The sequence below is a fragment of the Aurantiacibacter spongiae genome, assembly GCF_003815535.1.
In the GTDB taxonomy this organism is placed as follows: domain Bacteria; phylum Pseudomonadota; class Alphaproteobacteria; order Sphingomonadales; family Sphingomonadaceae; genus Alteraurantiacibacter; species Alteraurantiacibacter spongiae.
This window is the reverse complement of sequence record NZ_RPFZ01000001.1, coordinates 112,792-225,727: the sequence shown is the minus strand read 5'-3', so window position 1 is coordinate 225,727 and position 112,936 is coordinate 112,792. Positions and strand designations below refer to the sequence as shown.

General features: G+C 64.5%; 115 protein-coding genes and 1 tRNA gene (2 of these 116 running past the window's edge). 61 read left to right on the top strand and 55 right to left on the bottom strand.

Annotation, left to right across the window (positions count from 1 at the left end; translation table 11 throughout):
* The 22 genes in view from EG799_RS01110 to EG799_RS01010 are tightly spaced (at most 53 nt apart) and all read left to right on the top strand, a layout consistent with a single transcriptional unit that may run on beyond the window.
* Positions 1-180, top strand: partial view of a NuoB/complex I 20 kDa subunit family protein gene (locus EG799_RS01110; RefSeq protein WP_234029171.1) — the 3' portion only. 408 nt of this gene lie to the left of the window's left edge; 180 of the gene's 588 nt are visible here — the last part of the coding sequence; its start codon lies beyond the left edge, outside the window; its stop codon occupies positions 178-180.
* A 10-nt stretch (positions 181-190) separates the two neighbouring features.
* Entirely contained in the window at positions 191-1,069 is an 879-nt protein-coding gene (locus EG799_RS01105) for an NADH-quinone oxidoreductase subunit C (RefSeq protein ID WP_123877792.1), read from the top strand.
* The gene (locus EG799_RS01100) at positions 1,066-1,632 is read left to right on the top strand and encodes a hypothetical protein (RefSeq protein WP_123877790.1); all 567 of its coding nucleotides are present in this window, start codon (positions 1,066-1,068) and stop codon (positions 1,630-1,632) included. Before EG799_RS01105 ends, EG799_RS01100 begins: the two co-directional genes overlap by 4 nt.
* Positions 1,629-2,852, top strand: a complete 1,224-nt coding sequence (locus EG799_RS01095; RefSeq protein ID WP_123877788.1) for an NADH-quinone oxidoreductase subunit D — start codon at positions 1,629-1,631, stop codon at positions 2,850-2,852. The genes EG799_RS01100 and EG799_RS01095 overlap by 4 nt, the downstream gene beginning before the upstream one ends.
* Positions 2,849-3,097 carry a hypothetical protein gene (locus EG799_RS01090; protein ID WP_123877786.1) on the top strand — a complete coding sequence of 83 codons (249 nt, stop codon included), beginning with the start codon at positions 2,849-2,851 and terminating at the stop codon, positions 3,095-3,097. The genes EG799_RS01095 and EG799_RS01090 overlap by 4 nt, the downstream gene beginning before the upstream one ends.
* Positions 3,087-3,755 carry an NADH-quinone oxidoreductase subunit NuoE gene (nuoE, locus tag EG799_RS01085; protein ID WP_123877785.1) on the top strand — a complete coding sequence of 223 codons (669 nt, stop codon included), beginning with the start codon at positions 3,087-3,089 and terminating at the stop codon, positions 3,753-3,755. Before EG799_RS01090 ends, nuoE begins: the two co-directional genes overlap by 11 nt.
* A gap of 39 nt (positions 3,756-3,794) precedes the next feature.
* Positions 3,795-3,941 (top strand): hypothetical protein, encoded by a 147-nt coding sequence (locus EG799_RS14060; protein ID WP_181950859.1) that lies wholly within the window; start codon positions 3,795-3,797, stop codon positions 3,939-3,941.
* Positions 3,941-4,141 carry a hypothetical protein gene (locus EG799_RS01080; protein WP_123877783.1) on the top strand — a complete coding sequence of 67 codons (201 nt, stop codon included), beginning with the start codon at positions 3,941-3,943 and terminating at the stop codon, positions 4,139-4,141. Before EG799_RS14060 ends, EG799_RS01080 begins: the two co-directional genes overlap by 1 nt.
* The gene (gene nuoF, locus EG799_RS01075) at positions 4,128-5,438 is read left to right on the top strand and encodes an NADH-quinone oxidoreductase subunit NuoF (RefSeq protein WP_123882548.1); all 1,311 of its coding nucleotides are present in this window, start codon (positions 4,128-4,130) and stop codon (positions 5,436-5,438) included. The genes EG799_RS01080 and nuoF overlap by 14 nt, the downstream gene beginning before the upstream one ends.
* Positions 5,435-5,716, top strand: coding sequence for a hypothetical protein (locus tag EG799_RS01070; protein ID WP_123877781.1), 282 nt, complete (start codon positions 5,435-5,437; stop codon positions 5,714-5,716). Before nuoF ends, EG799_RS01070 begins: the two co-directional genes overlap by 4 nt.
* On the top strand, positions 5,716-7,749 hold the full coding sequence (gene nuoG, locus EG799_RS01065; protein WP_123877779.1) for an NADH-quinone oxidoreductase subunit NuoG: 2,034 nt from the start codon (positions 5,716-5,718) through the stop codon (positions 7,747-7,749). Before EG799_RS01070 ends, nuoG begins: the two co-directional genes overlap by 1 nt.
* Entirely contained in the window at positions 7,746-8,798 is a 1,053-nt protein-coding gene (gene nuoH, locus EG799_RS01060; protein WP_123877777.1) for an NADH-quinone oxidoreductase subunit NuoH, read from the top strand. Before nuoG ends, nuoH begins: the two co-directional genes overlap by 4 nt.
* On the top strand, positions 8,795-9,280 hold the full coding sequence (nuoI, locus tag EG799_RS01055; RefSeq protein ID WP_123877775.1) for an NADH-quinone oxidoreductase subunit NuoI: 486 nt from the start codon (positions 8,795-8,797) through the stop codon (positions 9,278-9,280). The genes nuoH and nuoI overlap by 4 nt, the downstream gene beginning before the upstream one ends.
* A 53-nt stretch (positions 9,281-9,333) precedes the next feature.
* Positions 9,334-9,954, top strand: a complete 621-nt coding sequence (locus EG799_RS01050) for an NADH-quinone oxidoreductase subunit J (protein ID WP_123882546.1) — start codon at positions 9,334-9,336, stop codon at positions 9,952-9,954.
* On the top strand, positions 9,951-10,256 hold the full coding sequence (nuoK, locus tag EG799_RS01045; RefSeq protein ID WP_123877773.1) for an NADH-quinone oxidoreductase subunit NuoK: 306 nt from the start codon (positions 9,951-9,953) through the stop codon (positions 10,254-10,256). Before EG799_RS01050 ends, nuoK begins: the two co-directional genes overlap by 4 nt.
* A gap of 6 nt (positions 10,257-10,262) precedes the next feature.
* Positions 10,263-12,329 (top strand): NADH-quinone oxidoreductase subunit L, encoded by a 2,067-nt coding sequence (nuoL, locus tag EG799_RS01040; protein ID WP_123877771.1) that lies wholly within the window; start codon positions 10,263-10,265, stop codon positions 12,327-12,329.
* Positions 12,329-13,864, top strand: a complete 1,536-nt coding sequence (locus EG799_RS01035; RefSeq protein ID WP_123877769.1) for an NADH-quinone oxidoreductase subunit M — start codon at positions 12,329-12,331, stop codon at positions 13,862-13,864. The genes nuoL and EG799_RS01035 overlap by 1 nt, the downstream gene beginning before the upstream one ends.
* A complete protein-coding gene (nuoN, locus tag EG799_RS01030; RefSeq protein ID WP_123877767.1) occupies positions 13,864-15,327 on the top strand; it encodes an NADH-quinone oxidoreductase subunit NuoN in 1,464 nt (487 codons plus the stop codon). Before EG799_RS01035 ends, nuoN begins: the two co-directional genes overlap by 1 nt.
* The gene (locus EG799_RS01025; RefSeq protein WP_123877765.1) at positions 15,324-16,061 is read left to right on the top strand and encodes a biotin--[acetyl-CoA-carboxylase] ligase; all 738 of its coding nucleotides are present in this window, start codon (positions 15,324-15,326) and stop codon (positions 16,059-16,061) included. The genes nuoN and EG799_RS01025 overlap by 4 nt, the downstream gene beginning before the upstream one ends.
* A complete protein-coding gene (locus EG799_RS01020) occupies positions 16,061-16,837 on the top strand; it encodes a type III pantothenate kinase (protein WP_123882543.1) in 777 nt (258 codons plus the stop codon). Before EG799_RS01025 ends, EG799_RS01020 begins: the two co-directional genes overlap by 1 nt.
* A complete protein-coding gene (locus tag EG799_RS01015) occupies positions 16,838-18,487 on the top strand; it encodes a ribonuclease J (RefSeq protein WP_181950858.1) in 1,650 nt (549 codons plus the stop codon). It abuts the gene before it with no gap.
* 8 nt (positions 18,488-18,495) lie between these two features.
* A complete protein-coding gene (locus EG799_RS01010) occupies positions 18,496-18,768 on the top strand; it encodes a DUF1467 family protein (RefSeq protein ID WP_123877763.1) in 273 nt (90 codons plus the stop codon).
* Between the two features lie 24 nt (positions 18,769-18,792).
* Here EG799_RS01010 and EG799_RS01005 read toward each other — a convergent pair whose 3' ends face one another.
* Positions 18,793-21,390, bottom strand: a complete 2,598-nt coding sequence (locus EG799_RS01005; protein ID WP_123877762.1) for a coiled-coil domain-containing protein — start codon at positions 21,388-21,390, stop codon at positions 18,793-18,795.
* A 297-nt stretch (positions 21,391-21,687) separates the two neighbouring features.
* Here EG799_RS01005 and EG799_RS01000 point away from each other — a divergent pair, with 297 nt between their 5' ends.
* The 3 genes from EG799_RS01000 to EG799_RS00990 are packed head-to-tail and all read left to right on the top strand — an operon-like array spanning position 21,688 to position 25,211.
* The gene (locus tag EG799_RS01000; protein ID WP_123877760.1) at positions 21,688-22,848 is read left to right on the top strand and encodes a hypothetical protein; all 1,161 of its coding nucleotides are present in this window, start codon (positions 21,688-21,690) and stop codon (positions 22,846-22,848) included.
* A gap of 34 nt (positions 22,849-22,882) precedes the next feature.
* Positions 22,883-23,839: a hypothetical protein gene (locus EG799_RS00995; RefSeq protein ID WP_123877758.1), complete on the top strand. Its 957-nt coding sequence runs from the start codon at positions 22,883-22,885 to the stop codon at positions 23,837-23,839.
* 4 nt (positions 23,840-23,843) lie between these two features.
* The gene (locus EG799_RS00990; RefSeq protein WP_123877756.1) at positions 23,844-25,211 is read left to right on the top strand and encodes a sensor histidine kinase; all 1,368 of its coding nucleotides are present in this window, start codon (positions 23,844-23,846) and stop codon (positions 25,209-25,211) included.
* A 3-nt stretch (positions 25,212-25,214) separates the two neighbouring features.
* Here EG799_RS00990 and EG799_RS00985 read toward each other — a convergent pair whose 3' ends face one another.
* Both EG799_RS00985 and gltX read right to left on the bottom strand, forming a co-directional pair.
* Complete coding sequence (locus tag EG799_RS00985; protein ID WP_123877754.1) at positions 25,215-26,501, bottom strand: citrate synthase; 1,287 nt, start codon at positions 26,499-26,501, stop codon at positions 25,215-25,217.
* A 59-nt stretch (positions 26,502-26,560) separates the two neighbouring features.
* Positions 26,561-27,994, bottom strand: coding sequence for a glutamate--tRNA ligase (gltX, locus tag EG799_RS00980; RefSeq protein ID WP_123877752.1), 1,434 nt, complete (start codon positions 27,992-27,994; stop codon positions 26,561-26,563).
* 29 nt (positions 27,995-28,023) lie between these two features.
* Between gltX and EG799_RS00975 the strand changes: the two genes are divergently transcribed.
* Entirely contained in the window at positions 28,024-30,201 is a 2,178-nt protein-coding gene (locus EG799_RS00975; protein WP_123877750.1) for a ComEC/Rec2 family competence protein, read from the top strand.
* A 57-nt stretch (positions 30,202-30,258) separates the two neighbouring features.
* On the opposite strand, the gene lexA is transcribed toward EG799_RS00975, so the two are convergent.
* The 12 genes from lexA to EG799_RS00920 all read right to left on the bottom strand — a co-directional run bounded on the left by lexA (position 30,259) and on the right by EG799_RS00920 (position 41,125).
* Positions 30,259-30,936, bottom strand: a complete 678-nt coding sequence (gene lexA / locus EG799_RS00970) for a transcriptional repressor LexA (RefSeq protein WP_123877748.1) — start codon at positions 30,934-30,936, stop codon at positions 30,259-30,261.
* A gap of 68 nt (positions 30,937-31,004) precedes the next feature.
* The gene (locus tag EG799_RS00965) at positions 31,005-32,219 is read right to left on the bottom strand and encodes a molybdopterin molybdotransferase MoeA (RefSeq protein WP_123877746.1); all 1,215 of its coding nucleotides are present in this window, start codon (positions 32,217-32,219) and stop codon (positions 31,005-31,007) included.
* Positions 32,216-32,683, bottom strand: a complete 468-nt coding sequence (gene moaC, locus EG799_RS00960) for a cyclic pyranopterin monophosphate synthase MoaC (RefSeq protein WP_123877744.1) — start codon at positions 32,681-32,683, stop codon at positions 32,216-32,218. Before moaC ends, EG799_RS00965 begins: the two co-directional genes overlap by 4 nt.
* Positions 32,680-32,847, bottom strand: coding sequence for a hypothetical protein (locus EG799_RS13900; RefSeq protein ID WP_158610970.1), 168 nt, complete (start codon positions 32,845-32,847; stop codon positions 32,680-32,682). The genes moaC and EG799_RS13900 overlap by 4 nt, the downstream gene beginning before the upstream one ends.
* Positions 32,848-32,889: 42 nt before the next feature.
* Positions 32,890-33,270, bottom strand: coding sequence for a DUF3597 domain-containing protein (locus EG799_RS00955; RefSeq protein WP_123877742.1), 381 nt, complete (start codon positions 33,268-33,270; stop codon positions 32,890-32,892).
* Between the two features lie 76 nt (positions 33,271-33,346).
* A complete protein-coding gene (trpC, locus tag EG799_RS00950) occupies positions 33,347-34,135 on the bottom strand; it encodes an indole-3-glycerol phosphate synthase TrpC (protein WP_234028955.1) in 789 nt (262 codons plus the stop codon).
* 25 nt (positions 34,136-34,160) lie between these two features.
* Positions 34,161-35,153: an anthranilate phosphoribosyltransferase gene (gene trpD / locus EG799_RS00945; RefSeq protein WP_234028954.1), complete on the bottom strand. Its 993-nt coding sequence runs from the start codon at positions 35,151-35,153 to the stop codon at positions 34,161-34,163.
* Positions 35,150-35,773: an anthranilate synthase component II gene (locus tag EG799_RS00940; protein WP_123877738.1), complete on the bottom strand. Its 624-nt coding sequence runs from the start codon at positions 35,771-35,773 to the stop codon at positions 35,150-35,152. Before EG799_RS00940 ends, trpD begins: the two co-directional genes overlap by 4 nt.
* 169 nt (positions 35,774-35,942) lie before the next feature.
* Positions 35,943-36,902, bottom strand: a complete 960-nt coding sequence (gene pip / locus EG799_RS00935; protein WP_123877736.1) for a prolyl aminopeptidase — start codon at positions 36,900-36,902, stop codon at positions 35,943-35,945.
* Positions 36,899-37,675, bottom strand: coding sequence for a phosphodiester glycosidase family protein (locus EG799_RS00930; RefSeq protein WP_234028953.1), 777 nt, complete (start codon positions 37,673-37,675; stop codon positions 36,899-36,901). The genes pip and EG799_RS00930 overlap by 4 nt, the downstream gene beginning before the upstream one ends.
* Positions 37,672-39,186: an anthranilate synthase component I gene (gene trpE / locus EG799_RS00925; protein ID WP_123877732.1), complete on the bottom strand. Its 1,515-nt coding sequence runs from the start codon at positions 39,184-39,186 to the stop codon at positions 37,672-37,674. The genes EG799_RS00930 and trpE overlap by 4 nt, the downstream gene beginning before the upstream one ends.
* A gap of 10 nt (positions 39,187-39,196) precedes the next feature.
* Positions 39,197-41,125 carry a peptidylprolyl isomerase gene (locus EG799_RS00920; RefSeq protein ID WP_123877730.1) on the bottom strand — a complete coding sequence of 643 codons (1,929 nt, stop codon included), beginning with the start codon at positions 41,123-41,125 and terminating at the stop codon, positions 39,197-39,199.
* A gap of 266 nt (positions 41,126-41,391) precedes the next feature.
* Between EG799_RS00920 and tpiA the strand changes: the two genes are divergently transcribed.
* The 3 genes from tpiA (at position 41,392) to EG799_RS00905 (ending at position 44,405) form a co-directional block, all read left to right on the top strand.
* A complete protein-coding gene (gene tpiA / locus EG799_RS00915; RefSeq protein WP_123877728.1) occupies positions 41,392-42,150 on the top strand; it encodes a triose-phosphate isomerase in 759 nt (252 codons plus the stop codon).
* 94 nt (positions 42,151-42,244) lie between these two features.
* Positions 42,245-42,652, top strand: a complete 408-nt coding sequence (gene secG / locus EG799_RS00910; protein ID WP_123877726.1) for a preprotein translocase subunit SecG — start codon at positions 42,245-42,247, stop codon at positions 42,650-42,652.
* Between the two features lie 115 nt (positions 42,653-42,767).
* Entirely contained in the window at positions 42,768-44,405 is a 1,638-nt protein-coding gene (locus EG799_RS00905) for a CTP synthase (RefSeq protein ID WP_123877724.1), read from the top strand.
* A gap of 335 nt (positions 44,406-44,740) precedes the next feature.
* Here EG799_RS00905 and EG799_RS00900 read toward each other — a convergent pair whose 3' ends face one another.
* A complete protein-coding gene (locus EG799_RS00900) occupies positions 44,741-45,223 on the bottom strand; it encodes an Hsp20 family protein (RefSeq protein ID WP_123877722.1) in 483 nt (160 codons plus the stop codon).
* Positions 45,224-45,348: 125 nt separating this feature from the next.
* Between EG799_RS00900 and grxC the strand changes: the two genes are divergently transcribed.
* The 4 genes from grxC to EG799_RS00880 all read left to right on the top strand — a co-directional run bounded on the left by grxC (position 45,349) and on the right by EG799_RS00880 (position 47,056).
* A complete protein-coding gene (grxC, locus tag EG799_RS00895) occupies positions 45,349-45,612 on the top strand; it encodes a glutaredoxin 3 (protein WP_267900640.1) in 264 nt (87 codons plus the stop codon).
* Between the two features lie 26 nt (positions 45,613-45,638).
* Positions 45,639-46,445 carry a carbon-nitrogen hydrolase family protein gene (locus tag EG799_RS00890; RefSeq protein ID WP_325051086.1) on the top strand — a complete coding sequence of 269 codons (807 nt, stop codon included), beginning with the start codon at positions 45,639-45,641 and terminating at the stop codon, positions 46,443-46,445.
* On the top strand, positions 46,442-46,936 hold the full coding sequence (locus EG799_RS00885; protein WP_123877718.1) for a DUF1178 family protein: 495 nt from the start codon (positions 46,442-46,444) through the stop codon (positions 46,934-46,936). The genes EG799_RS00890 and EG799_RS00885 overlap by 4 nt, the downstream gene beginning before the upstream one ends.
* Before the next feature lie 43 nt (positions 46,937-46,979).
* Positions 46,980-47,056 (top strand) — tRNA-Arg (locus EG799_RS00880).
* A gap of 61 nt (positions 47,057-47,117) precedes the next feature.
* On the opposite strand, the gene hppD is transcribed toward EG799_RS00880, so the two are convergent.
* Complete coding sequence (gene hppD, locus EG799_RS00875; RefSeq protein WP_123877716.1) at positions 47,118-48,227, bottom strand: 4-hydroxyphenylpyruvate dioxygenase; 1,110 nt, start codon at positions 48,225-48,227, stop codon at positions 47,118-47,120.
* 141 nt (positions 48,228-48,368) lie between these two features.
* On the opposite strand from hppD, the gene EG799_RS00870 reads away from it, so the two are divergent.
* From EG799_RS00870 to EG799_RS00855, 4 genes are all read left to right on the top strand, one after another.
* A complete protein-coding gene (locus EG799_RS00870; RefSeq protein WP_123877714.1) occupies positions 48,369-48,683 on the top strand; it encodes an FtsB family cell division protein in 315 nt (104 codons plus the stop codon).
* Between the two features lie 148 nt (positions 48,684-48,831).
* Positions 48,832-49,965 (top strand): pyruvate dehydrogenase (acetyl-transferring) E1 component subunit alpha, encoded by a 1,134-nt coding sequence (gene pdhA, locus EG799_RS00865; protein ID WP_123877712.1) that lies wholly within the window; start codon positions 48,832-48,834, stop codon positions 49,963-49,965.
* Entirely contained in the window at positions 49,965-50,312 is a 348-nt protein-coding gene (locus EG799_RS00860; protein WP_123877710.1) for a DUF4440 domain-containing protein, read from the top strand. The genes pdhA and EG799_RS00860 overlap by 1 nt, the downstream gene beginning before the upstream one ends.
* 1 nt (position 50,313) lies before the next feature.
* A complete protein-coding gene (locus tag EG799_RS00855) occupies positions 50,314-51,702 on the top strand; it encodes a pyruvate dehydrogenase complex E1 component subunit beta (RefSeq protein WP_123877708.1) in 1,389 nt (462 codons plus the stop codon).
* Between the two features lie 9 nt (positions 51,703-51,711).
* Here EG799_RS00855 and EG799_RS00850 read toward each other — a convergent pair whose 3' ends face one another.
* From EG799_RS00850 to EG799_RS00825, 6 genes are all read right to left on the bottom strand, one after another.
* The gene (locus EG799_RS00850) at positions 51,712-52,419 is read right to left on the bottom strand and encodes a TadE/TadG family type IV pilus assembly protein (protein ID WP_123877706.1); all 708 of its coding nucleotides are present in this window, start codon (positions 52,417-52,419) and stop codon (positions 51,712-51,714) included.
* Complete coding sequence (locus EG799_RS00845; protein ID WP_123877704.1) at positions 52,416-53,006, bottom strand: TadE/TadG family type IV pilus assembly protein; 591 nt, start codon at positions 53,004-53,006, stop codon at positions 52,416-52,418. Before EG799_RS00845 ends, EG799_RS00850 begins: the two co-directional genes overlap by 4 nt.
* Positions 53,003-54,967 carry a TadE/TadG family type IV pilus assembly protein gene (locus tag EG799_RS00840; RefSeq protein ID WP_123877703.1) on the bottom strand — a complete coding sequence of 655 codons (1,965 nt, stop codon included), beginning with the start codon at positions 54,965-54,967 and terminating at the stop codon, positions 53,003-53,005. The genes EG799_RS00845 and EG799_RS00840 overlap by 4 nt, the downstream gene beginning before the upstream one ends.
* A 92-nt stretch (positions 54,968-55,059) precedes the next feature.
* Positions 55,060-55,506: a TadE/TadG family type IV pilus assembly protein gene (locus EG799_RS00835; protein ID WP_158610969.1), complete on the bottom strand. Its 447-nt coding sequence runs from the start codon at positions 55,504-55,506 to the stop codon at positions 55,060-55,062.
* Positions 55,507-55,511: 5 nt separating this feature from the next.
* A complete protein-coding gene (locus tag EG799_RS00830) occupies positions 55,512-56,027 on the bottom strand; it encodes a TadE/TadG family type IV pilus assembly protein (RefSeq protein WP_123877699.1) in 516 nt (171 codons plus the stop codon).
* Complete coding sequence (locus EG799_RS00825) at positions 56,024-57,619, bottom strand: TadE/TadG family type IV pilus assembly protein (protein WP_123877697.1); 1,596 nt, start codon at positions 57,617-57,619, stop codon at positions 56,024-56,026. The genes EG799_RS00830 and EG799_RS00825 overlap by 4 nt, the downstream gene beginning before the upstream one ends.
* Positions 57,620-57,911: 292 nt before the next feature.
* Here EG799_RS00825 and EG799_RS00820 point away from each other — a divergent pair, with 292 nt between their 5' ends.
* Positions 57,912-58,604: a hypothetical protein gene (locus EG799_RS00820; RefSeq protein ID WP_123877695.1), complete on the top strand. Its 693-nt coding sequence runs from the start codon at positions 57,912-57,914 to the stop codon at positions 58,602-58,604.
* A gap of 27 nt (positions 58,605-58,631) precedes the next feature.
* Positions 58,632-59,093: an EF-hand domain-containing protein gene (locus tag EG799_RS00815; protein ID WP_123877693.1), complete on the top strand. Its 462-nt coding sequence runs from the start codon at positions 58,632-58,634 to the stop codon at positions 59,091-59,093.
* Positions 59,094-59,097: 4 nt separating this feature from the next.
* Here the strand turns inward: EG799_RS00815 and trmFO are convergent, their stop codons facing one another.
* Positions 59,098-60,465, bottom strand: coding sequence for a methylenetetrahydrofolate--tRNA-(uracil(54)-C(5))-methyltransferase (FADH(2)-oxidizing) TrmFO (trmFO, locus tag EG799_RS00810; RefSeq protein WP_123877691.1), 1,368 nt, complete (start codon positions 60,463-60,465; stop codon positions 59,098-59,100).
* Positions 60,466-60,531: 66 nt separating this feature from the next.
* Between trmFO and EG799_RS00805 the strand changes: the two genes are divergently transcribed.
* Positions 60,532-61,227, top strand: a complete 696-nt coding sequence (locus EG799_RS00805; RefSeq protein WP_123877689.1) for a lysoplasmalogenase family protein — start codon at positions 60,532-60,534, stop codon at positions 61,225-61,227.
* Between the two features lie 120 nt (positions 61,228-61,347).
* Here EG799_RS00805 and gyrA read toward each other — a convergent pair whose 3' ends face one another.
* On the bottom strand, positions 61,348-64,143 hold the full coding sequence (gene gyrA / locus EG799_RS00800; RefSeq protein ID WP_123877687.1) for a DNA gyrase subunit A: 2,796 nt from the start codon (positions 64,141-64,143) through the stop codon (positions 61,348-61,350).
* A gap of 277 nt (positions 64,144-64,420) precedes the next feature.
* Here gyrA and EG799_RS00795 point away from each other — a divergent pair, with 277 nt between their 5' ends.
* Positions 64,421-65,725 carry a tetratricopeptide repeat protein gene (locus tag EG799_RS00795; protein WP_123877685.1) on the top strand — a complete coding sequence of 435 codons (1,305 nt, stop codon included), beginning with the start codon at positions 64,421-64,423 and terminating at the stop codon, positions 65,723-65,725.
* A 138-nt stretch (positions 65,726-65,863) separates the two neighbouring features.
* The gene (locus EG799_RS00790) at positions 65,864-66,757 is read left to right on the top strand and encodes a DUF2167 domain-containing protein (RefSeq protein WP_158610968.1); all 894 of its coding nucleotides are present in this window, start codon (positions 65,864-65,866) and stop codon (positions 66,755-66,757) included.
* On the opposite strand, the gene ychF is transcribed toward EG799_RS00790, so the two are convergent.
* Complete coding sequence (ychF, locus tag EG799_RS00785) at positions 66,754-67,854, bottom strand: redox-regulated ATPase YchF (RefSeq protein WP_123877682.1); 1,101 nt, start codon at positions 67,852-67,854, stop codon at positions 66,754-66,756. The two genes, EG799_RS00790 and ychF, sit on opposite strands and share 4 nt — an antisense overlap.
* A gap of 117 nt (positions 67,855-67,971) precedes the next feature.
* Between ychF and EG799_RS00780 the strand changes: the two genes are divergently transcribed.
* The gene (locus EG799_RS00780) at positions 67,972-69,081 is read left to right on the top strand and encodes a tetratricopeptide repeat protein (protein WP_158610967.1); all 1,110 of its coding nucleotides are present in this window, start codon (positions 67,972-67,974) and stop codon (positions 69,079-69,081) included.
* Positions 69,082-69,090: 9 nt separating this feature from the next.
* On the opposite strand, the gene EG799_RS00775 is transcribed toward EG799_RS00780, so the two are convergent.
* The 12 genes from EG799_RS00775 to EG799_RS00720 form a co-directional block, all read right to left on the bottom strand.
* Entirely contained in the window at positions 69,091-69,429 is a 339-nt protein-coding gene (locus EG799_RS00775; RefSeq protein ID WP_123877678.1) for a PEP-CTERM sorting domain-containing protein, read from the bottom strand.
* Positions 69,430-69,569: 140 nt separating this feature from the next.
* Positions 69,570-70,139, bottom strand: coding sequence for an aminoacyl-tRNA hydrolase (gene pth, locus EG799_RS00770; RefSeq protein ID WP_123877676.1), 570 nt, complete (start codon positions 70,137-70,139; stop codon positions 69,570-69,572).
* 12 nt (positions 70,140-70,151) lie between these two features.
* Positions 70,152-70,598, bottom strand: coding sequence for a hypothetical protein (locus tag EG799_RS00765; RefSeq protein ID WP_123877674.1), 447 nt, complete (start codon positions 70,596-70,598; stop codon positions 70,152-70,154).
* A complete protein-coding gene (locus EG799_RS00760) occupies positions 70,595-71,299 on the bottom strand; it encodes a 50S ribosomal protein L25/general stress protein Ctc (protein ID WP_123877672.1) in 705 nt (234 codons plus the stop codon). The genes EG799_RS00765 and EG799_RS00760 overlap by 4 nt, the downstream gene beginning before the upstream one ends.
* A 122-nt stretch (positions 71,300-71,421) precedes the next feature.
* Positions 71,422-72,300 carry a TraB/GumN family protein gene (locus tag EG799_RS00755; protein ID WP_123877670.1) on the bottom strand — a complete coding sequence of 293 codons (879 nt, stop codon included), beginning with the start codon at positions 72,298-72,300 and terminating at the stop codon, positions 71,422-71,424.
* Positions 72,297-73,295 (bottom strand): TraB/GumN family protein, encoded by a 999-nt coding sequence (locus EG799_RS00750; protein WP_123877668.1) that lies wholly within the window; start codon positions 73,293-73,295, stop codon positions 72,297-72,299. The genes EG799_RS00755 and EG799_RS00750 overlap by 4 nt, the downstream gene beginning before the upstream one ends.
* A gap of 41 nt (positions 73,296-73,336) precedes the next feature.
* Positions 73,337-73,765, bottom strand: a complete 429-nt coding sequence (locus tag EG799_RS00745; RefSeq protein ID WP_123877666.1) for a hypothetical protein — start codon at positions 73,763-73,765, stop codon at positions 73,337-73,339.
* On the bottom strand, positions 73,749-73,946 hold the full coding sequence (locus EG799_RS00740) for a helix-turn-helix transcriptional regulator (RefSeq protein ID WP_123877664.1): 198 nt from the start codon (positions 73,944-73,946) through the stop codon (positions 73,749-73,751). The genes EG799_RS00745 and EG799_RS00740 overlap by 17 nt, the downstream gene beginning before the upstream one ends.
* Positions 73,943-74,386: a hypothetical protein gene (locus EG799_RS00735; protein WP_123877662.1), complete on the bottom strand. Its 444-nt coding sequence runs from the start codon at positions 74,384-74,386 to the stop codon at positions 73,943-73,945. Before EG799_RS00735 ends, EG799_RS00740 begins: the two co-directional genes overlap by 4 nt.
* 24 nt (positions 74,387-74,410) lie before the next feature.
* Positions 74,411-74,800, bottom strand: a complete 390-nt coding sequence (locus EG799_RS00730; protein ID WP_123877660.1) for a hypothetical protein — start codon at positions 74,798-74,800, stop codon at positions 74,411-74,413.
* 97 nt (positions 74,801-74,897) lie between these two features.
* Complete coding sequence (locus tag EG799_RS00725) at positions 74,898-75,227, bottom strand: UrcA family protein (protein ID WP_123877658.1); 330 nt, start codon at positions 75,225-75,227, stop codon at positions 74,898-74,900.
* Between the two features lie 171 nt (positions 75,228-75,398).
* Entirely contained in the window at positions 75,399-76,382 is a 984-nt protein-coding gene (locus EG799_RS00720) for a TraB/GumN family protein (protein ID WP_158610966.1), read from the bottom strand.
* Positions 76,383-76,491: 109 nt separating this feature from the next.
* On the opposite strand from EG799_RS00720, the gene EG799_RS00715 reads away from it, so the two are divergent.
* From EG799_RS00715 to ppdK, 3 genes are all read left to right on the top strand, one after another.
* Positions 76,492-77,391 (top strand): glycine--tRNA ligase subunit alpha, encoded by a 900-nt coding sequence (locus EG799_RS00715; protein ID WP_123877655.1) that lies wholly within the window; start codon positions 76,492-76,494, stop codon positions 77,389-77,391.
* The gene (gene glyS, locus EG799_RS00710) at positions 77,388-79,841 is read left to right on the top strand and encodes a glycine--tRNA ligase subunit beta (protein WP_181950857.1); all 2,454 of its coding nucleotides are present in this window, start codon (positions 77,388-77,390) and stop codon (positions 79,839-79,841) included. The genes EG799_RS00715 and glyS overlap by 4 nt, the downstream gene beginning before the upstream one ends.
* 131 nt (positions 79,842-79,972) lie before the next feature.
* The gene (gene ppdK, locus EG799_RS00705) at positions 79,973-82,642 is read left to right on the top strand and encodes a pyruvate, phosphate dikinase (RefSeq protein ID WP_123877651.1); all 2,670 of its coding nucleotides are present in this window, start codon (positions 79,973-79,975) and stop codon (positions 82,640-82,642) included.
* Here the strand turns inward: ppdK and EG799_RS00700 are convergent.
* The gene (locus EG799_RS00700) at positions 82,639-83,409 is read right to left on the bottom strand and encodes a methyltransferase domain-containing protein (RefSeq protein WP_123877649.1); all 771 of its coding nucleotides are present in this window, start codon (positions 83,407-83,409) and stop codon (positions 82,639-82,641) included. The genes ppdK and EG799_RS00700 overlap by 4 nt on opposite strands.
* A 41-nt stretch (positions 83,410-83,450) precedes the next feature.
* Here EG799_RS00700 and EG799_RS00695 point away from each other — a divergent pair, with 41 nt between their 5' ends.
* Positions 83,451-84,200, top strand: coding sequence for a ComF family protein (locus EG799_RS00695; RefSeq protein ID WP_123877646.1), 750 nt, complete (start codon positions 83,451-83,453; stop codon positions 84,198-84,200).
* Positions 84,201-84,529: 329 nt separating this feature from the next.
* Complete coding sequence (gene hisI / locus EG799_RS00690) at positions 84,530-84,907, top strand: phosphoribosyl-AMP cyclohydrolase (protein ID WP_123877644.1); 378 nt, start codon at positions 84,530-84,532, stop codon at positions 84,905-84,907.
* Positions 84,908-84,919: 12 nt separating this feature from the next.
* On the opposite strand, the gene cysK is transcribed toward hisI, so the two are convergent.
* The 4 genes from cysK to tyrS all read right to left on the bottom strand — a co-directional run bounded on the left by cysK (position 84,920) and on the right by tyrS (position 88,917).
* Complete coding sequence (gene cysK, locus EG799_RS00685) at positions 84,920-85,840, bottom strand: cysteine synthase A (protein ID WP_123877642.1); 921 nt, start codon at positions 85,838-85,840, stop codon at positions 84,920-84,922.
* Entirely contained in the window at positions 85,837-87,171 is a 1,335-nt protein-coding gene (locus EG799_RS00680; protein ID WP_181950856.1) for an MFS transporter, read from the bottom strand. Before EG799_RS00680 ends, cysK begins: the two co-directional genes overlap by 4 nt.
* A 68-nt stretch (positions 87,172-87,239) precedes the next feature.
* Positions 87,240-87,578, bottom strand: coding sequence for a PilZ domain-containing protein (locus tag EG799_RS00675; protein ID WP_123877640.1), 339 nt, complete (start codon positions 87,576-87,578; stop codon positions 87,240-87,242).
* A 106-nt stretch (positions 87,579-87,684) separates the two neighbouring features.
* Positions 87,685-88,917, bottom strand: a complete 1,233-nt coding sequence (gene tyrS, locus EG799_RS00670; RefSeq protein WP_123877637.1) for a tyrosine--tRNA ligase — start codon at positions 88,915-88,917, stop codon at positions 87,685-87,687.
* Positions 88,918-88,961: 44 nt separating this feature from the next.
* Here tyrS and EG799_RS00665 point away from each other — a divergent pair, with 44 nt between their 5' ends.
* On the top strand, positions 88,962-89,504 hold the full coding sequence (locus tag EG799_RS00665) for a DOMON-like domain-containing protein (RefSeq protein WP_234028951.1): 543 nt from the start codon (positions 88,962-88,964) through the stop codon (positions 89,502-89,504).
* A complete protein-coding gene (locus EG799_RS00660; protein WP_123877635.1) occupies positions 89,501-90,700 on the top strand; it encodes an exo-beta-N-acetylmuramidase NamZ family protein in 1,200 nt (399 codons plus the stop codon). The genes EG799_RS00665 and EG799_RS00660 overlap by 4 nt, the downstream gene beginning before the upstream one ends.
* On the opposite strand, the gene EG799_RS00655 is transcribed toward EG799_RS00660, so the two are convergent.
* The 4 genes from EG799_RS00655 to EG799_RS00640 all read right to left on the bottom strand — a co-directional run bounded on the left by EG799_RS00655 (position 90,694) and on the right by EG799_RS00640 (position 95,671).
* A complete protein-coding gene (locus EG799_RS00655; RefSeq protein ID WP_123877633.1) occupies positions 90,694-91,062 on the bottom strand; it encodes a hypothetical protein in 369 nt (122 codons plus the stop codon). The genes EG799_RS00660 and EG799_RS00655 overlap by 7 nt on opposite strands.
* Before the next feature lie 62 nt (positions 91,063-91,124).
* Positions 91,125-92,411 (bottom strand): serine hydrolase, encoded by a 1,287-nt coding sequence (locus tag EG799_RS00650; protein ID WP_123877631.1) that lies wholly within the window; start codon positions 92,409-92,411, stop codon positions 91,125-91,127.
* 60 nt (positions 92,412-92,471) lie between these two features.
* Positions 92,472-94,451: a DNA topoisomerase IV subunit B gene (gene parE, locus EG799_RS00645; RefSeq protein WP_123877629.1), complete on the bottom strand. Its 1,980-nt coding sequence runs from the start codon at positions 94,449-94,451 to the stop codon at positions 92,472-92,474.
* 62 nt (positions 94,452-94,513) lie between these two features.
* A complete protein-coding gene (locus tag EG799_RS00640) occupies positions 94,514-95,671 on the bottom strand; it encodes a penicillin-binding protein activator (RefSeq protein WP_123877627.1) in 1,158 nt (385 codons plus the stop codon).
* Between the two features lie 39 nt (positions 95,672-95,710).
* On the opposite strand from EG799_RS00640, the gene rsmI reads away from it, so the two are divergent.
* From rsmI to EG799_RS00620, 4 genes are all read left to right on the top strand, one after another.
* Positions 95,711-96,568 (top strand): 16S rRNA (cytidine(1402)-2'-O)-methyltransferase, encoded by an 858-nt coding sequence (gene rsmI / locus EG799_RS00635; protein WP_123877626.1) that lies wholly within the window; start codon positions 95,711-95,713, stop codon positions 96,566-96,568.
* Entirely contained in the window at positions 96,565-96,915 is a 351-nt protein-coding gene (locus EG799_RS00630; RefSeq protein WP_123877624.1) for a YraN family protein, read from the top strand. Before rsmI ends, EG799_RS00630 begins: the two co-directional genes overlap by 4 nt.
* Before the next feature lie 99 nt (positions 96,916-97,014).
* Entirely contained in the window at positions 97,015-97,980 is a 966-nt protein-coding gene (gshB, locus tag EG799_RS00625) for a glutathione synthase (RefSeq protein ID WP_123877622.1), read from the top strand.
* A 30-nt stretch (positions 97,981-98,010) separates the two neighbouring features.
* A complete protein-coding gene (locus EG799_RS00620) occupies positions 98,011-98,646 on the top strand; it encodes a DedA family protein (RefSeq protein WP_123877620.1) in 636 nt (211 codons plus the stop codon).
* 8 nt (positions 98,647-98,654) lie between these two features.
* On the opposite strand, the gene EG799_RS00615 is transcribed toward EG799_RS00620, so the two are convergent.
* The 4 genes from EG799_RS00615 to rph are packed head-to-tail and all read right to left on the bottom strand — an operon-like array spanning position 98,655 to position 102,095.
* On the bottom strand, positions 98,655-99,554 hold the full coding sequence (locus EG799_RS00615; RefSeq protein WP_123877618.1) for a tyrosine recombinase XerC: 900 nt from the start codon (positions 99,552-99,554) through the stop codon (positions 98,655-98,657).
* Entirely contained in the window at positions 99,551-100,702 is a 1,152-nt protein-coding gene (gene hemW / locus EG799_RS00610; protein WP_123877617.1) for a radical SAM family heme chaperone HemW, read from the bottom strand. The genes EG799_RS00615 and hemW overlap by 4 nt, the downstream gene beginning before the upstream one ends.
* A 41-nt stretch (positions 100,703-100,743) precedes the next feature.
* On the bottom strand, positions 100,744-101,385 hold the full coding sequence (gene rdgB, locus EG799_RS00605) for an RdgB/HAM1 family non-canonical purine NTP pyrophosphatase (RefSeq protein WP_123877615.1): 642 nt from the start codon (positions 101,383-101,385) through the stop codon (positions 100,744-100,746).
* Positions 101,382-102,095 carry a ribonuclease PH gene (gene rph, locus EG799_RS00600; protein ID WP_123877613.1) on the bottom strand — a complete coding sequence of 238 codons (714 nt, stop codon included), beginning with the start codon at positions 102,093-102,095 and terminating at the stop codon, positions 101,382-101,384. Before rph ends, rdgB begins: the two co-directional genes overlap by 4 nt.
* 89 nt (positions 102,096-102,184) lie before the next feature.
* On the opposite strand from rph, the gene EG799_RS00595 reads away from it, so the two are divergent.
* The 4 genes from EG799_RS00595 to EG799_RS00580 all read left to right on the top strand — a co-directional run bounded on the left by EG799_RS00595 (position 102,185) and on the right by EG799_RS00580 (position 104,760).
* Positions 102,185-102,703 (top strand): DUF6438 domain-containing protein, encoded by a 519-nt coding sequence (locus EG799_RS00595; RefSeq protein WP_123877611.1) that lies wholly within the window; start codon positions 102,185-102,187, stop codon positions 102,701-102,703.
* Positions 102,704-102,736: 33 nt separating this feature from the next.
* On the top strand, positions 102,737-103,780 hold the full coding sequence (gene hrcA / locus EG799_RS00590; protein ID WP_123877608.1) for a heat-inducible transcriptional repressor HrcA: 1,044 nt from the start codon (positions 102,737-102,739) through the stop codon (positions 103,778-103,780).
* 8 nt (positions 103,781-103,788) lie between these two features.
* Positions 103,789-104,391: a nucleotide exchange factor GrpE gene (locus EG799_RS00585; protein WP_123877606.1), complete on the top strand. Its 603-nt coding sequence runs from the start codon at positions 103,789-103,791 to the stop codon at positions 104,389-104,391.
* 75 nt (positions 104,392-104,466) lie between these two features.
* A complete protein-coding gene (locus EG799_RS00580) occupies positions 104,467-104,760 on the top strand; it encodes a glycine zipper domain-containing protein (RefSeq protein WP_123877604.1) in 294 nt (97 codons plus the stop codon).
* Positions 104,761-104,826: 66 nt separating this feature from the next.
* Here the strand turns inward: EG799_RS00580 and EG799_RS00575 are convergent, their stop codons facing one another.
* The 3 genes from EG799_RS00575 to EG799_RS00565 all read right to left on the bottom strand — a co-directional run bounded on the left by EG799_RS00575 (position 104,827) and on the right by EG799_RS00565 (position 106,481).
* Positions 104,827-105,294 carry a hypothetical protein gene (locus tag EG799_RS00575; RefSeq protein WP_199798256.1) on the bottom strand — a complete coding sequence of 156 codons (468 nt, stop codon included), beginning with the start codon at positions 105,292-105,294 and terminating at the stop codon, positions 104,827-104,829.
* Between the two features lie 171 nt (positions 105,295-105,465).
* Positions 105,466-105,966 carry a vgr related protein gene (locus EG799_RS00570; protein WP_123877602.1) on the bottom strand — a complete coding sequence of 167 codons (501 nt, stop codon included), beginning with the start codon at positions 105,964-105,966 and terminating at the stop codon, positions 105,466-105,468.
* Entirely contained in the window at positions 105,963-106,481 is a 519-nt protein-coding gene (locus tag EG799_RS00565) for a copper chaperone PCu(A)C (RefSeq protein WP_123877600.1), read from the bottom strand. The genes EG799_RS00570 and EG799_RS00565 overlap by 4 nt, the downstream gene beginning before the upstream one ends.
* Before the next feature lie 176 nt (positions 106,482-106,657).
* On the opposite strand from EG799_RS00565, the gene dnaK reads away from it, so the two are divergent.
* Both dnaK and dnaJ read left to right on the top strand, forming a co-directional pair.
* The gene (dnaK, locus tag EG799_RS00560) at positions 106,658-108,598 is read left to right on the top strand and encodes a molecular chaperone DnaK (protein ID WP_123877598.1); all 1,941 of its coding nucleotides are present in this window, start codon (positions 106,658-106,660) and stop codon (positions 108,596-108,598) included.
* Positions 108,599-108,681: 83 nt separating this feature from the next.
* A complete protein-coding gene (dnaJ, locus tag EG799_RS00555) occupies positions 108,682-109,806 on the top strand; it encodes a molecular chaperone DnaJ (protein ID WP_123877596.1) in 1,125 nt (374 codons plus the stop codon).
* 28 nt (positions 109,807-109,834) lie between these two features.
* Here the strand turns inward: dnaJ and EG799_RS00550 are convergent, their stop codons facing one another.
* Positions 109,835-112,141, bottom strand: coding sequence for a patatin-like protein (locus tag EG799_RS00550; RefSeq protein ID WP_123877594.1), 2,307 nt, complete (start codon positions 112,139-112,141; stop codon positions 109,835-109,837).
* Positions 112,142-112,229: 88 nt separating this feature from the next.
* Between EG799_RS00550 and radA the strand changes: the two genes are divergently transcribed.
* Positions 112,230-112,936, top strand: partial view of a DNA repair protein RadA gene (gene radA, locus EG799_RS00545; RefSeq protein ID WP_123877592.1) — the 5' portion only. It continues 661 nt past the right edge of the window; the window shows 707 of its 1,368 coding nt (coding positions 1-707); it begins with the start codon at positions 112,230-112,232; its stop codon lies off the right edge, out of view.

Genomic DNA, 112,936 nt, shown 5'->3' with positions numbered 1-112,936 from the left:
GGTAGCTGCGCCAATGGCGGGGGTTATTACCACTACAGCTACTCGGTGGTGCGCGGCTGCGACCGCATCGTGCCGGTGGACATCTACATTCCCGGCTGTCCTCCCACGGCCGAGGCGCTGTTGTATGGCGTGATGCAATTGCAGCGCAAGATCCGGCGTGTCGGCACGGTCGAGCGATGAGGGCGGGGCAATGACGAGGGTATTCCATCCGGCTCCGCGCTTCGCGTCCAACGAAGGCGTTCGCGAGAGGCTGTGTGATGCGCTTGGCGACATGGTGGTCGGCCAGCGCGAAGAGCATGGCGAAATCGTTATCAGCGTCGAACGCGAGCGGATCGAGGATGCGCTGCGATTGCTGCGTGACGAGTACGCGTACCAGCAGCTGGTCGAGATTGCCGGTGTCGACTATCCCGGTCGTCCGGAACGGTTCGAAGTCGTCTACATGCTTCTCAGTCTGACGAAGAACCACCGCGTGATGGTGAAGGTCACAGCGGCCGAAGACACGCCCGTTCCGACCGTTACGACGTTGTGGCCGGTCGCCGGCTGGCTCGAACGCGAAGTGTTCGACATGTACGGCGTCACTTTCGACGGCAATACCGATCTGCGCCGAATCCTCACCGATTACGGCTTCGAAGGACACCCCTTCCGTAAGGACTTCCCCCTGACCGGCTACACCGAGGTGCGCTATTCCGAAGAGGAGAAGCGCGTGGTTTACGAACCGGTTGATCTGGCGCAGGATTTTCGCACGTTCGATTTCATGAGCCCGTGGGAAGGGGCCGACTACGTGCTGCCCGGTGACGAGAAGGTGGCGCAGAACCCGGCGCCTTCGCCGGTCGACGAACCCAAGGTCACTGACAGCCCGAAAAAGACCGGTGCGGGGCCGAAAGCGGACGAGGACGCGGCCGAGACGGTCAGCAACGGCGCTCCCGCGGAAGAGGATACCGGCATCGTTCGTGAAGGGTCTCCCGAACCTACCGAGGATCGCCCGGATCGTCCGGCCCGGGAAGGCGATACCATCGATACGAAGCCTGCCACCGATCCGGACAGGCACGAGGACGGGGGCGCGACATGAGCGGTCCGCTAAGGCTTGTCACGATTCTGGCTTTCAGTGCCGCGACGCTGGCGGCGTGCAATGACGGGGCCGATCCCGAACAGGGACTGGCCATCGCGGATGAGGCGCGCGAGGAAGCGCCCGATGAGACGGGAGTTGCGGTCGATAATATCGCCAGCGAGCGCGTGGAGGGGATCGACGATCCGATACCGGCGCTCGAAGAACTCGGCGATCCGGACGATCTCGACCTCGGCGAGATGGTTGGCGCGTGCTCGTTCGCGTCGAATGACAAGGTGCTCTTCATCGCCGGGTCGGAAGGTAGCGACCGGGCGCGAGGGCGCGGCGTGATACAGATTGCCGGGCGCGACCGCGTGCTGGCCGGAGCCGACATGACCGGCCCCGAAGGCATCATGGATGGCCCGACAATGACTGACGGCGAATACACCGTTACGATCGATCGAGGTTCCGGCGACGGCGAGCGCGTCGGAGCCGAAAGCACACGCTGGCCGGCCGAACTGGTGGTCAGCAAGGATGCGCGCAGCGATGTGCGCTATGCCCCCGGAACATGGACCTGCGGCGTATGACGGACTCCAGCGGACTCACCATAGAAAAGTCGCCCACGACCGAGGGCGACGAGATCACCAACTACACGATCAATTTCGGGCCCCAGCACCCTGCGGCCCACGGCGTGCTGCGCATGGTGATGGAACTCGATGGCGAGATCATCGAGCGGATCGATCCGCATGTCGGCCTGCTTCATCGCGGAACCGAAAAGCTGATCGAGTACAAGACCTACCTCCAGGCGCTGCCGTATTTCGACCGGCTCGACTACTGCTCGCCCCTGTGCATGGAGCACAGCTACGTCCTCGCGATAGAGAAGCTGCTGAACGTCGACGTGCCGATCCGCGCCCAGTACCTGCGCGTGCTGTTCGCGGAGCTGACGCGCATCTGCAACCACATGCTCAATATCGGGGCGCATGTCATGGATGTCGGCGCGATGACGCCGAACCTGTGGGTGTTCGAACTGCGTGAGGACTGCATGAACTTCTTCGAGCGCGTTTCCGGCGCCCGAATGCATGCGGCCTGGTTCCGCCCCGGCGGGGTGCATGAGGACGCGCCACTCAAGCTGCTGACCGACATCGGCGACTGGGTCGACACGCGCCTGCCCGAACTGTTCGGCGACGCGATGAGCCTCGTGACGGACAACCGCATCTTCAAGCAGCGCAACGTCGATATCGCCGTTGTGAGCAAGGAAGACGCGATCCGTTGGGGGTTCTCCGGCCCGATGATCCGCGCCGCCGGAATCCCGTGGGATCTGCGCAAGTCGCAGCCTTACGACGTCTACGACCGGATGGAGTTCGACATCCCCGTCGGCACCAATTCGGACTGCTACGACCGCTTCATGGTGCGCGTGAAGGAAGTTTACGAAAGCGCGAAGATCATCAAGCAGTGCCTCGCCGAGATGCCCGAAGGCCCAATAGCGTCAGATGACCGCAAGGTCGCCCCGCCCAAGCGCGCCGAGATGAAGCAGTCGATGGAAGCGCTGATCCACCACTTCAAGCTGTATACGGAGGGTTTCCACGTACCCGCGGGCGAGGTGTACGTCGCCACCGAAAGCCCCAAGGGCGAATTCGGCGTCTATCTGGTCTCGGACGGGTCGAACAAACCCTACCGATGCAAGATCCGCCCGACCGCGTTCAGCCACCTGCAGGCGATGGATTTCATGTCGAGGGGCCACATGCTGCCCGACGCAACCGCTATCCTCGGTGCGATCGACGTGGTTTTCGGGGAGTGCGACCGGTGAGCGGCCTTTTCGCCCTGATCAGTGCGCGGACCCGATCCTGGCCTCTTTTCGCGCGCCTTGCGGCAGCTACCTGGTTAACCGCCGGACTCGCCTGTTTCATCATCGGCCCGTCGCTCGACGACGTTTCCAGCGGCCCCGCGGCCGCTATCGTGCTGCCCTTCGTTCTATTCGTTCTCGCCGTGATAGTTGCCAACCTGGCAAGGTTCGTCGGCGGTATTGCAGGAGCGCGCACCGATGGCCGCTAGAAATATCGCGCCCGATACGCCCGAACTGCGTCAGCGCTGGGGCGGCTTCGCGTTTACGAAGGAACTGAAGGCCAAGGCTGACTGGCATATCGCCAAATATCCCGACGGTCGCCAGAAAAGCGCGGTGATGCCATTGCTCGACCTCGCGCAAAGGCAGGTCGGGGCGGAGACGAACACGCAAGGCTGGCTGCCGCTGCCGGTGATCGAATACGTCGCCGACTATCTCGATATGCCGGTGATCCGCGTGCTCGAGGTCGCGACCTTCTACACCATGTACAACCTCGTACCCGTCGGGCGCTTTCACGTGCAGGTCTGCGGCACCACGCCGTGCATGCTGCGCGGCTCGGACGATCTGCTCGACGCCTGCTACGCGCGCGGCATGAGGAAGGGCCACACGACCGATGACGGGTTGTGGACCCTCACCGAAGTCGAGTGCATGGGCAATTGCGCCACCGCGCCGATGGTCCAGATCAACGACGACAATTACGAGGACCTGACCGCCGAGCGCCTCGACACCGTGCTCGACGCGCTGGCCGCGGGCGAGGAACCCAGGGCCGGTACGCAGGAGCCTGGCCGTCACACGTCCGAACCCGTTGGCGGTCCGACTACCCTGAAGGAAATGGTCGACGCCAATCACGACTACCGGAGCGAGTGGTGATGTCGTTGCTTCAATCCCGGCATGCAGGGGGCGGATCGCATGGATAGCTCGATCATCACGCTCGTCGTGGCGCTGCTTGCCATCGTCATCGCGTGGAAGTTCCTGAAGGGCGTGATCAAAACGGTGGTGCTCGTCGGCATTCTCGTCGTCGCGGCGCTTGTCGTGTTCGGAGGAGGAATTGGCTGATGCTTTCGCGGCGCAACCGCAAGCTGGCGCGCTATCTCACCTCGATCGGCAGCCTTGGCCTGATCGCGGGCGCCGCCACGGCATATCTTCACCACGCTACGACCGGACAGATACTCATGGGCATCGGCGGCGTCATGCTGGTGCTCGGCGCGCAACTGCTCGCCAACTCACCCACGGGGGACGATGATGCTCGCCGATAAGGATCGGATCTTCACCAATCTCTACGGCTTCCAGGACTGGGGCCTGAAGGCTGCCGAGGCGCGCGGCGACTGGGACGATACAAAGGCGCTGATCGGGCGTGGACACGATGCCATCATAGAAGAGATGAAGGCATCGGGCCTGCGCGGCCGGGGCGGGGCGGGGTTCCCGACCGGGATGAAATGGTCCTTCATGCCGAAGGAATCGAAGGATGGACGTCCCAGCTTCCTGGTCATCAACGCCGACGAATCCGAACCCGGTTCGTGCAAGGACCGCGAGATCATCCGCCATGATCCGCACAAGCTGATCGAGGGCGCGCTGGTCGCGGGTTACGCGATGCGGGCACGCGCCGCCTACATCTACATCCGCGGCGAATATATCCGCGAGGCAGAGACGCTTCAGGCCGCTATCGACGAGGCTTACGATGCCGGGCTGCTGGGCCGGAATGCCAGCGGTTCGGGATACGATTTCGACGTCTACATGCACCGCGGCGCGGGCGCCTACATCTGCGGTGAGGAAACCGCGATGATCGAAAGCCTGGAAGGCAAGAAGGGCCAGCCTCGTCTCAAGCCGCCATTTCCGGCGGGGGCGGGGCTCTACGGCTGCCCGACGACGGTCAACAACGTCGAGAGCATCGCGGTCGTGCCAACCATCCTCAGGCGCGGGGCCAGCTGGTTCTCCAGCTTCGGGCGGGAGGGCAATGCCGGCACGAAGCTGTTTCAGATCAGCGGGCACGTCGAGCGGCCCTGCGTGGTCGAGGAAGCCATGAGCATTCCCTTCCGCGACCTGATCGAAAAACATGCGGGCGGCATCACCGGGGGATGGGACAATCTCCTTGCTGTCATCCCCGGCGGGTCGTCCGTGCCGCTGGTTCCGGCGGAGCAGATCATGGACGCGCCGATGGATTTCGACGGCCTGAAGGAACTGGGCAGCGGCCTTGGCACGGCGGCGGTTATCGTGATGGACAAGTCCACCGACATCGTGCGTGCGATCAGCCGGATCAGCTATTTCTACAAGCACGAGAGTTGCGGCCAGTGCACGCCGTGCCGCGAAGGCACGGGGTGGATGTGGCGGGTGATGGAACGTCTGCGGGAAGGTGAATCGTCGCCCGGCGAGATAGACATGCTTTACGAAGTGACGAAACAGGTGGAGGGCCATACGATCTGCGCGCTCGGCGATGCCGCCGCGTGGCCGATCCAGGGCCTGCTGCGCCATTTCCGCCCGGAACTCGAACGCCGCATCGCGGAACGCGAGGGCGCCGGCCTATCTGGCGCGGCGATGGCGGAGGCGGCAGAGTGACCGTGAAAGCTCTTGAATGTGATCACGTCACGAAGCACCGCGATGGATCGTCCACCGCAGCGCGTCTCTCGGCGTACAAGAAAGCCGGAGCCTATAAGGTGGCGAAGGGCGATAACCGCGTCGAGAATGAGCTTGCGTTGGACACCTTGGACGAAGTTCTTCCCTACATGGGCAAAGGATACATGGTCAGGATGAGAAGTGAGGTTCTCACCATCAGTGGGAGGCGCCGGCGCATCGAGGGGCTTTATGGAGCCGATAAGATTGAGGTCATCCGCTGATGCCTAATGTCACCGTAGACGGCGAACAGATCGAGGTGCCCGATGGCGCCACCGTGCTGCAGGCCTGCGAGATGGCCGGGAAGGAGATCCCGCGCTTCTGCTATCACGAGCGGCTGAGCATTGCCGGCAATTGCCGCATGTGCCTGGTCGAGGTGAAGCCCGGGCCGCCCAAGCCACAGGCGAGTTGCGCGCTGCCGGCGACCGAAGGGCAGGAAATCCGTACCGATACGGAGATGGTCAAGAAGGCGCGCGAGGGGGTGATGGAGTTCCTGCTCATCAACCATCCGCTGGACTGCCCCATCTGCGACCAGGGTGGCGAATGCGACCTGCAGGACCAGGCAATGATGTATGGCCGGGGCGCCACCCGCTACCACGAGAACAAGCGCGCGGTGACCGAGAAATACATGGGTCCGCTGATCAAGACGATCATGACCCGCTGCATCCACTGCACGCGCTGCGTTCGTTTCTCCGAGGAGATCGCCGGCGTGGACGAGATCGGCGCGCTCTACCGCGGCGAGGACATGCAGATCACCACCTATCTCGAACAGGCGGCTCAACATGAATTGTCGGCCAATGTCATCGATCTGTGCCCGGTCGGTGCGCTGACGAGCGGACCTTACGCTTACGAGGCACGGCCGTGGGAGCTGAAGAAGACGCTCGGCATCGACGTTTCCGATGCGGTGGGGTCCAACATCACGGTTCATTCGCGCGGGCGGGAAGTCATGCGCGTGTTGCCGCGCATCAACGACGACGTGAACGAGGAATGGATCTCCGACAAGGCGCGCTATCAGGTTGACGGTCTGACACGCCGCCGGCTCGACAAGGTCTGGATTCGCGGGGCGGACGGCAAGCTGGCGCAGGCTGGCTGGGACGCGGCCTTCGCCGCCATCGCCGAGCGCGCCAGTCAGGGGCGTATCGCCGCGGTCGCGGGCGACATGGTCGATTGCGAGACGATGTTCGCGGCGAAAGCGTTGTTGCAGGTGACCGGTTCCGATCTCGTCGAAAGTCGGCAGACCGGCATGGATTACGACGTATCGAACCTCGCCGGTGTCGCCTTCAACACGACCTTCAACGAAATCGAGAATGCCGACGCCGTCCTCATCGTCGGCAGCCAGGTCCGGCACGAAGCTCCGCTCGTGAACGTTCGGCTGCGCAAGGCGGCGAAGCGCGGTGCGAAGGTGTTCGTTGTCGGCCCGCAATGGGATACGACCTTCCCGGCTGAATTCCTCGGTACCGATATCGCCATTCTCGGCGATCTCCCCCGGACCGTCACGGACGTGTTCGCCAAGGCGTCGCGACCTGCCCTGATCCTCGGCGCAGGCGGCTTCGCCGCCGGCGCACACGGTGCGGCGCTCGGCCTCGTTGACAAGCTCGGCCTCGTGAAGGATTCCGACAGCGTCGGTCTGCCGGGCGGGTGGAACGGCTTCAACGCCCTTCACACCGCGGCGGCACGGATGGGCGCGCTCATGCTCGGCTTCGCCAGCGAGGGTGGCCTTACCGACCTGGCCGAAGCATCGCCTGCGGTAGTTCTGGCGCTGGGGGCGGACGAGGTGGACTACGCGCGCTTCGCCGGTTCGCTCAAAGTCTATATCGGGCATCACGGCGACAAGGGCGCGCACGCGGCGGACATCATCCTGCCCGGCAGCGCATACACCGAAAAGGCCGGAACCTACGTCAACACCGAAGGCCGCGTTCAATTCGCAGACAAGGCGGTCTTCGCACCGGGAGACGCGCGGGAAGACTGGACGATCCTGCGGGCGCTGGCCGATGCGCTGGGCGTCAATGTCGGCTTCGACAGCTTCGACCAGTTGCGCTCCGCGATGGTGGCCGAGATCCCCGCACTGGGCGAGGAGGGGCTGGCCGATTACGGATCGCTACCCTCCGCTCGGTCGGACACGTCGCCCGCGGGTGAGATTGCCTATCCGGTGAGGGATTTCTACCTCACCAACTCCATAGCCCGGGCGAGCCTGGTGATGCAGCGTTGCTCGGATGAACTGGTCCACGGCGGCACCTTGCAGGAGGCGGCGGAATGACCGAGTTTTTCGTTGATCAGGGCATGATCTACGGCTGGGCGCTGGCGCTTTCGGCCATTATCGGCTCCCTCGTCATCGCCTTTCCCCTGATGCTCGCGGTTGCGATCGTCATCTATGTCGACCGCAAGGTATGGGCGGCCATCAATCTCAGGCGCGGACCGAACGTGGTCGGCCCGTTCGGCGTCCTGCAAAGCTTTGCTGACGGGTTGAAGGTTTTCCTGCAGGAAACGATCATTCCGTCGGCGTCGAACAAGGGCATCTTCCTGCTAGCCCCCATCGTCACCTTCACCGTGGCGCTGGCGGCATGGGCGGTCATTCCCTTCGACACCGGGGTCGTGCTTGCGGACATCAATGTCGGGCTGCTCTACATCCTCGCGATAAGTTCGCTCAGCGTCTACGGCGTGACGATGGCGGGCTGGGCATCGAATTCGAAATACCCGTTCTTTTCCGCCATGCGCGCCGCCGCGCAGATGATTTCCTATGAAGTCTCGATCGGTTTCATCCTGATTTGCGTCGTGTTGTTCGCCGGCACGTTCAGCCTGTCGGGCATCGTCGAAGCGCAGCGCGGCTACGGGTTCGGTTTCGTCAACGGGTACTGGTTCAACATTCTGCTGTTTCCCATGTGGGTGATGTTCTTCATCTCCAGTCTCGCGGAAACGCAGCGCGTTCCGTTCGACCTGACCGAGGCGGAGAGCGAGCTGGTAGCCGGATACCAGACGGAGTATTCGTCGATGAGCTTCGCGCTGTTCTGGCTTGGCGAGTACGCCAACATCCTCCTGATGTGTGCGCTCAACACGACGCTGTTCTTCGGTGGTTGGCTACCGCCGGTCGATTGGGCGCCGCTCTACTGGGTACCGGGGATCATCTGGTTCCTTCTCAAGACATTCTTCTTCTTCTTCATGTTCAGCTGGGTGATGGCGACAGTCCCGCGCTACCGGTACGATCAGCTGATGCGCCTTGGATGGAAGGTATTCCTGCCGATCAGTCTGGTGTTCGTGGTGCTCACCTCGGGCTGGCTGATGCTTACTCGCTATGGAGGTGCAGCATGACCGTCGCCCAACTCGTCAAATCCTTCACCCTGTGGGAATTCCTGAAGGCGCATGCCCTCACTCTGAAGTATTTCTTCAAGCCCAAGGTGACGATCAACTACCCCTTCGAAAAGAACCCCCTCAGCCCCCGCTTCCGCGGCGAGCACGCGCTGCGGCGCTATCCCAATGGCGAGGAGCGGTGCATTGCGTGCAAATTGTGCGAGGCGGTGTGCCCGGCGCAGGCCATCACCATCGAGAGCGAACCGCGCTCGGACGGTTCGCGGCGCACGACTCGCTACGACATCGACATGACCAAGTGCATCTTCTGCGGCTTCTGCCAGGAAGCCTGCCCGGTCGATGCCGTGGTCGAGGGGCCGAATTTCGAATATTCGACCGAAACGCGCGAAGAACTGTTATACGACAAGGCGAAGCTGCTGGCGAACGGGGACAAGTGGGAGCGGGCGATCGCCGCGAACCTTGAAGCCGACGCACCGTATCGCTAGGGGGCGCGCGTGACGACAGGGTTCACCATTTTTCCGGCCGGCGGAGCTTGAGCCTGATGCAGGTATTCGCCTTCTACCTTTTTGCCGTACTGGTTGTCGCGTCGGGCGCTTTCACGGTACTCGCGCGCAACCCCGTGCATTCGGTGCTGTGGCTGATCCTTGCGTTCTTCAACGCCGCCGGCCTGATGGTGCTGGTGGGGGCGGAGTTTCTCGCGATGTTGCTGGTCGTCGTCTATGTCGGCGCGGTCGCAGTGCTGTTCCTGTTCGTGGTGATGATGCTGAACATCGATTTCGCCGAACTACGCGCAGGCTTCATGAAAAACGCGCCGCTGGGGTTCGCCATCGCGCTCGTCCTGCTGGCCGAGCTGGTGCTGGGTGTGGGTGCCTACCGCGCCGGGGCGCTGAAGCTCGGAGCCCCGAGCGGGACCGCCGCACCCATCGTCGGGCAGAGCAACATCCAGGATATCGGCATCGTGCTCTACGGGCAGTACCTGTTCCTGTTCGAAACCGCGGGTATCATCCTGCTTGTCGCCATGATCGGGGCGATCGTCCTGACCCATCGCGAGGTTCGCAGCCAGCGGGGCCAGCAGAACATCGCCAAACAGGTTGCGAGAAATCCGAAGGAAGCGACCCGCATGACCCGGCCCACCATTGGCGAGGGAATCGACCTGTGATCGGTATCGAGCATTACATCATCGTCAGTTCGATCCTGTTCGTGCTCGGCGTTCTTGGTATCTTCCTCAACCGCAAGAACATCATCGTCATCCTGATGGCCATCGAGCTCATCCTTCTGGCGGTGAACATCAATTTCGTCGCCTTCAGCGCCTTCCTCGCCGATCTCACGGGGCAGGTGTTCGCCATGTTCGTGCTGACCGTCGCGGCGGGAGAGGCAGCGATCGGTCTGGCCATCCTGGTCATCTATTTCCGTTCGCGCGGCACCATCGCGGTGGACGATGTCAACCGGATGAAGGGGTAGGCGCACGTGATTCAGATCATCGTTTTCGCGCCGCTTCTCGCTGCGCTTGTCGCCGGCCTGTTCGGTCGGGTGATCGGCCATACAGGTGCCAAGCTGGTCACTACCGCAGCGCTGTTCGTGTCCTGCGCGCTGAGCTGGCCGATCTTTCTCGGCTACCTCGGCGGGGATGGCGCCGCGACGATAACTCCGGTCCTGCAATGGGTACAGTCGGGGGACATGCGCTTCGACTGGGCGCTGCGCGTGGACACGCTGACCGCGGTGATGCTGGTCGTCATCACCACGGTTTCGGCGCTGGTCCACCTCTACAGCTGGGGATACATGGACGAGGATCCGGATCAGAGCCGGTTCTTCGCCTACCTTTCGCTGTTCACCTTCGCCATGCTGATGCTGGTGACGGCGGACAACCTCGTTCAGATGTTTTTCGGATGGGAAGGGGTTGGCCTCGCCAGCTACCTGCTGATCGGATTCTGGTACAAGAAGCCGTCCGCAAACGCCGCCGCCATCAAGGCTTTCGTGGTCAACCGGGTCGGTGATCTGGGTTTCATGCTCGGTATCTTCGGGACGTTCCTGGTCTTCCAGACAACGAGCATTCCCGAGATCCTGGGTGCCGCTCCGGCGATGCGGGGTGCGAGCACCATCGGGTTTCTCGGCATGCGGTTCGACACGATGACGGTTCTGTGCCTGCTGCTGTTCGTCGGGGCGATGGGCAAGAGCGCGCAGCTGGGTCTGCATACCTGGCTGCCCGACGCGATGGAGGGGCCGACGCCCGTCTCCGCGCTGATCCATGCGGCCACGATGGTGACCGCGGGCGTGTTCATGGTCTGCCGCCTGTCGCCTATGTTCGAGGCCGCGCCGACCGCGCTAGCCGTGGTCACGGTGGTCGGCGCGGCGACCTGCTTCTTCGCGGCGACCATCGGTACGACGCAGTGGGACATCAAGCGAGTGATTGCCTATTCCACCTGCTCCCAACTGGGATACATGTTCTTCGCCGCCGGTGTTGGCGCCTATGGCGCGGCCATGTTCCATCTGTTCACGCATGCCTTCTTCAAGGCACTGCTGTTTCTGGGAGCGGGCAGTGTCATTCACGCGATGCACCACGAACAGGACATGCGATATTACGGCGGATTGCGGAAAGAGATCCCAGTCACCTTCTGGGCCATGATGGCCGGTACGCTGGCGATCACCGGCGTCGGCGTGTACTGGGTTCATGCGGGCTTCGCCGGGTTCCATTCGAAAGACGCCATCCTCGAAGCGGCCTGGGCAGCGAATGGCAGCTTTTCCAATCTCGCTTTCTGGCTGGGCGCAATCGCCGCCCTCCTCACAAGCTTCTACAGCTGGCGTCTGATGTTCCTGACCTTTTGGGGGAAGCCGCGCTGGGCGGAGAGCGAGCATATACGTCACGCCGTTCGGCACGGTCACGACGAGCCGGAGGATCACAATCCGGCGAAGCAGGAAGATTCCGGCCATTCGGTCGCTCACCCGGTGCCCGAACCCGAGGAACGCGAGGGGACGGCGGGCTACCATCCGCACGAAAGTCCGTGGACGATGCTTGTTCCCCTTGGCGTCTTGAGCCTCGGAGCGATTTTCGCGGGTTTCATCTTCTACCCGGCGTTTCTCGATACCGCGTCCTTCTGGAACGGCTCTATCGCGTATAACGAGCATTTCATGCACTCGCTCCACGATGCGGAGGTGGTTCCGGTGCTGGTCAAGCTGTCGGCAACCATCGCCATGCTGACTGGCCTGTTCTTCGCCTGGCTCGCCTACATGAAAAGTACGGACCTGCCCGAGCAGACGGCGGAGCAACTCGGTCCCATCTATCGCTTCGTTCTCAACAAGTGGTATTTCGACGAGTTGTACAATTTCCTATTCGTCCGGCCGGCGTTCTGGCTCGGTCGCCTGTTCTGGAAGAAGGGAGACGAGGGCACGATCAACCGGTTCGGACCGGACGGGGCCGCCTGGCTCGTGTCGGAGGGTGCCGGTCTCGCAAAGCGGGTGCAGTCAGGATATCTCACGAGTTACGCCCTGATTATGCTGCTGGGCCTTGTTGCCGCCATCACCTGGGTGCTTTTCTGATGGGCGGTTTTCCGATCCTCTCGATCATGCTGCTCGTTCCGCTCGTCGGAGCGATCGCCTGCCTGTTCCTCCGCCCCGAGGCCGCGCGGCTTGTGGCCCTGTCCACGACGCTGGCGAACCTCGTGCTGGGCATCGTGCTGTGGGCGAATTACGACATCGGCGGCGCACAATGGCAATTCACCGAGCGAGCCGAGATATTTTCCGGTTTCGAATATGCCCTCGGCATAGACGGAATTGCTCTCATGCTCATCATGCTCAGCGTGTTCCTCATGCCGGTCTGCATCGGTGCGAGCTGGCGGGCGATCACGTCGCGGGTTGGCGAGTACATGGCCGCCTTCCTGCTGATGGAAGTGCTGATGATCGGCGTTTTCGCCGCGCAGGATCTGTTCCTGTTCTACATCTTCTTCGAGGCCGGACTCATTCCGATGTATCTCATCATCGGCGTGTGGGGCGGGGACAACCGGATCTACGCCAGCTACAAGTTCTTCCTCTACACCCTGCTCGGCTCGGTCCTGATGCTGATCGCCATGCTATGGATGGCGAACGAGGCAGGCACGACTTCCGTGCCCGTGCTGATGCAGTACGATTTTCCCGCCGCGGCGCAGACCTGGTTGTGGCTGGCCTTCTTCGCCAGTTTCGCGGTGAAGATGCCGATGTGGCCGGTGCACACATGGCTGCCCGACGCGCATGTGCAGGCACCCACGGCAGGATCGGTCATCCTCGCGGGCGTGCTTCTGAAACTGGGCGGATACGGGTTCATCCGCTTCAGCCTCCCGATGTTCCCGGATGCGAGCGCGCAGTTCGCATGGCTCATATGGGGGCTGAGCATGGTAGCTGTTGTGGCGACCAGCCTGATCGCACTGGTGCAGCACGACATGAAGAAACTGATCGCCTATTCGTCCGTGGCGCACATGGCCATCGTCACGGTCGGCCTGTTCGCTTTCAACGTCCAGGGGCTCGAAGGCGCGATGATGATCATGCTTGGCCACGGTCTTGTGTCGGGCGCGCTGTTCCTTTGTGTCGGCGTGATCTACGACCGGCTGCATACGCGCGAAATCAGCCGGTATGGCGGACTTGCCATCAACATGCCGGCTTACGCCACCTTGTTCCTGCTATTCACGATGGCCAGCATCGGACTGCCCGGCACAAGCAATTTCGTCGGCGAATTCCTCTCACTCGTCGGTATCTATCAGGCGAACAGCTGGGTCGCCTTCGTCTCCACGACCGGAATCATCCTGGGCGCGGCCTATATGCTCTATCTCTATCGGCGCGTCGCGTTCGGTGGTCAGACGAACGCGGACGCGGCTGCCATGCCCGATCTCGACCGACGCGAATATCTGCTGCTCGCCCCGATCGCAGCGGTGGTCCTGTGGATGGGGATCTATCCCGAAAGTTTCCTTGCCCCGATGCGTAACGATATCCAGTTGCTAGATGCCCGCCTCGCAGACGCTGCGCCGGCCGGCGACGCACGTCTGACGATTGCCGATGCGGCCCCACCTGTCGCACCCGGCGCCGAAGACGGGGGTGCCCACTGATGGATTACGGCAATTCCCTGTCGCTGGTCGCACCAGAAATCGTCCTGTCGCTGTCGGGTCTGGTCCTCCTGCTCATTGCCGCGTGGGGCGGAGAGAAGTCGTCGAGACTTGTCTCGATCCTGACCTGCGTCGCTCTCGGCGCGGCGTTCGCTCTCGTCACCCCGACGGCCGTCACCGGGTCTTCCGGTCCCGATACCGTGGCGTTCGGTGGCCAGTTCCGGGCCGATGCCTTCGCGGCGGTGGCGAAATGGATGATCTACGCGGCCAGCATCGCCGTGCTCGTGATAGCCCCCCGGTTCTTCGATCGCCTTCGGGCCATGCGCCCCGAATATCCGGTCCTGATTCTGTTTGCTGCGCTGGGCATGGGGGTCATGGTGTCGGCCGCGGACCTGCTGACGCTGTATATCGGCCTCGAACTGAATTCGCTGTCCGCCTACGTCCTGGCCGCCTTTCTCCGCGATGACGAACGGAGCGCCGAGGCAGGGCTGAAGTATTTCGTTCTCGGAGCGCTCGCCAGCGGCATCCTGCTGTTCGGGATGAGCCTGACCTACGGCTTTACCGGTACGACCAGTTTCGAAGGCATCAAGCTTGCCGTTACGGGCGACCTGAACACCGGGATGCTGTTCGGGCTGACGTTCGTGCTGGCGGGGCTCGCGTTCAAGATCAGCGCGGTGCCCTTCCATATGTGGACCCCCGATGTTTACGAAGGCGCGCCAACCCCCACGACGATGTTCTTCGCCACCGCACCCAAGGTCGCTGCCATCGCGCTGACCGCGCGGGTGGCCATCGAGGCCTTCGGTACCCAGGCCGATGCCTGGCGTCAGGTTGTTATCTTTGCTGCCCTTGCCTCGATTGTCGTGGGCGCTCTGGGGGCCATCGGGCAGAGCAACGTCAAGCGGCTACTGGCCTATTCCTCGATCAACAATGTCGGCTTCATCCTCATCGGTCTGGCCGCCGGAACCGTCACCGGCGCGAGTGCGATGTTGATCTATCTGGCCATCTATGTCGCGATGACCGTGGGCAGTTTCGTCGCCGTTCTGCTGATGCGCGGCGCTGACGGCAATCCCGTCGAGGGCATTGCCGACCTTGCCGGTCTCTCCACTACGCGCCCCGCGCTCGCCTGGTGCCTTGCCGCGCTGATGTTCAGCCTCGCCGGCATCCCGCCATTCCTGGGCTTCTGGGCCAAGCTGGTGGTGTTCCAGGCCGCGGTCGAGGCGAACCTACTGGCGCTCGCAGTCATCGGCATTGCGGCGAGCGTCATCGGAGCCTTCTACTACATCAAGATCGTCAAGGTGATGTTCTTCGACGAGGCGGCAGGTACGCTGACCGGCAGGGGCGACACGGCTCATTGGGTCGTCCTCGCCGTTTCCACGATACTGATATCGCCGTTCGGTTTTCTTCTGACGCCCTGGTTGGGCAGGGTGGCCGACATGGCCGCGGCCTCGCTGTTGCCGGTGATTTGATCGAAACGATTTCCAGGACCGCATCGACCAATACGTTGCTCGCTGAACGGTTGCGCGCAGGCGGAACTGTGCGTGAAGGCCATTGGCTGCGCGCTGTCGAGCAAACCTGTGGAAAGGGCAGGGCAGGGCGCAGCTGGTCGAGCGCGCCGGGAAACCTGTATTGTTCCACGGTCGTCGGCGTGCAAACCGGCGATCCGCTACCGCAAACGCTGTCCCTTGTCGCCGGACTGGGCGTTCATGATTTGCTGCGCGAGGCGTTGTCGCAAACCGTACCGGGTAGCGACGCAGGGCGCTGGCTCAAATGGCCGAACGACGTCTTGATCGGCGGGGCGAAGGTTGCGGGGATCCTGTGTGAAAGGGTTCTCGATACGGTCATCGTGGGGATAGGCGTCAATGTCGCCAGCCCGCCCGCCTCATTGCACCGACCGACGACCTCGATCGCCGCCGTCACGGGTAGCCCCAACCCGAATGCCGCCGAGGTGCTGGAAACACTTGCGCCCTGTTTTGCCAGGCGGTTGCACCGCTGGCGGACCGAGCCCTTGCGGGAGACGCTGTCGGAATGGGAAAGCCGGGCTCATCCTCGGGGCGCGCGTCTCACCGTTCACGATGGACCCGGCCACCGCATCTCGGGCCGTTTCGGGGGTCTTGCGGAAGACGGATCGCTTCGCCTTCTCTTGGATGACGGCAGCGTTCATGCCATCCACGCAGGCGACGTCGAATGGGAGACACGGTGATGCTGCTGGCGGTGGACGTAGGCAATACCAACGTGGTCTTCGCGTTGATCCAAGCATCGAATATCCGCGCCCGCTGGCGCATCGCCACCGATCCCCGGCGCACGGGGGACGAGTATGCGGTCTGGTTGTTTCAGCTGCTGGCGATGGAAGGCGTTCACCGCAGCGCCATCGATGCGATCATCATATCCAGCGTCGTTCCACGCGCACGTCACAACCTCACGGTACTCGCGCAGAAATATTTCGAGGTCGATCCGCATTTCGCCGGCGAAGGAGCCGGGGGCTGGGGCATCGCCATAGACGTCGAGGAACCCCGCTCCCTGGGGGCGGATCGCGCCGTGAACGCCATCGCGGCACACGCCGATCACCGCGGCGACCTCATCGTAATCGATTTCGGCACGGCCACCACCTTCGATGTCGTCGACTACAGCGGTACCTACAAGGGCGGAATCATCGCGCCGGGCATCAACCTTTCGCTCGATGCCCTGGTCAACCAGGCAGCCAAGCTTCCGCGCATTGCAATCGAGAAGCCCCGCACCAGATCGGTGGTCGGTCGCAATACTGAAGACCAGATGGCGATCGGCGTCTTCTGGGGCTACGTCGCGCTGATGGAGGGTCTGATCGCCCGTCTACGCGCGGAAATCGGACGCCCGGCGAAGGTCGTGGCAACCGGCGGTCTTGCGCTGCTGTTTGACGAACACACCGAGATCTTCGACGCGGTCGATACGGACCTGACGTTGAAGGGTCTCGCTATCCTCGCCGGAAAGGCGAAAGGCTGAATGAAGAAGAATTTGCAACCCGAAGACGAATTGCTGTTCCTCGCTCTCGGCGGGTCGGGCGAGATTGGGATGAACGTCAACCTGTACGGGTGCCGTGGCAAGTGGCTGATGGTCGATCTGGGCATGAGCTTCGGATCGAACGAATACCCGGGCACCGAACTGATGTTCGCCGATCCCGAATTCATCGAGGAGCGTGTGGACGATCTGCTCGGCATAGTGCTTACCCATGCACACGAGGATCATATCGGCGCGATACCGTATTTCGCCGCCGATTTCGGCGTCCCGCTCTATGCCACACCCTTCACGGCGGACCTCATTCGTCGCAAGCTGGACGAGGCCGGCCTCACGCGCGAAGTCGAACTCAATGTCATCGAGGACGATCATGGCTCGTTCGAGCTTGGTCCCTTCACGATAACGTACATTCCCCTTGCGCACTCCATTGCAGAGGGGAACGCTCTGCTCATCGACACGCCCCACGGCCGCGTTTTCCATACCGGCGACTGGAAGCTCGATGACGAGCCGCAGATAGGCTCACCCACCACCGAAAACGAACTCGCAGAGATTGGCGACGAAGGCGTGCTGGCGCTCGTCTGCGATTCGACCAATGTCTTCAATCCCGTGCCGTCGGGCAGCGAGGGCGCGGTCTATCGGGGTCTGCTGGAAGAAGTGCAGCGCCACGCGGGCAAGCGCGTGCTCGTGACGACCTTCGCCTCCAATGTGGCCCGGCTCAAGACACTGGGCGCGGTGGCGGACCATACCAACCGCCGGCTGTGCGTCGCGGGCCGTTCGCTCGACCGGATGATCGAGGTGTCGAAGGCGAATGGCTATCTCGACGACTTTCCCCAGACGGTCGATTTCGATAGCGCGATGCGCTTGCCCCGCGGCGAAATCATGATCGTCGCGACCGGCGGGCAGGGCGAACCGCGGGCTGCGCTCTCGCGAATTGCGGAGAAAAATCATCCGCTCGACCTGGAAGAAGGGGACGTTATCCTGTTTTCGAGCCGCCAGATCCCGGGCAATGAATTGTCCATCGGCAGGGTGCAGAACATGCTCGCCGAGCGCGGCATTACCATGGTGACCGATCGCCAGAGCGAGATCCATGTTTCCGGCCATCCCGGGCGCCCCGAACTCGAAGCGCTCTATGGCTGGCTGCGCCCCGACATCCTCGTTCCGGTCCACGGCGAGATGCGTCACATGACCGAACAGGCGCGCCTGGGCGAAGCGGCGGGGATTGGTAGCACCATCGTCCAGAAGAACGGCGATATCGTGCGACTGGCTCCCGGAAGACCGGAAGTGCTGGCTCAGATTTATACCGGGCGCCTGGTTCTGGACGGCGACATCATCGTGCCCGCCGATGGAGAAGCCGTAACCGCGCGACGGAGGTTGTCACGCGATGGCCTGGTCATCGTAGTGCTGGATGCGCGTGGCGCCGTTCATATCGAGAGCATGGGCCTGCCCCTGGACGAGGATCACGATGATTTCATCGCCGAGGCCACGGAAGACGTTTCGGCCGCGCTGAGCAAGCTGAAGGGCGCTCGGCGGAAAGATCCCGAGGTCGTTCACGAGGCTGCGCGGCTTGCCGCTCGCCGCGCGGCGCAACGTTGGTCTGGCAAGAAGCCGCAGACCAGAATTGTCATGTTGGACGGCTGAACAGCGTCATGCAATGGACTTCCATTCTCGCGATCTATGCGCTGCTTTGGGTCATGTGCGCCTTCATTCTCCTGCCGGTGGGTATTCGCACTGCCAGCGAACACGATGTCGAGATGGTGCCCGGGCAGGCGGATAGCGCGCCCATCAACTTTCGCCCCGGCCGCCTGATGCTGCGCGCCAGCGTCCTGGCAGCCGTGCTTTGCGCATTGTACGTCGCGAATTACACGTATGGGTGGGTCACGCTGCAAGACATCGATCTGTTCGGAACGGCCACCGCTTGACAACCGGCCCTGAAGTGTTCGCGTCTAGGATCGAAGCCGCTCGATAGCCTGCGCCAGAACGACGTAGAGCTTGCCCATATCCGACGAAAGCAGCGTCACCGCCATCGCATTTCCGTCGCGAGTGGACAGAACGGAGCGCAACATCGCCTCGAAGTCGTGAATGTAGCGGTTGACCGTTTCGCGGAAGTCGGCGTCGTCCTCGTAGACGTCCGAGACGCTGCGCGCCTCCTGCTTGTCGAGCAGACGGACGGCGCGGCGCGTGAAAATGCCGCGGTCGCCGCGGAGATAATTCGCCCACTGCGTATCGCTGACCTCGTTGTCGAACGCCTTCGAAATGTCGATGGCGGTCGAGTTCAGCGCTTCGGTGATGAGCGCCATGCGCCGCGCGAAGTCGCTGTCGACGTGCTCTTCCGCCCGTTCTCTTGCGTGCGCAACCCGCTGTTCGAGGTTGGCGGCGAGTTCGTTCACGCGTGCGAGCTGATCGCGCAGCATGATCGCCGTGTCGCGTCCGGCTTCGCCCGCGCGGGTCGTCGCTTCCTCCAGCTCGGCAAGCGTCTCGCCAGCATCGCGGCGTAGCGCCTCGCCGATCTGGGCCCTGCTGTCCTCTGCGATCCTCTCTGCGAGATCACGCACGGCGTCGGCCTGACCCTTGCGCAGATTCGCAAGCACGTCGGCCGAGGAGCGCGTCAGCATTTCTATCGCTTCACGCAACTCGTCTCCCGTGCGTTCGGCGAGCCGTTCAGCCTCCTGCGCGACCGAGGCGAGGCGGCTCTCGAGCGCAGCGAGTTCGTCCAGCGAGGCCGATCCTTCCGCCTTTGCCCTTTGCAGGTGATCCGAAAGAGACGCTCCGCGCTCTTCCGCCCGTTGTACGACCTGGTGCAACTCGTCGGCCTGGGCGGCGAATGCGCCGAGCCGACGCTCGGCACTGCCGAGCGTTTCGGACAGATCGGTTTCGGAATGCTCCGCGCTGGCGCGGATGAGTTCGAGCAGACGTACGCCGCCATCGGTCAGTCGCTGGATATGCGCATCGTTTTCCTCCAGGGCCGCCCGCGTTTGCGAAAGTCGATCCATCAGCGCATCCGCTGCCTCGGCAAGACCGTTCCGGGTGTCTTCCGCTTGCGAACCGAGCGCTCGTATGTGGCTGTCGAGTCTCGCCAGGCGCTCCCCCAGCGCTTCTCCACGCTCGGCCAGGCCAGCGATATGGGCGAGATGCTCCTCCTGCCGTTCTGCGACGCGGCGGTCGAGGTCCGCGATGCGTTCATCCAGGGCAGCTACGGCATCGTCCTGGTGCTCGTCCGCCAGCCTTCGGCGACGGGCCATATCCTCGTCGAACGAAGCGATGCCGGCGGCGATGCGATCATCGATACGCCCGGCTTCATCGAAAAGATCGACCAGCCGCTTTCGGGCACTTGCCATGGCGTTCTCGTCCACCTCGGCCACACGAGCGATAGCTTCGCGCATCCGGTCTTCCAGACCCTGGATGGCGGCAGTCCAGGCGGCCCCCGCCTCATCCCTCCCTTCGCCCATGACCGCGAGCAGGCGATCCCCTTCCGCGCCAAGAACCGCGAGGCGATCGGTCATTGCGGACATGGCCTCGTCCTCCTGAGCCCGCAGCGCTTCCTGCTGCCCGGCGATGTCCGCCGCGATCCTGGCGGCGCCTTCGCGAATGATAGCGAAAGCATCGTCCTGATGGCGTTCGAGATCGTCGCGGAATCGCCCGCTTTCGTCCCGCAACCGGGTGAAGCGACGTTCCATGATGCCGCCCATTGCATCGACCTGGTCCTCGAACGCCGACAGCGTGTCGCGCACGCCCTCAGAGATTGTCTTGACGTGCTTTTCGCCGGCTTCGCCGAACTGGTTCAGGCGGTCGAAAGCGGCGACCAGATCCTCGACATGGCCTTGTGCGATATTGCCGGCATTGCCGATCTGATTGCTCATGTCGCGGGCCGCGTTCGAGAGAACCGGCAGCTGGTCGCGCAATGTTTCCATGTTGGCGAGCGCCGTGTCGCTTACCCGTCCGATGCTTTCCACCTGACCGCCGTTATCGCGCACCAGAGCCTGCAACCGGTCGGCGCTTCCGGAAATCCGTTCGACCGCGACCCTTCCCAGCGATTCCAGGTCTCGCGACTGCGCGGCGATGAAATCGCGTGCGAGACTCAACTCGCGATTGACGACGATCAGTCGTTCCTCGAGCCGCGCCGATTCATGTGAAAGCCCTCGCGCAACATCGGCAAAGCGTGCTGACTCGCGGCGGCTGTTGCGCATGGCAAGCAGCCAAAGTCCGACGATGAGGATCAGTGGGACCGACCAGGCAACGATCCAGTCCGCCCACTGCGAGGGGGGGGCACCGGCGAGCATGTCTCGAAGATTCGCGAACAGGAAGAACGCCGTCCAGGCCAGTCCGGCCAGAACGGCGAGAGCGGGTATCACCCAGCCACCCTTGCCGGAAGAAACGGGCTCATCGTCGAACTCGACGATATGTTCGTCCGCCTCGCGGAGGTCTTCCCAGGATGCTTCCTCGTACTCGACGGAAAGATGTTCTTCCTCATGTGCGGTCGCATGGTTTTCCCGGTCTCCCGCTTCGCCCTCATGGACGGACAATAGATTTCGTCGCCGTGTCATCCGGGGACAATATCACGCAACCGTGATCGGAAAACCCTGTCTTAACCGATCTTCCACCAATAAACACTCGGGATTGCGTCATCCGCTCGCCCCGGGAAATCCGGCTCCCACGCGATAGGAAGCTGCGACGCGGATTTGGTCTTTTGCGGTGTAATCTCGCTCTCAAGGCCCGGCTTGGAGAGCCTGCCCGCTTCGGAAGCACGCCTTATCCTGTCAATTATGGTCCCCGCCCTTGGCAGGCCGGCGGGGTATTCGTAGTCGTGCGGCGCTTGACGAGGGAAATGCCGAACCGGACCGATGCACGCAGTGCTGATATCCTCGCCGTCATCTGATGCGGACATCGCCCCCGTGGTCGCGGGGAGAACGGTCGCCGAGCGGCAGCTGCTGTTCGCGAACGAGATCGGCTGCGAGCGCGTATTCTTCCACGGGAGCGGTGCCTCGCCGGCTTCGATCGCGGCGCGCCGGCAGGCCGAACGGCTGGGCATGCGGTTCGAGGCGTTTGCCAGCAGCCACGCTTTGATCGCCGCGGTCGGAGACGACGACAGCCTGCTCGTCCTCCAGCCCGGACTGCTGCCCGAGGCACGGACCGCGCTCGAACTGCTACGGGCGCAAGGCAACCGCGTGCTGGTCGTCAGCGCCGGCCCGGGCGCGGCCGCCGGATTTGAGAGGATTGACCTGGACAGAGCTTGGGCCGGTGCGATGAAAGTGCCCGGTCGAATGCTCGACAGGCTCCGAACCTTGCCGGAAGACGCCGCGCCGGTCGCCGCGATACTTCGAATTGCCCTTCAAAACCGTCTTCCGGAAGCGCGGTTGCAGGATGATATTCTCGACAGCGGCCGATGGTCCGTCGTTGCGAACCGGGCAGCAGCGCAAGCCCGAGAGCGTGACTGGTTACGCACGCATATGGGTGAAGGGAAAGCCGGGGCGATTTCGCCTTACCTGGCCAGCACGACGCTCATGAGGTTCGGAGCGAGCCTGCTGGCGTCCGATCGGGCAATACCGGCGATCGCGATAGCGTCGGTAGTCTTGCTCGGTGGCGCGATCCTTGCCGCCACCCGCGAAACACCGGTCGTCGCATTCGCTCTTCTCGCTTTCGCCTCTCCCGTCGTCGAGCTGTTGCTGGAAGCGAAGCGTCTTGCGCGTGCACCCTTCGGGTCTGCCGGTCGCTGGCCGTTGCTTCGCCGCCTTCTCGATCTCGCGCTACTGGCCACCGCGATACTGGCGATCGACGGGCTGTGGTATCGCGAAGCGTTCCCGCCATTCGTCCTTCTCGCCGGGCTCATCCTTTCGGACCGACACCCCGCGACTTGGCTCACACGCTCGATTGGCGATCGCGGCCTGGTGGCGGTGCTGTGCGCTGTTCTCAGCGCAATCCTCCTGCCGGAGATCGCCGTCATCATTGCGGCCACTCTCGTCTTGGTCGCGCGCCTTGTCGATCGATCCGGGCAACGCGGCTAACGCAGGCTTAACCCTGTTGCGCTATCGCGGCGTTATGAACGACTCTGTTTCCGACACTCTTCCCACCCGGTCGGTGGAGGATGTGCTTCGCGCCGAACTGGCGCAAGGCGATGTCATCATCGCCACGGCGCGGCCGATCCTGCGACATCTTCTCGCCAATGACGATCAGGCGATGTTCAGCGATGAAGTGATCGCCAGAATTCGCGGGATGATGCTCGACCTCGCCCGACAACTGCTTTTCGCCCTGGCAAGGCAAGCCGACATGCGCGATCCAGCAGCCTTCGCGGTGGAGCGCGAGGATGACCTGGCCGTCGCGCTGCTCGAAGAGACGGGACTGCTGACGCATTCTCACGCTCTGACGATCGAGGCGCGGCTCGCCGACAAGCTGAACGCGCGCGGCATCGATCCGGTTCTCTCGCCACTCTTGCAGGAGCTGGCCGCCTCGTCCGACCAGGCGGAAGCGGCGGCAGCCATGCGGGTGCTGGCCGCCCAGGCGCGCTTCGTGCAGCATCAGCGGCGCATGGAGTTGCCGTTTGGAGAACTGCCGGGCGAACTTTTCCATGCGGCCATCGAAACGCTCGTGTCGCAGGCCGGCGCTTTCCAACAGGACGCACGGGCTGTCGCAGCCTCGCTTCGTTCCGAATACGACGAAAGCGAGCGCCGCGTGAACCAGATCAACCGCTTGCTGATGAAGCTGCAGCATCGCGCCAAACGAGCCCTCGCGATCGGAAATTCCGGCCTTGCAATCTTCGCGACCGCGCTGGCGATGGGGTCGGAGCAGGAGCGCGATACCGTAATTCTATCGCTCGGCGAAAACCAGTTTGCCCGGCTTGCCCTGTCACTTCGCGCTTCGGGACTCGATCAGGGCGATGTCGAAGAGCAATTCGTCTATCTGCACCCCGAATTGTCCCTGCCCGCCGGGTTCGATACGCTGCGCGCCGACAAGGCGGCGGAGTTGCTGGCGTCTTCCTCGCCCGAGGCGCTTCATTGAATCCATGGTTGCCGACCGAGCCTTTACCGCGCGGGCCCGCACCGATGCGCATGACCGCCTGGTAGAGGCAGATGAGCCCCTGGCCGGCTTTCATCGACGGTCAGGAGGCGAACTGCCGGGGCCGATCGTAACCCCGTCCCTGCTGGAATTGGTCCGCAAGTCCCGGGAATTCGGTCTGCGCCTCGCCCGTCCCGTTCGCGCGCAGGACGATCGCGACCTGGTCAATGCGTGGATCGAGGTGGAACCGGACGGTGAGGGCGTGGCTATCGGCATCGTCAACTGGCAGGCCGAAGCGCTTCCCGCGGATACGCGCGTCCAGCGGGAAAGCAGGGAACTGGCCCTGGCCCGCCACCTTGCCGGACTGACAGCTCGTCTCGGCCCGGCGCAGGAAGTGCTTATCGCCGACGCCCATGCATCCGATCTGGTCGAGTGTGCCAGGCGCATGGCCGATCGGCGGGGGCGGGCCTGGACGGAGTGCCTGCGAGAGGAAGCTTCGCGCCTCTCGGCCCCTGTCCACTGGCGATTACTTTCAGGCGCGACCTTCGACGTCTCCGGATCACCGCGTCGCTGGATTGCCCGCATAGCCCCGCTGGGAAGCGCGGATGGTAGCAAGGGTTTCGAGCTCCTTCTTCTTCCGGAAACGCCGCTCCCGGAAGTGCCGCCCGCCCGCCATGACGAGCCTGACCGCACGGCCGGGATCGGTCGCGATATTGCGCCGGTCCTGCGTCAGCCCGTCAGCCGGATTATCGCCAATGCGGAAACGATCCGGACCCAGCTCGCCGGTCCCCTTGCGGAAGAGTACAGCAATTACGCGGCCGATATCGCCTCCGCGGGGGAGCACCTTCTCGCCTTGATCGACGATCTGACCACCCTTGAAATGGTGGAGGATGAGGATTTCGATCCCGCTCCGGACGAGATCGACCTGGCCGACGTCGCGCGTCGCGCCGCAGGTATACTCGGCGTGCGCGCCAGCGAACGTGGTCTGACGCTCCGCGCGCCGGACGAAACGATTCGGGCTCCGGCCATCGGCGAGTTTCGACGGGTTCTCCAGGTTCTCCTGAATCTTGTCGGGAACGCGATCCGTTATTCTCCCGAGGGCGGCCGGGTTGACCTGCGCGTAAGCATGACGGGCGATATGGCCAGCATTACCGTCGCCGACGAGGGCGAGGGATTGACCGAGGACGAACAGGCGCGCGTCTTCGCCAAGTTCGAGCGCCTGGGCCGCAGCGGAGACGGCGGATCCGGTCTGGGCCTGTACATCTCGCGGCGGCTCGCCGAGGCGATGAACGGTTCGCTTACCGTCGAAAGCGCGAAGGGGCAGGGAGCCCGCTTCACGCTTTCCATCCCGGCTGACCGGGCCGAGGACGGTTGAAACCTATCGCTCGGCGATAGGCACGTAGTCACGCTGCGTTGGCCCGGTATAAAGCTGACGCGGACGCCCGATGACCTGGCCGGGATCCGAGATCATCTCGTTCCACTGCGCAACCCAGCCGACCGTGCGAGCAAGGGCGAACAGAGCGGTGAACATGGTCGTGGGGAACCCGATCGCCGACAGGATGACGCCGGAATAGAAATCCACGTTGGGGAACAGCTTCTTTTCGATGAAATAGTCGTCGTTAAGCGCCATCTCCTCGAGCTGAAGCGCCGTTTCGAAGACCGGATCCTTGACGTTCAAGGCGTCGAACACCTCGCGCACGGTCTTCTGCATGACCGTGGCCCGCGGATCGTAATTCTTGTAGACGCGGTGCCCGAAGCCCATCAGGCGGAACGGATCGTTCTTGTCCTTGGCGCGCTCGATGTAATGCGGAATGCGGTCGGGCGTACCGATTTCGCGCAGCATGTTGAGCGCCGCCTCGTTCGCCCCGCCATGCGCCGGGCCCCACAGGCAGGCGATCCCGGCAGAAATACAGGCGAACGGATTGGCGCCGGAAGACCCGGCCAGCCGCACGGTCGAGGTGGAGGCATTCTGTTCGTGATCGGCGTGGAGGATGAAGATGCGGTCCATCGCCTTTTCGACCGCCGGTTCGATCTCGTATTCCTCCGCCGGCACGCCGAAGGTCATGCGCAGGAAATTCCCGGTGTAGCTCAAGGAATTCTGCGGCTGCATGAAGGGCTGGCCAACGGCATACTTGAACGCGTTGGCAGCGATGGTGGGCATCTTCGCAATCAGCCGGTGGCTGGAAATCTTGCGGTGTTCCGGATCGGAAATATCGGTGCTGTCGTGATAGAACGCACTCAGGGCTCCGACCACCCCGCACATGATCGCCATCGGGTGCGCATCGCGGCGGAAACCCTGATAGAATTGCCGCATCTGATCGTGCAGCATCGTGTGATAGGTGATGGTGTTGGTAAAGTCGGCATATTCGTCCTGGCTCGGCAGTTCGCCGTTCAGCATCAGATAGGCGACTTCCATGAAGCTCGACTGTTCCGCCAGCTGGCCGATGGGATAGCCGCGATGCAGCAGCACGCCTTCCTCACCATCGATGAAGGTCAGTGCGCTTTCGCACGATGCCGTCGACTTGTACCCGGGATCGAAGGTGAACATCCCGGTCTTGCCATAGAGCTTGCGTATATCGACGACGTCCGGTCCGCAGCTGCCCTGCAGAGTGGGGAAGTCGTGCTGGTCGCCGTCGACCGTGAGTTCCGCCTGCTTGTCAGCCAAAATGTGTCTCCTTCAGATTGGTATCGTGTTCGCCGGTTTTCCGGCTCAATTGTATCGGTTCAGGTGCTCGCCTGCGCCTTTATTCGCGCAAGGCTTTCCTCCTTGCCGAGAAGAACCAGCACGTCGAATATGCCGGGCGATGTGGTTTGCCCTGTGAGCGCCGCGCGAAGCGGTTGCGCGAGTTTCCCGAGGCCAAGCCCCAGTTCCTCGGCATAGGCCTTCAAACTGGCCTCCAGCGCTTCCAATGTCCAGTCCGTTTCCGACTGCAACCGTTCCGCCAGTGTCGCCAGCCGCCCGCGGGCTTCATCGTCCAGCAGCGCTTGCGCCTTCTCGGTCAATTCGAGCGGTCGCCGCGTAAACAGGAAGGTCGCCCCGTCCGCCAGTTCGTTGAGATCGCGCGCCCGCGTCTTCAGGACGGGCATGGCTTCGGTCAGCAGCGCGATATCGGTATCCGGGCCGATCCGGTCGGCAACCAGCCTCGCCAGCCGTGCGTCGTCGGCTTCGCGAATATAGGTGCCGTTCATGTTCAGCAGCTTCTTCATGTCGAAGCGACTGGGCCCCTTGTTCACCCCGGCAATGTCGAACAGCGAGATCGCTTCCGCGCGCGAAAATTCTTCCTGATCCCCGTGACCCCAACCAAGCCGGAGCAGGTAGTTGAACAGCGCTTCCGGCAGAATGCCCATCTCACGGTAGTCGCGAACGCCCAAGGCGCCATGCCGCTTCGACAGCTTGGCCCCGTCATTCCCGTGGATCAACGGAACGTGGGCGTAGGTCGGCTCGGTCCAGCCTTCCTCGACATCCTGCATCGCGCGTATCACCTGAACCTGCCGAAAGGCGTTGTTGAGATGGTCGTCGCCGCGAATGATGTGGGTACACCCCATGTCCATGTCGTCGACCACGACGGCCAGCATGTAGGTGGGCGTGCCGTCGGCGCGCAGAAGGATGAAGTCGTCGATCTCGCGGTTATCGACCTTCACCCGGCCCTGAACCGCATCCTCGATCACCGTCTCGCCGCTCTCGGGCGTCTTGATGCGAACCGTGTAGGGCGCGCCTTGCGGCGCATCGCCCGGATCCCGGTCGCGCCAGCGCCCGTCATAGCGCATCGGCTGCTTCGCCGCGCGTTGGTCTTCGCGCATCTGTACCAGCTCCTCCGGGGTCGCGAAGCACTTGTAGGCCTTGCCCGCCTCGAGCAGCTTGCGGGCTACCTCGGCATGACGGTCCGCCCGCTGCGACTGGAAGACGGTATCGTCGTCGAAATCGAGCCCGAGCCAATCGAGCCCGTCGAGAATGACCTCGATCGCTTCCTGCGTGGAGCGCTTCTTGTCCGTATCCTCGATCCTGAGAAGGGCCTTGCCGCCGTGGTGACGGGCGTAAAGCCAGGAAAACAGACCGGTTCGCGCGTTGCCGATATGCAGGAAGCCAGTCGGGCTGGGTGCGAAACGCGTCACCACCGGTGCCTGCGCTGGCGAACCGTCGCCACTCGAACTTGCCATGCCTGCCTGTTTCCTGTCTCGTATCTGCAATGGCAACGCAACAGCCGCCTTTGGTTCCGCTGGGGGAGGACGCAGGCGATGGTGCGATGCAGCACTCGCCTTGGCGAAAGCGTGCCTCTTTGTCCAGCATCGCAGACCGCGCGGAAGGGTTTCTTGGCCGCTCGGGTTTCGATCGCGGACCGTGGATCGCGGTGGCGCTGGCGGCGGGCATCGGAACATGGTTCGCGGCCCCTGATGCGGCCTGGTGGGTCGGCAGCATGGCAGCGGGACTGATGGCCGCGCTGGGCGCACAGGCGGTCTGGAAAGGGCGGGACGACCGCGCGCAGATCGTCCTCGCAATAACGGCCTGCGGCCTCGTGTTCGCGTTCGGGGTGGGCCTTGCGTGGGCACGGTCCGGGATGGTCGGGACCGAAGCACTTGATAGGCCAGTGTTCGAGAACGTTCGCGGCCGCGTGCTAGAGCGGATCGAACAGCCGGCAGAAGACCGGGTCAGACTGGTCCTCGCGACGCGCCTGCCCGAACGCGAAGATGCCTTGAAGGTCCGGATCAACGTACCGCTTGCCGAAGACGATGCGGGCCTTCGGGAAGGCGCCCTCGTGGAAGCGCAGGTACGCCTCATGCCGCCCGCCTCGCCAATGCTTCCCGGGGGATACGACTTCGCGCGCACAGCCTGGTTCGAAGGCTATGCTGCGACCGGAAGTGTGCAGGGCGACATCGCGGTCCTGGACCCTCCAGCGGCAGATGATGCACTGATCGCACCACTACAGCGGCGATTGTCGACCCACGTCCGCAACCGCCTCGACGGGTCTGCCGGAGCGATCGCCGCCGCTTTTGCGAGCGGCGACAGGGGCGCGATAACCGAAGGGGATCAGGAAGCGATGCGTGATGCCGGATTGACGCATCTCCTTTCGATCAGCGGCCTGCATGTGAGCGCAGTCATCGCCGCGACCTATTTTCTCGCGGTGAAGTTGCTGGCCTTGTGGCCCTGGCTGACGCTGCGCATACGGCTGCCCCTGGTCGCTGCCGGCATGGCTGCGCTGACGGGCATCGCCTACACCTTGCTGACCGGGGCCGAAGTGCCCACGGTCCGCAGTTGCATCGGAGCCTTGCTGGTTCTCGTCGCCTTGGCGCTCGGGCGTGAACCCTTGTCGCTACGAATGGTCGCGGTCGCCGCCGCGGTGGTTCTCCTGCTATGGCCCGAAAGCCTTGTCGGGCCTAGCTTTCAGATGAGTTTCAGCGCGGTGATTGCCATCGTCGCCCTGCACAATGCGGCACCGGTGCGCAACTTCCTCGCCCCGCGCGAGGAATCCTGGCTGGTTCGCGCCGGGCGCCGTTCCGCGATGCTGCTGGTGACAGGCCTGATCATCGAGCTGGCGCTGATGCCGATCGTGTTGTTTCACTTCCACAGGGCCGGGGTCTACGGCGCGTTCGCGAACGTCGTTGCCATCCCCCTTGTCACGTTCGTTTCCATGCCCCTGATCGCTACCGCGCTTGCCTTGGACGTTGTCGGCCTGGGGGCCCCGGTCTGGTGGCTCGAGGGCAAATCGCTGGAGCTTTTGCTTGGTATCGCACATTTCACCTCGTCACAGCCCGGAGCGGTGAAGCTGATACCGCAGATGGATCTCGCAACTGTCATGCTCTTCGTGTGCGGAGGCTTATGGCTCGCTCTCTGGCGGGGCAGGATGCGGTTGCTCGGGTTCTTGCCGGCCATGCTCGGCACCGTGCTGGTTCTGCTGACGCCGGTTCCCGACCTGCTGGTTTCCGGCGACGGGCGGCACGTTGCCATTACCGGAGAGGACGACAGGCTGCTCGTCTTGCGAGATACGCGCAGCGACTTTACCCGCGACAACTTGATGGAACTCGCCGGAACGACCGGCGAGGCTGTCACTTTGGCCGAATGGCCCGGCGCAACATGCAGCCCGGACTTCTGCGTCGTTACTCTCCAGCGAGCAGGACGGGACTGGCATGTTCTCATGAGCCGTAGCCGCGACATCGTGGGCGAGCGCGCGCTCGCTGCCGCGTGCGAACGGGCGGACATCGTCGTGTCAGACCGGTGGCTGCCGCGATCGTGTGCTCCCCGCTGGTTGAGAGCGGACGGGCGAATGCTCGCCGAAACGGGCGGACTGGCGATAAACCTGACGCAGCAGGAGATCGCTACCGTTGCGCAGCGGCAGGGCCATCACGGATGGTGGCGCGGCTATCGGTGAGAAAAGCCGCCCCGGGGCCGCTTTGCAACAAGACACAGCCCCGAAGGCCCGCACGACCTAGTGGTAACGCCTGAGAAGCCCGGCAAGCTTGCCCTGGACCTGCACTTCGGCATCGGCGTAGACCTGGGCATCGTAGGCCGAGTTGGCCGGGTCCAGACGAATGTGGCCGCCATCATGATAGAGGTATTTGAGCGTCGCTTCCTCTCCGCGCACCAAAGCGACCACGATATCGCCGTCCCGCGCGGTATCGGCCTTCTTCACCAGCGCATAATCGCCGTCAAAGATGCCGGCTTCGACCATCGAATCTCCGGACACCTCGAGCGCGTAATGCTCTCCTGCGCCAAGCAACGCGGCCGGGACCGGCAATACCTGATGATCTTCGAGCGCCTCGATCGGTACGCCCGCAGCGATGCGCCCGTGCAGGGGGATCTCGACCACGTCGTTTGCCGCGTCGGGTTGCCGGGCAGGAGGCCTTGTCGCCTTCGCCACCGGATCGCCGGCAACCGCCCTGCCGGCGGAATTCTCAGGCATCTTCACGACTTCGAGCGCGCGGGCCCTGTTGGGCAGGCGACGGATGAAACCCCGTTCCTCCAGAGCGGAAATGAGCCGGTGCACGCCCGACTTGCTCTTGAGATCGAGCGCTTCCTTCATTTCCTCGAAACTGGGGGAGATACCCGATGCCTCCAGCCGTCGGTTGATGAAGAGCAGAAGTTCGTGCTGCTTCGCAGTCAACATGGCGTCACTCCGTCAAGTGTTCCGGTTCGGAACGAATACGGAACAATTATGAAACAGATCGTGCCACGTCAAGCAATTCCGCCAGTTTGGAGCCAATAAGTTCCGACCATCTCTCCCGCGCGGGCCTCGGGGGCGTTCGCGTCGCGGCGGATCAGCACATCGGCGCGGGCCAGGGCGCCCAGGGCGCTGCTGTCCTGTTGACCGAGTGGGGCGACGCCTGTCCGGGTCAGCGAGCCGCGGACGAATTCGGTCCTTGTCTCCGCAGCCGGCATATCTTCGGCCAGTGGAAGATCGAACATCTCGGGAAGCGGCGCTGCAGCGCCGGCCAGACGGCGGAGCACGGGTAGCAGGAACATCCACGCGGTTACGAAACTTGAGACGGGATTGCCGGGAAGTCCCAGCACGAGCTGGTTGCCCCGCCGTGCGACAAGGAGGGGTTTGCCCGGTTTCATGGCGATGCGCCAGAAGTCCAGGCGGGCGCCCCAGGCGTCGAGCGAAGGTCGCACGAGATCATGATCGCCAATGGATGCTCCGCCGCTCGTCACGACGACGTCCGCGTCTCCCGCCTGATCGAGCGCGTCCGCCAGCGCTTCCATCGTGTCGGCCACCGGTCCGATCCGTTTCACCGAGGCGGCGAAGGGCGCCGCCATCGCTGCCAGCATCACGCCATTGCTTGCCGGTATCTGGCTCGGCGTCATGGTGATCGGATCGTCGGACAGCTCGTTGCCGCTGTCGATCACCGCCACGCCCGGCAAGCGCCCGACCGTCAGCCTGCCCGACCCGAAGCCGGCTGAAATCACGAGCGCAAGTTGCGCAGGGCCGATGCGCACACCCTTCCCGAGAACAATGTCCCCGGCGTGAAAATCGAGGCCGCGCCGGCGGATATGACGCGCGCTCGCCTCACTGCCCGGAGCTGTCACGAGACGGTTGCCCTCGACGATCGCGTCCTCTTTCAGGACAATTCGCTCCCCGCCGCGCGGCATCGGTGCGCCCGTGCTGATGCGAACCGCCTCACCTTGCAACAGCTCTTCGGGATAGGGTCGACCGGCGGCGCTTTCTCCGACGATCCGCCACGTTTCCATACCCTCTCCGCACAGCGCGTAACCGTCCATCGCCGAAAGGTCGAGGGCGGGCTGGTCGCGCTCGGCCGCCAGGCCAGCACGGGTGTAGCGGCCAAGGCATTCGCGCGAAGGGATCAGTTCGGTGCCCAGCGGTCGGCAGAGCGCCATCAGGCGATCCTGCGCGACATCGAAGGGCACGGGCGGGGCACGCTCCGCGCTCATGCGTGCCAGTCCCCGCTCCTGCCGCCTGTCTTCTCGACCAGGCGCACATGTTCGATGAGCATGCCCTTTTCGAGAGCCTTGGCCATGTCGTAGATTGTCAGAAGCGCGACGGTCGCGGCGGTGAGCGCTTCCATCTCCACCCCGGTTTTTCCCGTCAGCGCGGCTCGCGCCGTCACGTCCAGCCCGTCGGTCCGGAATTCGAAATCGACGCCTACGCTTTCGAGCGCGAGCGGATGGCACAGGGGGATCAGCTCGCCCGTTCGCTTTGCCGCCATGATCCCGGCGATCCGCGCCGTCGCGAGGACGTCGCCCTTGGGTCCACTCCCATCGCGTATGGCGTCCAGCGTCGCGGGGGCCATGAGGATCCGCCCGCTGGCGACCGCGCTTCTCGCGCTTTCCGGCTTCTCGCCGACATCGACCATGCGCGCCGCTCCGGTATCGTCGAGGTGAGTAAGGTCGTTCAAGTCCGCGTCTCGGAATAATCGGCCGCCAGCTTGCAGGCCGGCCCGCGCGCCAGTTCGATGGTCTGTGCCCTTACGACCGTGCCAGGGCGAATATCGGAAGTGCGGAGAGCCCCGACATTGATTTCCGGCGCTGCCGGTTTTAACGGATCGGGCGTCACGTGCATGGTCCTGTGCCTAGCCGCGCCCCGACCCGCTTGCCAAGCGTTTCAGCTCCGCAGAGAGCTTGGCACCCGGCCGCCATTCTCGGCGAGCTTGTCCATGACCTTGCCGTGCAGCCAGATGTTCTCTTCCGCCTTGCCCGAATAGTCGGCGTCGCCCATCTCGTGCGCAAGTTCCTTGCGATTGTCGAAACTGGGATCGAGATCGACCAGCTTCATCAGATCGACGATGGACGTGCGCCAGTTCAGCTTGTCCGCACCCTCCATCGCATCGAGCCGTTGTTCGACATCGACTTCGTCCATCGCCGTCGGGGCGGGGCGATTGAAGGGAGTGCTCTCGCGCGGGGCGGAGCGGGGCGCGGGTGCGGCTTCCTGCGCGCTGGCCTTCTGGCCGAAGATTGCGTCCTTGATCTTGCCGAAAATGCTCATGTTCATCCTTTCTGAAGGTGCCCGAGGAAGAGGGCGTCGAGGAAGAAACGCACGACCGGCGAATATATCCCGCCGGTCAGACGCCGAGCAGCTCGCGCGTCGCCTTCTCGATGTCGTCCTGGCGCATCAGGCTTTCGCCGACGAGGAAACACCTCACCCCGACTTCGGCAAGGCGCTTGCAATCCGCACAGGTCGAGATGCCGCTCTCACCTACCAGCAGCGCACCGTCGGGAACCCGCGGGGCCAGGCGTTCGGTCGTTGCCAGATCGGTCCTGAAGGAGCGCAGATCGCGGTTGTTGATCCCGACGAGGGTGGTTGCGAGATTGGTCACCGCACGTTCGAGTTCCGCCTCGTCATGAACTTCGACCAGAACGTCCATCCCCCGCTCGACCGCCGCGGCCTCGATCTCTCGCATCTGCGCGTTTTCCAGCGCGGCGACGATAACCAGAATCGCGTCGGCGCCGATCGCCCGGGATTCCGCGACCTGCCAGGGATCGACCATGAAGTCCTTGCGCAGGACGGGTAGCGCGCAGCTCGCCCGGGCATCCATCAGATATTGTTCATGACCCTGGAAGAAGGGAGCGTCGGTCAGGACCGACAGGCAGGCAGCGCCGCCCGAGGCATAGTCCATCGCGTGTTGATGGGGGCGAAAATCGGCGCGGATCAGCCCCTTTGACGGACTTGCCTTCTTTATCTCGGCGATCAGGGCGAAGCCCTCTCGCGCCTTGTCTTCCAGCGCTCGGCGGAACCCCCTGGGCACCGCGACGTCGGCGGCCATACGGTCGAGGTCGGACACCGTCGTGACAGCGCGGCGGGCAGCGACCTCGGCGCGCTTGGTAGCGCAGATTTCCTGAAGCTTGTTCACGCCCATCCCTTGCAAGATTGAAAGGTCACGAACATGACGCGATCCAGCAGTCGAGCAGAGCCTTGGCCAGGCCCTTGTCGAGCGCTTCGCCCGCTTCCTCCACACCCGCTTCCCAGCTTTCCACTGCTCCGGCGACCAGCAATGCCCCGGCTGCATTGAAGAGGACGGCATCGCGGTAGGCGCCCGTGTCCCCCAGCAAAAGCCGTCTCAACGCATCGGCATTGTCCGCCGCCTCACCGCCCCGGATCGCGCTGACCGGCCGGTGGGGAAGGCCGGCCTGTTCCGCGCTCACACGCTGCATGCGCACCTGCGTTCCCCGCACTTCAGCCAGCTCGTTGCCTTCGTCAAGACTGAGTTCGTCCAGCCCTTCGTCGCCCGAGACGATGAAGGTCCGCTCCGTTCCCAGCCGCGCCAGCGCATTGGCGTAAATCGGCACGTAGGCGGGCCGGGCTATTCCGATCAGCTGACGCCGTACGCGGGCCGGATTGGAGAGCGGACCCATGAGATTGAAGATCGTTCGCTTGCCCAGCTTCTGCCGGATTGGCTGGATGCGCGCCATCGCCGGATGATGGTTCCTGGCGAACAGGAAGCAGATGCCGATCTCGGCCAGCGTCCGTTCCGCCGTGCGACCCGCGGCGTCCATGTCGAGGCCCAGAACCTCGAGCGTGTCCGCCGCGCCGGCCTTGGACGACGCCGCGCGATTGCCATGCTTGGCCACCGGCACGCCGCAGGCGGCGACGACCAGGCTGACGGCGGTGGAAACGTTCAGCGTATGGTGTCCGTCTCCCCCCGTTCCGCAGACGTCGATCGCAGTGTCGGGGGCGTCGATGGGGATCAGCCGTTCGCGCAGGGCGCGGGCGGCACCGGCGATCTCCTCCGCCCGCTCTCCCCGATCCGAAAGGTCCGAAAGGAAGCGGGCAATCTCGGTTTCCGATGGTTCGCCATCGAGGATGGCACCAAACACACGATGAGCCTCGGTTTCGGTAAAGGCATCCTCTACTCCCGGCAGGTCGGTCACGCTGCTTTCTCCGGCGTATGGACGGCAAGTCCGCAGACGCGCGCAAAATTGCCGAGCAAAGCGTGGCCGTGCTGCGTCGCGATGCTTTCCGGGTGGAACTGCACTCCGTGAATGGGCAGATCGACGTGGCGGAAACCCATGACGCTCGTACCATCGAGCCCCGGTGTCTCGCTCCTCGCATTGACGAGAAGGCATTCCGGCACATCTTCCACCACCAGCGAGTGATAGCGCGTGGCCATGAAGGGAGAGGGCAGGTCGGCGAACACGCCCGTGCCGTCATGCTCCACCGCGCTCGTCTTGCCGTGCATCAGCCCGCCGCGCACCACGCGGCCGCCAAAGTACTGGCCGATAGCTTGATGCCCCAGGCATACGCCGAGCAGCGGGCGGCGTGACCGGGCGCAGGCGGCGACGAGGTCGAGACTGATGCCCGCCTCGTCCGGCGTACACGGACCGGGCGAGATCAGGATACCCGCAGCACCCGTCTCCAGCGCTTCGCCAGGCGTAATGGCATCGTTGCGCGCCACCTCGACGCCGACACCCAGTTCCATCAGGTAGTGGACAAGGTTGAAGGTGAAGCTGTCATAATTGTCGATGACGAGGATCGTGCCGCTGCCGCTCATGGCCCGGCCATCTATGATGTTGCGGATGGTTAGCCAAGCGCAATCCCCGTGCGTGCGCCGCACATGGAGCCCGACATGCGGCTCCATTGTAAAGGGCGCCGGTTTTCTCGCTTCACATGCCGTGTGACCAAAGCCGCCTTGACCGGGTTAATGGCCCGGCCGTTCGGGGTTATCGGGTCGTGTCCGCGAACTTGTCCGTGGCGCGAACGTGGCCATCGATGATGCCGGCTTCGAACCCGCTATGCCCTGCATCGGGCACGATCCACAATTCGCCCTCCGGCCAGACCTTCGATAGCTCGTATGCCGAAGTGGGCGGTGTGCAGATGTCGTGACGTCCCTGTACGATTATGCCGGGGATGCCGCGCAACCGGCCCGCGTTGTTGAGGAGCTGGCCGTCCTCCAGATAGAAGTCGTCGAGGAAGAACTGCGCCGCTATCCGCGCCATCGGCACGGCCTTGGCGGCGTCGGCGAAATCACCGAGTAGCGCCTCGTTCGGCAGAAGAGTGGCGACATTGCCCTCCCATATGGACCAGGCGCGCGCGGCTTCGAGCTTGGCGTCTTCGTCTTCGCCGGTCAGGCGGCGATGATAGGCGGAAACGATATCTTCGCGTTCCGCCTCGGGAATGATCGAGAGGAAATCCTCCCAGGCTTCCGCCATGATTTCGCTGGCACCATACCGATACAGCCAGTCCTTCTCCTTCTGCCGTGCGAGGAATACGCCGCGCAGCACGAGTTCGCTGACACGTTCGGGATGTTGCTCTGCATAGGCGAGGGCCAGGGTCACGCCCCAGCTGCCACCCAGGACCTGCCATTTCTCGACACCCATCATCGTGCGCAACCGCTCCATGTCGGCGACGATCGTCCAGGTGTCGTTGGCGCGGAGTTCGGCGAACGGCGTGGATTTGCCGCACCCGCGCTGGTCGAACAGCAGTACGTCGTATGCGTCGGGGTTCCATTGCCGGCGGTGCGTGGGGGAAATTCCGCCACCCGGGCCGCCATGAAGGAATACCGCCGGTTTTCCGCCCCTCGTCCCGACTCGCTCCCAGTAGAGCGAATGACCATCGCCCACATCGAGCATCCCGGTCTCGAACGGTTCGATTTCCGGATAAAGATCGCGATAGTCTGTCATCGGGCGTCCTTCCTGTTCGTCACAACCAGCATCGGTCCGATCTGTGGACCGGAATCCATTCGTCCTTTTGCCGGATCCCACATCTGCGACACGCTCCCGTCGAGGAACAGCGCGTTGTCCACACGCAGCACGTCGCGATAAAGACGCGCCATCTTGCCGAAGCTGACCGGTGCCTCGCTAAGCAGGAAGTGGGCTCGTCCGCCGGCATCGACGCCGACAGCGTTCCTGATCTTGCGACTCTCGCCGTCGGGATCGAAGGCGGGATGCAGTTCTCCGTCGATTACCAGCATGGGGCCAGACTGCGTGGCAAAATCGGGGCGCTTATCGACTTCCGCGGCGAACCGCCGCGTGGAGTATACCCGCCAAGGCCCGGCGGTGCGACCGAAGAAGATCCCGTTGGGCAAGAGATGAAAATTTCCCGGCCCGTCTGCCTGGTTGAGCGGGTGCAGGCGCTCGCCATTCTCGACGTAGTAGCCAATGGGCTGACCGTCCTCATCGTACATGCCGGCGTTCATTGCCATCGCCACCTTCGTTTCCGGTCCCATCGCGCGTGAAAGCTTGCGCAACGATCGATACGGCGGGCCGCCGGGCCGAGAGAGTGCGGTGCGGACCGTCTGCTTCCCCGGTTCGGCGATGCAGTGCGTGAAGGGCGTATCCTCGAACATGAGGGGTTGGCAGATCGAAACAGCGGCGACTTCCGCATCCTGCCTTTCGAAGCGCGCTTCGCATGCGGCGAGCAGAAAAACCGCGAGGATAAGGGGCACCCACCTCACTGGCCGAAACCCGCCTCGCCTGCGACGCGCAGCGCTTCGCGTGCTGCGGCGATCAGCGCGCTCGCCTTGTGTCGGCATTCGGCGGCTTCGCTCGCCGGGTCGGAATCGGCGACGATCCCGGCCCCGGCCTGAACGTGCATCAAGCCGTCCTTCACCACCGCGGTGCGCAGTACGATGCAGCTGTCGACCGATCCGTCGGGTGCAAAGTAGCCGACGCCCCCGGCGTAAGCACCGCGCGTTTCTGGTTCCAGCTCGGCGATGATCTGGCAGGCGCGGATCTTCGGCGCGCCGGACACCGTGCCGGCGGGAAAACCCGCGAACAACGCATTGAGGGCGTCGCGGTCCGGCGCGAGTTCGCCGACCACGTTGCTGACGATGTGCATGACGTGGCTGTAGCGTTCGATCGTGAAGCTGTCGGTCACGCGGACGCTATCCGCCTTCGCCATCCGTCCGACATCGTTGCGACCCAGATCGAGCAGCATCAGATGCTCGGCGCATTCCTTGGGATCAGCCAGAAGGTTCGCCTCGTTCAGGCGATCTTCGGCATCGTTGCGACCGCGGGGGCGGGTGCCGGCAATGGGGCGGATAGTCACCTCACCATCGCGCACGCGCACGAGAATCTCGGGGCTCGAACCCACGACGGCGAACCCTGGCAGATCGAGAAAGTAGAGGAAGGGAGAAGGGTTTACCCTTCGTAACGCGCGATAAAGTGCCATCGGCGGCAGTGGGAACGGACAGGTAAATCTCTGGGCCAGCACGACCTGGAAGATGTCTCCGGCCACGATGTAGTCCTTGGCTGCAAGGACCATGCGTTCGTATTCCGCTTCGTCCATGACCGGTTCGAGCAGGGGATCTTGCGGAGCGGACATACGCGGGGGTTCGGGCAGGCGCCCGCCAAGAGTCCGCAGCGCTTCGTCGATCCGTTCGCCCGCGCCCGCGACAGCTGCGTCCGGATCGCCCGCGCTATCGGTGTATAACGGGGCGACGAGCCACAAGGCATCGGTCAGGTTGTCGAACACCAGCACCAGCGCGGGGCGGGCGAACAGCATGTCGGGCACGGCCAGGTCGCTTTCGGGGGCGCGGGGTAGCTTCTCGACGAGGCCGATGGTCTCGTAGCCGAAATATCCGACCAGGCAGGCGAGGGCGGGGGGCAGTTCGTCCGGGATGTCGATCCGGCATGCCCGCACCAGCTCGCGCAGTTGCGCCATGGTGTCGCCGGGCAATACCGAAAAGGCCGTTCGTTCCCGCCGCCAGTCGCGATTGATCTCCGCACGCGTTCCGGTTCCCCGGAAGATCAGGTCGGGATCGAGGCCGAGCAGGCTGTAGCGCCCGCGTACCTCGCCCCCTTCCACCGATTCGAGCAGAAAATCGCCGCGTCCGGGCTCGATCAGCTTGAGCCCGGCGCCCACGGGGGTTTCGGTATCCGCTACCACCTGTCGCCAGACCAGCGCATTGCGATCTGCAGCGAGCGCGTCGCGCGCCGCCTCGGCATTGGAGAGCGAAGCGGGCAGGGCCGCGATCCTACTGGCCGCGATTGGTCAGCTGCGCGCGCACGGCATCGATGGCGGCCTGGTTGGTCTCGACATCGAGACCGTTGCGCGCGGCGGCGACGAATTGCTGGATATACTCGTTGCCCGCAGCGCCGGAGAGCTGCTGCGCGAAGCCGGCCAGCTGCTGCTGATCGGCGGGTTCACCCGGCCGGATCTCGTCCAGTTCGACCACGAACCATGCAGGCGTCCGGTCGAGTTTGACCCGCTTTGCGCTGCCTTCGGCCATGTTGAAGAACAGGATGTCGGCGCGCGTGAGAACCTGCTGCTGCGCCAATTGCTCGCGATCGAGGCTAAGGTTCTGGGGCGGGGGGATGCGCACGTCTTCCGCCGCGACGGCTTGCGCCATCGTCTGCCCGTTCTTCATCCGTTGAAGAATGCGGGCAGCGGCCTCTCCCGCCGCGGCCATTCCCCGGTCGCGCCGCCATTGTGCAACGGCGAGGTCGCGGATTTCAGCGAGCGGTGCGACCGCGCTTGGCGTGATGTCGCCCACATCGAACACGAGGAACCGCTGACCCGGCACGATCTCGGCGAGCTGCGGATCGCCTTCATTCATCTCGAAGGCCGACGGGATTACCCGCGCCAGTTCGTCTGGAGCGCTTTCGGTCGTGCCGTAGACCTGACCCTGCGCGGTGAGCGGGCGCGTGTTCTCGATATCGACGCCCAGTTCGCGAGCGACTTCGGACAGGCTGCGTCCGTCGGCGAGTTCGTCCTCCAATCGTTCGGTAAGATCGTTCAGCGCCGCGCGGCGCTGCTCGGCCGTCAGGGACTCGCGTATCTCTCCGCTCACTTGAGCAAGCGAGCGTCCGGCGATTTGCTGCACGTCGTCAACCCGGAGCACGTACCAGCCCAGGCTGCCGCGCACCGGACCGACGAGCGCGCCCTCGTCCGCCTCGAACGCGGCCTGCGCAACGGCCTGCGAAGCCTGCGAGGCGTAGGCCTGTCGCTCCTGATCCTCGATCGAGGCCGTGGCGAGACCCTTGGCCTGCGCCGACGATTCCAGCGAAACACCGCCCCTGACCTCGTCGATGACGGCCTGCGCGGCTGCCTGGGTGGGAACGACGAGTTGGGTGAAGCTGCGTTGTTCGCGCGCGGCATACAGCTCGGCGTCTCGGCGGTAGCGATTGGCGATCTGCTGCTCGGTTATCGCCGGCAGATCGCCGACCGCGTCGGGACCGAAGCTGGCGTAGCGAATGGTACGTCGTTCCGGTCGACGGTAGCGGGCGCGGTTGTTGTCGTAATAAGCGGTCAGCTGGTCGTCGCTCGGCTCTCCATCCGGAGCGAACAGCAGAGCCGGAAGGGCCACGGCGCGGCCCACCCGCGTTTCATTGATGAAGCCGGCGTACCGACGCGCGATGCTGTCTGGCATGGTGGCGCCGTAGGACATCGGAATGAGGAGCTGGCGAGCGTAGAGACCCATGCGCAGATCCTCGCGCACCGTGCTTTCGCTCAAGCCCTGCTGACGCAACGCACCGCGAAACGCATCTTCGCTGAAACTGCCCCCGGGGCCCTGGAACGCGGGCAGGCCCATGATCTCGCTGTCCACCAGACGATCTCCCGCGCGCAGGCCGAGCCGGTTGGCGAACTCGGCGATGGCCGCGCGATTGATGATCTGATCGAGCACGTCCTGCAGGCCACCCGCCTCGACGAACTGTTCCGTCGTCAGCTGCGGATTTTGCCCGCGCGCCTGCCGGACTGCGCTGTTCACGTTTTCGGTCAGGTCGGAGGTCGAGATGCGGCGATCGCCGACCACTGCTACCCGGTCTCCCCCGGCTACGCCCCCGAACATGCCGGTATTGGCCACGTCCATGCTGGCAAAAGCGAGCGCGATGATGGCGAGAAACACCAGCGTCAGCGCAATGCCGACCTTCGACTGGAAGAACTTGCGGAAGAAAGTGATCATGGCGAAACGCGGGTTTCCTGCGGCAGGGCGGTCGTTCGTGACGGAGGCGCGACACGCGCTCCGGTTGACTGGGGTGGCGCTTTATCCCGCATGCGACCGGGCCGCAACAGGCTCTCATCGCCGTGGTGCACAAACGAAAAGCCGCTTTGACATTACCGGCGCTGCCGATTAGCGGGCTGATCACTTTTGCTTCGCCGGCTCGCCGCCGAGCGCGTTGTCGCGCGCCGGGCCCGCTGGTCCTCGAATTCGGGAATTGATGAACCGCAATGTCTACGCGACCCTACATCGTCGGTAACTGGAAGATGCACGGAACGCGCGCGATGCTCTCGGAAGCGCGCGCGATCGATCGTGCCGCCGAACGCCTGCTCAAGGTAGAAGTCGCCCTTGCTCCGCCGTTCACCCTGATTCACGCGACCCGCAAGGAAGCCGAACTGATCGGCGTGGGCGCGCAGGACGTCCACCCCGCCGACGGGGGCGCGCATACCGGCGATATCTCCGCTGCGATGGCGAAGGACGCAGGCGCGGGTTTCACGATCGTCGGTCACTCGGAGCGTCGTACCAACCACGGTGAAACCGACGCGCTCGTCAAGCGCAAGGCGCAAGCGGTGCTCGACGCCGGAATGACCGCCATCGTCTGTGTCGGTGAAACCCAGTCCGAGCGCGACGCAGGACAGGCGGAGGACGTGGTCCGGGCCCAGCTGCACGGATCGCTTCCGACCGGGGAAGGGGTGGCCGAGAAACTGACCATCGCCTACGAACCGGTCTGGGCGATAGGATCGGGCAAGACCCCGACCCCGGACGATGTGGGGGCGATGCATGGTTTCATCCGCGAACAGCTTGTGGCGATCCACGGCGAGACGGGAAGCAGCGTCCGCATCCTCTACGGCGGTTCGGTAAATCCCGAAAACGCGGCGGAACTGTTGAGCAGCGAGGAAGTCGGCGGCGCGCTGGTCGGCGGAGCGAGCCTGACAGCAGAAAGTTTCCTGGGCATCATCGTTGCCGCCGCGGACGCGGAAAAGGACTGAGACTATCCTCGTGCGGCGCCCTTGTGATGATGCGCTCACGCGACTACATCGCGCCTCGTAATTCCCAATCGGTAAAGATCGTTACGCCAGACCCATGACGCTTTTTCTGTTCCTCACCGTGATCCAGGCGATCATCGCCGCCACGCTCGTCATTCTCGTGCTGATGCAGCGATCCGAAGGCGGGGGTCTTGGCATCGGTGGCGGTGGTGGCCCCGGCGGGTTGATGTCCGCGCGAGGCGCGGCCGATTTCCTCACCCGCGCGACGAAGTGGTCGGCGGTCCTGTTCGTCGGCTTGTCGATCGTGCTCGCCGCGCTCGCGGTCGACGTGACGGGCACGCGCGAATTCGATGACACGCTCGACCGGTCCACCACGGCACCCGCCGGGCAGTCCGATCCGCTGTTCCCGGCGGACCAGGGTCTCGATGGCGAGCCGCCGGTCGATCCGGCGGCGGAGGCAGCGCAGGAAAACGCCGAGGATCCGCTGTCTGGCGTCGCCGACTAGGCGATCCCCCGCGTCGCGACGCGAGATTTTCCACAGGTCGGCGAGGCGGGGCGGGGTGAAAACCTGCCGACAGCGCTTGCGCCGAATCAACGATGCACCTTAAGGCCCGACTCCCATGGCGCGGTATATTTTCATCACCGGCGGCGTGGTTTCCTCGCTCGGCAAGGGTCTCATGGCGGCATCGCTCGCCGCTCTGTTGCAGGCGCGGGGCTACAAGGTCCGCATCCGCAAGTTCGATCCCTATCTGAACGTCGACCCCGGCACCATGAGTCCGTATCAGCATGGCGAGGTCTATGTGACGGACGACGGGGCGGAAACTGACCTCGATCTGGGCCATTACGAGCGCTTCACCGGCGTTTCGGCCCATCAGAACGACAACATCACCTCGGGCCGGGTCTATCAGGACATCATCGCAAAAGAACGGCGCGGCGATTATCTGGGTGCGACCGTCCAGGTCATTCCGCACGTTACCGACGCCATCAAGAATTTCGCGCTCGCCGACCAGGGCGACCACGATTTCATCCTGTGCGAGATCGGCGGCACGGTCGGCGATATCGAGAGCCTGCCCTTCATCGAGGCGATCCGGCAACTCAGGAACGAACTCGAACCGGACCGCACCTGTCTCGTCCACGTCACGCTGGTCCCCTACATTTCCGCTGCGGGAGAACTGAAGACCAAGCCGACGCAGCATTCGGTGCGCGAACTGACGAGCCTTGGCGTGCAGCCCAACGTCCTTTTGTGCCGCTGCGAACACCCGCTGCCCGAAAGCGAGCGGCGCAAGATCGCGCTGTTCTGCAATGTCCGGCGCGAGGCGGTCATTCCCGCTCTCGACGCGAGCAGCATCTACGCCGTGCCGCAGCAATACCACCGCGAGGGACTGGATAGCGAGGTGCTGCGCCATTTCGGAATGCTGGGCACGTCCAATCTTCCGGACATGAGCCGGTGGGACGACGTGCTCGATCGCTACGAGCATCCCGAGGGCGAAGTGACCATCGGTGTGGTCGGGAAGTATGTCGGCCTGCCCGATGCCTACAAATCGCTCAACGAAGCGCTCGTTCATGGCGGCATGGCCAACCGCGCCAAGGTGCACATTCGCTGGATCGATGCCGAAGTGTTCGAAGGTGAGGATGCCGACATCGCCGCGCAGCTCGAACCGCTTCACGCCATTCTCGTGCCGGGCGGCTTCGGCGACCGGGGCAGCGAGGGAAAGATTGCGTCCGTTCGATTCGCTCGCGAACGCAAGGTTCCGTTCCTCGGGATATGTCTCGGAATGCAGATGGCCTGCATCGAGGGCGCGCGCTCGCAAGGGGTGGCGACCGCGTCGTCGACGGAATTCGGCGACACGGACGAACCCGTGGTCGGCATCATCACCGAATGGATGAGCGAGGAGGGGCTGCAGAAGCGTTCCGCCGACGGCGATCTGGGCGGGACGATGCGGCTTGGTGCCTACGAGGCGAATCTGGCCGAAGGCAGCAGGGTGTGGAACCTCTACGGCGAGCAGGATACCATCTCCGAACGCCACCGGCACCGCTACGAGGTGAACGCCGCCTATATCGAGGCCCTGGAAGCTGGCGGTCTGCTCTTTTCGGGAATGAGCCCCGATGGACTATTGCCGGAGATCGTCGAGCGGCCGGACCATCCGTGGTTCGTCGGCGTGCAGTTCCACCCCGAACTGAAGAGCCGCCCGTTCGAACCCCATCCGCTTTTCGCCGGTTTCGTAGCCGCGGCCCTGCGGCAATCCCGCCTCGTCTGAGTACGGGATATTCGTAACAAAAGGCGAGTTTCGGCCAGCCCGGCCCGAATTTTCTTGCAGGCGCACCGTCCGGCGCTGTAGCGGACATACAGCGACAAATGTTAACTTCGCGCAGTATGCGTGGATTGTCCAGAAAACGAGGATTACCGTTCGATGCCATGGTTACGCCTCGCGGCGTTGCATCGGGCAGTTGCGGGCTAGCCTGTGAATCCGGTTGTCTATTGCGACCCGGACAGTCGATTCCACGGGCCGGTCGGCGCTACATGCGTCGAGGGGGCGGGGCTCTTGCGAGCCTCGCCCCCAACGTGTTTACCGCAATGCGCGTTGCCGCGGGATCATGCCGCGTCGGCGCGCTCGTCCTGGTCGGTATCGGGCCTGTTTTCGACCACTTCGAGCTTCTTGCCGTTGATAGCGACCTTTTTCGGCTTCATCGCCTCCGGCACCTCACGCACCAGATCTATGGCAAGCAACCCGTCGTGGAGGTCGGCATTGGCGACGCGCACGAAGTCAGCCAGTTCGAAGCGCCGCTCGAACCCGCGATTCGCGATTCCGACGTGCAGCATCTCGCCATTGGCTTCCTCGTCCCTCTTGCGTCCCTGCACGACGAGCAGGTTCTGCTGAGCGGTGATGTCGAGATCCTCGGCGCGGAAGCCGGCAACCGCGATCGTGATGAGATAGGCATCCTCGTCGCGCCGTTCGATGTTGAAGGGTGGGTAATTGTCGCCCGACTGTCCGCGGGCGTTGTTCTCCAGCAGGTCGAACAGACGATCGAACCCGACGGTGGAACGGCGATAGGGGGAAAAATCAAAACGGTTCATTTGAAACAAATCCTCTTTTGAGCAATTTGAACATCATGCGGGCCCGCAACCGGCACCCGCGAAGGAAAGATAGGAACGAGGCGCGGCAGATCAAGATCTTCCGCAAGCCGGACGAGGAACCCAGAGTGAGCCACCCCAAGGTCGAAATCTATACGAAGATGTATTGCGGCTTTTGCCACCGCGCGAAGGCATTGCTCGATTCGAAGGGGGTCGATTACACCGAATACGACATCACGATGGGCGGCGAGAAGCGCGAGGAAATGATGCAGCGCAAGCCCGGTGCGAGGACCGTTCCCCAGATCTTCATCGATGATAAGGCAATCGGAGGATCGGACGATCTTGCCGCCCTGGAGCGCGCGGGCAAGCTGGACGCGCTGCTGAATACGTGAAGGGTTCAGTCACCAGGATCGCCCTCTTGCAGATGAATTCCGGCATCGATCCCGATGCCAACGCGACTGTCATCGTCGATGGCGCGAGACGTGCTGCCGACAAAGGCGCCGCCATCCTGTTCACGCCGGAGATGTGCGGCCTGCTGGACCAGGATCGCAGGCGAGCTGCTGGCAACGTCGTGGCGGAGGAGCGGAACCATGTTCTTTCCACCGTTCGGCACACGGCGCGCGACGCAGGGATCTGGATCGTGCTCGGCTCACTCGCCGTGAAGGGCGAGGGGCAACGCTGGGCCAACCGCACCTTCGTGATCGACGATCAAGGCCAGGTTGTCGCCCGTTATGACAAGATACACATGTTCGAAGCCGCGCTGGACAATGGCGAGCGATGGTCGGAAGCGAGCGCCTACCAGCCGGGGGAGCGGGTCGTGACCGCGGAAACGCCGGCGGGACGGCTGGGTCTTTCCATCTGCTACGACGTACGCTTCCCGGCCCTTTACGACGCGCTGGGCCGCCGGGAATGCGACATGATTGCTATCCCGTCCGCCTTTACGCGGCCGACCGGGCGTGACCACTGGCATGTCCTGCAACGGGCCCGTGCGATCGAATCGAGCTGCTACGTCGTTTCGGCTGCGCAAGCCGGCGAGCACGAGGACGGGCGCGCGACCTTCGGCCATTCCATGGTCGTCGATCCGTGGGGTGAGATCATCCTCGACATGGGGGGCGAGGAAACCGGCCTGGGTTTCGCCGAGATCGATCCGGATGCGATCCTGCGCGCCCGGCGGCAGGTGCCCAGCCTTGCCAATCGCCGCGGTACGCCTACGTTTCCGGCATGATAGTCTACGATCTCGCCTGCGAGGCCGGCCATCGGTTCGAAGGCTGGTTCCGTTCATCCGGGGATTTTGCAACGCAGAGCGACACGGGCCTTGTTGTGTGTCCGCAATGCGGTTCGCAGAGCGTAGCCAAGGCGCCGATGGCTCCGGCCGTGGGCAGGAAAGCCAATCAGAAGGCGGCCGTGCGGAACAAGACCGAAGCGGATCGCGTACAGGACGACGAAAAGCCGAGAGATATCGCGAATGGTCCGATGCCGCCGCAGGTCGCCCGGGCGATCGAGAAACTGGCAGAGGCGCAGAAGAAGGCGCTCGAGAACAGCACCTGGGTCGGAACGCAATTTGCCGAACAGTCGCGGGCCATGCATTACGGAGAGCGGGAGCATCGCCCCATTCATGGGCAGGCCAGTCTGGAAGAAGCGCAGGATCTTCTCGACGAGGGCGTGTCCGTCGCGCCGCTGCCGCTTCCGGTCGCGCCGCCGGACGACCTCAACTGATGCGATTGCCAGCCGCCGGGCGGTTCCATATAGCGATCCGCACGCGCCCGTAGCTCAGCAGGATAGAGCATCGGATTCCTAATCCGGGGGCCACAGGTTCGAATCCTGTCGGGCGCACCACTGCCATACCTCTAAATAGCGGACCGCTTGCGACCGTGCCGTGGCGGCCGGGGAAGGGCTGTCAGGCTTCGACCGTCTTGGCGTCCTCGACGCGCAGCGTGCCGCGATTGATCTGGTCGCGCTCCATGCTCTCGAACAGCGCCTTGAAATTGCCCTCTCCGAAACCTTCGTCACCCTTTCGCTGAATGAATTCGAAGAACACCGGTCCGACCTGTGCTTCGGCGAAGATCTGCAACAGCAGGCGAGGCTGTCCGCCTTCGGTCGTTCCGTCGAGCAGGATACCGCGCGCCTTGAGCTCTTCCACCGGTTCGCCGTGATCGGGAAGGCGCTCGGGAAGCATCTCGTAGTAGGTTTCGGGCGGGGCCGTCATGAAGGGCACGCCGAATTCCTTGAGGCGATCCCACGCTTTGACGAGATCGTCGCAGATCAGCGCGATATGCTGAATGCCCTCGCCGTTGAATTCCTTGAGGAACTCCTCGATCTGTCCCTTTCCGCCTTCGCCTTCCTCGTTGAGCGGAATGCGAATTTTCCCATCGGGTGCGGTCAGCGCCTTGCTCGTGAGGCCCGTATACTCGCCCTTGATGTCGAAGAAGCGTATCTCGCGGAAGTTGAAGAGCGTTTCGTAATAGTCGGCCCAGTAGGCCATGCGCCCGTTATAGACATTGTGCGTCAGGTGATCGATCCGGTCGAAACCGGCCCCCTCGGGATGCCGATCGACCCCGTCGCGATATTCGAAATCGATATCGTAGACGGACAGACCGTCGCCGTTCTCATCCTCGTAGCGGTCGATGAGATAGACGATGGCACCACCGATGCCGCGGATGGCAGGAATGGAAAGTTCCATCGGCCCGGGTGCGTTGGCCACCGGCTCCGCCCCGCGATCGAGCAGTTCCTTATAGGCCTTGGCCGCGTCCTTGACGCGAAAACCCATGCCGCACGCCGAAGGACCGTGCTCGCGCGCGAAGTACCAGGCGGCGCTGCGCGGTTCGTAATTGGCGATGAGGTTGATCTGCCCCTGTCGCCAGAGCTGGACGTCCTTCGACCGGTGATCGGCAACATGCGCAAATCCCATCGCCTTGAACACCGGTTCGATCATGCCCTTCTCAGGCGCGCAAAATTCAACGAACTCGAAGCCGTCGAGGCCGATGGGGTTTTCGAAGAGGTCAGTCATGGTTTCACTTGTAACCTTTTTCATCGTATTTCGCAAGGTCCGGTAACGCGACGTCTCGCCACGGGGGCGGGTTCCCGTTATAACGGTTGAAGCCGTCGCTGCGCCGTGATTCAAGTCGGCGAGACTACCGGGATCGATCGAATGAACACACATCGCAAACGACTGGTTCGAGAGCGCATCGTCAACGCCGGTGCGCTGAGCGTTCTGCTGTTCATCGGCGCGATGGCATTCGTCGGGCCGTCGGGGGTTCTCGCCTGGGGGGAGAACGCCGCGAAACTGGAACAGCACCAGGCGCGCATCGCGGCGCTCAGCGAACGGCGCGACACGCTCGCCAACCGGGTCGAGCGGCTCGATCCCGACAATGTGGATCCCGATCTGGCGGACGAGTTGGTGCGCGGCAGTCTCGGCGTCGCCCATCCGGACGAATACGTCGTCGAGATGGACCAGCTCGACTGACCGGCGCGGTTCAAGTGGCCCTTTAAACATACCATTGCGGTTAATCGTCGCGGCCTGACGTTGCGCGTGCAACGAAAGTCCTCCTATAGGCGTTGCCCGACAAACGCCATTCGCGCAGACTTGCTCGCGCGAACAGAGAGGAGCTGACATGGCCAAGGCCTCCACGCCCGCAGGATCGTCTGCCAAATCGAAACGTGCCCCGGCGAAACGGAAAGCCGTTCCGGCAGATGCCCCGATCGCGGCGCAGGGCGACAATTCGGACGATTTCGCTCTGCGCAGCCTGCAGGAACAGCTCGAGAAGCGGAAGCGTTTCGAGGCGAGCGAGGATCAGCTGCTGCATTTCTACGAACAGATGCTTCTTATTCGAAGGTTCGAGGAAAAGGCCGGACAGCTATACGGCCTCGGCCTGATCGGGGGCTTCTGCCACCTCTATATCGGCCAGGAAGCGGTCGCCATCGGCTTGCAGTCGGCGCTCGACAACGACCGTGATTCCGTCATCACCGGTTATCGCGATCACGGGCACATGCTCGCCTACGGTATCGATCCCAAGTCCATCATGGCCGAACTGACGGGCCGCGCCGCCGGCATTTCGAAGGGCAAGGGCGGCTCGATGCACATGTTCAGCACCGAACACAGCTTTTACGGGGGGCATGGCATCGTGGGGGCACAGGTTTCCCTGGGCGGTGGACTGGCGCTGGCGCATCAATATCGTGACGATGGGGGCCTTTGCCTGGCCTATTTCGGTGACGGGGCCGCGAACCAGGGCCAGGTGTACGAGACGATGAACATGGCGGCGCTGTGGAAATTGCCGATCGTGTTCGTGGTGGAAAACAACCAGTACGCGATGGGGACCGCGGTCCGCAGGTCCAGCGCCGAGACCGAGTTCTACCGCCGCGGCACGGCCTTCCGCATACCGGGCATGGACGTGAACGGCATGGACGTGCTGGAAGTGCGCCAGGCCGCGGAGATCGCCTTCGCCCATGTGCGCGAAGGAAACGGTCCGGTTCTCATGGAATGCAATACCTACCGCTATCGCGGTCACTCGATGTCCGATCCGGCCAAGTATCGCACGCGCGAGGAGGTGCAGGAACAGCGGGACCACCACGATCCGATCGAGCGGGTGAAGAAGGATCTTGCAGGCGCGGGCGTTGGCGAGGACAGGCTCAAGGAGATCGACAAGGCGATCCGCTCCACCGTTTCCGACGCTGCCGATTTCGCAGAGAGCAGTCCCGAACCCGATGCCGGCGAGCTCTACACGGACGTTCTCGTGGAGCAGTATTGATGGCGATTACCGATGAGGCGCTTTGGGACATGGAAAAGCGCCTTTGGACCGCTCCGGTCGACGAATGCGAGGATAGTGTGGCAGACGAATGCCTGATGGTGTTCGGCCAGGCCGGGATACTCGACCGTGACTTCGCCCTTGCCGGAATGCGCGCCGCGCCGCGCTGGGCGTCGCTCGAGATGCTCGACCGAAAACTGGCACGCCCCGGGAAGACCGTAGCCGTTCTCGCCTACCGTGCCTGCGCGAGTCGCGAGGGCGCGGCGAACCATGACGTATTGTGCACCAGCACCTATCGCGGTGCCGACGATGGCTGGAAACTCGTCCAGCATCAGCAGACAGGAGCCTGAAATGGCGATCGAACTGAAAATGCCCGCGCTGTCCCCGACCATGGAGGAAGGCACGCTCGCCAAGTGGCTGGTGAAGGAAGGCGACCAGGTTTCGTCCGGCGACGTTCTGGCCGAGATCGAGACCGACAAGGCGACGATGGAGTTCGAATGTATTGACGAGGGCACGGTCGGCAAGATCGTGGTCGAGGAAGGTACGGAAAACGTAAAGGTCGGCACCGTCATCGCCGTGCTGGCAGGCGAGGGGGAGGACGCTTCCGACATCGAGGCGCCCACGCCCGCGGGGGAGGCTGTCGATGACGTGGAAGGCGAGGGCAAGGACGTCGGCCGCGAGCCGAGCGAGGCCGAGGTCACGAAGGCCAGCCCCGCCCCGCGGCAGGACGATCCCGAAATTCCCCCCGGCACCAACATGGTCAAGATCACGGTGCGCGAGGCGCTGCGCGACGCGATGGCGGAGGAAATGCGGCTGGACGACCGCGTCTTCGTGATGGGCGAGGAAGTGGCCGAATACCAGGGCGCCTACAAGGTGACGCAGGGGCTGCTCGACGAGTTCGGTCCGAAGCGGGTCATCGACACGCCCATCACCGAATACGGGTTCGCCGGCATCGGGGCGGGCGCGGCCATGGGCGGCCTTCGCCCCGTGGTCGAGTTCATGACGTTCAATTTCGCCATGCAGGCGATCGACCACATCATCAATTCCGCGGCCAAGACCAATTACATGAGCGGCGGTCAGATGCGTTGTCCGGTGGTGTTTCGCGGCCCCAACGGTGCGGCGAGCCGCGTGGGCGCGCAGCACAGCCAGAATTATGGCCCGTGGTACGCCAGCGTGCCCGGTCTCATCGTCATCGCACCCTACGATGCCTCCGATGCCAAGGGTCTGCTCAAGGCAGCGATCCGATCCGAAGACCCGGTCGTGTTTCTTGAAAACGAGCTGGTCTACGGCCGCTCCTTCGAAATCGCCCAGCTTGACGACCATGTCCTGCCCATCGGCAAGGCCCGGGTCGTGCGCGAGGGAAGCGATGTCACCATCGTTTCCTATTCCATCGCCGTCGGCGTTGCGCTAGAGGCGGCGGAGGAGCTGGCTGGCGAGGGGATCGAGGCGGAGGTCATCGACCTGCGCACGCTGCGCCCCCTCGATACCGCCACGATCCTCGATAGCCTGGCCAAGACCAACCGGCTGGTAATTGCCGAGGAAGGCTGGCCGACCTGCTCGATCGCTTCGGAGGTGGTCGCCGTCTGCATGGACGAAGGCTTCGACCATCTCGACGCACCGGTGCTGCGGGTCTGCAACGAGGACGTGCCGCTGCCCTATGCCGCCAATCTGGAAAAGCTGGCGCTCGTCGACTCCGCCCGGGTGGTCGCCGCCTGCAAGCGGGTCTGCTACGTCGACTGAGCCTGGCTTTCAGAGGGTGGAGTAGGGCGAGCCGCCATAGGTATCGCAACTGGCGACCGGATCGGGGTCGCCCGGATCGCGCTGATATATGCGGGAAAGGTCGCGCGCGTCGCGCACCGTGAAGCTGGCGATCGCGCTCACCGTATCCTCATCATAGGTGAACGGCGCGCCGATGATGGGCTGGTAGTCGTAAACCACCTCGACGAACATCACCGCCTCGCGCGGAAAGGCGAGCACTTCCTCTCCCGCGGGGCCCATGCCGGGAAAGTCGGTGCCGGTAAGTCCGTCCCCTTCCTCGCCATAGGAACTGGTGTGGCGCTTCGATCCCAGACAACGCTGCCAATGGATATACTGCTGGTCCTCCGTGTCCGGCACCACCTCCAGGCTGGAGAGGATCACGCGACCGTGTTCGTAGAGGCCCAGCCCCGAGCCTGCCTGGATCTCCGCGCCGTAGAACAGATCGTTGATCTGCCGCTCGTAGATCTTCGTATCCTCGAGGATCGATCGGTCACCGATCCGCGAGGCATTGTCGGCCACGTGGACGGCAAGCTGCGAGATCTGCATCTGGATCAGCGCCCGGTTGGCGGTTTCCATGCCCATCAGACCGAGGCCGAGAAGGAAGGGCAGGGTGAGCGCGAACTCCGTCATCGCCACCGCCGCGCGGTCGCGCATGAGCCGGACGAAACCTGCGCGAATCGGGGCGAAAACCCGGTTCACGGGCAATTCCCGACGCTGCGGCGCGCCGCCTGTTCGTCGTAGGGCTGGTTACGCAGGACAGTGCGGGCGTAAACCGATACCTCGTTGTCGAACCCCAGCAGGCCGGCGAGCGGAAACATGCGGTCGTAGGTGGCGGTGACTTCGTACAGCACGGCGTCCTTCGCGCCGCCCGTGGTGCTTGTTCCGCGGTCCGTATCCCACGCATTGTTGCCGTTCGCATCGACGAACGGCTCGCCATCGTTGCAGATGCCGTCGTCATTGGAGTCGGTGAACTCCTCCGCGCGTCCGATATCGGCATAGTCGGTATAGGCGCTGCGGCTGAAGACGACATCGGATCGCGGGACGATCTGCTGCACCGCATGCTCGACGTGACCGTCCAGGTCCGCAGGCGAATTGGCATAGGTTTCGATGGTGGAATCGCGCGCCGCCTTCTGCACCGCACCCTCGATCATCGTCTCGGCATAGATGTTGTAGGAAAAATCGAACAGGCCCATCAGCGTCAGCGCCAGAACCGGTGCGATCAGCGCGAATTCGACCACGGTGACGCCGGTTTCGTCGGCCGCGAGCTTGCGAATGCCGCCCTTCATCGTGTGACCCGCAATTCGGCCATGCGGTTGGCGATGGCGGTGAACACGCTTTCCAGCTCGGCCGCGTCGTCCGCGACGAAATAGTGATCCGGGCCGGCGCAGGTCTGCATGATCGCGTTGGGCGCCGTGCCAAAGCTGATGACCCAGACGGTGATGTTCTTCTTCTTCACCTCCTCGCAGGCGAAGGAAAAGCGATTTTCCACCGTCTGGACCAGCGAAAGCGCCGACGATGGCGACCAGCGGCGACGGTCGAGCGGTTCGAGCCCGTAGGACGCGTAGGCCAGATCGAGCGGAGCGGTTTCGCCATCGGTCAGGAAGATCATGTGCCGATTGGTCGGCTGCGCGGCGCTGACGTCGCGGTTGTCCGCCGCGAACAGACCGGTTGGCGAGAGCAGTCGGCCGCCCCAGATCATGCCGATATCGTGGTAGGTCGATCCCGATGCGGTCAGCCCCGAAAGAAACGTGTCGAGCTGACCCGACGTGATTTCGGACAACCGCATGGCTGGGCTCGGGCACTGGGCCAATCCGAGCACGGCGGGGGCGATGTAATTGTCGTTGGTGGTGACCGATGCCGGCGTGAAGCTGCCGGTATTGTCGTATTTCATCGACCGGGCGTAGAGATATTGCGGCATTGACGGGCGCCAGCGCGTATCGTCGTCAGACGTCGGCACCAGATCGATATCGAGGTCCAGCGCGCGAGACAGATCGACGTTGTCGAAATCGTCGATGGGGTAGGTCGCGCGCTCCTCGATGCAGCCATTACCGCTGCTGCGCCAGTCGCTGACGTCGTAGGTCAGCTGGCGGTATTGCCACTTGGTGATGTCGTTTTCGGTCGGTTCGGTGACGCGTTCGTATTGCTGGGTGAACCGGTCATAGACGCGTTGCCGGACCTGGCAGGTCTCGCCGGAGCGGGTTACGCGGTAGCCCGTGCCGTCCTGTACCCGTTGCCACAGTTCGACGGTCTGCTTTCCGCGCGGCGGCCCTTCGAAATTGTTCTCTTCGCTGGAGAGCATCTCGGATGTCGTCGAGACGTTTCCGGCCGGAGCGGCGGTGTCGCAGCTCCAGTATGCGCCGCTTGCGCCGACGGTCGTGACGTTTTCGTTGTCGTCGACCACCTGCGTACCGGGCTGGGCCTCGTGATAGGTGGCCGGATAGGTGCTTATCACCGTCTCGCTGCCCGCACTGCCGCTGATCGTCGTCCAGTTGCGGTTGTAGGTGCGCGTGCCCTTCTTCGTCCCTGTAACGATGCTTCTACGCGACTGGTAATCCCAATCGTCCACCACCCAGTCGTCGGCCAGAAGATGCCCGACATTCACGTTGGTGGAGTAGGGCACGAAGCCATAGCGGATGCGGCTGGTTCCCCGGGCGGCTGCGGCCATCTGATCGTAGAAGCTGCTGACGGTGGAGCGCAGCGCCTCGATCTTGGATAAGGTATCGCCGGAATTGGTTTCCGCCATCGACCCGGTAGTGTCGAGCACCATCATGATGTCGGTGTTCGCCATGTTGATCTGCGCGGTGCAGTCGACCGAAACATCCATCTCGGTGAAACCGAACACGGCCATGATCGTGGTCGGCACGTCCACGCTTGCTTCACCCGAAATGGAGAAATCGCTCTCCAGCGTCATCTGGAAGGCGCGGTTGCGTGTGCCGTAATCGCCTTCGCCGAAGTTGATGTTGAAGAAACGCTGGCCGGTATCGGCCACGTCCTGGGTAATCTCGGCTCCGGCGGCGACCTGGGTTCCCAAGCGCTTGCGCGCCGCCAGAACGCCGGCGTCGCAGGCCTGCTGCAACCGGCTCTGCGACAGATAGCCGCGGCCCATGTCGATCCCGCCGCCGATCAGTGCCAGCAGCGGAAAGATGCTCGCGGCGATGATGGCGATGACGTTGCCCGCCTCGTTGCGTGCGAGACGACGCAGCAGGTCCGAACGCGGCGCGGTTGGGAGGGGCGGGAACACGGCCATTGCGCCGCTCTACATGCTCGTCGTTCGACCTTCGCAAACGAACGCGGTTAATTTTTTTCACTTCCCCATCAAGCGCTTGCACGCTGCCGCTATCAGGTTGCCGGCAGGGTGTTGTCGAGCAGGAAGATGGGCCGCGAATAGGTGATGAAAGGTCCATCGATGCCGGCGAAGCCCAGCAGGCTGTCGATCTGGTAGCTCATCGTGAGATTCAGTTCGCGCGCATCGGCCACGCGCCGGACAAGCGGTTCGTCGACCACCGCATTCAGCTGCGTCGAACTGAGCAGATAGGGCGCGCCGGTCGAATGGTTGATCGCATAGGTGCGGATCTGGTTGTTGTTGATGGTGTTGCCCGTCTGGTGCTGCACCATGGCGTAGCGCGCGGTGTCCGCCGACACGTTGCGCAGCGCGTTGTAGTTCTGCAGCGCGATCCCGATCTGGAGAACGCCCAGCATCATGATGAGGAAGGCCGGCCCGATCAAAGCGAACTCGACGATGGTCGATCCGGCATCGTCGCGGGCGAGAGTTTTCAAGTCGCGCATGGCCCTCATCCCACCTGCACCGTCCGGCTCATGTTGTAGTTGAACCCGTTGGTTATGCCCCACTTCGTCCAGATCGGATCGTAGCGGTCGGCCAGATCGACTCGGATGAACTTGTAGGTCGCTTGCGCGCCGCAATCCGTGCCGCTCGCGACATAGCTTGTCGCCGTGCCGCAGCGGACAAGAGGCGTGACGGTCACGCTGGTCTGGTTGCTCGCCCCGCAGGTCGCTGCATCGCCGGACGTGTCGGGTGTGTCGTTGCCGCAGATGGAGGTGGCGACGATGTTGCGGACGGTTCGCCGTTCCGCAGCCGTCTCGGGAGAGACGGCGCGCACTACCGCTGCGGCCTCGGCCGCTGCGCTCTGCAATTCGGTCTGACGCGCGACCATCGAGCTGACTTCGAACCCGCCCAGTGCCATGCACAGCAGCACGGGGGCGACGATGGCCGTCTCGATCGCCATCGATCCGCGCTCGTCGGCGTCAAGGGCGGTCGGGCGGACCGTGCGGGCGAGCCAGCGCATCATGCCACGAGCCTCACCTTGGCGGCGGTCGTCAGGACTGTCGTATCCTCTGCCGAATTCGCCGGACAGAAAGTGCTCATGTTCGCATTGCCGCCAATGGTGATGGTGGCTGCCGCGATCATCAGGCACTGGCTTGTAACCCCGGCAGTTCCGCGAAAATCCACGCCGCTTTTCGGGAGGTAGATCGTACCGTTCAGGATCGTGTTCGAATTACCATTGATTTTGTTACCGTTCTGGCCCGCACCGTCGCCCTGCGGATCTTCGAAAATCATAAGGCCAGCCAACCGATTCGCTTCGTCAGCAGGTATGCCGTCGGCGATGAGGTCTGATGCCTGGATTGCGGTGAGGTTGATGTTCGCGCCGCCGGAAATATCGATGCTCGCCCCATTTTTGAGAACGAACATGACGCTCGATCCCGTGACTTCATGCTGTCCCGTTATCTTCACGGTTCCGCCGTCGATCACGTAGACGCCTGGCTGAAACGTCGTCGCGCATTTCACATGAATACCGGAGTAGGTTCCCGGAACAACGTTGCCCGCCGTTTGCCCGCCTTCATTTCGAACATTGGATATCGTCGTGGTCGTCGTCGTTGTCTTCTTTTCCCACTTGGTATCCTTTTTCGAACCACCAATAGCGGTCCACTCTTCGTTCGGTCCATCCGTCGTAGTCCCCGAATTCGTATTCTGGGAGACGAGCTGATCGCGCGTCACGGTCGTCGAATCACTATTCTGCTTCGCCGCAAGATTGTTCCACGCGGTATTGTTGTTTTTATTCTGTCCGACGTAATATGAATAGGACACCACGGTCCGGACAGACACGTCCGCCTTTCTCGTGGCAGCCTGCTGAGCGCAGCTATAGGTACGGTTGACCCTAGAATTCGCCGGATCCGGGGGCGTTAATTCCTTGTATGGATCGACAAGGCCGGACATGTATTCGAGGATGATGTCGTCGGTGTTATCTTTCAGCCACTGATCGATACCGCCGGCTGCGAGAATCCAGCCGGCATCAACGGTCGGGTTCCCGTTGACCGCGACGGCGGTAGCGTTTGTCGATAGCGCGGCAATGCCGCAGCTTGCTGTCAGTATGGAACTGCCCCCGATGGTAACGGCGCCGTAATCGTCATCATCCGTCGCGATAAGGCAGCTAGTGAAGGTGCGACCCTCTTCGAAGCTCGCCTGGGCATAGGCATAGATCGACGCGCTCTGGTCGGTCAGGATGCTGGAGAAGGGCAGGCGCTTGCCCCAGCTGGCCGATACCGCGACCGAATTGTCCGTGCCGGCGGCGAAATTGGCGAGCCGAACGTCCGGGATGGTCGTCTCGTCGCCGGTGACGGAAAGATTGGCGGCGAATTCCTGCTGCGCGCGGGTGATGTAGTCGCCCTCGGTTTCCTCCTCGGCACGGGCCCAGGCCCCGGCCACGGCGGCCTGATCTACCGCGAATTGCAGTTCGCGCTTCCACATGTACCACTGCGTCAAGTCGACGCCGAGCCCGGCACCGCCGATCAGCACCGGCATACCCAGCGCCACGAGCATGGTCGCGTTGCCGCTGTTGCAGCGGCACAATCCGGCGAGTTTGCGAGCGATTTTCCTGATCATGGGGCGGAACCTTGCGCAAAGTTGAGATTTGTCAGTCGGAAATACTCATCGGTTGGTAACCACCGTGTGAAGAAGCACGGTTAACACTTCGCTACCCATCGTCTGCGAGGCGTGGGGCGGGTCGGATGCGGTGCATGGGGCGGTCAAACGGCAGGTCTGGCATTGCCCTTCCTTCCACGAACGAATCGTCAGCGCCCGCTCGCCGTGCATCCTGCCCGAACGGGCGTGGAGAAATCGCCAAGATTACTGGTTAATTCGGTAATATTCGCTCGAAGGAACAGCGGCGCGAGGCTTGACGCGGCTGTGTGCGATACCGATGCCGGTCGCGATGGACGACGATCTTCTCGACACGTTGCCGCTCGCTCACCGGCTGGCCCTGTCCTACGCCCCGTGCCGGGCGGCCGGCGATATCCTCGCGCTTCTCGCGCTCAACCAGCGTCTTGGCGGTGTGCTGCGCCAGGCGAGCGAGCCCGTGATCGCGCAGATGAAGCTGGCGTGGTGGCGCGACCGCTTCCGGCAATCCCCCGAGGACTGGCCAGCGGGCGAACCTCTGCTGGCCGCGCTGGCCCGCTGGCGGGGCGACACGAAGCGGCTGGAAGCCCTGGTCGATGGCTGGGAGATACTGCTGGCGGAATCGCTTGGGCGGGAAGAGGCAGATTCCTATGCAGCGGGCCATGCCGGAGCCTGGGCGGCCCTTGCCGAAGGCGTGGGAAGCCGGATCGATGCGCCCCTCGTCGAGAGGTCTGCCGCAATCCACGCTCTGGCCGATCTCGCGCTGAACCTGCCGCCAGGTGCCGAGCGCCGGCAGGTCGAGGGAATGCTTGAAGCCGGGCGGGCCGCCACGCCGCGTCTCGACCGCCCCCTTCGCCCCCTCGCGGTGCTGCGCGCCTTGTCGCTCCGCGCCGTTGCCCGGAGCAGCAAGGAATTGCTCGACGGACCCGGCGCGATGACGGTTGCCTTGCGAAGCGGGCTTACCGGGCGCTAAGCGTCAGGCGGTTAGGGGGGCGCGATGATGAACAAGGTGATTCTGGGCGCGTTCGGCGCGCTGGTGCTCGTGGCGGTGGGAATGTTCTGGTGGCAGGGCCGCGCCGAGGTGGAGCGCGGCGCGCCTCCGCCGGAAGTCGATATCGCCGCGCCAGACGATCCCGATGCCTTGTCCAGCGCCGATGTCGGCGATCTGCACGGCCCCGCGCCGCCCGAAGCGAGCGAACTGACGCGCGAACAGCGCCGCTTCTTCCGCTACGACCGCAACCGCGACCTGAAGATCACCCGGAACGAGATGCTCTCCACCCGCACGGATGGCTTCCGCCGGCTGGACGTGGATGGCAACAACCTCCTCACCTTCGAGGAGTGGGCCGTCACTACGGCGGACCGTTTCGACGAGATGGACGCGGACGGCAATCGCGAACTGACGGCCGCCGAATTCGCGACCAGCGCGCCCAAACCGCGCAGCACGCCGAGCTGCCGCTGCTGAAAGTCTAGGCGGGCACGCGCTCGATCTGCGTTAACCACTCGCCGAAATCGGTCTTGGCGCGCGAGGTATAAGCCTCCTTGCGCTGCTTCTTCTTCACCTCGTGCATCGGCGGGAACAGTCCGAAATTGACGTTCATCGGCTGAAAGTGGGTTGCCTCCGCATCGCCGGTGATGTGCGACAGCAGCGCTCCCATCGCACTCGTCGCGGGCGGCGGCGTCCAGCTTTCGCCCGTCAGCTCGGTTGCCGTCATGATGCCGGCCATCAACCCTACGGCACTGCTTTCGACATAACCCTCGCACCCGGTAATCTGCCCGGCGAAGCGGATATGCGGCGCCGATTTCAGGCGCAGCTGCCGGTCCAGAAGCAAGGGCGAGTTGATGAACGTATTGCGGTGCATGCCGCCCAGACGCGCGAACTCCGCCTTTTCCAGCCCCGGGATGGTGCGGAACAGTTCCTTCTGCGCACCCCATTTCATCTTGGTCTGGAAGCCGACCATGTTCCACAGCGTGCCGAGCGCATTGTCCTGTCGCAGTTGCACGACGGCGTAGGGCCAGCGCCCCTGCGGATGCTCCGGCGTACGATCGTGCGGATTGTCGAGGCCCACCCCCTTCATGGGACCGTAGCGCAACGTCTCCACCCCGCGCTCCGCCATCACCTCGATCGGCATGCAGCCATCGAAATAGGGGGTTCCGGCCTCCCACTCCTTGAACTCGCCCTTTTCGGCGTCGAGCAGTCCCTGGACGAAGGCCTCGTACTGCTCCTTGATCATCGGGCAATTGATGTAATCGCCGCCGTCGTTCGATGCCTTGGTCCGCTTGTTCCAGCGCGACTGGATCCAGCACACGTCCATGTCGATGCTCTCGCGGTGAACGATGGGGGCGATGGCATCGAAGAAGGCGAGCCGGTCCGCGCCCGTAGCGCCGACGATGCTCTCGGCCAGCCGGGCGGCGGTCAGCGGGCCGGTGGCAACGATGGTGAGGCCGGCTTCGGGCAGCGTCTCCACCACTTCGCGCACAACGGTGACGCGGGGGTGCTCGTCCAGCGTGCGCTGCACCTCCTCGCTGAAGACGTCGCGATCCACCGCCATCGCGCTTCCGGCGGGCACACGTGCCCGTTCGCCCGCCCGCATCACCAGACTATCGAGCCGCCGCATCTCGTGATGCAGCAGGCCGACGGCGTTCCTCGTGTCGTCGTCGCTGCGGAAGGAATTGGAGCAGACCAGTTCGGCAAGCCCATCGGTCTGGTGAGCCGGGGTCGATCCGCCGCCGCCGCGCATTTCGGACAGGCGCACGCTGACGCCCCGCAACGCCAGTTGCCAGGCGGCCTCGCTGCCAGCGAGTCCGCCGCCGATGATGTGAACGTCATGGGTCATCGTTCGCGCAGATAGGCCCGCAAAGCCGCTGGCGCAAACCTGCATGCCGCGTTAGGCGCCCGTACCATGCCCAAGCGCGCACTCGCTCAGAAACGCCCCTTCCTGCTGCTCAGCGTCGCGGCGGCGCTGGCCTTCTACTACCTGCGGGCGAGCGACGTCCCCGAACTGTGGCTCATCCCGCTGAAGGGCAGCGCGGTCGGATTGCTGGCGGTTTACGCCTACATGCGCCATTCCAGCCCCGACGCGCATCTGCTCGCCTGGGCGATGGCCGCGGCGGCGCTGGGGGACATGGGCATCATGTTCGACCGGACGATCGGCGCCTTGCTGTTCTTCGCCTTTCACGTGCTGGCGCTCGGCGTGTTCCTCAGAAACCGTCGCCCCGCACTGACAAAGACGCAAAGCTGGGTCGTGGGTCTGACGCTGATCCTGACGCCTGCCATCGCCTATTTCTTCCCCTACGACCGCACGATGGCGTTGCCGACCGCATTCTATGCGCTGGCCCTTGGCGCGATGGCATCGGGCGCATGGGCGAGCAGCTTCCCGCGCTACCGGGTGGGGGCGGGGGCGATGCTGTTCCTGCTGTCGGACATGCTGCTGTTCGCCGAAATGGGCCCGCTTTCGGGCAGCGACGTTCCGCAATATCTGGTCTGGCCGATCTATTATCTCGGGCAGTTCCTGATCTGCATCGGGGTGATAACGACGCTGCGCAAGCGCGATCCAGAACTGCGCGTCGTGCAAGGAGGAAGGGAGACGGCTCACTGAGGTCAGGCGCGGGCGGAGCGAACGATCCGAACCCCGCGCCGGAGAGGGACGCCCGCCCGGCCGTCCGACTTCGGACGAACGCAATGCGGGCGATTGCGAGCGTATTGCGGGCGAGTAGCCTTAACCGGAGTCCGGCTCGCCTTCGATATTGCCGTCCGAGTGGGCGGTGGTGTCCGGGCTCGTGACATCGTCTCCGCCGCGCCGCGCGGCCATTTCCTCGGCGACGGCTTCCTCCGCCTCGTTCTCCGGCGTCTCGTCCTCGTCGATGCGCACGACCGAGACGACATGCTCGTTCCTGCCGACGTTGAAGAGACGCACGCCGGCGCTGCCGCGACCGATGACCCGCAACGAATCGAGACCGATGCGAATGAGCTTGGCCTGATCGGTGACGAGCATGAGCTGGTCAGCCTTGGTCGCCGTGAAGCTGGCCACGACGGGTCCGTTGCGGGCGATGTTGTCGATATTGGTTATGCCCATGCCGCCGCGCCCGGCTCTGCGATATTCGTAGGCGCTCGACAGCTTGCCGTAGCCATTGGCGCAGACCGTGAGAATGAACTCTTCCTCTTCGGCCATCGCCCGGTGATCGTCCGACAGCGGAACCGCGTCGTCGTCCGCCTTCCAGGGGGCGACGCGTAGATAGGCGTCGCGCTCGTCGGGGGTGGCGCTACCGCCCTTCAGGATCGACAGTGACACGACCTCGTCGCCCGCCTCCTTGAACTTCATTCCGCGCACGCCGGTAGACGTGCGGCTGACGAATTCGCGCACGTCCTCGCCAGCGAAGCGGATGGCCTTGCCCATGCGGGTGGCGAGCAGCACGTCGTCGCCCGATTCCAGCAGCTTCACGCCGATCAGGCGATCCTTGCTGTCCTCGTCGAAGCGCATGGCGAACTTGCCGTTGGAGGGAATGTTGGTGAACGCATCCATCGAATTTCGTCGCACATTGCCGAGCGCGGTCGCGAAGACGACGTTGAGCGAACCCCATGCCGCCTCGTCTTCCGGCAAGGGCAGTACGGCGGCAATGCTCTCGTCCTTCTCGAGCGAGGGCAGCAGGTTCACGATCGGTCGCCCGCGCGTGTTCGCCGCACCCTCGGGAAGCCTCCAGACTTTCAGGCGGTAGACCTTGCCCGCGGTGGAGAAGAACAGCACGGGATTGTGCGTGCTGGTGACGAACATGTTCGACACCGCATCCTCGTCCTTCGTGCTCATGCCGGCACGCCCCTTGCCGCCGCGGTTCTGGGCGCGGAAGGTGGAGAGCGGGGTGCGCTTGATGTAGCCATCGAGCGTGACCGTCACGACCATGTCGTCGCGCTCGATCAGATCCTCGTCCTCCAGCCCGTCCCACGCCGGCGCGATCTCGGACAGGCGCGGCGTGGCGAACTGATCGCGCACCTCCTGCAATTCGTCGCGCATGACGCCGTAGAGCTTCGCCCGGTCGGCGAGAATCGAGAGGTAGTACTGGATGCGTTCGGCCAGCTCTTCCAGCTCGCCGCCGATCTCGTCGCGGCCCAGCGCGGTAAGACGGTGAAGGCGCAGGTCGAGAATGGCCTTCACCTGCCGTTCGCTCAATTGGTAGGTGCCGCTTTCCTCGTCCGCCGTCGGCTCGATCGCTTCGACCAGGCGGATGTACTGGGCGATGTCGCCGATGGGCCATTCCTTCGCCATCAGCTTCTCGCGCGCGATGGCGGGATTGGACGAACCGCGGATCATCGCCACGACCTCGTCCAGGTTGGATACGGCAACGACGAGGCCCAGCAATACATGCGCCCGGTCGCGCGCCTTGTTCAGTTCGTACTTGGTGCGCCGGGTGATGACCTGTTCGCGAAACGCGATGAAGCTGGAGATGAAGTCGCGCAGGTCCAGCGTCTCGGGCCGGCCGCCGCGAATGGCGAGCATGTTGGCGGGGAAGCTCGATTGCGCGGGCGTGTGCCGCCACAGCTGGTTGAGCACGACTTCGGCCGTGGCGTCGCGCTTCAGGTCGATCACCACGCGCACGCCGGCGCGGCTCGATTCGTCGCGGATGTCCGAAATGCCCTCGATCCGCCGTTCCTTGGCGGCATCGGCTATCTTCTCGACCAGGCCGGCCTTTCCCACCTGGTAGGGGATGGAGGTGAGCACGATGCTCTCCCGGTCGCCCTTGCCGCGCTCGATCTCGTGCCGGCTGCGCATCAGGATGGACCCGCGCCCAGTGGTGTAGGCGGCCTTCGCGCCCGACTGTCCCAGGATGAGCGGGGCGGTCGGAAAGTCGGGCCCCGGCACGATCTCGTGCAGCTGCTCCGCCGTCACGCCCGGGTCGTCCATGTAGGCGAAGCAGGCGTCGATCACCTCGCCCAGATTGTGCGGCGGAATGTTGGTCGCCATGCCCACGGCGATACCGCCGGCCCCGTTGACCAGCAGGTTCGGGAAGCGCGCCGGGAGGACCGAGGGTTCCTGCCGCGATCCGTCGTAATTGTCGACGAAGTCGACCGTGTCCTTGTCGAGATCGTCGAGCAGCGAATTCGCAACCCGCGCCAGGCGGCTTTCGGTATAGCGCATGGCCGCCGGGGGATCGGGATCCATGCTGCCGAAATTGCCCTGGCCATCGACCAGCGGGACGCGCATGGACCACGGCTGCACCATGCGCGCGAGCGCATCGTAGATCGCGCTGTCGCCGTGGGGGTGATACTTACCCATCACGTCACCCACCACGAGCGCGGATTTGCGGTAGGGGCGCCCGGCGACGTAGCCGCCCTCGTTCGCGGCGAACAGGATGCGGCGATGGACCGGCTTCAATCCGTCGCGCACGTCGGGCAGCGCGCGGCTCACGATCACGCTCATCGCGTAATCGAGATAGCTGGTCTTCATTTCCTCGACGATGTCGATCCGGTCGAACTCGCCGGGCGCGGCCGGGGGGGTAAGGGTGTCTGTGTCGTCGCTCACGGGGACGCGTTATCCATCGCTGTTCCTGATACCCGGCAATCTAGGGAAGGGGCGGTCAAAGTGCCAGTTTGCCACCCGCCGAAGCGCCGCAATTCGCGGTTTTTTCCACATGTCAGGGCCACCGCCGGGCGGCGGCGGGGCCGATTCCGTTAAAACGGCATTCAGCGCCCGATTTGTAGGAGAGATTTGCATTCTGCGGCGTTCATGCGATTGGCGCCGCCCGCATGTCCGGGCGCACTCAGTTGCCCGAAACAGGTAATATCAGGAGAGAATTTCAATGAACCGCGCTAACCATCCCACTCGCCGCCATTCCGTTCGCGGTCCCGTCGCCCGGCTGGCGATGGCCGCGGCGCTGGCGGGCGGCGCTGCGCTGGGATCGCTCGCGCTGAGCGCGCCTGCCCAGGCCCAGGACCAGCAGCAAGAGGAACGGCAGCGCGAATTCACGCCCGCCTTCGTCGAGGTCTACCAGCCCGTCGCCGCCATGCTGGAAGGCGAGGCCGCCAATCCCGAAGGCGCGCGGGCGCAGATCGGATCGGTCGAGGCTGCCGCCCAGTCGCCCGACGATCGCTACGCGGCCGGCAATCTCATCCTGTCGATCGGCAACAAGCTGAACGATCCCGCCCTCCAGCGCCGCGGGCTGGAAATGATGCTGGCGACCAACACGGTTCCGGCCAGCGAACTCGCCCGCTTCAATTTCTTCGTCGGCCAGCTTGCCTACAACGCGGGTGATTACGCCGCGGCGCGTTCTGCCGTGGAGGCGGCGATGGCGGCCAATTACACGGACAATGACAATGATCCGGGTAACGATCCGGAATACATCATCATCCAGTCCTACGTGGCCGAGGACAATCCCACCGCGGCCGTGGACTATACCGTCCAGGCGGCGCAGCGCCGGCTGGACGCCGGTCAGCCGGTGCCCGAACGCTGGCTCCTGCGTGCGTTGCAGACCACCTATGACAGCGAACTCGCGCCGCAGGCAGTCGACGTTTCGGATCTGCTGCTCAAGACCCACCCGACGGAGCAGAACTGGAAGAACGCCATCCAGGTCGTCAATGCGCTGACCGAATTTCCGGAAGATCAGAGAGTCGATCTGTATCGCCTGATGCAGGCCGCCGGCGTGCTCGACGAACGGACCACCATGATCCGTTTCATCGAGGATCTCGATCCGCGCATCATGGCGAACGAGGTCGGGGACATCCTCGCGCTCGGCCTCCAGAACGGCCAGTTCAGCGCGACCGACAGCTATTACACCGAGGTCAAGCCCATCGTCGACGAGCGTGCGCCCCTCGACCGGCGCGAGATCGACACGACGATCGCGCAGGCCCGTTCTGGCGATTCGCTCGATGCGATGAACGCGGGCGACGTGCTCTATTCGCTCGATGACTACGCGCGGGCCGCCGAGATGTACCAGCTGGCGATCGAGAAGGGTGCGGACGCCGATACTGCCCGTACCCGCCTCGGCATCGCCCAGACCATGCAGGGCGACTATGCCGCGGCGCAGACGACCTTTGGTCAGGTCGATGGTCAGCGCGAGCCGATCGCTCGGCTGTGGGCCATCTACGCCGCGCAGCAGGCCGGCTGAGGCAAGACATTCCCAAGGCGAACGGGCGGCGCGGGGGGCATCGGCTTTCCGCGCCGCTTTCATTTGCGCGGCGGTAACGACCGGCGTGCTAGCAGGTCTTGCGCCTTTTTCGAGAATGGGAGACCGATGCGCGCCTTCGTGACCTTCTGCTTGGCCATGCTGTCTGCCACCGGGTCGCCCGCATCCGCGCGGCCGGTCGAGCCCCCGCCCGAGGTCGCACGCCTGCTCGAAAGGCTCGATCCGCGCAGCGGGGGGATCGCGATTACGCAGGCTCACGCTTCGCTCGACCTGGGCGAGGACTACATCTTCTACGGTCCGCAGGATGCGCGGTCGATCCTGATCGGTCTGTGGGGCAATCACCCGGACGAGGCGAATAGCGCACTCGGGCTGGTGATGCCCGCCGGTACCACTCCGCTGTCGGACAGCTGGGGCGCCGTGGTTACGTTCGAGCAGAGTGGATGGGTGTCCAACGCCGATGCGCGAGAGGTCGATCCCGAGGCGGTGCTCGATGCCATGCGTCAGACCAGCGCCGACCTCAACGCCCGCCGCCGCGCCGCGGGCAATGCGGGGGTCGAGATCGTCGGGTGGGTGGCGCAGCCGCGTTACGACAGCGTCGATCACTCGGTCGTCTGGGCGCGCGAACTCGATTTCGACGATGCCGACGTCAACACGCTGAACTACGAGATCCGCGCGCTCGGGCGGCGGGGCGTGCTCAGCCTGAACGTCGTGTCAGCGATGCCCCGCCTTGCCGAGATACGCGAGGCGGCCGACGCGCTCGCTGGTCGCGCCGCTTTCGATCCGGGCTACCGCTATGCCGATTACGACAGCGCGACGGACGTGGCCGCCGGATACGGCATCGCCGGTCTCGTCGCGGGCGGGGCGGGGCTGGCCGTGGCCAAGAACGCTGGCGCATTTGCCTTGCTGGTGAAGGTCGCCAAGCCGCTGATCGTCGCGGCACTCATCTTGGCCGGACTGTTCTTCGGACCGCTCCGCCGCCTGATCGGCCGGCGGAGGGTCGCGGGGCAGACCTAGACATTGAACTTGAACAGCATGACGTCGCCATCCTTCACCAGATAGTCCTTGCCTTCCTGCCGCAATTTTCCCGCTTCGCGCGCGGCGCTCTCGCCCCCCAGTTCGACGTAATCATCGAAGGCGATGGTCTCGGCGCGGATGAAACCCTTTTCGAAATCGGTATGGATTTCGCCCGCCGCCTGCGGGGCCCTGGCGTCCTGCGGGCAGGTCCAGGCGCGCGCTTCCTTGGGGCCGGCGGTGAAGAATGTCTTGAGCCCGAGCAGCTGGTATCCGGCGCGGATGACCCGGGCCAGGCCGGTTTCCTCCAGACCCAGCTCGCTAAGATACTCGCGCCGCTCCTCCGGCTCCATGCCGACCAGTTCGGCTTCGATCGCGGCGGACACGACCACCGCCTCCGCCCCCTCTGCATCGGCTTTGGCAAAGACCTTCTCGCTCATGGCATTGCCGCTCGCCGCCTCGTCCTCGCCGACGTTGCAGACGTACAGGACAGGCTTGGCGGTCAGCAGCTGTGCCTGTGCGAAGATGCGCGCTTCCTCGTCATCCTGCGGTTCGGTCAGGCGGGCGGGCTTGCCGTCGCGCAGCAGGTCCAGCGCCTGGCCGAGCACGCTGGCCATGATCTTCGCTTCCTTGTCCCCGCCCGTCGCGCGCTTCTGCGCATTGGGAACGCGCTTTTCCAGGCTTTCCAGATCGGCGAGCATCAGTTCGGTCTCCACCACCTCGGCATCGGCGATCGGGTCGACGGTGTTGGAGACATGCTGGATATCGTCGTCCTCGAAACAACGCAGGACGTGAACGATGGCGTCGACCTCGCGGATATTGCCGAGGAACTGGTTGCCAAGACCCTCGCCCGCGCTCGCGCCCTTTACCAGACCGGCGATGTCGACGAACGAAAGCTGCGTGTGGACGACCTTCGCGCTGCCGGCGATACCGGCGATCTTCTCCAGCCGTTCGTCGGGCACGGCGACCTGGCCGACATTCGGCTCGATCGTGCAGAACGGATAGTTGGCAGCCTGCGCGGCCTGCGTTTCGGTAAGGGCGTTGAAAAGGGTCGACTTGCCGACATTGGGCAAGCCCACGATCCCGCAGCGGAATCCCATGCTTGATACCTTCTGGATGCGTTTGAACTGTCGTGCCGCGCCTTAGCCGCGATGGCCGGGGAGGGGAAGCACCGCGCGTTTCATCGAATGTTTGCGCTTTCGTGCCAGAAGCAGGGCATGCCTGCCCGCACCCTGTGGTCCGTCGCCTTCGCCGCCGCCCTGGCCGCCTGTTCGGCGGCGCAGGACAATCACCTGGCCGCAGCGCAGGATGCCTACGCGAAACAGGATTACATAACCGCCGGACAGCAGGCGCAGGCTGCGCTGGGAGATGATGCCCGCAACGTCCCGGCTCTCGCCCTGCTTGCCCGGGCGCAGATCGCGATGGGGCGGGGCGAGGCGGCGCTGGCGACGCTGGGGCGCCTCGACAGGACCGGCGAGCGTCCGGACGACGCGGCGCTGCTCGCCGCCGAAGGGCACCTTCAGACTGGCGATACCGCCGCAACCGAGCGGCTGCTGCGCGGTCAGGACAGCGCGGACAGCTGGCGTCTTCGCGCGCTGGCGGCGGACATGCAGGGCGAGGAGGCAGCGGCCCGGATTGCCTTCGCACAAGGCCGGCAGGCCTGGGGGGACCGGTCGCGTCTCCACGCGGCGGAAGCCTCCTGGTATCTCGCCCGCGGCGATGCGGACGGGGCGCGACCGGCGGTGCGCCGGGCGCAGGCCGAAGCGCCGGACCGGATCGAGACGCTTTACGTGACCGGCCGCCTCGCGCAGCTGGATGGAGAGCATGACCTGGCCTCGCGCGCCTTTCTGGCGATCCTCGACATTGCCCCTCTTGATCGGCCCGCGCTGCTCGGCGCGATCGCCGAACTGGGCGCGCTGGGGCGGATGGATCTGCTCCGCCCGCTCGTTCTGCGGGGGGCGGAGGCCTATCCGCGCGACGCCGAATTCCTGTTTCTGGCCGCGCGGCTGAAGGCCGAAGCCGGCGACTGGGCGGGGGTGCGAACGCTGTTTCAGCGCAACGAAAACCTGATCGCCGATCATCCCGATTCGCGCGCGCTCTACGCCAAGGCGCTGCTCGAAGCGGGCCAGCCCGAGCAGGCCCGCGCCCAGATCGTGCCGGTCTGGCGCCAGCATCCCGACAACCCGCTGATCGCGCGCATCTATGCGGAGGTGCTGATCGAGACAGGGCAGGCCGCGCAGGCGCGGGAGGTCGTGGCGCCGCTGGCGGTGCGTGCCGACGCGCCCGAGGCGATCAGGCGCCTCGCCGCCCGGCTGGCGGCGCGCTGACGGAAACCTTCAGGCGGTCAATTGCTGCCGGCGGCGGCGCGCCAGGCCGAGGCCGAGAAGGGCCGCCGCCATCAGGCCCAGCCCGCCAGGCTCGGGCACCTGCGTTCCGCCGGTCGATCCGCCCGTTGTCGTCGAACTCGTGGAGCTGGTGGAGCTGCCGGTGGTCGATCCGCCAGAGGTGCTGCTGGTCGATCCGGTCGAGGTCGAAGAGCCGGTATGCCCGCAACCGCTGTAATGCGTGTGGCCCCAGCCGCCCGAGCCCCATCCCCATCCCCAGGTGGCATGGGCCGGCGCTGCCAGAGACAGGGCGACGAACGAGATGGCGATGGCGGCGGACCTGGTCTTCATGGCGATAACCCCCTGCAGCGATTTGGTTATCGCGAGGGGATGCAACCCACGTGCCAGTCGCCGGATCGCGCGCGGTGCGATGGTTAACGACGCTGCGGATCGCCTCGTGCTGTCAGGAAACCCGACACCTGTTTCCCGCGTCAGTCCTGCATGCGCAGCGCGACGTCGCTCATGAAGCGGGCATCGTCGTGCTCGGCCAGTCGGTCTGCCTCGGCTGCCACCGCGCCGAGCATCTGCGCGAGATCGTCCTGCTCCGTCCTGGCGTAATTGCCGAGAACGTGCCCGTTCACGCGGTCCTTGCTGCCCGGATGACCGATTCCGATGCGTACGCGCCGGAAGTCCGGGCCGCAATGGCTGTCGATGGAGCGCAGACCGTTATGCCCGGCATGGCCGCCGCCCTGCTTCACCTTTACCTTGAACGGAGCCAGATCGAGTTCGTCATGGAAGACGGTCAGCGCGTCCGGACCGATCTTGTAGAAGCGCATCGCCTCGCCGACGCTGCGGCCGCTTTCGTTCATGAAGGTGGCGGGCTTCAGCAGCGCGATCCTGTCGCTGCCGATGCGGCCTTCCTGGAACCAGCCTTGAAACTTGGTCTGCACGGTACCGAAGCCGTGCATGTCGGCGATGACGTCGAGTGCCATGAACCCGACATTGTGCCGGTGCATCGCATAGCGCGGACCGGGATTTCCGAGACCCACCCAGAGCTGCATCGACCGCCTTTCTCAGCGCGGCTGCTGCGACTGCTGGCCCCGCTGCGGCTGACCGTCCGGATTGATGAGGGCATCCATGACGGTAAGATAGAATTGCGTGCACACGCCGGCGAATGCGTCGCGCTGCTGCGGGGTGGCGGCGGCCAGTTCAGATCGGGCGGACGCGAATTGGGCTGCGGCGTCGGCGGCGGGGTAGTGAGTCAGGCGCCCGGCATAGAAGGCGGAAATGATCGTCAGATTGTTGATCAGTTCGGCGCGGTTGGCCGGCGCGGCCTGCGGATTGGCGATGTAGGCGGCACGGCGCTGCTGCATCAGCGCGAAGCACTGGAAGTCCTGCGGATTGCTCGGCAGCACGGCAGAGCGGGGTTGCGCCTGCTGCTGCGCGAGGGCCGGGGCCGGCGCGATGGCCAGCCCCAGTCCCGCGACATTTGCGAATATCAGCGCGCGCAGGCGCATCATTCGCTCTTCTCTTCCTGCTCCTCGGCAGCGTCGTCGTCCGGACCCTGCTCGGTCGCGGCCGTTTCGCCAGGCTCCATGCCCTCGCCGGTCTGGCCTTCCTCGCCTTCCTCGCCTTCACCCTCGGCGCGCTTGAGCGCGGACGGGGCGACGATGGTCGCGATGGTGAAGTCGCGATCGGTAATCGCGCTTTCCGAACCTGCGGGCAGGGACACGGCGCTGATGTGGATCGAATCGCCCACGTCCAGCCCGGTCACGTCCAGTTCGATCTCGGAGGGAATCTTGTCCGCTTCGCAGACCAGTTCCAGCTCGTGCCGCACGACATTGAGCACGCCGCCTTTCTTGAGGCCGGGGCTGGCTTCCTGATTGACGAACACGACCGGAATCTCGACGTCGATCTTGGCGTTCTTCGCGAGACGCAGGAAATCGACGTGGATCGGGCGATCGGTGACCGGGTGCAGCGCCACGTCCTTGGGCAGGGTGCGGGTCTGCTTGCCGTCGATCTCGACCATCACGATGGAGTTCATGAAGTGACCGGTGTCGAGTTGCTTCACCAGCTCCTTCTCTTCCACGTGGATGGGAGTGGGGTCTTCCTTGTTGCCGTAGATCACGGCGGGAATCCGGCCCTCGCGACGCAGTGCACGGGAGGCTCCCTTGCCAGCCCGTTCGCGCGTCTCGGCCGGCAGGGTCAGAGCGTCGCTCATTTCGTCATGCCTTTCGATTGCGTAGTTTGTCGTCCCGCCGCACGCCTCCAGGGATGATCCATGCGGGGGGAAGGGGGCGCCATTAGGGGCAATCGCTGCGCTTGGCAAGGCTGCGGCGGGGGCTACTGGATGCGGCGGACGGTAAAGCCGCGTTCGCGAAGGAGCACGGGCAGGCCCGTATCGCCCACCAGGTGCCCCGCGCCGACGGCGACGAACGGACGGCGACCGTCGTTGACCAGGTCGGCAATGCGCGCGGTCCAGGCCTTGTTGCGGCGTTCGAGCAGCGCGCGGCGCAGGTCGGGAAAGGCCAGCACGCCGGCATTCAGGCGCCGGTCGAGCGCGGCTTCGTTACCGGTCAGCCAGTCGCGCACGGCACCGTCGGGGTCGGCCGCCTCGGCCTCCGTCGCGACGGCGAGCAGCAGGTCCGACTGGGCCTTGGCAGGCAAAGCATCGAAGATCGCATATTGCCCGGCGAAGCTTTCCAGGCCGATCACCTCGTCCGCCCCGGCGATCAGCGCGCGGTCGACTCCGTTGGCGGGATCGCCGGTTCGAACGCAGCTGCCCAGCAACAGCGCCGCGCCCCAGCTTTCCACCCCGGCAAAGTCACCGTCCTTCGCATCGTTTTGCTGCATGAGGCGTTTCAGGGCCGGGCGATGCGCGGCATCGACGCGCGAGGTGAGCGGGGGCTGGCCCGCGCTGAAGGCCATCTCGTGAAACAGCGCCCGCCCCGCCGGATCGTCGAGATCGGCGATCTCCACCACCAGCGGGCCGGCCCGGGCGAGCCTGTCTTCCAGCAGGGGCGTGCGCCAGGCTACTGCGTCGGGAAGGGCGTGAACGGTGCCGAACAGCCAGCCCTTCGCCCCGCCGGGGCCGTTCACTTCCCACAGCGCCGGGGAAGGGGCGGGCCAGTCGCGCGCGGATGGGGCGGGGGCGCCGCAGCCAGAAAGCCACAGCGCCCCCGTGATGGTCAGGAGGATCGCAAGCGCCCTCGCCCGGGTCACTGAACGCGCGACACCGTATGGCCGCGTTCTTCCAGCTGCGACTGCACGCTGCCGCGTCCGGCGAGATGGCCCGCGCCCACGGCGATGAACACCGTGCCGGGTTCCTCCAGCCGGTGCTCGATCCAGTCGACCCAGTTGGCGTTGCGGTTGGTCAGCAGCAGATCGTAGATTTCGGGATCGTCCATGTCCTCGTTCATCAGTTCGGCGAGACCGTCGGCATCGCCTTCGAGCCATTCGACCTTCATTTTCTCGATCGAATCGACCATGCCGGGCACGGCTTCGACCGCGTCGTCGAGATAGACGAGCTGCTTGTCCATCGGCAGCGTGTCGAACAGGTCGATCTGCTGATCCACAGTCTCCAGCGCGGCGCGCTCCTTGCCATCGGCCCGGCCGCGCAGCACCATCTCGACACCCTGATCGGGCTGGTAGCCCGCCTTCAGCAGCGGCAGCATGGAGAGGTTGAGCGATACCATCCACGGCTCGAACTGGTCGAGGGCGGCCGCGGGAACGCCCAGATCGGCGAGGGCGGCCTCGTATTCGGCGCGGTTTTCCTCGGTCATCAGCGAACGCACGGTCTGCCCGTTCTCCAGCATCCCGCGCTGCATCATCGCCGGACCGGCGGCCTGCGCCTCATCCATGTCGATCTCGAACACCAGTTCGTCGGAGGCATCGAACGCGGTCGCGAGCCGGTCGTCGAACCAGTTCACGTTTTCGGGCAGAATATGGATCGTGCCGAACAGGTAGATGGTCGTATCCTCGTCCGACAGGCGCCAGAGCGCCGGAGTGCCCTCGGTCGGCAGGGCGGCTTCGACCGTGCTCTGCGCTATCTGCGAATGGTCCATCTGCGAATGGTCCATTTGCGAATGGTCCATCTGCGAATGGTCAATTGCGTCATCCTGCGCGAGCGCCGCGACCGGCGCGAAAGCGAGCGCGAGAGCGAGCGCGAGAGCGAGCGTAATACCGGAGGCGGCGGGGGAAAGGGTCTTGATGGTCATGGTCTAAAAACTCCCGTTCGAAATGACAGATACGCCAGATTTCAGCGAAGGCCCAGCTTGCGGGCCAGGTATGCAAGGACGAGCACGCCGACCGAGAACAGCGCGATCAGCCCGTGATCGACCGGCGGGACGAGCTGCGTGTCGCCAAGGATCGTCCACGATCCGAAGGCGATGACATAGGCGTAGAAGGCGATGGTGCTGGCCCACAGATTGTCGAGCAGGTCGACCTCGTCGATGCGGCGAAACCACCACCAGGAAAACCACGCGAAGCCAAGGACCGCCGCGATCCAGATGGCGATTACCGCCCCACCGGGCAGATCGCCGTTCTCGAACAGTCCGGCGGCAAGACCCAGACCTCCGGCGACCGCCATCGAGGCGAGCACGCTTGCGACGTAGAAGCCCCAGAATCGGCGGCGCTTGCGCCTGAAGCGTTCCTCTCCGCTCAGGGCCGGTTCATTCGGCTTCGTCATCGAAAATCTCCTCGATGGGCATGTCGAACAGGCGGGCGATGCGAAAGGCGAGCGGCAGCGACGGATCGTGCTTGCCGGTCTCGATGGCGTTCACCGCCTGGCGCGACACGTCGAGATTGCCGGCAAGCTCCGCCTGGCTCCAGTCGCGTTCGGCGCGCAGGACTTTGAGGCGGTTCTTCATCCGCCCGACCGCGCGGTCAGGCGGTCACGCAGGAAAGCCACGGCGTACCCGGCGTGATATGCCAGCGCGAGGATCAGCGTCCCGAGATAGGCATCGCCGGCAAGGACGGGCAGCACGGGCGTGGATCGCGCCGCTATCCCCGTGTCTGCGAGCCACAGGGAGAGGACCAGAATGCCGAGGACGACCATCGTCCAGCGCATCCCGACCCCGGCCAGTTGCTGATAATATCCATCGGAACGACCGCGTATGCCCGCGGCTAGCAAAGACCCGGCCATCCCCCCGACCATGTAGCCCACGATGATACTGTCCACCGCGTCCGCCAGGTAAAGGGCGAGCACGCCGACATTCGCGAGCCCCGTGAGCAGGGTAAGCCAGTAAAGCCGCTCTCGGTGGCGCGTGCGGGCGTTCTCGAAACGCCAGCTGTCGGGATGCAGTGCCATGACGGGTTTCCTTGAACCGGGCGATCAGAGGCTGGCGCGCAGCCACTTGATATGAAAGCCGATGAAAAATGCCAGCAGCGCGATCGAACCGACCCAGCTGGATGCGAGAAAATCCTGGCGCGGGGCCGCCACCGAAATGCCGTCCACGACCCCCTCGGCGAAGGGAGCGAACAGATAGACGAAGACGACCGCCACGAAGGCGAGCGAAGCGCCCGCATTCCAGAGCTGTTCGATGAACTCGTCGCGAAACCTGCGTATGAGCAGCAGGAGCAGGCTGACCAGCAGGATGCCAACGGCCAATCCGCGTACGAAGTCGGGGAGCGGCCAGATTTCGCCGGCGATCGAGAGAACCGTTCCGGCGAACCCCATGACTGCTGCCCTGAGATACAACCTGGCGCGTTTCTGCGGAGTCATCGAAAGATCGTTCCTTCTTGTGGATTCGATAGGGCGGGGCGGGGCCGGCCGGGCTGGATGGGTGGCCGACCCCTGTCTCGCATGGATCGCGCGCCAATCAGGCGCCCGGATCCAGGTCGAGCGTCGCGAAATGACGGGTGTTGGCCCGGGTGATGGCGAGTTCGACACCCGGCGTTGCCGCGTCCTTCAACGCCGCGCGGCATGCGGATTCGGCGCGGCGACTGGAAAGATCGCGGCCACCCGTCCGGCACGCCTGATCGATGGCGGTATCGATACGGCGATCCAGCCGGGCCTGATCGGCACTGTCGGTAAGATCGAGGTCGCTGGTCCGCACGTCGATGGTGACGGCGTCGGTCGCCGGGCCCGCGAGGGCGGGGCCAGCGAGCACGATGGAAGCGGCGGCGAGGGCAATGGAAAGTCTGCGCATGGTTCGTATCCTGTAGTCCGGTCGTTTTGTCCAATCAACCTTCCCTTATGTCAGGTTGCCCTTACCTTATGTCCGGATTTGCTGACCATGTCAACAACACCTGACAAGAAGTCACAAAGACATGACTTTTCGCCCCGAAAACCGGGCAATATCAGCGGCTTCGCAGTGAAACTAATTTATCCGGCGCGCCCGCAAACCGCGTTCGCGCAGCTTCTCGAGAAGCGAATCGGACCCTTCGAAATGGCCCGCCCCGACCGCAAGCAGGATCGTGCCCGGTTGCTCGAGTCGGTTTTCCAGCCATGCCGCCCAGCGCGTATTGCGCCGGTTCAGCAGCACGTCGTGAAACGCCGCCGCGATCTTGCCGCTCCCGAAACCCAGATCGAAGTCCTCGCCGACCCGGCCGCGTGCCCAGTCATGCTCCATCTGCCAGTAGCCATCGCCCCCGGCATCGTCCGCATCGTCTCCATAGAGCGAGTCGACACGCTTGCCCGACCACCTGCGCAGCGCCCGGTCGAGATCGGCCACCGCCTCCGCGTCGTCGATCCGCATCAGGCCGTAGAGGACATGACCGGAATCCTCGATCGACCCGACCGGCCGTTCGCTTTCGAGAAATTCGCGCTCGAGCACCGTTTCCACCCCGTTCTCGTAGCTCGAGGGGTTGGGTTGCGTCCTGCCGAGGCCGAAATCCATCAATACCAGCATCAGGGGCATCGAATCGATGTAATCGAAAGGCATGCCCGTGCGCGCCGCCAGTTGCCGCCATTTCCCGCGCGCTTCGGGCGAGAGTCGTTCGGAAGTGGGCGTGCGCGCGGCCATGATGGTGGCGAACTTCTCGCCCATCGCGGCGAAGTCCTCCACGCTGTCCGCATCGGACGTTTCCAGCACCAGCGCGTCGGCGGTGTCGATGATCGCGTCGAGTTGCGGATTGCGCCAGCGGAACCCTTCCGGCAGCATGTGGATCGTGCCGAACATGTAGATGGTCGTGTCCTCGTCGGACAATTCCCACAGCGCCGGTGCCGGCTCGTAATCCTGGGTGAAGGCATACGCGTCCACCGCCTCACCCGCATTGTCCCGGGCGAAGGAGGGGACGGCCTGCAACAGCAGGCCGGCGAGCGCGGCGGCGGCGGCGAGCGCCGGACGGACATACCCTGTCATGCGCGGCAGAATGGCGCAGGGCCGCGCCCTGCTGTCAAGTCGTTCTGGGTCCGCCGTGCCATCCCGCGCCATTGACGCTGCACGGGCCATCGGCCATTGCGCGCCCCTCATGCAACGCGATCCGGCCCGCAGTTTCCAGGACATGATCCTCGCGCTCCACGATTTCTGGAGCGCGCAGGGATGCCTTGTCCTGCAACCCTACGACATGCGGATGGGGGCTGGCACGTTCCACACCGCCACCACGCTGCGCGCGCTCGGCCCGCGCCCGTGGAACGCCGCCTTCGTCCAGCCCTGCCGCCGCCCGACCGACGGGCGCTATGGCGAGAACCCCAATCGCTTGCAGCATTACTACCAGTATCAGGTGATCCTGAAGCCATCGCCGCCCGACATCCAGGAACTCTATCTGGAATCGCTGCGGGTGATCGGGATCGATCCCCTGAAGCACGATATCCGCTTCGTCGAGGACGACTGGGAAAGCCCGACGCTGGGCGCGTGGGGGCTGGGCTGGGAGGTCTGGTGCGACGGGATGGAGGTGACGCAGTTCACCTATTTCCAGCAGATGGGCGGGTTCGACTGCAAGCCGGTTGCAGGAGAGCTGACCTACGGGCTGGAACGGTTGGCCATGTACATCCAGGGCGTCGACAACGTCTACGATCTCGATTTCAACGGGCAGGGTGTGCGCTACGGCGACGTCTTTCTCGAAAACGAGCGGCAGATGTCGAAGTGGAACTTCGAGGTGGCGCGGACCGATGCCCTGTTCGACCTGTTCACCCGGGCGGAGGCCGAATGTCGCAACGCGCTCGATCATGACGTACCCATCGCGGCCTACGAGCAGGCGGTCGAGGCCAGTCATATCTTCAACCTGCTCCAGGCGCGCGGCGTCATCAGCGTGCAGGAACGCGCCAGCTACATGGGCCGGGTGCGCGACCTGGCGCGCGGTTCGTGCGAGAAATACGCCGAACTGATGGCGCCCGAATGGCAGCGCGATTTTCCGGAGTGGCGGCTGTGAGCGACTTCCTGCTCGAACTGCGATCCGAGGAAATCCCCGCGCGGATGCAGCCCGGTGCGCGCGCCGAGCTGGAAAAGCTGTTCCGGCGCGAAATGGACGCGGCGGGCATCGCGCCGGGCGAGATCACCGTCTGGTCCACCCCGCGCCGCCTCGTCCTGATCGTGCGCGATCTTCCCGGTTCGACCGAAGCCGTCAGCGAGGAACTGAAAGGCCCGCCCGTCGGCGCACCCGATCAGGCCGTCGACGGATTCGCCCGCAAGGCCGGCCTCGCCCGTGAAGAGCTGGAGGTGCGCGAAGTAAAGGGGCGCGAGACGTATTTCGCCGTCACCCGGACTCCGGGCCGCGCCACCGCCGCCGTGCTTGCCGAGGCGGTCCCCGCGATCATTCGCGATTTCGCGTGGCCGAAGTCGATGCGCTGGGGCGCCGCTTCCATCTCCACCGAATCGCTGCGCTGGGTTCGCCCGCTGTCCGGCATCGTCGCCCTGCTGGGCGAAGATCTGGTGGAGTGCGAGGTGCACGGCGTCACCAGCGGCTGGGTGACGCTGGGCCACCGCTTTCACCATAGCGGCGACATCACCATCGGCAGCGCCGAGGACTACGCCGAGAAGCTGCGCGCCTGCCAGGTCATCGTCGATCACGAGGAACGCGCGGACCTCGTCCGGGCGGGGGCGCGGCAGGTCGCGCGGGAGGCCGGGCTGGCTCTGGTCGAGGATGAGGGTCTGGTTGCCGAGAATGCCGGCCTCACCGAATGGCCGGTGCCGCTGCTGGGCCGCTTCGACGCGGACTATCTCGACGTTCCGCCGGAAGTCATCCAGCTCACCGCGCGGGTGAACCAGAAATATTTCGTCTGCGAACAGGACGGCACGCTCGCCAACGCCTTCGTCTGCACCGCCAATATCGAGGCGGAGGATGGCGGCGCGGCCATCGTCGACGGCAACCGCAAGGTGCTCGCCGCGCGGCTGTCGGATGCGCGGTTTTTCTGGGAGCAGGACCGCAAGGTGCCGCTGTCGGAACATGCCGGGAAGCTGGAGCGGATCACCTTTCACGAGAAGCTCGGCACCGTCGCCGACAAGGTTGAGCGGGTAGCCCGGCTGGCGCGGTGGCTGGTCGAGGAGGGGATCGTCACCGACGCTTCCCTCCCCAAGGGGGAGGGGCCGGGGGTGGGGGGTACCACCTCGCAGACGCCGAATACCCATCCCCAACCCCTTCCCTCGAGGGAAGGGGCTTCCCTGGCCGATCTCGCCGAACAGGCCGCACGGCTCGCCAAGGCCGATCTCGTCACCGAGATGGTAGGCGAATTTCCTGAATTACAAGGACTTATGGGCGGCTATTACGCCCGTGCCGAGGGACTGCCCGATGAGGTGGCCGACGCCATCCGCGATCATTACAAGCCGGTCGGGCAGGATGACGAGGTACCCACCGCGCCGGTGACGGTGGCGGTGAGTCTGGCGGACAAGCTGGATACGCTGGCAGGGTTCTTCTTCATAGAAGATAAGCCAACCGGATCGAAAGATCCGTTCGCTTTGAGGCGAGCAGTTATTGGCATAAATTCACTCATTAAAGATAACTCACTGAGGGTCTCATTCTCCGCACTCGCTCGTGAGGCGGTGAAACCGTTCCTATGGTTAAAGTGGATTACGTTCGTTGAACCGAAGTTTTCTGGCAATCAAACGCCGCAGGCGACACTCCGGTGGCTATTAAAGCAACGTCGGTTGGTTGAGTTTGAGTTCACCGACACGAAGAATTTTCGTTTGACGATAGGCGGTGAAATCGTGGCCTTATCACATGGTCGGCAGGAAACCGCGCGAATAATCAAACCCACCTCTGCAAACGTTGAGGGTGAACTTTTAAATTTTGCTGTCGACCGCCTCAAGGTCCAGCAGCGCGAGGCGGGGGTTCGGCACGATCTTGTCGATGCGGTGTTTGCTCTGGGTGGGGAGGACGATCTCGTCCGCCTGCTGGCAAGGGTGAAGGCATTGCAGACCTATATCGAAACCGCCGAAGGAGCCGACCTGCTCGCCGCCTACAAGCGTGCCGCCAACATCCTGAAGAAGGAAGACTGGCAGGGGCTCGAAGCGGAAATAGCGGAAACCGGTGAGGAGGATCCGCTCGCGCTGGTCGACGATCCGGACCTGAAGGCCGTAATCGATGCCAAGATGGCGGAGCGCAACGCCCGGACCGGTCTTTCCTACACGCCCGAACCGGCCGAAAAGGCGCTGATCGACGCGCTCGATACTGCCGAACCCAAGGCGGAGGCGGCGATCGAGGCCGAGGATTTCGAGGGCGCGATGGCCGCCCTCGCATCGCTTCGCGGGCCGATCGACGACTTTTTCGAGGAGGTCACGGTCAACGCGCAGGACAAGGACAAGCGGCGCGCGCGGCTTGCCCTGCTGGCCCGTTTTCGCGACGCGGTGCACCGTGTCGCGGATTTCGGCAGGATAGAGGGGTGAAAAAACGATCCGGCGCGGTGTCAACTTCGCAAAGCGACTAGAAAACCATCAATCTCAACACGATAAGGGAGGCTGTTGAGAGTGACGCGGTGTCAACTTCGTCATCTTGGCAGGCCCGGAAAGCGGCAGGCATGATTCAGACGGTCTATCACTTCGGCGGCGACGCGCCGCATGACGACGAACGCCAGAAGGACAAGACCGTCACCGGCGGAAAGGGCGCGAACCTGGCGGTGATGGCGGGCATCGGCCTGCCCGTACCGCCCGGTTTCACCATCACCACCGAGGAATCGGTGCGCTATCTGAACGAGGGCGAGGATTTCTCCGACAAGCTGCGCGCCGACGTCGCCGAGGCCGTTGCCCATATCGAGCGCAGCGTCGGCAAGAAGCTCGGCGACCCGGCCGATCCGCTGCTCGTCTCGGTCCGCTCGGGCGCGCAGGTGTCCATGCCGGGCATGATGGACACCGTGCTCAATCTCGGCCTGAACGACGAAACGGTGGAGGGCCTGGCCACCAGCAGCGGCGATGCGCGCTTCGCCTGGGACAGCTATCGCCGCTTCATCCAGATGTATTCCGACGTCGTCCTCGGCCTGGACCACGGCGCGTTCGAGCAGGCGGTGGAAATCGCCAAGGAAGACAAGGGCTATTTCTCCGACACCGAGATGGAAGCCGACGACTGGCGCGCCATCGTCGACGAATTCAAGCAGATCGTGCGGCGCGAACGCGGCGAACCCTTCCCGCAGGATGTCGAAGCGCAGCTGTGGGGCGCGATCGCCGCCGTGTTCGAAAGCTGGGATTCCGAGCGCGCCAAGATCTACCGCCGGCTGAACGCCATTCCCGCCGAATGGGGCACCGCGGTCAACGTTCAGGCCATGGTCTTCGGCAACATGGGCGATACCAGCGCCACGGGCGTGGCCTTCACCCGCGACCCGAGCACCGGCGAGCGAGCCTATTACGGCGAATGGCTTGTTAATGCGCAGGGGGAGGACGTGGTCGCCGGCATCCGCACGCCGCAATATCTGACGCGGGCACGCCGCGAAGCCGCCGGCGCGAAACTGCCCAGCATGGAAGAGGCGATGCCCGAAGCCTATGCCGAACTGGAACGGGTGTTCGATCTGCTCGAGCGGCATTACCGCGACATGCAGGACATCGAGTTCACGGTGCAGGAAGGCAAGCTGTGGATGCTGCAGACCCGCACGGGCAAGCGCACCGCCAGGGCCGCGCTCAAGATGGCCGTGGACATGGTCGAGGAAGGCCTGATCGACGAAAAGGCCGCTGTCCTTCGCATCGATCCGATGGCGCTCGACCAGTTGCTTCACCCCGCGCTCGATCCCGATGCGCCGCGCGACGTGGTGGCAAAGGGACTGCCGGCCTCGCCCGGAGCGGCCTCGGGCGCCATCGTGCTCGATGCCGATACCGCCGAACAGCGGGCCAATCGCGGCGACGCGGTCATCCTGGTGCGGGTGGAAACCAGCCCCGAGGATATTCACGGCATGCACGCCGCGCGGGGCATCCTTACCGCGCGCGGCGGCATGACCAGCCATGCGGCCGTGGTGGCGCGGGGGATGGGGCGGCCGTGCGTGTCGGGCGCCTCCAGCGTGTCCATCAACCTGGCAGACCGCAAGTTGCGCATCGGTTCGCGCGAACTGAAGGAGGGCGACGTCATAACCCTCGACGGCGCCACCGGAGAAGTGATGGCGGGCGAAGTGCCGACGATCGAACCGGAACTCGCGGGCGATTTCGGCACGCTGATGGACTGGGCGGACCGCTATCGCCGCATGGCGGTGCGCACCAACGCCGAAACGCCGGAGGATTGTCGCACTGCGCGCGGTTTCGGTGCGCAGGGCATCGGCCTGTGCCGCACCGAACACATGTTCTTCGACACAGGGCGCATTTCCGCCATGCGCGCCATGATCCTCGCCGACGACGAGCGCGGTCGCCGCGCCGCGCTCGAGCGGTTGCTCCCCGAACAGCGGAGCGATTTCGCCGAGATCTTCCGCACGATGGCGGGCCTGCCCTGCACGATCCGCCTGCTCGACCCGCCGCTCCACGAATTCCTGCCCTCGCGTGACGAAGAGTTTCAGGAACTTGCGAGCGATCTTTCTGTCGGCGTCGAGCATCTTAAGCGGCGCGCGGGCGAACTGCACGAATTCAACCCGATGCTCGGCCATCGCGGATGCCGTCTCGGGATCACCTTTCCCGAGATCTACGAAATGCAGGCCCGGGCGATCTTCGAGGCCGCTTGCGAGGTGACGGGCGAGGGTGGCGATCCCGTCGTCCCGGAAATCATGATTCCGCTGGTCGCCACCCGCCGCGAACTGGATATTCTCCGCAAGCTGGTGGAGCGCGTCGCGGCCGACGTGTTCGAAGAGCGGGGCGCGAGCGTCGATTATCTGGTCGGCACGATGATCGAACTGCCGCGCGCTGCGCTCATGGCGGGCAAGATCGCGAAGGAGGCGATGTTCTTTTCCTTCGGTACGAATGACCTGACGCAGACTGCTCTCGGCGTTTCGAGGGACGATGCGAGCCGGTTCCTCGGCCCCTATGTCGAGAAGGGCATCTATCAGCGCGACCCCTTCGTCAGCCTCGATATCGAAGGTGTGGGCGAACTGGTGCGGCTTGCGGCCGAGCGCGGACGGGCGACGCGCGCGGACATAAAGCTGGGCATTTGCGGAGAACATGGCGGCGATCCCGCCAGCATCGACTTCTGCGAGACGACCGGCCTCGATTACGTCAGCGCCTCACCCTACCGCGTGCCGATCGCCCGTCTCGCGGCGGCACAGGCGGCGCTTCGCGCGTCCTAGAAACGGGGTTTGGCGCGTCGCCCGCTGAGGGTGAGTATCGAGAATGTCTCGCTGACGCGCCCCTGCGGGTCGGCAAGATCGGTAAAGGCCGCGCGCGCCCGCTGCATCGCTGCCTCGCCAAGCGGTGGAGCCGGGTCTGCGAGGACGTTGCCCAGACCTTGCTCGCGAAGGTCGCCGATCAGGCGATCGAGGCTGGAATAGCGGACGGTGAGATCGTGCGAATCGACCACCGGATCGCGCCACCCGGCTCGTTGCAGGAGTTGTGCGCCGGCGCGGCTGTCCACCATCGGATGCAGCCGTGCCGCCGGCCTGTCCGGCTCGGCAGCCAGCATGGCGTGACGAAGGGCTGGCAGGCTGCCCGAACCGGGGAAACAGGCGATGGCGAGCCCGTCCGGAGCGAGGGACTCGCGAATGTGAATGAGGGCACCGGGCAAGTCGTTCACCGTGTCCAGCAGGCCGAGCACGACGACGCAATCGAAGTCTCCGACGGGCCAGGGGTGTTCGAAATCGAGGGCGTCCGGCCCCGCGATGTCCCGTTCGAGAACCTCGCCCGGCAGACCGGCGGCAAGCTGACCGCTCCAATCTCCCACGACCATCGAGCGGTTCGGTTCGTGGCGCAGGAAAGCGAGCCGTTCACCGACATCCTCGATCATGTCATCGAGCACGAACCGGGCGGGTTCGGCAACCGAGTGTTGCAGCGCCAACGCCCGCCGGCGGCGAGCGCGGCGACGCGCTCCGGAAAAGATGCGGGGAGGGGGGCTTGCCATGCGCGCTTGCCTACAGACGCGGGGCGGGGCAGCAAAGGGGGATGACGGTCGCCCGCACCCTGTCGCAATCCCTCGCGCCGCTGGTCGACCTTGTCTATCCGCCGCGGTGCCCGGTCTGTGGCGATGGCATTGGCGCACAGACGGGCCTGTGCCTGGAGTGCTGGAATTCGCTGGCAGTTCCGGGCGAACCGGCATGTTCCCTGTGCCAGATGCCCGCCTCCCATGACGAAGTAACGCCGGAAGGCGCGGTTTGCCGCACGTGCCGGATGCAGCGCCCCGAGCATGACGGTATCGCCGCGGCGACGCTCTACAACGATACGGCGCGCAAGCTGGTGCTGTCGTTCAAGCATGGCAACCGGATCGCGCTCGCCCCCGTCCTCGCGAGGCTCATCGTATCGCGATTGCCCGGGGTCGACGAAGACTGGGTCGCGGTGCCCGTGCCGCTCCACCGCTCACGGCTGTGGCGCCGGGGCTACAACCAGTCGGCGCTGCTCGCCAGGGAGATTGCCCGGCGAACCGGGGCGCGGCTTTGCGTGGACGCCCTGAAGCGTCTGCGTGCGACGCCGAGCCTGGGCGGCCTCGACCGGGCAGGACGGGCGGATGTGCTAGCTGGCGCCATCGCCCTCGATCCGCGGCGTGCGGGGATCGTGAGCGGAGCCAGGGTTCTGGTGGTGGACGACGTTCTGACGAGCGGAGCGACCAGCACGGCCTGCGTGCGCGCTCTCAAGGACGGGGGCGCAGCCAAGGTGGTGATAGCATGCTTTTCACGGGTTCTGGCGGGTGGCGAATGAGGCTTGTCCAAACGCAAAGCGCCCGGGAAAATCCCGGGCGCCCGCGTGACGATACCGTTGAAGCGGTCGCGCGACCCCCCGGTGAGCGCGGTGGCTTCAAACCCTCATGTGACGGCCCCGGATTGTTCCGGGTGCCGAGACCCCCCATTTCCTTGACCGGAAACGGCGAGCGACGAGTCACGTCGCCCGCCGGTGGTTTTCCCACCGAACGCCTATGGTGAAAAGTGTTAACGGCCCGGACGAAAGGTTTTGACACCTGGTTGTGATTATCGTGCAACAAATGGGTATCGGCACTGAAACCCAATCATGCGTATGGGAAGGAACGAACAATCGCTTGCGATGACAATCGGCAGGAAGAGGATACTGCGTTTCTTCCCAGGTTCGATGGCAACGGCTTGTTGAGCGCCGTTGCGCAGGACTGCGAAACTGGCGAGATCCTGATGCTGGCCTTCATGAATGCAGAGGCGCTGGCGGCCACGCGTGCGACGGGGCTCGCCCACTTCCATTCCCGCTCGCGCGGCACACTCTGGCAGAAGGGCGAGACGTCGGGCAACGTCCTTCATGTCGAACAGATCCTCGTCGATTGCGATCAGGACGCGCTGGTCCTGAAGGTTCGCCCCGCCGGACCGGCGTGCCATACGGGTGCGCGCAGTTGCTTTTACCGGCAGCTCGAAGGGGAACAGCTCGTGCGAATGGACGACGCCTGATTGCCCTTGCGGTCAGGTTTCGGGCAGGAAATCGGGAACCGACAAATATCGTTCGCCGGTATCGTAATTGAAACCGAGCACGCGGCTCCCGGCTTCGAGGTCGGGCAGTTTGGAGTCGATAGCGGCCAGTGTGGCGCCGCTGCTGATGCCGACCAGGAGCCCTTCTTCCGCGGCGCAGCGCCGGGCCATATCCTTCGCTTTTTCGGCGTCGACCTTGATGGCGCCGTCGATGGACCTTGTATGGAGGTTTTCCGGAATGAATCCCGCTCCGATTCCCTGGATGGGGTGGGGGCCGGGCTGACCGCCGGAAATGACAGGTGAGGCTTCGGGTTCGACGGCGTAGGCCTTCAGATCGGGCCAGACCTTCTTCAATTCTTCCGCGCAACCGGTAATGTGCCCGCCGGTTCCCACGCCCGTGATCATGACGTCGATCGGGCTGGCAGCGAAATCGTCGAGGATTTCCTTGGCCGTCGTGCGCGTGTGAACCATGTAGTTGGCCGGGTTGTCGAATTGCTGCGGCATCCAGGCGCCGGGGGTTTCGCCGACCAGTTCGTTCGCCCTCTCGATGGCACCCTTCATCCCGCCTTCCTTGGGGGTGAGATCGAAACTGGCACCATATGCGAGCATCAGGCGGCGCCGCTCCACGCTCATGCTTTCCGGCATGACGAGGACGAGTTTGTAGCCCTTGACCGCAGCCACCATCGCCAGACCGATCCCGGTATTGCCGCTGGTCGGTTCGATGATGGTCCCGCCGGGCTTGAGGTCGCCCGACTTCTCTGCGTCCTCGACCATTGCGAGGGCAATGCGATCCTTGATGGAACCGCCGGGATTGGCCCGCTCGCTCTTCACCCAGACCTCGTGATCGGGGAAGAGCCGCGACAGGCGGATATGCGGGGTATTGCCAATGGACTGGAGGACGTTGTCGAATTTCATGGAACCTGTTCCTGCAATTTTTCTTCCGGTATCTCGTCTCTCAATGCGGCAGGCGGGTCGAAGGTCCGGGTATGACGCAGAACGGGGAAAAGCCGCGCCCACAGTCCTACCGTGACAATGGCACCGATACCGCCCGCGATGACTGCCGTGGCCGGACCCAGCAGGCTGGCGAGAAAGCCCGAAAACGCGTCTCCCCCTTCGTTCGAGGCGCTGATCGTGAGCAAGCTGGCGGAGGAAACGCGGCCGCGCTTGTCGTCAGGCGTATGCAATTGCACCAGCGACTGGCGAATATAGACCGAGAACATGTCCGCCGCGCCGACCACGAACAGCGCCGCGAGGCTAAGCGGCATTGTGCGGGAGAACCCGAACACCACCGTCGCCACACCGAAGGCCACGACGGCCCACAGCATCTTCGGCCCGACATTGGTCTTGAGCGGACGGAAGCTGAACCAGATCGCGGTGACTGCGGCCCCCACCGCCGGCGCGGCGGCCAGCTGGGCAAGCCCGGTCTCGCCCACTTCGAGGATGTCGTAGGCGAAAGGGGAAAACAGCGCGGTCGCGCCGGCCAGGAATACCGCCATCAGGTCCAGCGTGATCGCGCCCAGAACCATGCGGTTGTGAATGACATAGCGCCACCCGTCAATGACCTGACCGATGGGCCGTTGCGCTCCGGTAATCGGCGAACGCGGTACCTTGCCGATGGTCGTGATCGCGAGGATGCCGAACAGGAAAAGTGCCGCCGCGATGGCGTAGGGCAGGGCAGGCTCGGCGTCATAGGCGTATCCACCGATCGCCGGGCCGACGATCATGCCGGTCTGCCACGCTATCGAGGATAGTGCGATGGCGTTGGGCAGGATCGCCTTGGGCACGAGATTTGGTGCCAGCGCCGACAGGGCCGGCCCGTTGAATGCCCGTACCACGCCGAGCAGGATCGCGACGACGAACAGCCAGCGCAGTGCGATCGCGTCGGTCCAGGTAAGCCAGGCAAGCGTTGCGGCGCAAACGAATTGCAGGCCGATCGTCATGCGCGATACGGTCTTGCGGTCGAACCGGTCGGCCACGAGACCGGAGAAGGGCGATAGCACGAAAAGTGGCAGGAATTGCAGCAGACCGATCAGCGCAAGCCGTCCGGATGCGCCGAACTCGTCCATTCCGCCCTGGCGTGCGAGGGTATAGGTCTGCCAGCCGATGATGAGCATCATCGCGTACTGGCCGACCATCATGGTGAACCGGGCGACCAGATAGGCGCGGAAATTGTGAATGCGCAGGGGGCTGGAAGGCTGTGCGGATGTTCCGTCATCCGCGCGCTGGTGTTCCGGGCCGCTGCTCACGCCCAGCGCCTTGGCAGGGCCGCTCGCGCTTGCCAAGTCAGCTGGTGTTTACCGGCCAGAAGCCAGGCTTACCCTCGCCGGCGAAGCGCCGGGTTTGGCTGCATTTCCTTTATCATCGCCTGGAAATCGTCGAAACGGATGATGCGTTCGAACTGGAAACCGGCACGCTCGTCCGTGGTCCAGATGCAGTAGGCTTCGATTCGGCCCACGGCCGGAAGGCGTATGATGAGCCTGTCGCCCCGCGCCAGTCCTTCGACGCCGGAAACCATGAAACCGTGAGCGGATACGTTGGTGATGGCGAGCTTGAGGTCGCCGCGCTGCAGATGTTCGGCGATCACGCAATAGTCGACCGGATGCCGCGAGGACCGCCGCATGTCCGTTACCGATAGCTGGGCACCGCCTGCCATGTCCTGTCGACCTCCCGTTGATTATCCGGAGCCCGCAATGACAACAAATGGTGCAATTTTGGTAAAACAGCGAGTCGATGCAGAACCGTGGTCGCGACCGGTCCGATCACGCGCCCCTGAGGATCCCGTGCTTCTTCTTGCCCATGCTGAGCCGGATCTCCTGCGATGCGGATAATGTGACCAGATGGCCGGCATCGGCTACGCTTGCGCCGTCGAGTTTCACGGCACCCTCCGCGACCTTGCGCTTGGCCTCTCCGTTGGAAGCGGTGAAGCCGAGTGCGACAAGGGCGGCTCCGACGCGCAGGCCTTCGGGCGGGACTTCGGCGACCGGCAGATCCTCGCCGCGTCCGCCGCCGGCAAATGTCTGTTCCGCGGTGGCGCGGGCCGATGCGGCGGCTTCCTCGCCACGCACGAGCCGCGTCACCTCGTCTGCGAGTAAGGTCTTGGCGGCATTGATCTCGCTGCCTTCGAGCGCTTCCAGCCGGCCGATCTCGTCCAGCGGCAGATCCGTGAAAAGCCTGAGAAAGCGCCCCACGTCGCGGTCATCGGTATTCCGCCAGAACTGCCAGAAATCGTAGGCCGGCAATTGTTCCTCGTTGAGCCAGACCGCGCCCGCTGCCGTCTTGCCCATTTTCGCACCGCTGGCGGTGGTCAGAAGCGGCGTCGTCAGCCCGTACAGGTCGCGTCCCTCCATGCGCCGGCCCAGCTCCATGCCGTTGACGATGTTGCCCCACTGATCGCTCCCACCCATTTGCAACCGACATTCGTATCGTCGCGCCAGTTCCAGGAAGTCGTAAGCCTGCAGGATCATGTAGTTGAATTCGAGAAACGTCAGCGGCTGTTCCCGATCGAGACGGGTGCGGACCGAATCGAAGGTCAGCATCCGGTTCACCGTGAAGTGCGGGCCGACGTCGCGCAGAAGCTCGATATAGCCGAGGTCCCCCAGCCATTCCGCATTGTTGACCATGACCGCGTCGGTGGGGCCGTCGCCAAAGGCAAGCAACCGCTCGAACACCTTGCGGATACCGGCCACGTTGTCCGCGATGACCTGGTCGGTCATCAGCTGCCTGCTCTCGTCCTTGCCGGACGGATCGCCGATCATTCCGGTCCCGCCACCCATGACCACGATCGGCCTGTGCCCGGTTTGCTGAAGGCGGCGCAGCATCATGATCTGGACGAGGCTGCCGACGTGGAGCGAGGGAGCGGTCGGGTCGAAACCGATATAGCCTGGCACAACCTGCCGCGCGGCTAGGGCGTCCAGCCCCGCCTCGTCCGTCACCTGATGGACATAGCCGCGCTCGTGAAGCACGCGCAGCAGATCGGATTCGCAAGTCGTCATCGAGGTCTCCATCGGGGGCCGGGCGCTAGCATGAGGAGGGCCGATTGCAAACGCATCGACTGGTCTGCCATCCGGCCACGCCGCCCGTGGCCGTGCGCAGCATGGAGGCCAAGATTCTATCCATCACCGACAGCTGGATGCGCGTACGTTGGAGGATCGACGGGCCAGGCAAGCTGGTGGTGCCCAGGTTCGCCGGCCGCGGGCGCGCCGATAATCTATGGGAGACGACCTGCTTCGAGATGTTCGTGCAGCAACCGGGGGATACCGGATACAGCGAGTTCAATCTTTCGCCTTCCGAACGCTGGGCCGCCTACGACTTCACCGCCCCGCGGGAGGGAATGAGCGAACGCGACTTCGCCCGTGAACCTGACTGCGCGATGCGAATGGGGCAGGCCATGGCAATTTTCGACGCCGCCCTCCCGCGCAGCCAGATGCCCGAGCCGCCCTTCGCAGTCGGGCTTGCTGCCGTGATCGAGGAAGAGGGTGGGGTAAAAAGCTACTGGTCGCTGTGCCACAACAGCGAGAAACCCGATTTTCACGATCCGGCTTGCTTCACAGCCTCGCTTGGGCGACTTCGGGCTGCATGAAATTTGGCATAGACCGCCTGCTGGCGGAACCGGAACTCAGGAAACCTCTCGAGGGTAACCGGGTCGCGCTGATCGCGCACCCTGCATCGGTCACGGCGGACCTTACGCACTCGCTCGACGCGCTCGCGGGGGCCGGTCTGAACGTGAGCAGCGCCTTCGGCCCGCAACATGGGCTGAAAGGCGACAAGCAGGACAACATGGTCGAGACGGCGGACGAGACCGATGCCCGGTATGGCATCCCGGTCTTCAGCCTGTACGGAGAGGTGCGCCGACCGACCGGCCAGATGATGTCGAGCGCGGACGTGTTCCTGTTCGATCTGCAGGATCTGGGATGTCGCATATACACCTTCGTCACCACGCTGCTCTATCTGCTCGAAGAAGCCGCGCGCCACGAGAAGAGCGTCTGGGTGCTTGACCGACCGAACCCGGCGGGTCGCCCGGTGGAGGGCACATTGCTCGAACCGGGACAGGAAAGCTTCGTGGGTGCCGGCCCGATGCCCATGCGGCATGGCTTGACACTGGGCGAAATGGGTCACTGGTTCATTCGCCATTTCGGCCTCGATGTCGATTACCGCGTCATCGAAATGGACGGTTGGCAGCCCGACGCCGCGCCCGGTTTCGGCTGGCCGAGCGACCGTGTATGGATCAATCCCAGTCCTAACGCCGCCAGTCTCAACATGGCGCGCGCCTATCCCGGAACGGTGATGCTGGAGGGTGCGACCCTGAGCGAGGGGCGCGGGACGACCCGCCCGCTGGAGGTGCTGTTCGGCGCGCCCGATCTCGACGCGAAGGCGGTGCTGACCGAAATGCATCGTATCGCGCCTGGCTGGATGGCCGGCTGTGCCCTACGCGAATGCTGGTTCACGCCCACCTTCCACAAACACCAGGGCGATCTGTGCAGCGGGCTGATGATCCATGCCGAAGGGCCGTTCTACGATCACGCAGGGTTTCGCCCCTGGCGCCTTCAGGCGGTCGCCTTCAAAGCCATTCGCGCGCTTCATCCGGATTACGAGCTGTGGCGCGACTTTCCCTACGAATACGAGTTCGATCGCCTGGCGATCGACGTCATAAATGGGGGTTCTTCCCTGCGTGAATGGGTCGATGACGAAGAGGCCCAACCCGGCGACCTCGACCAGCGCGCATTACGCGACGAGGACAGCTGGCGGGCGGAGGTGGCCGACCTGCTACTTTACTGAGCTGGTTGCCTGAGAGGACCGGTCTGGGGCAGGGGGACGGGACGGATATCCCCATTGGCCATCACCAGCACGTCGCACCCGTCGATGTCGCGATCGACGGCCTTGTAGAGAAGGGCTTCGTCGGGTTCGGCCGGTCGGCGGTCGAACGTGGGGGTCTGACCACGCTCCAGCTGAACGGTGTGTATGGTGTCGCGGCAGCGCCGCTCCTGCTCGAAGGGTGGTTCGGTCCCCCAGGCGTCTGCCGAGCGCTGCGTTTGCGCAGGCGCGCGGTCAACACCGGGGCTGCGCTGATCGCTTTCCTTTCCGGGGGCGGGCATTGCCCCAAGCAGAACTATGGCGAGAACGGGCAGTGCGGCTTTCATCTCGTCTCTCCTCAGGTGCCGATCATACCATCACGACAGCGAAAACCCAAACTGGCGGAGGTTCAGTCTGCTGCCAGTGCGAGCGCGCGAAGGGCGATGAGTTCGAATTGCCGCTGGTCGACCGGCGCTCCGGGGTCGTTCCAGCTCATCGTTACGACGCTCCACTCGCCCGCGTCATTGCGCAAAAGCCAGCTCAAGTTGAGCACGCCCGGCTCCGACCCGCCTTTGTAGCCGATATAGTCCCAGCGCTCCTTTATCGAAGGCGACACGGAGGGGCTGACCGCGAGAATTTTCAAAGCGGTATCATCGTCGAGGGCGCGGATGCGATCGAATATGCGGACGATGTCCTCGGCCGAGGCGAACCATTCGACGTCGATCGCATTGGGATCGTCCGAAAAGGCTTCCGAAATGGCCACCATGTCCCGATCCACGGATGCGAGACTGTCAAGCGCACGCGTTCTGTCCGCCTCGCTCATCGCCGGATAGTCCGCCGTCGAAACCTCGTCGCCCGATTTCATCACGAACATCTCCCGCGTGGTCATGAACGGGAGTGTCCGGGAAGGATCGGAATGGACCGACGCCAGCAGTTCGGCGGCAATCGCTTCGCGTCCCAGGGTCCGGATGAGCTGGTCGGCTGCCGTGTTGTCGCTGATCGAGATCATCAGCGTCGCCAGCGTATGCAGCGTTACCGGCGATCCGGCCGGCCAATTCTGCAACTGCCCGCTCGGATAGCTACGCGCGGTGAGCGGCACGACGTCCTCCCAGGAGCGCTCGCCCGCCGCGATCGAGTGGGCAAGCGCGGACAGCACGTAGAGCTTGAAGGCCGAGCCAATGGCGAATTGCCGGTCAGCGTTGTGCGCCAGCAGCGGCTCGTCGGAACCGAGCCGCGTGACAAGAACGCTCGCCGCCCCGGGGAGAGCGGCAACGTCTGCGAGCAGCGATTGCGGACTGTCATCGAGAGGCTCGGTATCGGTCAGGCGAAATTCGGTGACCTTGTAATCTTGATCCGGAGCGATGCGGAAGCCGCCGCTGGCGATGCCGCGTTCCATCCGGATGCGGATCGAGGCGAGCGTCTCGGACATCGGTTCGACGGCGTCCACGCCCTCCAGCCCGCCGAACTGCGCCTCCAGTTGCGCGGTGATCGCCTGCATCTGATCGGCGGATATCTGCGCGTTGAAACTGTCGGAAAAGACCTCTTCCATGGCCTTTTCCCCGCGCATGACCGCTACGATATCGGCCGCGCGCGTGTCGAGCCGGGGCATAGCCGCATCGGTTTGCGCGTTGGCGATCACGGGAAAGGCGAGCGCAGGCAGGGCGAGAAAGAGGGCGGCGGCGTGGCGTCGTGACATGATTTGGTCCCCCGAAGCATTCCCCGCGATCTTGCCACATGCGTTGGCTTCGGCAAGTCTTCAGGCGTCGATCAGATCGCGGTCGAGCTCGCCGGCGCGGTTCTGGATGAAATTGAACCGGTGTTCGGGGTTCCTGCCCATCAACTGGTCGACGAGTTCCTTGACCGCGAAACGCTGTTCGTTCTGCTCGGGCAGGGTGATGCGGACCAGACTTCGGCTGTCGGGGTTCATGGTCGTCTCGCGCAATTGCTGCGGGTTCATTTCGCCAAGCCCCTTGAACCGGCTGACCTCGACCTTCTTGCCCTTGAACACGGTGGCTTCCAGTTCGGCACGATGTTCGTCGTCACGGGCGTAGCGGCTCTCTTTTCCGGCGGTGAGGCGATAGAGCGGCGGCTGCGCGAGATAGAGATGGCCGCCGCGAACGAGGTCGGGCATTTCCTGGAAGAAGAACGTCATCAGCAAGGTGGCGATGTGGGCGCCGTCAACGTCTGCATCGGTCATGATGACGATGCGGTCGTAGCGCAGGTTCTCGGGATCGCAATCCTTCCGCGTGCCGCATCCCATGGCGAGGATCAGGTCGGCGATTTCGGAATTGGCGCGTATCTTGTCTGCGGTGGCGGACGCGACGTTGAGGATCTTGCCGCGAATGGGCAGGATCGCCTGGGTCTTGCGGTTGCGCGCCTGTTTGGCGCTACCCCCGGCGCTGTCTCCCTCGACGATGAACAGTTCGGTCTCGCCGTCACCTTCGCCGCTGCAATCGGTCAGCTTGCCGGGCAGCCGCAGCTTCTTGGCATTGGTCGCCGTCTTGCGCTTGATTTCACGTTCCTGCTTGCGGCGCAGGCGTTCGTCCATCCGCTCCATGACCGAACCGAGCAGCGCGCGGCCCCGGTCCATGTTGTCGGACAGGAAGTGGTCGAAATGATCGCGCACGGCATTCTCGACCAGGCGCGCGGCCTCCGGACTGGTCAGCCGGTCCTTGGTCTGGCTCTGGAATTGCGGATCGCGGATGAATACCGAGAGCATGACTTCCGCACCCGTCATCACGTCGTCGGCGGTAATGTCCTTGGCCTTCTTCTGCCCGGTCAGATCGCCGAAAGCCCGCAAGCCCTTGGTCAGGGCCGCGCGGACCCCTTGTTCGTGCGTGCCGCCATCGGGGGTGGGCACGGTGTTGCAGTACCAGCTGGTCGAGCCGTCGGACCACAGGGGCCAGGCAACCGCCCATTCCACCAGTCCCTGCTCCTCCGGGAAATCCTGCCGCCCGGTAAAATTCTCCGCCGTCACGCATTCGCGGCTTCCGACCTGTTCCGCGAGATGATCCGAAAGACCGCCCGGGAACTGGAACACCGCTTCCTCGGGAACGTCGTCACCGGCGAGTTCCGGAGCGCATTTCCAGCGGATTTCGACCCCGGCGAACAGGTATGCCTTGGACCGGGCCAGCTTGAACAGGCGGGCCGGCCTGAAGGCTCGCTCGCCGAAGATTTCCGTATCGGGCACGAAGGTGACGCTGGTGCCACGTCGATTGGGGGTATCGCCGATCTTGGCGATCGCGCCGGTGGGCTGCCCTCGCGAGAACTCCTGTGCGAACACCTCCCGGTTCCGGGCGACTTCGACGCGCGTATGGCTGGACAGGGCATTCACGACCGACACGCCCACGCCATGCAGGCCGCCGCTGGTGGCATACGCCTTGCCGGAAAACTTGCCGCCGGAGTGCAGCGTTGTCAGTATGACCTCGAGGGTGGACTTGCCCGGAAACTTGGGATGCTCGTCCACCGGCATGCCGCGACCGTTGTCGATGATCGTCAGCCGGTTGCCTGGCTCCAGTATCACCTCGATGCGACTGGCATGGCCCGCGACCGCTTCATCCATGGAATTGTCGAGTACTTCCGCCGCCAGATGATGCAGCGCGCGGTCGTCGGTGCCGCCGATATACATGCCCGGTCGGCGGCGGACCGGTTCCAGTCCCTCCAGCACCTCGATCGAGGAGGAATCGTAATCGCCGCTGCTCTTCGCCGGCGTATTCTCGAAAAGATCGTCGCTCATGGCTCGGGATATAGGGCGCGCGAATCCAGCTTCACAAGCGGCGATGCCCGGTTATCCGGCTTTCAGAACTGCGTCGGCGCGGGATCGACCACGGTAAACGTGCCATTGCCCACCTGCCGCACCTCCATCGCGCGTTCGCCCACGCCGTCGGGCATGAACCGGATCGCGCCATCGAGACCGAGAAAGCCGTCTTGCGCGGTCAGCAACCGCGTCGGGAGGTCATCGCCGACCTGCCAGTCGCGCGCGAGGCGCAGGGTCAGCAGAACCGCGTCGTAGCCAAGCGTGGCGATCCGGTAGGGCCGTGCGTCATAGCGCTGCCGATAGCTCTCCGCGAACTGGCGCCAGCGATCGTCGCTCACGGCAGAAAACCACGCGCCGCGCAGCGCGGCATCTTCGGTCAGCGAACCCTCGCCGCTCCACAATTCGGTGCCGATCACGGAAGGAAGGCGCTGACCGGCACGCTTGAGGCGCGAAGCGGCGCGTTCGGCAAGATCGGCGCCGTCCGCAATCAGCACGGTGTCGAACCCGCCAGCCGTATTCAGGCGGTCCGCCGCGCTCAGGATGGAGGTGTTGCCCCTGTCGTATCGTTCGACCGCAACCACGTTTCCACCGTTCGACCTGACGGTGTTTTCCAGCGAAACCAGCGCCTTCTGGCCGTAATCTCCGCGCGGAGCGAGGACCGCGAAGTTCTGCGCGCCCTGGTCGATTGCGAACCGGGCGCTGCGGGCCACGGATTGTTCGGGCACATGACCCATGACGAAAACGTCGTCGCGCGCCACCGTCGTGTCGTTGGAAAAGGTTATCAGCGGCACCCCTGCCGGACGAGCCTGTGCCAGCACCGCTCCGACATTGTCGCGCCTCAAGGGTCCGAGAATCAGCCGGTTTCCGTCACGAATTGCGGCCGATGCCGCCGCTCCGGCGCCGCCGCTGGTGTCGTAGGTGGTGAGGCGCAGATTTTCGGCACCCGTATCGAGCAGCGCCATGTTCGCGGCATTGGCAATGGACTGTCCGACATCACCGTTCTCGCCCGACAGCGGTACGAGAATTGCGACGAGGTGCTGACCGTTCGACTGGAGGCGGCCCGCCTGCCGGGGCGCGGATTGCTGCACCACCGGGCCGGCGTCGGGTCGGTAGTCGTCTCCGCCCGGGATGATCGCGCAACCCGCAAGCACCGTTGCCGCCATGCCTGCCGTGCACAGGCGCCAGAATTTCCCGAACATGCTTGCCGTCTCCGCCGATCGTGGTCCAGACAGGCAGGCGTGACCGAAACCGAAGCCAGCGAGCCTGCGTCCCATCTCTCTGCGGGACTGTATATAGTTGCGACGCCGATTGGCAATCTCGGCGACATCACCTTGCGCGCGAAGGATATTCTGGCGCGCTGCGATGGTATCGCGTGCGAGGATACGCGGGTGACGCAAAAGCTGATCCGGCATCTCGGCATCTCGAAGCCGCTTTGGCGCTATGACGATCACAGCGCACCAAACGACCGCGCCCGCCTCGTGGCTTCCATGCAGGAGCGGGCGGTGGCGCTCGTCAGCGACGCCGGCATGCCGCTGGTGTCCGATCCGGGCTATCGCCTGGTTCGCGATGCGCGGCAGGCGGGCATCGCGGTAACCGTCCTGCCCGGTGCGAACGCTCCGCTGACCGCGCTGGCGCTGTCGGGCCTGCCGAACGACAGGTTCCTGTTCGCCGGTTTCCTGCCGAACAAGGACAAGGCGCGGGCAGACGTCCTGGAAGAGCTCGCATCGGTTCGCTCGACGCTCATCTTCTTCGAAACCGCCCCTCGGTTGCTAAGGTCGCTGAAAGCGATCGGCGACATACTCCCCGCACGGGAAGTGGCGGTGGCACGCGAACTGACCAAGCTGTACGAGGAATGTCCCACCGGTTCGCCTGACCAGCTGATCGATCACTACAGCGCTCACCCGCCAAGGGGCGAGATCGTGCTGCTGGTAGGCCCGCCGCCCGCGGTCGAGGCCAGCGCCGCGGACGGCGATGCGATGCTGCGCGAACGGCTTGCCGACGAGAAGCCATCCCGGGCCGCGGCGCAGGTGGCGAAAGCCACCGGGCTGGATCGAAAGGCGCTCTACGCGCGCGCGCTCGAGTTGAAGAATTCGTGAAACGGCAGCTGGCGGAAGCGCAGGGGCGCCGCGGGGAAGGTATCGCAGCGGACTGGCTGGCGGGGCAGGGCTGGCAGATCCTGGCTGAGCGCGTCCGCACCAGGGCAGGGGAAATCGATCTCATCGCCCGGCGTGACGGGCTGATCGCTTTCGTCGAGGTGAAGTGGCGCAGGAAGGCCGCCGATCTGGATCACGCCATCGATTCCTACCGCCTGCGGCGCGTCGCCGCCGCCGCCGAAACCGTTGCCCATGAATACGCGGCGGCGGGCGAGGACATGCGCGTCGATGTCATCCTCCTTGCTCCCGGCGAACCGCCTCGCCACATCGTCAACGCCTGGATGCCGTGAGCCGGCGCCTCTCGACTTCGGGCATGGCGAACGGTTAGGCGGCCCATTCCAATCGTGCCCACCGAAGTCGGCCGGCACCCAAACGCAAGGCCAGATGCCATGTCACGCAAAGTCGCCGTCCAGATGGACCCCCTCGCATCGATCAATATCGCTGGCGATTCCAGTTTCGCCCTGATGCTTTCCGCGCAGGATCGAGGGTATGAAGTCTTCCACTATGACGTGAAGACGCTGGCCTGGTGCGACGGCCGCCTGACCGCGTGGGCTCGTCCGGTCACGGTGCGACGGGTGGAAGGCGATCATTTCACCGCCGGCGATCTGCGCCGCGTCGATCTGGGCGAGGATATCGACATCGTCCTGATGCGGCAGGATCCCCCCTTTGACCTCGGTTACATCAGTGCCGCCCTGCTGCTCGACAGGCTGAAGGGGCAAACGCTGGTCAGCAACGATCCGCGCGAAGTCATCAACGCGCCGGAGAAGATGTTCGTGCTCGACTACGCACGCTTCATGCCGCCGACGCTGATCGCGCGAACGATCGAGGACGTGCGCGATTTCCAGTCGAAGCATGGCGCCATCGTGGTCAAGCCGCTGCACGGAAACGGCGGCAAGGCCATTTTCAAGATCGACGAAGATGGCGGAAATCTGTCCGCGCTGCTGGAAGTCTTCAACCAGACCTGGCCCGAGCCGCACATGGTTCAGCCCTTCCTTCCCAGCGTCAGCGAGGGTGACAAGCGTATCGTGCTGGTGGATGGCGAGGTGGCCGGCGCGATCAACCGCAAGCCGGGGGCGGGCGAGTTCCGCTCCAACCTCGCCCAGGGCGGCAGCGCAGAGGCGAGCGAACTGACGATGCGCGAGCGGGCCATCTGCGAGGCGATGGGCCCAGAACTCAGGCGCCGTGGCCTGACCTTCGTCGGTATCGACGTGATCGGTGGCGAATGGCTGACCGAGATCAACGTCACCAGCCCGACCGGCATCGTTGCGATCGACAGGTTCAACGGGACCGACACGCCGGGAATGATCTGGGACGCGCTGGAGCGGCGTCACGCCGAAATGAAGCGGAGTTCCTGAACAAACCGGCTCGCCGGCCGTTGGCTTCACATGGACTCGCTGATCGTCGATCTTATCGAAAAGGGTGGCTATTTCGGCATCTTTCTCCTGATGGCGCTGGAAAACATCATCCCTCCCATCCCCTCGGAAATCATCATGGGGGTGGGTGGGTTGCTGGTGACGAAGGGCACGATGGCGTTCTGGCCGTTACTGCTGATCGGCACCTTGGGAACGGTCGCGGGCAATTACGTGTGGTACTGGGTCGGTGACGCATGGGGGTATGAACGGCTCAGCCCCTTCGTCAGGAAGTGGGGCCGATGGCTGACGGTCGATTGGCAGGATATCGAAAAGGCGCAGACCTTCTTCGTGCGTCATGGGCATTGGGTGGTGTTCTTCCTGCGATTCTCTCCGTTCCTGCGCACGATCATATCGCTTCCGGCGGGTCTGTCGCACATGCCGAAGCTGAAATTCCTCGGATATACCTTCGCCGGATCGCTGGTGTGGAACGCCCTGCTCATCAAGGGCGGACAGTGGCTCGGTCACTGGCTGGAGGATTCGCAGCATATCCTGACCTGGATCATTCTCGGCCTGATCGGGATCGGTCTGCTCGGGTATCTGTGGCGCGTCGTTACCTGGACGCCGCGCGCCGATCGTCCGGAGGACGCCGGTCCGGAAACGAACGCCTAGCCTGCTGCCTAGTCATGCTCTCGCGGATGGGCATTGCGATATGCGTTCAGCATCGTCGCCGCATCGACCTTCGTGTAGATCTGCGTGGAGCCGAGGCTGGCATGGCCGAGCAGCTCCTGAAGCGAACGCAAATCGGCGCCCGATCCCAGAAGGTGCGTCGCGAAACTGTGGCGCAGGGCGTGGGGCGTCGCACTTTCGGGCAGGCCGAGGGCGCGCCGGGCGCGGGCCGTCGCCTTCTGTACCATACCTTGCCCGAGCGGACCGCCCTTGGCGCCGCGAAACAGGGCGTGCCCCGGGTCGAGCGGCCAGGGGCAGGCCCGGACATAGGCGTCCACCGCTTCGCGGACCCTCGGCAGGATCGGCACCGCGCGCTGCCTGGCGCCCTTACCCGTCACTATCAGGACGTCGCCCAGCGGCAGGTTGGCCGGCGTGAGGGACAGGGCTTCCGCTACGCGAAGACCGGCCCCGTACATCAGCAGCAGGATCGCCGCGTCGCGTTTGCCGATCCAGGTCTGTGCGGCGTTGTCCTCGACCAGTTCGACCAGGCCCGTGGCTTCGTCCGGCGTGACGGGGCGGGGGAGGCCTTTCTTGATGCGCGGACCGCGCAGCCGGGGCGCCGTACCGGGCTCGGCCCCGGCCTTTTCGCGGGCATAGGCAACGAAGGCCTTGATTGCCGACAATTCGCGCGCGGCAGAGGCGTTGACGAGGCCCTCCGCCCGGCGCGCGGCAAGATGTCCGCGAATGTCGCGAGTGGTCAGGGCTGCCACGTCGTTCCACTCGGGCAAGGCCAGGCAGGCCGTCAGTCGAGCGGCCGTTGCCACGTAAGCGCGCACCGTATGGACCGACCGTCGCCGGTTTCGCGCAAGATGCGCGTTCCATTCCTCGAGCAGGGAGGCACCCGGGTTCACGCCGCGACCAGTTCGTCTGCCACCAGATCCGCCAGCACGGCGTCGAGAACCGCCATTCCGGCATCCGCCACACCAATGCGACCGCCCCGCTGCCACACCAGTCCGAGAGCGGTCAGACGGGTGAGCGCGTCCGGGTCGATCAGCGTTCCGGTGCGATAGCCGAAGCGCGCGGACAGGCGGGGAAGATCGATCCCTTCGGTCAGCCGCAACCCCATCAACAGCGCCTCGGAAGCCTGATCGGCCGCCGGCAAGTGGCGCTCTTCCTGCAATCCCGATCCGCCCCGTTCGATGGCCGCAAGCCAGTTCTCCGGCTTGCGATGGCGCACGGTGGCCATGCCGCCGCGCCGCCCGTGCGCGCCGGGGCCGACGCCGGCGTAATCCTCGTATCTCCAGTATGTCAGATTGTGTCGGCTTTCCTCGCCCGGACGAGCGTGGTTGCTGATTTCGTAGGCGGGCAGACCGGCGTCGGCCGTCATGTCGCGGGTGAGGGCGAACAGGTCGGCCGCCGCGTCATCGTCAAGCGGGGCGAACGCCCCCCGCCTGACATCGGTCGCGAACCGCGTGCCCGGCTCGATGGTCAACTGGTATAGCGAAAGATGACCGGTCCCGAAGGACAGCGCCCTGTCGAGTTCGGTGCGCCATGATGCCTCGTCCTGCCCGGGGCGGGCGTAGATAAGATCGAAGCTGACCCGGTCGAACGATGCCTGCGCCACGGCCAATGCCGCCAGCGCCTCCTTTGCATCGTGCAGGCGTCCGAGAAAGCGCAGCGCCGTGTCGTCGAGCGCCTGCACTCCCAGCGAGACCCGGTTGACCCCGGCGCTTGCGAGATCGCGAAAGCGCGCCGTTTCCACGCTCGACGGGTTGGCTTCCAGGGTGATCTCGATCCCGGCGGCAAAGCCCCACAGACGTTCAGCCTCGTCCAGCAGGTCCGCCACCAGCGACGGCGGCATCAGCGACGGCGTTCCCCCGCCGAAGAAGATCGAGGCCAGTCGCTCTCCACCGGCGAAAGCAGCCTCGTACCGCAGATCGGCCAGCAACGCGCGGCGCCAGATTTGCGCATCAACCCGCTCCCGGACATGCGAGTTGAAGTCGCAATAGGGGCATTTGGCAAGGCAGAAGGGCCAATGGATATAGAGCGCGCGAGCCATGATCTGCTTGTTTCACGCAGGACAGCGCCCCGCAAGGGCGTTCAGGCGCCGAACTGTTCGGCCTTGAGCCTGGCGAAGGCATCCGCGCGGTGGCTGATGGCATGTTTGTCCGCCGGCCTCAGCTCGGCGAAGGTTTCATGGTGTCCCTGGGGCACGAAGACCGGATCGTATCCGAAGCCCATCGTGCCGCGTGGCGGCCAGGTCAGCGTCCCGTCGGCGCGGCCTTCGTAGACCGCGCTTTCGCCGTCGGGCCAGGCGATGGCGAGAACGCAGGAGAACCAGCAGTCGCGCGGCGTCTCGGGACCCTGCGCCTGCAACAAGCCCTCGACCTTGCCCATGGCCATGTACCAGTCGCGTCCCGGCTCCCCCTCGAACCATTGCCGCTCCGCCCAATCGGCGGTGTATACCCCCGGCCGCCCGCCGAGCGCCGCTACCGAAAGGCCGCTATCGTCCGCCAGCGCCGGCAGACCCGAAGCCTGCGCCGCCGCACGCGCCTTGATGAGCGCGTTCGCCACGAAGGTCTCGCCCGTTTCGGCCGGTTCGGGCAGACCGAGCGATCCCGCCGAGATGCAGTCCAACCCGTAGGGTTCCAGCAGCCCGGCAATCTCCTTCAACTTGCCCGCATTGTGGGTGGCGATCACCAGCTTGCCGGAACTCAGCCTGCGCGCGGCGGGATCGCTCACCGCGTCGCCTCGTCCTGCGCGCGGAAGATGTCGCCGCAGCCCATCTGCGCGAGGCGCAGAAGACGCAGCAGACCTTCCTCATCGTAGGTCGCGCCTTCTGCGGTGGCTTGTACCTCGGCGATCTGTCCGCCCTCGATCAGCACGAAATTGGCATCGGCATCTGCGGCGGAATCCTCGTCGTAATCGAGATCGAGTACCGGGGTGCCCCGATGGATGCCGCAGGAAACCGCCGCGACCTTCCCGGTGATGGGATCTTCGCTCAGCTTCCTGTCCGCCAGCAGGCCGTTCACCGCGAGCCGCAGGGCGACCCAGGCCCCGGAAATGGATGCGGTGCGCGTTCCCCCATCGGCCTGGATGACATCGCAATCCAGGGTGATCTGCCGCTCGCCCAGCTTGTCCATATCGACGACGGCGCGCAGGGATCGGCCGATCAGACGCTGGATTTCCTGTGTGCGCCCGCTCTGCTTGCCGCGCGCGGCCTCCCGGTTGCCGCGGGTATGCGTGGCGCGCGGAAGCATGGAATATTCGCCCGTGACCCAACCCGATCCCTTGTTCCGCATCCACGGCGGTACGCGGTCCTCGACCGAAGCGGTGCACAAAACCTTCGTATCGCCAAAGCCGATGAGGCAGCTTCCCTCGGCATGCTTGGTGTAGTCGGTCTCGATCGTGATGGCGCGCATTTCGTCGGGCGCGCGGCTTGATGGTCGCATGGAAAGCTCCTGCTGATCTATTGGTCTTGCCAGCGCGGCCCTAGCGGGCGAAACATCGGTGCGCCAGTGCACGAAAGGATGGATCAGCGATGAAACCTGCCGCCTCGATCGCGGTCCTCGCCTTCTCGGTGGCGGCATGCGCGACCACGCCGGTGCAACCGGCGGACGTGCCCGGACCGCTATTGATCTTCGAGACCGGACCCTGTTTCGGTTTCTGCCCGGTCTTCGCGATGACGGTGTCCCCCGACGGCCGCGGTCAATTCACCGGAACCGCGTTCACGGCGGTTTTGGGAGAACGGAATTTCGAAGTTACACCCGCACAGTATGAAGCCTTCCGCCTTCGGCTCGCGCCATATCGTCCCGATACCTCGATCACTTATGGCTACGAGAATTGCGACGGGCCGGTGGCGACGGATGCGCCCACTGTAACGGCCGGCTGGTCACAGGCCGGGGGCGAGTCCGTCTCGCTGGAATGGTACATGGGGTGCAGGCAGCCCGGCCTCGCCGAAAACCCGGACGCGATCTACGGTGCCTGGAGGGAATTGCCCGCGGTAGCCCGACTGGTGGGATTCGACGACAAGCGCGCGACCTACGGTCGGGGGGACTAGAGGCGCGCGCCTGGTTGTCCCATAGTGTCCCGCATGGCCTCGCCCCCCGTCACCGAACTGACCTCGCGCGCTCGCGATATCTTCCGCCTGGTGGTGGAGGGCTATCTCGACAGTGGCCAGCCCGTCGGGTCGAAGACACTCGCGCAGCGGGGCGATATCGAACTGTCGCCTGCCTCCATCCGCTCCGTGCTTGGCGAGCTGGAGGCGATGGGCCTGCTTGCCGCGCCGCACACCAGCGCTGGCCGGATGCCGACCGAGATGGGGCTGCGCCTGTTCGTCGACGGCATCATGCAGGTCGCCGAACCCACGCGCGAAGAACGTGCAGCGATCGAGAAACAGCTTTCCGATCCCGGCCCCATCGAACGCGCGCTGGAGACGACGAGCGCGCTCCTGTCCGATCTGTCGGGCCTGGCGGGCATGGTGCTGGTACCCCAACGCGAGCAGCGGCTGACGCAAATCAATCTGGTGCCGCTGGATGATCGCCGCGCGCTGGCGGTGCTGGTCGGCGAGGACGGACATGTCGAGAACCGGGTTCTCGATCTCGACGGACCGCTACCGCCCTCCGCCCTGCAGCAGGCGAGCAATTACATATCGTCTCGACTCGCCGGACGCACGCTGGCCGAGGCGGCGCGAACCATGCAGGCCGAGATCGCCTCGGGACGCAGCGCGCTCGACGAGGCGAGCCGTCAGCTGGTCGAAGCCGGAATCGCCACCTGGAGCGAGGACGCGGCAAGGCGCCCGGTGCTCATCGTGCGCGGCGCGGCCAACCTGCTGGACGAGAGCGCGCTGTCCGATATCGAGCGGGTCCGCTCTTTGATGGATGAACTCGAGAGCAAGCAGTCCGTCGCGCAATTGCTCGACAGCGCGCGCGAGGCGGAATCGGCGCGCATCTTCATCGGGGCCGAGAACCGGCTGTTCGCGCTTTCCGGCTCTTCCGTCATTGCCGCCCCCTATCGCGACCGCGAAGGCAAGGTGGTCGGCGTGCTGGGCGTGATCGGTCCGACGCGGTTGAATTACGCAAGGGTCGTGCCCATGGTGGATTTCACCGCCCGTTCGCTGGGCAAGAGAATCGGTTAGCAAGGCAGATGATGGACAACGACAAGACCCGCGACGAAGCGGTCGAGAAGGAACTGGACGGCGTTCCGGAAGAGTTTCTGGACGATGACGGCGAGGCGGCGGACGCTGCCGGGAACTCCGATCCCGAAGGCGAAAGCCTGGACGATGCGCTGGCCTCGCTGCGCGACGATCTGGCCGCGGCGAAGCAGGAAGTTCTCTATGCCCGCGCCGAAACGCAGAACGTGCGTCGCCGGCTGGAAAAGGACGTGCAGGATGCGCGAAGCTACGCCGCCACGGGATTTGCCCGCGATATCCTCAGCGTGGCCGACAACCTCGCCCGCGCGATCGACGCAATTCCCGAGGATCTGCGGGAGGACAGCAAGTTCAAGGGGCTGGTGCAGGGCATACAGGCGACCCAGCGTGAACTCGACAAGGTTTTCGCCCAGCACGGCATCAGCCGTATCGCGGCGATGGGCCTGCCGCTCGATCCCAATCAGCATCAGGCGATGATGGAAGTGCCTACCGACGAGGCCGAGGCAGGCACGATCGTCCAGGAGATGCAGGCCGGCTACATGATCAAGGACCGGTTGCTGCGGGCAGCGATGGTAGGGGTGGCGAAGAAACCCGACTGATCGCGCGCCTTCGCGGAACCTTGCGCGCCCCTGCCCGTAAGTGGCTGACAACAGGGCAACCAAGGAGACCCAACGATGAAAAAGACGATCCTTCTCGCCCCGGCGTTGCTCGCATCGACAATCGGCCTTTCGGCCTGCGCCGACAATTATGCCGTGGAGGGCGGACTGGCCGGTGCCGCCGCCGGTGCCGGTATCGCCGCAGTCACCGGCGCCGATATTCAGACCTATGCGCTTGCCGGCGCCGCGGCCGGCGGCCTTGCCGGCTATTTCGTCGACAAAAACGACGATTGCGACGGCTACAACAACAATCGCTATCTCGACGACGATTGCTTCGGGACCAGCGGCTATCCCGCCGATCCGCGGTACTGAGCTGCCATATCCGCATGAGAAGCGGCCACGGTGCGGGGTGTACCGCCGCCGTGGCCGTTTCGCGTTCTACTGGCTGTAGAGTTCGGAAATGTTCAGCGTGGCAGAGTGCATTTCGCCGCTGCCATATGTCCCGACCCATACCTCGTAACGGCCCGAACGCGGGCTGTTGAAGCGTACCGAAGGGTTGTTGCCGTTGCCGCCGTCGTCGTCGCAATACCACCGGCCGTCCGGTGCATTGACGACCAGCGTCGTATCCGCTTTCGAATTGACGGAGATGATGAGCGGAAGCGAGCCGGCATCATACACCAGTCGCACGTCGGGCGATGTGGCGATGTAGCCGCTGCACGGCGAACCGAGTTCGCTTGCCGCGTTGCTTCCGCCCGAAGACAGGTCGACCGTGTAGGGGTCGTTGTCGAAACCCGCGCTCAGATTGACAGTCGCGTAGATCGGATCGTTGTTGATGTTCTGCGCGCCAGCCGGACCGGCCACGAGCGCCATGGCGAGCGCACTGCCCGCAAGTATCAAGGATTTCACGTCTTACCCCCCTCTTGGGTTGTTTCCACCGTTACAGCAAATTGACCCGTCACGGCGCCCTGCCGAAGCGTAGGCGTCGCCGGGGAAGATTTGTCGCAAGTACGTGACCTTGGCAATAGCTATTGCGGCTATCCGTATGCTCGGAATTAACCATGAGGCTGCAGGGCGCCGTCAGCCGGTGGCTCCGGGGAAGCGGACCAGCGCGTCGTAGGCGGCGGCATCGGCGACGCCTGCGACCCTGGCTCCGTTCCTCAGCAGGAAGGCGTGCTTCACGATTTCGGCCTGCTGTTCGATGCCGTAACGCTCGAGCGACCAGCCGGGGCGCAGGCTGTAGTCGTAGGTCGCCCACGGCATCCGGTGCGTTACCAGATACCACTCTCCGCGGGTCTGGGTCTGCCAGACATGCGTCATTTCATGGATGAACAGACCTTGCCGAAGTAATGACTGTCCGGCGAAATCGTCGCAATAAGCGTTGCCGAGCGGATGGAAGTGGATGTGCCCGCGCGGTGCCATCGTCACCTGCCGGGGCTGGAAGAAAGCCCATTTGGAGCGGCGGATGGTGACTTTCCCATAGTCGATGGCCCGACCGAATACGGTGCGGGCCAGCGCGACCTCTCCCGTCGTGAGCGGCCTTTCGCCGCCCACCGGGCAGGCCGCGCCCGCCTCGTTCATTCGGCGGCTTCGGCGTCTGCCGTGGCCGCGCCGTCGGGCATATCCCCGGAAGCGTAGATCGTGACCGGGAAGCTGATCTTGTCGCCGCCGGCGAAGGTCAGCGTCACCTCTGTCTCGCTGCCCGGATCGAGCGTCGCGTCCGGGTTCATCGCCATCACGTGCCGACCGCCGGGCACGAATTCCAGCGTATCGCCGGGCATCACCGGCACGGCGGGCAATTCCTGCATGTCCTGCTGGAAATCATACTCGACCGTATCGTGCAGGGTGGCGCTTTGTGCGCCCATGACCGCCGCGCTGCGCAGCGTGGCCTGGTTGTCGCCGGTATTGCTGATGGTGAAATAGACCGCCGCCGGATTGCCCTCGACGGCGGGCAGGGACATCCAGCCGTCGGTGACCGCGATGCCTTCCGGGGCTTCGGGCGCGGTGTTTGCCGGCTCGTCCGCATCGCCGCAGGCGACAACCCCCAGCGACAGCGAAAGCGCGCCTGCGCAGGCAAGGATTGTCTTCATATTCATGATCTGTCCCCTCTTGAAACCACGGGCGATTTCTAGGCGGGCGGTTCCCTTGTGCCAAGCGAAAGCGCCCCTATATCGCGCCCCGATACACAGCTTTTTTCGAGCTGCCGAGTGGCTTCGCCGTTTACCGGGTCGCCGAAAGCGCAGCGTCCAACTGCAAGAGAAATGGGGTAACCATGAGCAAGATTATCGGTATCGACCTGGGCACGACCAACAGCTGCGTCGCTGTCATGGAAGGGGGCAAGCCCAAGGTCATCGAGAATTCGGAAGGCGCGCGCACCACGCCCTCCATCGTCGCCTTCACCAAGGATTCGGAGCGTCTGATCGGCCAGCCGGCCAAGCGCCAGGCCGTCACCAATCCCGACAACACCCTGTTCGCGATCAAGCGCCTGATCGGCCGCCGCTTCGACGATCCCCTGACCAAGAAGGACATGGATCTCGTCCCTTACGACATCGTCAAGGGCAAGAACGGCGATGCCTGGGTCGAGGCCGGCGGCGAGGATTATTCCCCCAGCCAGGTTTCCGCCTTCATCCTGCAGAAGATGAAGGAAACCGCCGAAAGCTATCTGGGCGAGACGGTCAGCAAGGCCGTTATCACCGTGCCCGCCTATTTCAACGACGCGCAGCGCCAGGCGACCAAGGATGCCGGCCAGATCGCAGGTCTAGAGGTAGAGCGCATCATCAACGAGCCGACCGCGGCCGCGCTCGCCTACGGTCTCGACAAGGAAGACGGCAAGACCATCGCCGTCTACGATCTTGGCGGCGGCACCTTCGACATCTCCATCCTCGAGATCGGTGACGGCGTGTTCGAGGTGAAGTCGACCAATGGCGACACCTTCCTCGGCGGTGAGGATTTCGACAGCGCGATCGTCGAGTATCTGGCCGACCAGTTCAAGACGAAGGAGAACATGGACCTTCGCCAGGACAAGCTTGCCCTCCAGCGCCTGAAGGAAGCGGCCGAGAAGGCCAAGATCGAGCTGTCGAGCGCACAGCAGACCGAGGTCAACCTGCCCTTCATCACCGCGCGCATGGAAGGCGGCAGCAATACCCCGCTCCATCTGGTCGAGACGATCAGCCGCTCCAAGCTGGAACAACTCGTCGGCGATCTGGTGAAGCGCACGCTGGAGCCGTGCAAGAAGGCGCTCGAAGACGCCGGCCTTACCAAGGATCAGGTCGACGAGGTCATCCTTGTCGGCGGCATGACGCGCATGCCCAAGGTTCGCGAAGTGGTCGAGCAGTTCTTCGGTTCCAAGCCGCACACCGGCGTGAATCCGGACGAGGTCGTCGCCATGGGCGCGGCGATCCAGGCCGGCGTGTTGCAGGGCGATGTCAAGGACGTGCTGCTGCTTGACGTCACTCCGCTTTCGCTGGGTATCGAGACGCTGGGCGGCGTGTTCACCCGGATGATCGACCGCAACACCACGATTCCGACGAAAAAGACGCAGGTCTACTCGACCGCCGAGGATAACCAGGGCGCGGTGACGATCCGCGTGTTCCAGGGCGAGCGCGAGATGGCGGCTGACAACAAGCTGCTCGGCCAGTTCGACCTCGTCGGCATTCCGCCGGCACCGCGCGGCGTGCCGCAGATCGAGGTGACGTTCGACATCGACGCCAACGGCATCGTCAACGTCTCCGCGAAGGACAAGGGTACCGGCAAGGAACAGCAGATCCGGATCCAGGCCTCGGGCGGTCTTTCCGACAGCGACATCGACCAGATGGTGCAGGACGCGGAGAAGTTCGCCGAGGAGGACAAGAAGCGCCGCGAGACGGCGGAAGTCCGCAACAATCTCGACAGCCTTGTTCATGCCACGGGCAAGCAGCTGGAAGAGAACGGCGACAAGATCGACGCCGGCCTCAAGTCCGAGATCGAGAGCGCGCTTGCCGAAGCGAAGACGGCGCTGGAAGGTGACGACCTGGAGGCCATGAAGGCCAAGAGCCAGGCGCTGACCGACGTCGCCATGAAGATGGGCCAGCAGATCTACGAACAGGGCCAGGCTTCCGCGCAGGCCGGCGCCGCCGACGCGGCGGCCGCCGGCGGCGAGGAAGCGTCCTCGTCTCAGGACGAGGAAGTCGTCGAGGCCGAGTTCACCGAAGTGGACGACGAGAACAAGTCCTGATCTGACGGTCGCGAGACACTGATGGACAGACGGCGCGCCACCGGAGCACCCTGCTCCGGTGGCGTGTCCGCAAAGGGGTTGTGATGTCTTCTACCGAAGTCGATTTCTACGAAATTCTCGGTGTCAGCCGCGACGCGGACGGCGCCACGATCAAGTCCAGCTACCGCAAGCTGGCAATGCAGTACCATCCGGATCGCAATCCCGGCGATGCCGAGGCCGAGGCCAGGTTCAAGGCGATCAGCGTCGCTTACGACTGCCTCAAGGATCCGCAGAAGCGTGCGGCCTACGATCGCTACGGCCATGCCGCCTTCCAGCAGGGCGGGGCGGGCGCGCAACAGGCCGATTTCGGCGATCTTGGCGATATCTTCGAAACCATCTTCGGCAGTGCCTTCGGGGGCGGGGGTGCGGCCGGCGGCCGCGCCCGTCCGCGGCGCGGCGCCGATCTGCGCTACGACATGCAGATCGACCTCGAGGAAGCGTTCCACGGCAAGACCACGGAAATCGAGGTCGAGGTTTCCCGCGCCTGCGGCACGTGTGACGGGTCGGGCGCCGAGCCGGGTACGTCGCGCAGGCGCTGCGATCTGTGTCACGGCCACGGGAAGGTCCGCGCCAAACAGGGTCTGTTCGTGATCGAGCGCCCGTGTCCCAACTGCCACGGGCGGGGCGAGGTGCTGGAACAGCCGTGCCACGATTGCCGGGGGGAAGGGCGCGTCGACAAGATGCAGTCGCTTGACGTCGAGATACCGCCCGGTGTCGATAACGGCACCCGCATACGGTTGTCCGGCAAGGGCGAGGCAGGACCGATGGGCGCGCCCCCGGGCGATCTTTACATCTTCCTGCACGTCAAGCCGCACACCGTGTTCCAGCGGGAGGGAACGTCCCTGTTCACCCAGGTGCCGATCACCTTCACCACCGCGGCGCTCGGCGACACCATCGCCATCCCCGGCCTGGACGGCACGAAGCACGAGATCGACATTCCCGCGGGCATCCAGTCGGGCAAGCAGCTGCGCAAGCGCGGCGGGGGCATGCCCGTCTTGCAGGGGCGCGGGCACGGCGATCTTGTGGTCGAGGTCGTGGTCGAAACGCCGACCAGGCTATCGGCCAGGCAAAAAGACCTGCTGCGCGAATTCCGCGAGACGGAAACGGGCAAGGAATGTCCGGAAAGTCACGGCTTCTTCAGCAGGATAAAGGACGCGTTCGGAACCTGATGGCGGGGCGTCCGCGGGCCCTGGGGGATCACCCCAGCTTCGCCCTGACCTCCTGCCTGATCGCGTCCACCAGTTCGGGTTCGCATAGCAATCTTTCGTCCTCCTCGTCGCAGATGGCGAGGAAGATGTCGCGCTTGATCGACAGGCATTCGTTCGCATCGAAGCCGCCCGGTACGGTCGAACAGACCAGGTCGATCATCCGTTCGGCCCCCTGCAACCGGCCCCAGAGATAATCGTTCTCGCGGTAGGCGCGGCTGAAAAAGGCGCCGAAATTGTAGAACTCGGTGCCGCGAAGGGTTGCTGCCGTGCCGCCGGACCGGATGGCCCTCGCATCCTCCGGACTTATGCGGTCGACCTTGACGGGATTGTACTCGGTCAGGCCCTCGTTGCGCAGCAGGGGCAGGGTGGCGACATCGTAATAGGGAAAGCCGAGATAGGTCAGGAGAACGCGTCGCCGCAGTGCCCTGGGCATGGTTTCGAGCGCGTTCGACAGGATTTCCTCGGCCTCGTCATCGCACGACCGCAATTCGCGGCGCTCGGCGATGGCGCCGAGCACGGCCTGCGGATCGTCGAGCACGCCGGCCGCTATCTCCGGGAAATCGTCGCCCAGCGCGCTTGCATCCTCCCGCGCGAAATAGAGGGCGAGGGCGCGGTAGATCGCCTCGCGGGCTTCTTCCAGCTCGCTTTCGGGCATGTCGGGATCGGCCTCCCACTCGCGGGACAGCCGGCGGGCGATGAGGCGCAGCCGGCGAATGCGATAGGCGAGGTCATGGTCGCGCAGGAAACGGATGGCCTCCTCGCTGGCCCCGCCGCCGGGCGCTCCGGGCATATCCAGCCCGTGCTCGTCGGTCGCCCGGCGCAGCGCCGCTCCGATCGCGGCGAGGTCGGGCTTTTCCGGCCCCGGATGCGCTGACCGCACGAGCTCGGCGATCCGTTCGAGTATGCCGCCCAGCTTCGCCTGCGCATAGGAATGAAAGGCATAACCCGCCTCCTCGGCGGCACTTTGCTGCGCGCGGGCCCGCCAGATCCGCAGCCGCCGGGGTGTCGGACTGTCGAGAAACAGGGTCCGCCCGAACAGCCGGTCCACCGCCGTCTCGACCACCGGCCTCAACGCGTTGACCATGCGCCGCAGACGTTCGGCCTCGCGCGACTGCGCGGCGAGGCTTTCGAGGTTGTCGCGGATCGGCTGCTCCCGCGGGATGGTCGAGAGCGAGCCGAAGATCGCCGCGAAGAACCCGACCGCCTGTGGCTGCTCGTCGCCCGGAGACGAAGGCCGGTGGGGGGTGGGGTCGATATAGACGAAGCGGCGGTCGACCTCGCGCTGGGCGGGCCGCGCCTTCAGACCGGCCATGGCCCCTGCGAAGGGGGCGTTGACCAGCACCGAACCATCGATAAGCGCAACGTGCCGGGTGGTGCCGCGTGCGACATGGGTCGGCATGATGCGGCGGAGGAATGTCTCGCGACCTGGCCACCCCGCCTCGTCGAGAGCATCCACTTCGGCGATGCCGAGCGGCGGAAAGGCTCCGGGAAAGCTGGCGGTCGCGCGCGCGGCGAAGGTCAGTTCGTGGATGTCGGCGAGGGCAATGCCGCCCTCTGCCGGAACGCGGCTGCGGAAGCCGATCGGCATCCGGTGTTCGCTTTCCTCGACGACGGGCGGACTGTTCAGGCGCAACGATTCGCTGCGTCCGCGAAAATCCGTCGTCGTTACCAGCAGGTCGAGCGGATGGCGCGGCGGCAGCAGCGGCGCGCCGACGGGTCCGTCGCGCATGGCCGCGAAGGCGGAATGCAGCAGGCGGGTGAAGCCGGGGCCCGAGAAGGGCGGCTCGAACCATCGCCCGCGCACCAGGCTGGAAACCTTGTCGCGCACCTCTGCGCGGGTTTCGGCGGCCACGGTTTCCGAGATCGAATTGCCCGGCCCGCTGGTCAGATACCAGACCAGGGGACGCATCCACGGCTTTGAGATGAGCGAGCGCGGCCGCGCCGCCGGATCGACCAACGTCTCGACATCGGCGTTCTTGAGCCACATCTCGGTGAGCGGCTCGAGGCTCTGCCCCGAATGGATGGCCTGCGCCAGAAACACCGCGTTGATGCCGCCCGCGCTCGCTCCGGTAACGATGTCGGGCAGCACCCGCAGGCGCAGATCGTGGTCGCCGGCTATGCGTTGCAGCAGCGCGTGATAGACCCGCTCGACGCCCGCAGGCCGGGCATCGCCGGCGTGAAACGCCTGGCTGGCGCGGGCCAGCTTCCAGATTTCCTTCGTGACCCCGTGCATGTAGACCGCGAGACTGACACCGCCATAGCAGACCAGCGCGATCCTGAGTTCCTTCTGCCGCATCGCCCCTCTCTTGGCAGAAGCGGGCGCACCGTGCAAAGCCCCCGATCCGCTCTTGTGTTCCCAATCTGTTCCGGGTAGCGACCGCGACATGGCCAGGCCCAAACGCCGTTATGTCTGCACCGAATGCGGCAGCGTTGCGACCCGCTGGCAGGGCCAGTGCGGCGACTGCTCGCAGTGGAACACCCTGGTCGAGGACGCACCCGAGACGAAGTTCGCGGCCAGGCACGATTTGTCTAGCGGCGGGCGTTCCTTCGCGTTCGAGACGCTGGACGAACCGACCCGGCCGCTCGACCGGCGATCGACCGGCATTCGCGAATTTGACCGGGCGCTGGGCGGTGGCCTGGTGCCCGGTTCGGCGATCCTGATGGGCGGAGAGCCGGGGATCGGCAAGTCCACCCTGCTGCTCCAGGCGTCCGCCGCCATCGCCGGTGCGGGCGGCGATGCCGTCTATGTCAGCGGGGAGGAAGCGACCGGGCAGATACGCATGCGCGCCGCTCGCCTCGGACTCAGCAAGGCGCCGCTGAAGCTGGCGGCGGCGACGTCGGTGCGCGATATTCTCACCACTCTCGGGCAGGGCGGGCCGCCCGACCTGCTGATCGTGGATTCGATCCAGACGATGCACTCCGATCAGATCGAGGGGGCACCCGGCACCGTCAGCCAGGTGCGCGCCTCGGCGTTCGAACTGATCCGCTACGCCAAGGAAACCGGCTGCGCGCTCGTTCTGGTCGGACACGTGACGAAGGATGGCAACATCGCCGGGCCGCGCGTGCTCGAACACATGGTCGACACCGTCAT

Excerpts from the sequence above, each read along its gene's own strand:
- EG799_RS01105 (WP_123877792.1), top strand. The coding sequence starts at position 191 with ATGACGAGGGTATTCCATCCGGCTCCGCGCTTCGCGTCCAACGAAGGC.
- EG799_RS01100 (WP_123877790.1), top strand. The coding sequence starts at position 1,066 with ATGAGCGGTCCGCTAAGGCTTGTCACGATTCTGGCTTTCAGTGCCGCG.
- EG799_RS01095 (WP_123877788.1), top strand. The coding sequence starts at position 1,629 with ATGACGGACTCCAGCGGACTCACCATAGAAAAGTCGCCCACGACCGAG.
- nuoE (WP_123877785.1), top strand. The coding sequence starts at position 3,087 with ATGGCCGCTAGAAATATCGCGCCCGATACGCCCGAACTGCGTCAGCGC.
- EG799_RS14060 (WP_181950859.1), top strand. The coding sequence starts at position 3,795 with ATGGATAGCTCGATCATCACGCTCGTCGTGGCGCTGCTTGCCATCGTC.
- EG799_RS01080 (WP_123877783.1), top strand. The coding sequence starts at position 3,941 with ATGCTTTCGCGGCGCAACCGCAAGCTGGCGCGCTATCTCACCTCGATC.
- nuoF (WP_123882548.1), top strand. The coding sequence starts at position 4,128 with ATGCTCGCCGATAAGGATCGGATCTTCACCAATCTCTACGGCTTCCAG.
- nuoG (WP_123877779.1), top strand. The coding sequence starts at position 5,716 with ATGCCTAATGTCACCGTAGACGGCGAACAGATCGAGGTGCCCGATGGC.
- nuoH (WP_123877777.1), top strand. The coding sequence starts at position 7,746 with ATGACCGAGTTTTTCGTTGATCAGGGCATGATCTACGGCTGGGCGCTG.
- nuoI (WP_123877775.1), top strand. The coding sequence starts at position 8,795 with ATGACCGTCGCCCAACTCGTCAAATCCTTCACCCTGTGGGAATTCCTG.
- EG799_RS01035 (WP_123877769.1), top strand. The coding sequence starts at position 12,329 with ATGGGCGGTTTTCCGATCCTCTCGATCATGCTGCTCGTTCCGCTCGTC.
- nuoN (WP_123877767.1), top strand. The coding sequence starts at position 13,864 with ATGGATTACGGCAATTCCCTGTCGCTGGTCGCACCAGAAATCGTCCTG.
- EG799_RS01020 (WP_123882543.1), top strand. The coding sequence starts at position 16,061 with ATGCTGCTGGCGGTGGACGTAGGCAATACCAACGTGGTCTTCGCGTTG.
- EG799_RS01015 (WP_181950858.1), top strand. The coding sequence starts at position 16,838 with ATGAAGAAGAATTTGCAACCCGAAGACGAATTGCTGTTCCTCGCTCTC.
- EG799_RS01010 (WP_123877763.1), top strand. The coding sequence starts at position 18,496 with ATGCAATGGACTTCCATTCTCGCGATCTATGCGCTGCTTTGGGTCATG.
- EG799_RS01005 (WP_123877762.1), bottom strand. The coding sequence starts at position 21,390 with ATGACACGGCGACGAAATCTATTGTCCGTCCATGAGGGCGAAGCGGGA.
- EG799_RS01000 (WP_123877760.1), top strand. The coding sequence starts at position 21,688 with ATGCACGCAGTGCTGATATCCTCGCCGTCATCTGATGCGGACATCGCC.
- EG799_RS00995 (WP_123877758.1), top strand. The coding sequence starts at position 22,883 with ATGAACGACTCTGTTTCCGACACTCTTCCCACCCGGTCGGTGGAGGAT.
- EG799_RS00990 (WP_123877756.1), top strand. The coding sequence starts at position 23,844 with ATGGTTGCCGACCGAGCCTTTACCGCGCGGGCCCGCACCGATGCGCAT.
- gltX (WP_123877752.1), bottom strand. The coding sequence starts at position 27,994 with ATGGCAAGTTCGAGTGGCGACGGTTCGCCAGCGCAGGCACCGGTGGTG.
- EG799_RS00975 (WP_123877750.1), top strand. The coding sequence starts at position 28,024 with ATGGCAACGCAACAGCCGCCTTTGGTTCCGCTGGGGGAGGACGCAGGC.
- lexA (WP_123877748.1), bottom strand. The coding sequence starts at position 30,936 with ATGTTGACTGCGAAGCAGCACGAACTTCTGCTCTTCATCAACCGACGG.
- EG799_RS00965 (WP_123877746.1), bottom strand. The coding sequence starts at position 32,219 with ATGAGCGCGGAGCGTGCCCCGCCCGTGCCCTTCGATGTCGCGCAGGAT.
- EG799_RS13900 (WP_158610970.1), bottom strand. The coding sequence starts at position 32,847 with ATGCACGTGACGCCCGATCCGTTAAAACCGGCAGCGCCGGAAATCAAT.
- EG799_RS00955 (WP_123877742.1), bottom strand. The coding sequence starts at position 33,270 with ATGAGCATTTTCGGCAAGATCAAGGACGCAATCTTCGGCCAGAAGGCC.
- EG799_RS00940 (WP_123877738.1), bottom strand. The coding sequence starts at position 35,773 with ATGAGCGGCAGCGGCACGATCCTCGTCATCGACAATTATGACAGCTTC.
- pip (WP_123877736.1), bottom strand. The coding sequence starts at position 36,902 with ATGACAGACTATCGCGATCTTTATCCGGAAATCGAACCGTTCGAGACC.
- EG799_RS00920 (WP_123877730.1), bottom strand. The coding sequence starts at position 41,125 with ATGATCACTTTCTTCCGCAAGTTCTTCCAGTCGAAGGTCGGCATTGCG.
- tpiA (WP_123877728.1), top strand. The coding sequence starts at position 41,392 with ATGTCTACGCGACCCTACATCGTCGGTAACTGGAAGATGCACGGAACG.
- secG (WP_123877726.1), top strand. The coding sequence starts at position 42,245 with ATGACGCTTTTTCTGTTCCTCACCGTGATCCAGGCGATCATCGCCGCC.
- EG799_RS00905 (WP_123877724.1), top strand. The coding sequence starts at position 42,768 with ATGGCGCGGTATATTTTCATCACCGGCGGCGTGGTTTCCTCGCTCGGC.
- EG799_RS00900 (WP_123877722.1), bottom strand. The coding sequence starts at position 45,223 with ATGAACCGTTTTGATTTTTCCCCCTATCGCCGTTCCACCGTCGGGTTC.
- EG799_RS00885 (WP_123877718.1), top strand. The coding sequence starts at position 46,442 with ATGATAGTCTACGATCTCGCCTGCGAGGCCGGCCATCGGTTCGAAGGC.
- hppD (WP_123877716.1), bottom strand. The coding sequence starts at position 48,227 with ATGACTGACCTCTTCGAAAACCCCATCGGCCTCGACGGCTTCGAGTTC.
- EG799_RS00870 (WP_123877714.1), top strand. The coding sequence starts at position 48,369 with ATGAACACACATCGCAAACGACTGGTTCGAGAGCGCATCGTCAACGCC.
- pdhA (WP_123877712.1), top strand. The coding sequence starts at position 48,832 with ATGGCCAAGGCCTCCACGCCCGCAGGATCGTCTGCCAAATCGAAACGT.
- EG799_RS00860 (WP_123877710.1), top strand. The coding sequence starts at position 49,965 with ATGGCGATTACCGATGAGGCGCTTTGGGACATGGAAAAGCGCCTTTGG.
- EG799_RS00855 (WP_123877708.1), top strand. The coding sequence starts at position 50,314 with ATGGCGATCGAACTGAAAATGCCCGCGCTGTCCCCGACCATGGAGGAA.
- EG799_RS00845 (WP_123877704.1), bottom strand. The coding sequence starts at position 53,006 with ATGAAGGGCGGCATTCGCAAGCTCGCGGCCGACGAAACCGGCGTCACC.
- EG799_RS00840 (WP_123877703.1), bottom strand. The coding sequence starts at position 54,967 with ATGGCCGTGTTCCCGCCCCTCCCAACCGCGCCGCGTTCGGACCTGCTG.
- EG799_RS00835 (WP_158610969.1), bottom strand. The coding sequence starts at position 55,506 with ATGCGCGACTTGAAAACTCTCGCCCGCGACGATGCCGGATCGACCATC.
- EG799_RS00830 (WP_123877699.1), bottom strand. The coding sequence starts at position 56,027 with ATGATGCGCTGGCTCGCCCGCACGGTCCGCCCGACCGCCCTTGACGCC.
- EG799_RS00825 (WP_123877697.1), bottom strand. The coding sequence starts at position 57,619 with ATGATCAGGAAAATCGCTCGCAAACTCGCCGGATTGTGCCGCTGCAAC.
- EG799_RS00815 (WP_123877693.1), top strand. The coding sequence starts at position 58,632 with ATGAACAAGGTGATTCTGGGCGCGTTCGGCGCGCTGGTGCTCGTGGCG.
- trmFO (WP_123877691.1), bottom strand. The coding sequence starts at position 60,465 with ATGACCCATGACGTTCACATCATCGGCGGCGGACTCGCTGGCAGCGAG.
- EG799_RS00805 (WP_123877689.1), top strand. The coding sequence starts at position 60,532 with ATGCCCAAGCGCGCACTCGCTCAGAAACGCCCCTTCCTGCTGCTCAGC.
- EG799_RS00795 (WP_123877685.1), top strand. The coding sequence starts at position 64,421 with ATGAACCGCGCTAACCATCCCACTCGCCGCCATTCCGTTCGCGGTCCC.
- ychF (WP_123877682.1), bottom strand. The coding sequence starts at position 67,854 with ATGGGATTCCGCTGCGGGATCGTGGGCTTGCCCAATGTCGGCAAGTCG.
- EG799_RS00780 (WP_158610967.1), top strand. The coding sequence starts at position 67,972 with ATGCCTGCCCGCACCCTGTGGTCCGTCGCCTTCGCCGCCGCCCTGGCC.
- EG799_RS00775 (WP_123877678.1), bottom strand. The coding sequence starts at position 69,429 with ATGAAGACCAGGTCCGCCGCCATCGCCATCTCGTTCGTCGCCCTGTCT.
- pth (WP_123877676.1), bottom strand. The coding sequence starts at position 70,139 with ATGCAGCTCTGGGTGGGTCTCGGAAATCCCGGTCCGCGCTATGCGATG.
- EG799_RS00765 (WP_123877674.1), bottom strand. The coding sequence starts at position 70,598 with ATGATGCGCCTGCGCGCGCTGATATTCGCAAATGTCGCGGGACTGGGG.
- EG799_RS00760 (WP_123877672.1), bottom strand. The coding sequence starts at position 71,299 with ATGAGCGACGCTCTGACCCTGCCGGCCGAGACGCGCGAACGGGCTGGC.
- EG799_RS00750 (WP_123877668.1), bottom strand. The coding sequence starts at position 73,295 with ATGACCATCAAGACCCTTTCCCCCGCCGCCTCCGGTATTACGCTCGCT.
- EG799_RS00745 (WP_123877666.1), bottom strand. The coding sequence starts at position 73,765 with ATGACGAAGCCGAATGAACCGGCCCTGAGCGGAGAGGAACGCTTCAGG.
- EG799_RS00740 (WP_123877664.1), bottom strand. The coding sequence starts at position 73,946 with ATGAAGAACCGCCTCAAAGTCCTGCGCGCCGAACGCGACTGGAGCCAG.
- EG799_RS00735 (WP_123877662.1), bottom strand. The coding sequence starts at position 74,386 with ATGGCACTGCATCCCGACAGCTGGCGTTTCGAGAACGCCCGCACGCGC.
- EG799_RS00730 (WP_123877660.1), bottom strand. The coding sequence starts at position 74,800 with ATGACTCCGCAGAAACGCGCCAGGTTGTATCTCAGGGCAGCAGTCATG.
- EG799_RS00725 (WP_123877658.1), bottom strand. The coding sequence starts at position 75,227 with ATGCGCAGACTTTCCATTGCCCTCGCCGCCGCTTCCATCGTGCTCGCT.
- EG799_RS00720 (WP_158610966.1), bottom strand. The coding sequence starts at position 76,382 with ATGACAGGGTATGTCCGTCCGGCGCTCGCCGCCGCCGCCGCGCTCGCC.
- EG799_RS00715 (WP_123877655.1), top strand. The coding sequence starts at position 76,492 with ATGCAACGCGATCCGGCCCGCAGTTTCCAGGACATGATCCTCGCGCTC.
- ppdK (WP_123877651.1), top strand. The coding sequence starts at position 79,973 with ATGATTCAGACGGTCTATCACTTCGGCGGCGACGCGCCGCATGACGAC.
- EG799_RS00700 (WP_123877649.1), bottom strand. The coding sequence starts at position 83,409 with ATGGCAAGCCCCCCTCCCCGCATCTTTTCCGGAGCGCGTCGCCGCGCT.
- EG799_RS00695 (WP_123877646.1), top strand. The coding sequence starts at position 83,451 with ATGACGGTCGCCCGCACCCTGTCGCAATCCCTCGCGCCGCTGGTCGAC.
- cysK (WP_123877642.1), bottom strand. The coding sequence starts at position 85,840 with ATGAAATTCGACAACGTCCTCCAGTCCATTGGCAATACCCCGCATATC.
- EG799_RS00675 (WP_123877640.1), bottom strand. The coding sequence starts at position 87,578 with ATGGCAGGCGGTGCCCAGCTATCGGTAACGGACATGCGGCGGTCCTCG.
- tyrS (WP_123877637.1), bottom strand. The coding sequence starts at position 88,917 with ATGACGACTTGCGAATCCGATCTGCTGCGCGTGCTTCACGAGCGCGGC.
- EG799_RS00660 (WP_123877635.1), top strand. The coding sequence starts at position 89,501 with ATGAAATTTGGCATAGACCGCCTGCTGGCGGAACCGGAACTCAGGAAA.
- EG799_RS00655 (WP_123877633.1), bottom strand. The coding sequence starts at position 91,062 with ATGAAAGCCGCACTGCCCGTTCTCGCCATAGTTCTGCTTGGGGCAATG.
- EG799_RS00650 (WP_123877631.1), bottom strand. The coding sequence starts at position 92,411 with ATGTCACGACGCCACGCCGCCGCCCTCTTTCTCGCCCTGCCTGCGCTC.
- parE (WP_123877629.1), bottom strand. The coding sequence starts at position 94,451 with ATGAGCGACGATCTTTTCGAGAATACGCCGGCGAAGAGCAGCGGCGAT.
- EG799_RS00640 (WP_123877627.1), bottom strand. The coding sequence starts at position 95,671 with ATGTTCGGGAAATTCTGGCGCCTGTGCACGGCAGGCATGGCGGCAACG.
- gshB (WP_123877622.1), top strand. The coding sequence starts at position 97,015 with ATGTCACGCAAAGTCGCCGTCCAGATGGACCCCCTCGCATCGATCAAT.
- EG799_RS00620 (WP_123877620.1), top strand. The coding sequence starts at position 98,011 with ATGGACTCGCTGATCGTCGATCTTATCGAAAAGGGTGGCTATTTCGGC.
- hemW (WP_123877617.1), bottom strand. The coding sequence starts at position 100,702 with ATGGCTCGCGCGCTCTATATCCATTGGCCCTTCTGCCTTGCCAAATGC.
- rph (WP_123877613.1), bottom strand. The coding sequence starts at position 102,095 with ATGCGACCATCAAGCCGCGCGCCCGACGAAATGCGCGCCATCACGATC.
- EG799_RS00595 (WP_123877611.1), top strand. The coding sequence starts at position 102,185 with ATGAAACCTGCCGCCTCGATCGCGGTCCTCGCCTTCTCGGTGGCGGCA.
- hrcA (WP_123877608.1), top strand. The coding sequence starts at position 102,737 with ATGGCCTCGCCCCCCGTCACCGAACTGACCTCGCGCGCTCGCGATATC.
- EG799_RS00585 (WP_123877606.1), top strand. The coding sequence starts at position 103,789 with ATGATGGACAACGACAAGACCCGCGACGAAGCGGTCGAGAAGGAACTG.
- EG799_RS00580 (WP_123877604.1), top strand. The coding sequence starts at position 104,467 with ATGAAAAAGACGATCCTTCTCGCCCCGGCGTTGCTCGCATCGACAATC.
- EG799_RS00570 (WP_123877602.1), bottom strand. The coding sequence starts at position 105,966 with ATGAACGAGGCGGGCGCGGCCTGCCCGGTGGGCGGCGAAAGGCCGCTC.
- EG799_RS00565 (WP_123877600.1), bottom strand. The coding sequence starts at position 106,481 with ATGAATATGAAGACAATCCTTGCCTGCGCAGGCGCGCTTTCGCTGTCG.
- dnaK (WP_123877598.1), top strand. The coding sequence starts at position 106,658 with ATGAGCAAGATTATCGGTATCGACCTGGGCACGACCAACAGCTGCGTC.
- dnaJ (WP_123877596.1), top strand. The coding sequence starts at position 108,682 with ATGTCTTCTACCGAAGTCGATTTCTACGAAATTCTCGGTGTCAGCCGC.
- EG799_RS00550 (WP_123877594.1), bottom strand. The coding sequence starts at position 112,141 with ATGCGGCAGAAGGAACTCAGGATCGCGCTGGTCTGCTATGGCGGTGTC.